Annotated in this window: 104 protein-coding genes, 1 tRNA gene and 3 pseudogenes (1 of these 108 running past the window's edge); 43 read left to right on the forward strand and 65 right to left on the reverse strand. The window is 63.8% G+C overall.

The window, feature by feature from the left end:
• Positions 1–155 precede the first annotated feature (155 nt).
• Entirely contained in the window at positions 156–422 is a 267-nt protein-coding gene (locus EJ078_RS01185) for a helix-turn-helix transcriptional regulator (RefSeq protein WP_067330074.1), read from the reverse strand.
• A gap of 303 nt (positions 423–725) precedes the next feature.
• Between EJ078_RS01185 and EJ078_RS01190 the strand changes: the two genes are divergently transcribed.
• From EJ078_RS01190 to EJ078_RS01200, 3 genes are all read left to right on the forward strand, one after another.
• Entirely contained in the window at positions 726–1,325 is a 600-nt protein-coding gene (locus EJ078_RS01190) for a hypothetical protein (protein WP_067330070.1), read from the forward strand.
• A 228-nt stretch (positions 1,326–1,553) separates the two neighbouring features.
• Positions 1,554–1,745 (forward strand): hypothetical protein, encoded by a 192-nt coding sequence (locus EJ078_RS01195; RefSeq protein WP_082954114.1) that lies wholly within the window; start codon positions 1,554–1,556, stop codon positions 1,743–1,745.
• 403 nt (positions 1,746–2,148) lie between these two features.
• A complete protein-coding gene (locus EJ078_RS01200; protein ID WP_067000787.1) occupies positions 2,149–2,409 on the forward strand; it encodes a hypothetical protein in 261 nt (86 codons plus the stop codon).
• A gap of 106 nt (positions 2,410–2,515) precedes the next feature.
• Here the strand turns inward: EJ078_RS01200 and EJ078_RS01205 are convergent, their stop codons facing one another.
• The 7 genes from EJ078_RS01205 to EJ078_RS01235 all read right to left on the reverse strand — a co-directional run bounded on the left by EJ078_RS01205 (position 2,516) and on the right by EJ078_RS01235 (position 7,299).
• Entirely contained in the window at positions 2,516–2,818 is a 303-nt protein-coding gene (locus tag EJ078_RS01205) for a DUF883 family protein (protein ID WP_095778647.1), read from the reverse strand.
• A 105-nt stretch (positions 2,819–2,923) separates the two neighbouring features.
• On the reverse strand, positions 2,924–3,463 hold the full coding sequence (locus tag EJ078_RS01210) for a MerR family transcriptional regulator (RefSeq protein WP_067000781.1): 540 nt from the start codon (positions 3,461–3,463) through the stop codon (positions 2,924–2,926).
• Positions 3,464–3,588: 125 nt separating this feature from the next.
• Positions 3,589–3,912 carry an integration host factor subunit alpha gene (locus EJ078_RS01215; protein WP_067000778.1) on the reverse strand — a complete coding sequence of 108 codons (324 nt, stop codon included), beginning with the start codon at positions 3,910–3,912 and terminating at the stop codon, positions 3,589–3,591.
• Positions 3,913–4,014: 102 nt separating this feature from the next.
• Complete coding sequence (locus tag EJ078_RS01220) at positions 4,015–4,986, reverse strand: beta-ketoacyl-ACP synthase III (protein ID WP_095778646.1); 972 nt, start codon at positions 4,984–4,986, stop codon at positions 4,015–4,017.
• 9 nt (positions 4,987–4,995) lie between these two features.
• Positions 4,996–6,066, reverse strand: a complete 1,071-nt coding sequence (plsX, locus tag EJ078_RS01225) for a phosphate acyltransferase PlsX (protein WP_127403915.1) — start codon at positions 6,064–6,066, stop codon at positions 4,996–4,998.
• 130 nt (positions 6,067–6,196) lie between these two features.
• A complete protein-coding gene (locus EJ078_RS01230) occupies positions 6,197–6,745 on the reverse strand; it encodes a DUF177 domain-containing protein (RefSeq protein ID WP_067000755.1) in 549 nt (182 codons plus the stop codon).
• Between the two features lie 11 nt (positions 6,746–6,756).
• On the reverse strand, positions 6,757–7,299 hold the full coding sequence (locus tag EJ078_RS01235; RefSeq protein ID WP_127217045.1) for a ubiquinol-cytochrome C chaperone family protein: 543 nt from the start codon (positions 7,297–7,299) through the stop codon (positions 6,757–6,759).
• Between the two features lie 117 nt (positions 7,300–7,416).
• Here EJ078_RS01235 and EJ078_RS01240 point away from each other — a divergent pair, with 117 nt between their 5' ends.
• Complete coding sequence (locus EJ078_RS01240; protein ID WP_067000750.1) at positions 7,417–7,932, forward strand: outer membrane protein assembly factor BamE; 516 nt, start codon at positions 7,417–7,419, stop codon at positions 7,930–7,932.
• Between the two features lie 139 nt (positions 7,933–8,071).
• On the opposite strand, the gene EJ078_RS01245 is transcribed toward EJ078_RS01240, so the two are convergent.
• From EJ078_RS01245 to EJ078_RS01315, 15 genes are all read right to left on the reverse strand, one after another.
• Positions 8,072–10,213: a sodium-translocating pyrophosphatase gene (locus EJ078_RS01245; protein ID WP_067330052.1), complete on the reverse strand. Its 2,142-nt coding sequence runs from the start codon at positions 10,211–10,213 to the stop codon at positions 8,072–8,074.
• Positions 10,214–10,448: 235 nt separating this feature from the next.
• Positions 10,449–11,669 (reverse strand): MFS transporter, encoded by a 1,221-nt coding sequence (locus tag EJ078_RS01250; RefSeq protein ID WP_127403916.1) that lies wholly within the window; start codon positions 11,667–11,669, stop codon positions 10,449–10,451.
• On the reverse strand, positions 11,666–12,160 hold the full coding sequence (gene nusB / locus EJ078_RS01255) for a transcription antitermination factor NusB (RefSeq protein WP_067000741.1): 495 nt from the start codon (positions 12,158–12,160) through the stop codon (positions 11,666–11,668). Before nusB ends, EJ078_RS01250 begins: the two co-directional genes overlap by 4 nt.
• Positions 12,157–12,651 carry a 6,7-dimethyl-8-ribityllumazine synthase gene (gene ribH, locus EJ078_RS01260; RefSeq protein ID WP_067000738.1) on the reverse strand — a complete coding sequence of 165 codons (495 nt, stop codon included), beginning with the start codon at positions 12,649–12,651 and terminating at the stop codon, positions 12,157–12,159. The genes nusB and ribH overlap by 4 nt, the downstream gene beginning before the upstream one ends.
• 432 nt (positions 12,652–13,083) lie before the next feature.
• Entirely contained in the window at positions 13,084–13,701 is a 618-nt protein-coding gene (locus tag EJ078_RS01265; protein WP_095801276.1) for a riboflavin synthase, read from the reverse strand.
• A gap of 61 nt (positions 13,702–13,762) precedes the next feature.
• Complete coding sequence (gene ribD / locus EJ078_RS01270; RefSeq protein WP_164888332.1) at positions 13,763–14,890, reverse strand: bifunctional diaminohydroxyphosphoribosylaminopyrimidine deaminase/5-amino-6-(5-phosphoribosylamino)uracil reductase RibD; 1,128 nt, start codon at positions 14,888–14,890, stop codon at positions 13,763–13,765.
• 2 nt (positions 14,891–14,892) lie between these two features.
• The gene (nrdR, locus tag EJ078_RS01275; RefSeq protein ID WP_059184872.1) at positions 14,893–15,372 is read right to left on the reverse strand and encodes a transcriptional regulator NrdR; all 480 of its coding nucleotides are present in this window, start codon (positions 15,370–15,372) and stop codon (positions 14,893–14,895) included.
• 217 nt (positions 15,373–15,589) lie between these two features.
• Positions 15,590–16,168, reverse strand: coding sequence for a hypothetical protein (locus tag EJ078_RS01280; RefSeq protein WP_164747361.1), 579 nt, complete (start codon positions 16,166–16,168; stop codon positions 15,590–15,592).
• 79 nt (positions 16,169–16,247) lie between these two features.
• On the reverse strand, positions 16,248–17,561 hold the full coding sequence (gene glyA / locus EJ078_RS01285; protein WP_127217503.1) for a serine hydroxymethyltransferase: 1,314 nt from the start codon (positions 17,559–17,561) through the stop codon (positions 16,248–16,250).
• Between the two features lie 126 nt (positions 17,562–17,687).
• Positions 17,688–19,328, reverse strand: coding sequence for a Na+/H+ antiporter (locus tag EJ078_RS01290; RefSeq protein WP_127324343.1), 1,641 nt, complete (start codon positions 19,326–19,328; stop codon positions 17,688–17,690).
• A gap of 139 nt (positions 19,329–19,467) precedes the next feature.
• Complete coding sequence (locus tag EJ078_RS01295; RefSeq protein WP_067000724.1) at positions 19,468–20,721, reverse strand: L,D-transpeptidase family protein; 1,254 nt, start codon at positions 20,719–20,721, stop codon at positions 19,468–19,470.
• A gap of 334 nt (positions 20,722–21,055) precedes the next feature.
• Positions 21,056–21,508 carry a hypothetical protein gene (locus tag EJ078_RS01300; protein WP_067330209.1) on the reverse strand — a complete coding sequence of 151 codons (453 nt, stop codon included), beginning with the start codon at positions 21,506–21,508 and terminating at the stop codon, positions 21,056–21,058.
• Between the two features lie 176 nt (positions 21,509–21,684).
• The gene (locus tag EJ078_RS01305; RefSeq protein ID WP_067001002.1) at positions 21,685–22,200 is read right to left on the reverse strand and encodes a winged helix DNA-binding protein; all 516 of its coding nucleotides are present in this window, start codon (positions 22,198–22,200) and stop codon (positions 21,685–21,687) included.
• 239 nt (positions 22,201–22,439) lie between these two features.
• Positions 22,440–22,862, reverse strand: coding sequence for a DUF6163 family protein (locus EJ078_RS01310; RefSeq protein WP_067000719.1), 423 nt, complete (start codon positions 22,860–22,862; stop codon positions 22,440–22,442).
• A complete protein-coding gene (locus EJ078_RS01315) occupies positions 22,859–23,902 on the reverse strand; it encodes an enoyl-CoA hydratase/isomerase family protein (protein WP_067330035.1) in 1,044 nt (347 codons plus the stop codon). Before EJ078_RS01315 ends, EJ078_RS01310 begins: the two co-directional genes overlap by 4 nt.
• 167 nt (positions 23,903–24,069) lie before the next feature.
• Between EJ078_RS01315 and EJ078_RS01320 the strand changes: the two genes are divergently transcribed.
• The 3 genes from EJ078_RS01320 to EJ078_RS01330 all read left to right on the forward strand — a co-directional run bounded on the left by EJ078_RS01320 (position 24,070) and on the right by EJ078_RS01330 (position 26,890).
• Positions 24,070–24,885 carry a DUF2066 domain-containing protein gene (locus EJ078_RS01320; RefSeq protein ID WP_208721051.1) on the forward strand — a complete coding sequence of 272 codons (816 nt, stop codon included), beginning with the start codon at positions 24,070–24,072 and terminating at the stop codon, positions 24,883–24,885.
• 179 nt (positions 24,886–25,064) lie between these two features.
• Positions 25,065–26,096, forward strand: a complete 1,032-nt coding sequence (gene hemB, locus EJ078_RS01325; RefSeq protein ID WP_127215873.1) for a porphobilinogen synthase — start codon at positions 25,065–25,067, stop codon at positions 26,094–26,096.
• 146 nt (positions 26,097–26,242) lie between these two features.
• A complete protein-coding gene (locus tag EJ078_RS01330) occupies positions 26,243–26,890 on the forward strand; it encodes a dihydrofolate reductase family protein (protein WP_067330027.1) in 648 nt (215 codons plus the stop codon).
• A gap of 42 nt (positions 26,891–26,932) precedes the next feature.
• Here the strand turns inward: EJ078_RS01330 and ppk2 are convergent, their stop codons facing one another.
• Entirely contained in the window at positions 26,933–27,853 is a 921-nt protein-coding gene (ppk2, locus tag EJ078_RS01335) for a polyphosphate kinase 2 (RefSeq protein WP_067330023.1), read from the reverse strand.
• A gap of 265 nt (positions 27,854–28,118) precedes the next feature.
• Between ppk2 and EJ078_RS01340 the strand changes: the two genes are divergently transcribed.
• Positions 28,119–29,162 carry an aldo/keto reductase gene (locus EJ078_RS01340; protein ID WP_127215872.1) on the forward strand — a complete coding sequence of 348 codons (1,044 nt, stop codon included), beginning with the start codon at positions 28,119–28,121 and terminating at the stop codon, positions 29,160–29,162.
• Positions 29,163–29,201: 39 nt separating this feature from the next.
• On the opposite strand, the gene EJ078_RS01345 is transcribed toward EJ078_RS01340, so the two are convergent.
• The gene (locus tag EJ078_RS01345; RefSeq protein WP_067330017.1) at positions 29,202–30,173 is read right to left on the reverse strand and encodes a glycosyl transferase family 90; all 972 of its coding nucleotides are present in this window, start codon (positions 30,171–30,173) and stop codon (positions 29,202–29,204) included.
• A gap of 114 nt (positions 30,174–30,287) precedes the next feature.
• Positions 30,288–30,953 carry a GntR family transcriptional regulator gene (locus EJ078_RS01350; RefSeq protein WP_127404325.1) on the reverse strand — a complete coding sequence of 222 codons (666 nt, stop codon included), beginning with the start codon at positions 30,951–30,953 and terminating at the stop codon, positions 30,288–30,290.
• 118 nt (positions 30,954–31,071) lie between these two features.
• Between EJ078_RS01350 and EJ078_RS01355 the strand changes: the two genes are divergently transcribed.
• Positions 31,072–32,316, forward strand: a complete 1,245-nt coding sequence (locus EJ078_RS01355) for a multidrug efflux MFS transporter (RefSeq protein ID WP_127215870.1) — start codon at positions 31,072–31,074, stop codon at positions 32,314–32,316.
• Between the two features lie 30 nt (positions 32,317–32,346).
• Positions 32,347–32,721, forward strand: coding sequence for a DUF423 domain-containing protein (locus EJ078_RS01360; RefSeq protein ID WP_127246935.1), 375 nt, complete (start codon positions 32,347–32,349; stop codon positions 32,719–32,721).
• Positions 32,722–32,765: 44 nt separating this feature from the next.
• On the opposite strand, the gene EJ078_RS01365 is transcribed toward EJ078_RS01360, so the two are convergent.
• Entirely contained in the window at positions 32,766–32,903 is a 138-nt protein-coding gene (locus EJ078_RS01365) for a hypothetical protein (protein ID WP_095801262.1), read from the reverse strand.
• A 57-nt stretch (positions 32,904–32,960) separates the two neighbouring features.
• Complete coding sequence (locus EJ078_RS01370) at positions 32,961–33,104, reverse strand: hypothetical protein (RefSeq protein ID WP_095801261.1); 144 nt, start codon at positions 33,102–33,104, stop codon at positions 32,961–32,963.
• Positions 33,105–33,277: 173 nt separating this feature from the next.
• On the opposite strand from EJ078_RS01370, the gene EJ078_RS01375 reads away from it, so the two are divergent.
• Positions 33,278–34,357, forward strand: coding sequence for a substrate-binding domain-containing protein (locus tag EJ078_RS01375; RefSeq protein WP_067000691.1), 1,080 nt, complete (start codon positions 33,278–33,280; stop codon positions 34,355–34,357).
• Positions 34,358–34,366: 9 nt separating this feature from the next.
• Here EJ078_RS01375 and opgC read toward each other — a convergent pair whose 3' ends face one another.
• Entirely contained in the window at positions 34,367–35,539 is a 1,173-nt protein-coding gene (gene opgC / locus EJ078_RS01380; RefSeq protein WP_067330202.1) for an OpgC domain-containing protein, read from the reverse strand.
• Positions 35,540–35,742: 203 nt separating this feature from the next.
• On the opposite strand from opgC, the gene EJ078_RS01385 reads away from it, so the two are divergent.
• Entirely contained in the window at positions 35,743–36,405 is a 663-nt protein-coding gene (locus EJ078_RS01385) for an alpha/beta hydrolase (RefSeq protein ID WP_067330003.1), read from the forward strand.
• A gap of 25 nt (positions 36,406–36,430) precedes the next feature.
• Here the strand turns inward: EJ078_RS01385 and sthA are convergent, their stop codons facing one another.
• Positions 36,431–37,819 (reverse strand): Si-specific NAD(P)(+) transhydrogenase, encoded by a 1,389-nt coding sequence (sthA, locus tag EJ078_RS01390; protein WP_127216644.1) that lies wholly within the window; start codon positions 37,817–37,819, stop codon positions 36,431–36,433.
• Between the two features lie 200 nt (positions 37,820–38,019).
• Here sthA and EJ078_RS01395 point away from each other — a divergent pair, with 200 nt between their 5' ends.
• The 3 genes from EJ078_RS01395 to EJ078_RS01405 all read left to right on the forward strand — a co-directional run bounded on the left by EJ078_RS01395 (position 38,020) and on the right by EJ078_RS01405 (position 40,412).
• Positions 38,020–38,490 carry an RDD family protein gene (locus EJ078_RS01395; protein ID WP_127216643.1) on the forward strand — a complete coding sequence of 157 codons (471 nt, stop codon included), beginning with the start codon at positions 38,020–38,022 and terminating at the stop codon, positions 38,488–38,490.
• Positions 38,491–38,630: 140 nt separating this feature from the next.
• Positions 38,631–39,395: an arginyltransferase gene (locus EJ078_RS01400; RefSeq protein ID WP_095815147.1), complete on the forward strand. Its 765-nt coding sequence runs from the start codon at positions 38,631–38,633 to the stop codon at positions 39,393–39,395.
• A gap of 120 nt (positions 39,396–39,515) precedes the next feature.
• The gene (locus EJ078_RS01405) at positions 39,516–40,412 is read left to right on the forward strand and encodes a DMT family transporter (protein WP_127216642.1); all 897 of its coding nucleotides are present in this window, start codon (positions 39,516–39,518) and stop codon (positions 40,410–40,412) included.
• Here EJ078_RS01405 and EJ078_RS01410 read toward each other — a convergent pair.
• Entirely contained in the window at positions 40,400–41,599 is a 1,200-nt protein-coding gene (locus tag EJ078_RS01410; RefSeq protein WP_127216641.1) for an AI-2E family transporter, read from the reverse strand. The two genes, EJ078_RS01405 and EJ078_RS01410, sit on opposite strands and share 13 nt — an antisense overlap.
• Before the next feature lie 243 nt (positions 41,600–41,842).
• Positions 41,843–44,098: a DNA topoisomerase IV subunit A gene (gene parC / locus EJ078_RS01415; protein WP_127216640.1), complete on the reverse strand. Its 2,256-nt coding sequence runs from the start codon at positions 44,096–44,098 to the stop codon at positions 41,843–41,845.
• 391 nt (positions 44,099–44,489) lie between these two features.
• Between parC and EJ078_RS01420 the strand changes: the two genes are divergently transcribed.
• A complete protein-coding gene (locus EJ078_RS01420) occupies positions 44,490–45,680 on the forward strand; it encodes a hypothetical protein (RefSeq protein WP_127404046.1) in 1,191 nt (396 codons plus the stop codon).
• Between the two features lie 310 nt (positions 45,681–45,990).
• Here the strand turns inward: EJ078_RS01420 and aspS are convergent, their stop codons facing one another.
• Positions 45,991–47,778, reverse strand: coding sequence for an aspartate--tRNA ligase (gene aspS, locus EJ078_RS01425; RefSeq protein WP_067329976.1), 1,788 nt, complete (start codon positions 47,776–47,778; stop codon positions 45,991–45,993).
• 118 nt (positions 47,779–47,896) lie between these two features.
• Positions 47,897–48,364 carry a DeoR/GlpR family DNA-binding transcription regulator gene (locus EJ078_RS01430; protein WP_245457249.1) on the reverse strand — a complete coding sequence of 156 codons (468 nt, stop codon included), beginning with the start codon at positions 48,362–48,364 and terminating at the stop codon, positions 47,897–47,899.
• Here EJ078_RS01430 and EJ078_RS01435 point away from each other — a divergent pair.
• The 3 genes from EJ078_RS01435 to rnd all read left to right on the forward strand — a co-directional run bounded on the left by EJ078_RS01435 (position 48,356) and on the right by rnd (position 51,819).
• The gene (locus EJ078_RS01435; protein ID WP_245457251.1) at positions 48,356–49,129 is read left to right on the forward strand and encodes an MFS transporter; all 774 of its coding nucleotides are present in this window, start codon (positions 48,356–48,358) and stop codon (positions 49,127–49,129) included. The genes EJ078_RS01430 and EJ078_RS01435 overlap by 9 nt on opposite strands.
• Positions 49,130–49,258: 129 nt before the next feature.
• Entirely contained in the window at positions 49,259–50,497 is a 1,239-nt protein-coding gene (locus EJ078_RS01440) for an MFS transporter (RefSeq protein ID WP_127404112.1), read from the forward strand.
• Positions 50,498–50,667: 170 nt separating this feature from the next.
• Positions 50,668–51,819, forward strand: a complete 1,152-nt coding sequence (gene rnd / locus EJ078_RS01445) for a ribonuclease D (RefSeq protein WP_067329970.1) — start codon at positions 50,668–50,670, stop codon at positions 51,817–51,819.
• 105 nt (positions 51,820–51,924) lie between these two features.
• Here rnd and EJ078_RS01450 read toward each other — a convergent pair whose 3' ends face one another.
• From EJ078_RS01450 to EJ078_RS01470, 5 genes are all read right to left on the reverse strand, one after another.
• Positions 51,925–52,344: an MAPEG family protein gene (locus tag EJ078_RS01450; RefSeq protein ID WP_067000646.1), complete on the reverse strand. Its 420-nt coding sequence runs from the start codon at positions 52,342–52,344 to the stop codon at positions 51,925–51,927.
• Positions 52,345–52,358: 14 nt separating this feature from the next.
• Positions 52,359–52,907: a hypothetical protein gene (locus tag EJ078_RS01455; protein ID WP_245322393.1), complete on the reverse strand. Its 549-nt coding sequence runs from the start codon at positions 52,905–52,907 to the stop codon at positions 52,359–52,361.
• A 43-nt stretch (positions 52,908–52,950) separates the two neighbouring features.
• Positions 52,951–54,453, reverse strand: a complete 1,503-nt coding sequence (guaB, locus tag EJ078_RS01460) for an IMP dehydrogenase (RefSeq protein ID WP_067329968.1) — start codon at positions 54,451–54,453, stop codon at positions 52,951–52,953.
• 142 nt (positions 54,454–54,595) lie between these two features.
• Positions 54,596–55,045 carry a PIN domain-containing protein gene (locus EJ078_RS01465; RefSeq protein ID WP_127404113.1) on the reverse strand — a complete coding sequence of 150 codons (450 nt, stop codon included), beginning with the start codon at positions 55,043–55,045 and terminating at the stop codon, positions 54,596–54,598.
• Entirely contained in the window at positions 55,042–55,287 is a 246-nt protein-coding gene (locus tag EJ078_RS01470) for a type II toxin-antitoxin system prevent-host-death family antitoxin (protein WP_127217512.1), read from the reverse strand. The genes EJ078_RS01465 and EJ078_RS01470 overlap by 4 nt, the downstream gene beginning before the upstream one ends.
• A 213-nt stretch (positions 55,288–55,500) precedes the next feature.
• On the opposite strand from EJ078_RS01470, the gene EJ078_RS01475 reads away from it, so the two are divergent.
• On the forward strand, positions 55,501–56,922 hold the full coding sequence (locus EJ078_RS01475) for an MFS transporter (protein ID WP_127404114.1): 1,422 nt from the start codon (positions 55,501–55,503) through the stop codon (positions 56,920–56,922).
• A gap of 45 nt (positions 56,923–56,967) precedes the next feature.
• On the opposite strand, the gene EJ078_RS01480 is transcribed toward EJ078_RS01475, so the two are convergent.
• Both EJ078_RS01480 and EJ078_RS01485 read right to left on the reverse strand, forming a co-directional pair.
• Positions 56,968–57,663, reverse strand: coding sequence for an RlmE family RNA methyltransferase (locus EJ078_RS01480; protein ID WP_067329957.1), 696 nt, complete (start codon positions 57,661–57,663; stop codon positions 56,968–56,970).
• Complete coding sequence (locus tag EJ078_RS01485; protein ID WP_127216272.1) at positions 57,660–58,994, reverse strand: Ppx/GppA phosphatase family protein; 1,335 nt, start codon at positions 58,992–58,994, stop codon at positions 57,660–57,662. Before EJ078_RS01485 ends, EJ078_RS01480 begins: the two co-directional genes overlap by 4 nt.
• 249 nt (positions 58,995–59,243) lie before the next feature.
• Here EJ078_RS01485 and EJ078_RS01490 point away from each other — a divergent pair.
• Positions 59,244–60,175 (forward strand): annotated as a pseudogene (locus EJ078_RS01490) (YbhN family protein).
• A gap of 143 nt (positions 60,176–60,318) precedes the next feature.
• Positions 60,319–60,392, forward strand: a tRNA-Gln gene (locus EJ078_RS01495).
• 689 nt (positions 60,393–61,081) lie between these two features.
• Here the strand turns inward: EJ078_RS01495 and EJ078_RS30055 are convergent.
• The 5 genes from EJ078_RS30055 to EJ078_RS01520 form a co-directional block, all read right to left on the reverse strand.
• The gene (locus EJ078_RS30055; RefSeq protein WP_245459049.1) at positions 61,082–61,351 is read right to left on the reverse strand and encodes a hypothetical protein; all 270 of its coding nucleotides are present in this window, start codon (positions 61,349–61,351) and stop codon (positions 61,082–61,084) included.
• Positions 61,352–62,611: 1,260 nt separating this feature from the next.
• A complete protein-coding gene (locus tag EJ078_RS01505; protein ID WP_127216273.1) occupies positions 62,612–62,857 on the reverse strand; it encodes a hypothetical protein in 246 nt (81 codons plus the stop codon).
• A 100-nt stretch (positions 62,858–62,957) separates the two neighbouring features.
• Positions 62,958–64,427, reverse strand: coding sequence for a winged helix-turn-helix domain-containing protein (locus EJ078_RS01510; protein ID WP_245457109.1), 1,470 nt, complete (start codon positions 64,425–64,427; stop codon positions 62,958–62,960).
• Between the two features lie 173 nt (positions 64,428–64,600).
• A complete protein-coding gene (locus EJ078_RS01515) occupies positions 64,601–66,556 on the reverse strand; it encodes an HWE histidine kinase domain-containing protein (protein ID WP_245435085.1) in 1,956 nt (651 codons plus the stop codon).
• 402 nt (positions 66,557–66,958) lie between these two features.
• Positions 66,959–67,174: a hypothetical protein gene (locus EJ078_RS01520; protein ID WP_127216275.1), complete on the reverse strand. Its 216-nt coding sequence runs from the start codon at positions 67,172–67,174 to the stop codon at positions 66,959–66,961.
• A 155-nt stretch (positions 67,175–67,329) separates the two neighbouring features.
• Between EJ078_RS01520 and EJ078_RS01525 the strand changes: the two genes are divergently transcribed.
• Both EJ078_RS01525 and EJ078_RS01530 read left to right on the forward strand, forming a co-directional pair.
• The gene (locus EJ078_RS01525) at positions 67,330–67,698 is read left to right on the forward strand and encodes a hypothetical protein (RefSeq protein ID WP_067329933.1); all 369 of its coding nucleotides are present in this window, start codon (positions 67,330–67,332) and stop codon (positions 67,696–67,698) included.
• Between the two features lie 266 nt (positions 67,699–67,964).
• A complete protein-coding gene (locus tag EJ078_RS01530) occupies positions 67,965–68,858 on the forward strand; it encodes a lipid kinase (RefSeq protein ID WP_067329930.1) in 894 nt (297 codons plus the stop codon).
• 10 nt (positions 68,859–68,868) lie between these two features.
• On the opposite strand, the gene EJ078_RS01535 is transcribed toward EJ078_RS01530, so the two are convergent.
• The 4 genes from EJ078_RS01535 to EJ078_RS01550 form a co-directional block, all read right to left on the reverse strand.
• Complete coding sequence (locus EJ078_RS01535) at positions 68,869–69,093, reverse strand: hypothetical protein (RefSeq protein ID WP_127216960.1); 225 nt, start codon at positions 69,091–69,093, stop codon at positions 68,869–68,871.
• A 44-nt stretch (positions 69,094–69,137) separates the two neighbouring features.
• Positions 69,138–69,653, reverse strand: a complete 516-nt coding sequence (locus EJ078_RS01540; protein ID WP_067329925.1) for a metallophosphoesterase — start codon at positions 69,651–69,653, stop codon at positions 69,138–69,140.
• Between the two features lie 46 nt (positions 69,654–69,699).
• Complete coding sequence (locus EJ078_RS01545) at positions 69,700–70,164, reverse strand: hypothetical protein (RefSeq protein ID WP_067329922.1); 465 nt, start codon at positions 70,162–70,164, stop codon at positions 69,700–69,702.
• Positions 70,165–70,367: 203 nt separating this feature from the next.
• Positions 70,368–70,562, reverse strand: a complete 195-nt coding sequence (locus EJ078_RS01550) for a hypothetical protein (protein WP_208721052.1) — start codon at positions 70,560–70,562, stop codon at positions 70,368–70,370.
• 968 nt (positions 70,563–71,530) lie between these two features.
• Between EJ078_RS01550 and EJ078_RS01555 the strand changes: the two genes are divergently transcribed.
• Positions 71,531–71,764: a hypothetical protein gene (locus EJ078_RS01555; protein WP_127216962.1), complete on the forward strand. Its 234-nt coding sequence runs from the start codon at positions 71,531–71,533 to the stop codon at positions 71,762–71,764.
• A 109-nt stretch (positions 71,765–71,873) separates the two neighbouring features.
• Here EJ078_RS01555 and EJ078_RS01560 read toward each other — a convergent pair whose 3' ends face one another.
• Both EJ078_RS01560 and EJ078_RS01565 read right to left on the reverse strand, forming a co-directional pair.
• Positions 71,874–73,307 carry an aldehyde dehydrogenase family protein gene (locus EJ078_RS01560; protein ID WP_127403270.1) on the reverse strand — a complete coding sequence of 478 codons (1,434 nt, stop codon included), beginning with the start codon at positions 73,305–73,307 and terminating at the stop codon, positions 71,874–71,876.
• Between the two features lie 122 nt (positions 73,308–73,429).
• The gene (locus tag EJ078_RS01565; RefSeq protein ID WP_127216963.1) at positions 73,430–73,927 is read right to left on the reverse strand and encodes a GAF domain-containing protein; all 498 of its coding nucleotides are present in this window, start codon (positions 73,925–73,927) and stop codon (positions 73,430–73,432) included.
• Positions 73,928–74,118: 191 nt separating this feature from the next.
• Between EJ078_RS01565 and EJ078_RS01570 the strand changes: the two genes are divergently transcribed.
• Positions 74,119–75,015, forward strand: a complete 897-nt coding sequence (locus EJ078_RS01570) for a GlxA family transcriptional regulator (RefSeq protein ID WP_245457065.1) — start codon at positions 74,119–74,121, stop codon at positions 75,013–75,015.
• A gap of 2 nt (positions 75,016–75,017) precedes the next feature.
• On the opposite strand, the gene EJ078_RS01575 is transcribed toward EJ078_RS01570, so the two are convergent.
• Entirely contained in the window at positions 75,018–75,365 is a 348-nt protein-coding gene (locus EJ078_RS01575; RefSeq protein ID WP_127215561.1) for a hypothetical protein, read from the reverse strand.
• Between the two features lie 198 nt (positions 75,366–75,563).
• Here EJ078_RS01575 and EJ078_RS01580 point away from each other — a divergent pair, with 198 nt between their 5' ends.
• The 4 genes and pseudogenes from EJ078_RS01580 to EJ078_RS30060 form a co-directional block, all read left to right on the forward strand.
• On the forward strand, positions 75,564–76,859 hold the full coding sequence (locus EJ078_RS01580; RefSeq protein WP_127215560.1) for a Xaa-Pro peptidase family protein: 1,296 nt from the start codon (positions 75,564–75,566) through the stop codon (positions 76,857–76,859).
• 310 nt (positions 76,860–77,169) lie between these two features.
• A complete protein-coding gene (locus EJ078_RS01585) occupies positions 77,170–77,847 on the forward strand; it encodes an isochorismatase family protein (RefSeq protein ID WP_127403271.1) in 678 nt (225 codons plus the stop codon).
• Positions 77,848–78,117: 270 nt separating this feature from the next.
• Positions 78,118–79,755, forward strand: coding sequence for an ABC transporter substrate-binding protein (locus tag EJ078_RS01590; RefSeq protein ID WP_127215558.1), 1,638 nt, complete (start codon positions 78,118–78,120; stop codon positions 79,753–79,755).
• A 17-nt stretch (positions 79,756–79,772) separates the two neighbouring features.
• Positions 79,773–79,998: pseudogene (locus EJ078_RS30060) on the forward strand (hypothetical protein); the annotation flags it as partial.
• Between the two features lie 45 nt (positions 79,999–80,043).
• Here the strand turns inward: EJ078_RS30060 and EJ078_RS01595 are convergent.
• On the reverse strand, positions 80,044–80,826 hold the full coding sequence (locus EJ078_RS01595) for a hypothetical protein (RefSeq protein ID WP_127215557.1): 783 nt from the start codon (positions 80,824–80,826) through the stop codon (positions 80,044–80,046).
• Between the two features lie 254 nt (positions 80,827–81,080).
• The gene (locus tag EJ078_RS01600) at positions 81,081–81,941 is read right to left on the reverse strand and encodes a hypothetical protein (protein ID WP_245457064.1); all 861 of its coding nucleotides are present in this window, start codon (positions 81,939–81,941) and stop codon (positions 81,081–81,083) included.
• Positions 81,942–82,000: 59 nt separating this feature from the next.
• On the opposite strand from EJ078_RS01600, the gene EJ078_RS01605 reads away from it, so the two are divergent.
• From EJ078_RS01605 to EJ078_RS01630, 7 genes are read left to right on the forward strand one after another with little or no spacing between them, the layout of a single operon-like run.
• Positions 82,001–82,633: a DUF4129 domain-containing protein gene (locus EJ078_RS01605; protein ID WP_067330190.1), complete on the forward strand. Its 633-nt coding sequence runs from the start codon at positions 82,001–82,003 to the stop codon at positions 82,631–82,633.
• Entirely contained in the window at positions 82,630–83,841 is a 1,212-nt protein-coding gene (locus EJ078_RS01610; RefSeq protein WP_127215556.1) for a DUF4350 domain-containing protein, read from the forward strand. The genes EJ078_RS01605 and EJ078_RS01610 overlap by 4 nt, the downstream gene beginning before the upstream one ends.
• Entirely contained in the window at positions 83,828–84,784 is a 957-nt protein-coding gene (locus tag EJ078_RS01615) for a MoxR family ATPase (RefSeq protein WP_127215555.1), read from the forward strand. The genes EJ078_RS01610 and EJ078_RS01615 overlap by 14 nt, the downstream gene beginning before the upstream one ends.
• Entirely contained in the window at positions 84,781–86,085 is a 1,305-nt protein-coding gene (locus EJ078_RS01620; RefSeq protein WP_127215554.1) for a DUF58 domain-containing protein, read from the forward strand. The genes EJ078_RS01615 and EJ078_RS01620 overlap by 4 nt, the downstream gene beginning before the upstream one ends.
• A complete protein-coding gene (locus tag EJ078_RS30065; RefSeq protein WP_245459052.1) occupies positions 86,082–86,303 on the forward strand; it encodes a hypothetical protein in 222 nt (73 codons plus the stop codon). Before EJ078_RS01620 ends, EJ078_RS30065 begins: the two co-directional genes overlap by 4 nt.
• Positions 86,270–87,097 (forward strand): stage II sporulation protein M, encoded by an 828-nt coding sequence (locus EJ078_RS01625; protein ID WP_245459054.1) that lies wholly within the window; start codon positions 86,270–86,272, stop codon positions 87,095–87,097. Before EJ078_RS30065 ends, EJ078_RS01625 begins: the two co-directional genes overlap by 34 nt.
• Entirely contained in the window at positions 87,084–87,947 is an 864-nt protein-coding gene (locus EJ078_RS01630) for an RDD family protein (protein WP_067329877.1), read from the forward strand. Before EJ078_RS01625 ends, EJ078_RS01630 begins: the two co-directional genes overlap by 14 nt.
• Before the next feature lie 309 nt (positions 87,948–88,256).
• Here EJ078_RS01630 and EJ078_RS01635 read toward each other — a convergent pair whose 3' ends face one another.
• Entirely contained in the window at positions 88,257–88,943 is a 687-nt protein-coding gene (locus tag EJ078_RS01635) for a D-lyxose/D-mannose family sugar isomerase (RefSeq protein WP_067329872.1), read from the reverse strand.
• A 207-nt stretch (positions 88,944–89,150) separates the two neighbouring features.
• Here EJ078_RS01635 and EJ078_RS01640 point away from each other — a divergent pair, with 207 nt between their 5' ends.
• The gene (locus EJ078_RS01640) at positions 89,151–90,209 is read left to right on the forward strand and encodes a D-TA family PLP-dependent enzyme (RefSeq protein ID WP_127215552.1); all 1,059 of its coding nucleotides are present in this window, start codon (positions 89,151–89,153) and stop codon (positions 90,207–90,209) included.
• A gap of 234 nt (positions 90,210–90,443) precedes the next feature.
• Here the strand turns inward: EJ078_RS01640 and EJ078_RS01645 are convergent, their stop codons facing one another.
• From EJ078_RS01645 to hutI, 8 genes and pseudogenes are all read right to left on the reverse strand, one after another.
• Complete coding sequence (locus EJ078_RS01645) at positions 90,444–91,202, reverse strand: heme ABC transporter permease (RefSeq protein ID WP_067000549.1); 759 nt, start codon at positions 91,200–91,202, stop codon at positions 90,444–90,446.
• 198 nt (positions 91,203–91,400) lie between these two features.
• Positions 91,401–93,170: a glucan ABC transporter ATP-binding protein/ permease gene (locus EJ078_RS01650; protein WP_127215506.1), complete on the reverse strand. Its 1,770-nt coding sequence runs from the start codon at positions 93,168–93,170 to the stop codon at positions 91,401–91,403.
• A 376-nt stretch (positions 93,171–93,546) separates the two neighbouring features.
• Positions 93,547–102,125 (reverse strand): annotated as a pseudogene (locus tag EJ078_RS01655) (glucoamylase family protein).
• A gap of 270 nt (positions 102,126–102,395) precedes the next feature.
• Positions 102,396–102,983, reverse strand: a complete 588-nt coding sequence (locus EJ078_RS01660) for a HutD family protein (RefSeq protein WP_127215504.1) — start codon at positions 102,981–102,983, stop codon at positions 102,396–102,398.
• Positions 102,984–102,987: 4 nt separating this feature from the next.
• On the reverse strand, positions 102,988–104,658 hold the full coding sequence (gene hutU / locus EJ078_RS01665; protein ID WP_127215503.1) for a urocanate hydratase: 1,671 nt from the start codon (positions 104,656–104,658) through the stop codon (positions 102,988–102,990).
• A gap of 37 nt (positions 104,659–104,695) precedes the next feature.
• On the reverse strand, positions 104,696–105,511 hold the full coding sequence (hutG, locus tag EJ078_RS01670) for an N-formylglutamate deformylase (protein WP_127215502.1): 816 nt from the start codon (positions 105,509–105,511) through the stop codon (positions 104,696–104,698).
• 219 nt (positions 105,512–105,730) lie between these two features.
• Positions 105,731–107,266: a histidine ammonia-lyase gene (gene hutH, locus EJ078_RS01675; RefSeq protein ID WP_127215501.1), complete on the reverse strand. Its 1,536-nt coding sequence runs from the start codon at positions 107,264–107,266 to the stop codon at positions 105,731–105,733.
• Positions 107,263–108,492, reverse strand: a complete 1,230-nt coding sequence (gene hutI / locus EJ078_RS01680; protein ID WP_208721603.1) for an imidazolonepropionase — start codon at positions 108,490–108,492, stop codon at positions 107,263–107,265. Before hutI ends, hutH begins: the two co-directional genes overlap by 4 nt.
• 98 nt (positions 108,493–108,590) lie before the next feature.
• Between hutI and EJ078_RS01685 the strand changes: the two genes are divergently transcribed.
• Both EJ078_RS01685 and hutC read left to right on the forward strand, forming a co-directional pair.
• On the forward strand, positions 108,591–109,946 hold the full coding sequence (locus EJ078_RS01685; protein ID WP_095824868.1) for a formimidoylglutamate deiminase: 1,356 nt from the start codon (positions 108,591–108,593) through the stop codon (positions 109,944–109,946).
• Between the two features lie 5 nt (positions 109,947–109,951).
• Positions 109,952–110,698, forward strand: coding sequence for a histidine utilization repressor (gene hutC, locus EJ078_RS01690; protein ID WP_095824772.1), 747 nt, complete (start codon positions 109,952–109,954; stop codon positions 110,696–110,698).
• Between the two features lie 51 nt (positions 110,699–110,749).
• On the opposite strand, the gene EJ078_RS01695 is transcribed toward hutC, so the two are convergent.
• On the reverse strand, positions 110,750–111,094 hold the full coding sequence (locus EJ078_RS01695; protein WP_095778583.1) for a RidA family protein: 345 nt from the start codon (positions 111,092–111,094) through the stop codon (positions 110,750–110,752).
• Between the two features lie 229 nt (positions 111,095–111,323).
• On the opposite strand from EJ078_RS01695, the gene aztA reads away from it, so the two are divergent.
• The 3 genes in view from aztA to aztC are tightly spaced (at most 25 nt apart) and all read left to right on the forward strand, a layout consistent with a single transcriptional unit that may run on beyond the window.
• Positions 111,324–112,142 carry a zinc ABC transporter ATP-binding protein AztA gene (aztA, locus tag EJ078_RS01700; RefSeq protein ID WP_127215373.1) on the forward strand — a complete coding sequence of 273 codons (819 nt, stop codon included), beginning with the start codon at positions 111,324–111,326 and terminating at the stop codon, positions 112,140–112,142.
• Complete coding sequence (gene aztB / locus EJ078_RS01705) at positions 112,142–113,017, forward strand: zinc ABC transporter permease AztB (RefSeq protein ID WP_127215375.1); 876 nt, start codon at positions 112,142–112,144, stop codon at positions 113,015–113,017. Before aztA ends, aztB begins: the two co-directional genes overlap by 1 nt.
• Positions 113,018–113,042: 25 nt before the next feature.
• Positions 113,043–113,866 carry the 5' portion of a zinc ABC transporter substrate-binding protein AztC gene (gene aztC, locus EJ078_RS01710; RefSeq protein WP_127215372.1) on the forward strand. The gene runs 118 nt beyond the window's last position, so 824 of the gene's 942 nt are visible here — the first part of the coding sequence; the start codon lies at positions 113,043–113,045; its stop codon lies off the right edge, out of view.

A 113,866-nucleotide genomic window follows, 5' to 3' on the forward strand; every position in this document is an offset into this window, starting at 1 on the left:
TGTTGGCCACTCGATGCCGCCGAATCGTGGCAGCGGCCGGGATTGCCGCATGGCGCGCTGGCAGTTGGCAAGGGCCAGGGGACCATCTGTGGAAGGCGCAAAAAGCCCGCCAGGGCGGGCCATGGCGGGCTTTTTTCGCGGACGCTTCGGCGTCTCTATTGCTGTGTGGGCCGATTCTCTTCGGTCGGCATCATGATCAATTCCTCTTCCGGCACTTGCAGCGCGGAAGCGATACGCCTGAGTTTGGCGGGGTCGGCATCCTTGCCGTCCTCGATGTCGACGATCTCGCCCACGGCCAGGCCGCAGGTCAAGGAAAGCTCCTCAATCGTATATCCCCTCGTTTCGCGGACGGCTTTCAGCGGATTGAGGCCGGACGCGGCAATGATGTTGTTGGAAACAGCGTTTCTTGCGGTGTTGGGCATGGCAACTCCTTGGGATGAAACAACACAGATGAAATGTGGCGTTGCCTGAGACGGGCGGGAGAATGGCCGTTAACGGATGATTTGCCAAGAGGCCGTTTTGGCCGTCACGCCATCGTGACCGTGGTCATCGGCTGGGAGCCGAGGACGCAGGCCACCGACATGTAAGGTGGCGCGAAGCCCAATCAAGATCTTTTGAAGCGCCGAAGGCCGCACCCGCCGGCATTTTGCCCACTCCGATTCGTTAGCTCTCGTCGCTTGCCGGAAGGCGGGCGACGCCAGCCCCTTTGAAGAGGATCGGATTCCATGAAACTGAAGCTATTCGCTATCGTACTCGGCATGATCTCAGGCTTTGCGGGCGCCGCTCAGGCGGACACCGTGCGCTTGCGCGGCACGGTGGTCGACCTCGCCGGTACGACGCTGAAGGTGAAAGCCCGCGACGGCAAGACCGATACGATCACCCTTTCCCCCGACTGGATGATCTCCGGTGTCGCCAAGGCGTCGGCCGCCGATATCAAACAGGGCGATTTCCTCGGCATCGCATCGGTGTCCAAGGCCGACGGCGGCAGCGGCGCGCTGGAAGTCGTGATCTTCCCGGCGGCGTTAAAGGGAACCGGAGAAGGCGACCGCGATTGGGATTTGCAGCCCAACAGCCGAATGACCAACGGCACTGTCGCCGACGTGACCGAGGTCAACGGCAGGACCGTGACGCTGACCTACAGCAATGGCCAGAAGAAAGAGATCGCCATCCCGCAATCGACGCCGATCGTGAAATTCGCGCCCGCTGCGCCTGCGGATCTCAAGCCAGGCATGACCGTGTTCGTCAGCGCCGAGCGCGGCAGCGGCGGCAAGCTCGTTTCGCGCCGGGTGGTGGTCGGCAATCATGGCGTGGCGCCGCCGATGTGAGGCGCGCAGCTGACGCATCAGGCTCGAAAAGCATGATGTCGAGCCGTCCATGCGCGCCCGCAAGGGCGCGCGGCGCGATCGTGGTTCGCCAGAAACAATCCAGAAACAAAAATCTACAGTCCGGAAAAAGTGTCGAAAAAATCCAGGAGGATAGTGCCGATCGCGGGGCTTGGGTCACCGATTTGGTCCGGTGAACTCCGGAACGCCCGCGTAAAAGGAAACGAAATCATGAAGAAGTCCCTCCTCTCCGCGCTCGGGCTGGCTCTGGCCCTGGCATTCACCATGCCGATCCTCGGCACGACCAGCGCCGATGCGGCCCCGGTGGTAAAGCACCACCACCACAAGCATCATCGCCGGCACCACCATCACCACCACCACCATCATCACCACCATAAGAAGGTGGTTGAGAAGAAGGCCTGATCCTTCCCACATGCCGATGGGAAGACAGGCCTTCATTGTATGGTCGCGCAAGTCTTCCCATCGGAATTTTTCGCTTCGTGGGACAAGCCTCTCCTTTGAGCACCCGCTGTCCCCTGATGAGCGCAGCCGGGTTCGATCGCTTGTCAAGCGGTCCCGACCTCTTGCCGCATCAAGTCGCCACTGCCCAACGAGCGCTTAGCGCTGCTGGCAGATCCGGCACCTACGGTAATCCCTGAACCCTGACACCTTCACAGCAATGCTCGCCAGGCGACAAAAATCGCGCGGGCCATGAACCTTTCCATTGGAGGCGCGCACCAAGCGTCATGGACGCCACCAAGGCGTTCCTCAACCCGACCGGGACGCCAGAAAGCGCTCCCAGCAACCAATGGAAGGAAATGCTCAAATGACCAACTTCAAGCGTATCTCGCTCGCCGCCGCCTTCGTCGTCTCGGCTTTCGGCTCGGTTTCCGCGCCGGCCTTTGCCGGCACGCATCCGACCGGCGACGGCGGCGCGGTCTGCAAAGGCTCCGGCTCCTGTCTGGTGCTGCAGCTCGACTGTAAGGGCACCTACACCGACGCCACCGATAAGAACGGCACCGTCTACGGCAAATGCAGCCAGGTCATGAAGGTCGATCCTAAGAGCCGGATCAAGCTCGCGAACTGATCGAAGCCGAAGCCCACTCCATCCCGATTTCATCCGGTTGGGGCTCTCGTGCTGACGGAATGGCGGCCGGCGCGAACGGTCGCCATTTCTGTTTCGCAGCCCGGAGTCAGCGCCGGCTGATCAGAAGGCCGGCAAGCAGGCCGACCACGACCAGTCCGACGGCGGCCACGGTGGCCGGATGCTCGCGCGCAGTGTGCTCGAGCGCCCTGCCCCGGCGCCTGATTGCCGGCAGCGCTTCGTGAAAGCGGTCGGCGAGCTGCGAATAATAATCGGACGCCGCCTCGCGGCCGTCCTCGTAATAGGTGTCGCCGCGTTTGGCCAAGGCTTTCCTGACATCGTCAAGTTGACGCGAGAGCGCCGCGACCTGCCTGTCCAGATCGAGATCGGAAAGGGTCGAAAACCACGCCATGCCTGATGTCCTTCTCTTGCACAGAAGGGCTAACGCATGGATGCGACAGCAGTTCCGGCTGTCAGGGACGCCGGCCGTCCAAGCCGCGGGAGCGGCAACCGAAGCTCAACGCACCTGGTCGAGCAGGCGCTTGCACTCCAGAAGGTCGAAGAGCGCCTCCTGCAGCAAGGCCCGGTTGTCGCGCGACAATTTCGAGGAGTCCGGCTGCACGGGACCTTCGTCGTCTCCCTTGCCAAGGCCGAAGAAACGGCGGCTGGGCTTCACCTTGGGCTGACCGACCAGCGCATCCTCGTCGCCGCGCGGCTGGGCAGCCGCGGTCAGCGGCACTTGCTCGGCCTGGCGGCGCTGCGCGATCGCCTCGACGGCTGCCATGTCGCCATTGCCGATCGCGACCAGGAAATGGTTGCCGTTCTCGCGCAACAGCTTCTGCACGCCTTTGATCGTATAGCCCTGATCATAAAGCATGTGCCGGATGCCCTTGATCAGTTCGACATCCTGCGGCCGGTAGTAACGGCGGCCGCCACCACGCTTCATCGGCTTGATCTGGTTGAAACGGGTTTCCCAGAAACGCAGCACGTGCTGCGGCAGGTCGAGATCTTCCGCAACCTCGCTGATGGTACGGAAAGCATCGGGGCTCTTGTCCATGGGCGAATCCTCACGCTGGACCGCAATCCGGAGTTGATCCGAATCGCACCTTATTTCAGCGGTTTATGAAGCGATATTCAAGCCCGGCGTCAAAGGGGCCGCGGTTTTCAACCGGCATTCGAGGGTTACTTGACGCCCTTGGCCTTGCTGTTCTGGTGCGAACGCAAGATGCGGTTCTTCAGCACGTTCGAGGATTTGAAGGTCATCACGCGGCGCGGCAGGATCGGCACTTCTTCGCCGGTTTTGGGATTGCGGCCGATGCGCTCATTCTTGGAGCGGACATGGAAAGTCGCGAAGGAAGACAGCTTCACCGTCTCGCCGCGAACGATGGCTTCGCAAATCTCATCCAGGACGGCCTCGACCAGCTCGGCCGATTCAGTTCGCGACAAACCAACCTTGCGGTAAACGGCTTCGGCTAGGTCGGCACGCGTCAGTGTCTTTCCCCCCATGCGACCGTCCCATCAGCTCAAAAACATAAATCGATACAGGCAGCGGCAGAGCGTAAGTAATTGATCCGGCAAGGTCAAGGACCGAACCCACGCGCTCGGCACTTACCAGCGCAGCAACACCGCGCCCCAGGTAAAACCCCCGCCCATCGCCTCAAGCAGAACAAGGTCGCCCTTCTTGATGCGGCCGTCGGCGACGGCCACCGACAAAGCGAGCGGCACGGAGGCAGCCGAGGTATTACCGTGCAAATCGACGGTGACCACGACTTTCTCTTCGGCTATCCCGAGCTTCTTGGCGGAAGCGTCAATGATCCGTTTATTGGCCTGATGCGGCACGAACCAGTCGAGGTCTTCCGCCGTGATGCCGGCCTCGGCGAAAGTGGCCTCGATCACGTCGGTGATCATGCCGACCGCGTGCTTGAAGACCTCGCGGCCTTCCATCCTGAGATGGCCGACCGTTCCCGTGGTGGACGGGCCGCCGTCGACGAAGAGTTTTTCCTTGTGGACGCCATCCGAACGCAGGCTGGCGGCCAGCACGCCGCGATCGGCGATGTTGCCAGCCCCTTTCGCCGCTTCGAGCACCACGGCGCCGGCGCCATCGCCAAACAGCACGCAGGTCGAGCGGTCGCTCCAGTCGAGGATGCGCGAGAAGGTTTCGGAGCCGATCACCAGGACGCGTTTTGCCAGCCCGCCGCGGATATAGAGATCGGCGGTGGCGACCGCATAGACGAAGCCGGAACACACGGCCTGCATGTCGAAGGCGAAGCCGTGATGCATGCCGAGGCGGTTCTGGATTTCGACAGCCGTCGCCGGGAACGTGTTATTGGGCGTCGAGGTCGCCAGCACGATCAGGTCGATATCCGCTGGCGTCAGGCCGGCGCTGTCGAGCGCGGCGCGCGCCGCCGCCTCGCCCAGCGAGGCCGTCGTCTCGTCATCGGCCGCGACGTGGCGCTGGCGAATGCCGGTGCGCTGGACGATCCACTCGTCGGAGGTCTCGACCATGCCTTCGAAATCGGCATTCTTCATGATGCGGCGGGGCAGCGCGGCACCGTTGCCGCGCACAACTGATCTGATCAAGGTTCGTTCCTATTCCTCGGCCTCGACGGCGACGCCGGATTTCCTGTTTGCCTGGGCAGTCGGATTGCGCGCATGGAACAGATCGAGATCGGCCTCGATCCGGTCAAGCAGATTGTTGCGCACCATGTCGTAGCCGAGCTCGATCGCCGCGGCAAAGCCATCCGAATCGGCACCGCCATGGCTCTTCACCACAATGCCGTTCAGGCCCAGAAAGACGCCGCCATTGGAGCGGCCGACATCCATCTTTTCGCGCAGCCGGTCGAAGGCACCTTTGGCAAACACGTAGCCGATCCTGGCCATCAGCGTGCGGCTCATGGCGGCCCGCAAATAGCCCGCGATCTGCCTTGCCGTGCCCTCGGCCGTCTTGAGCGCTATGTTGCCGGCAAAGCCCTCGGTGACGACCACGTCGACCGTTCCCTTGCCGATGTCGTCGCCCTCGACGAAGCCGCGATAGTTCATCGAGGCCATGTTGGCCTCGCGCAGCATGCCCCCGGCCTCCTTGACTTCCTCCTGGCCCTTGATCTCCTCGACGCCGACATTGAGCAGGCCGACGCTCGGCCGCTCGATACCGAACACCGAGCGCGCCATTCCGGTGCCCAAGATGGCGAAATCGACGAGCTGATGCGCATCCGCACCGATGGTGGCGCCGACATCGAGCACCACGCTCTCGCCGCGCGTCGTCGGCCAAAGCGCCGCGATCGCCGGGCGGTCGATGGTGGCCATGGTGCGCAGGCAGAATTTCGACATCGCCATCAACGCGCCGGTGTTGCCGGCCGAGATGCAGGCCTGCGCGGCGCCGTTCTTCACCGCCTCGACCGCTTTCCACATCGACGATTTCCAGCGGCCGTGGCGCAGCGCCTGGCTCGGCTTGTCGTCCATCCTGACAGCGATCTCGCAATGGACGAACTCGCTCACCTCGGCGAGCTTGGGAAACTTGGCCAGTTCGGGACGCACAGCGTCCTCGCGGCCATAGATGACGAAACGGATGTCAGGGCGGCGGATGGCGACCGTCATCAGCGCGGGGATGACGACGCCTGGTCCGTGATCCCCGCCCATGGCATCGATGGAAATCCTGATCACGCGGTGTTTTTCTCACGGTTTGCCTGGCTAGCGGCGGGCGCCTGCCGAGGTAAGGGGGCTCGCGAAGGTTCGGCGAAAATAGCGGTTTTGGGCTGCCGCACAACCAACTTTTCCAAAATCCAGGCCGCCTTCAGGATTTTCCGAGCAGCGAGCGCAGCTTTTTCTGGAATTCGCTTTCCTCGGGCTGATCGTCACCCGCGCCCTCGAGCGAGGCGCCGGGCTTGCGCGGATAAGGGTCGATCGCCAGGCCGAAAAATTGCTCGGCGAGCGCCCCGACATCGATAGTGTCGCCGGAAAAAGTTTCCGGGCTGTCGGGTCCGTCGGCGTCGAGAACGATCTCGCCGCCGCCGTCGAAGCCTTCGCGTCCGAGTTTCGACTGCTCCGGCAAGAACAGCGCCTCGACGGGCTCGTCGATGTGAGCCGCAACCGGATCGAGTGTGACGATGCAGGCCTGGGTGATGTCGGCTTCGACGCGGCCGCTGACCTTGACGCCGTTGCGTTTCCAGGACGCCACCAAGAGCTCGGCGCGGTAGCTTTCGACGGAAAGCAGGTCATGTTCGGCGGCAAGCGCAGTGCGCTGCCTTTCGTCGGCCTCGATTGCAACCGGCAAACCCTTTTGCGGCAGGCGGGCGACATTGGCGACAAAGGATACGGGGCTCTGCGGTTCGGCGTGCTTCATTCTCGCCTCCTTCAGGTGGCTCCGGCGGCCTGGAACGCGACGGCGCCGGCCATGATCGATTCGGTCGGCTGAGCGGCAAGCTGCCCGGTCGCCGCGCTAACATAATTCGCCAGCAGCGACGCCTCAGGCCATTCGCCGGCATCGGGCCTGACATTGCGGGCGAGCGCCACGGCAAGCGCCGCGCCGTCGTCGTCCCGCAAGGCTTCGTCGTAGGCCGCAGTGCGCCCATAGAACATCTTTGCCAGCTTCTTCATGCGCTTCGGCACGCCGACATCGCTGATGCCGAGTTCCCTCAGCGAATGGTCGACATCGAGGAAGAACTCGTCAATCAGCACCTGAGCGATCTCGGCCGCAGCCCCGCCCTCGCCGCGCAGCCGGTGCTGGATCAGGTACATATGGAGCGACAGCATCTCGAAGCGGCCGAGCGGCGTATCCGGCACATTCCAGTCGGAATAAAACACCGTTTGCCGCGCCGCCGCCACGATTTGTGCGTAGAGCGCCTCGGTGATGGCGCGGTTGGCGTGACGTTCGCGACCAAAAAGGCGCTGGAACATTGAGGGTGGTCTCCCGGGGACCTTTTGTTTGATTTGGCCTTGTTGCATCGGCATGCAAGCTGGTTTACCGGTTTTGCGGCCCAGCGCAAGCTGCGGGGATGTGATGGAGAATTGTTGTTGGGTGCGCTGAAATTCAAGTCGTTTTTCATGCCTGTGCGGGCGGGCGTGGCCACTCTGCTGGTGGCGGTATCCGCGCTTTCCGCCTGCAATTCGTCCAAGATGTTCGGTGATCTGCGTCCGAGCGAGACGCTGACGAAAGGCTACGTCATCGACCAGGCGGCGATCGACTCGGTGCCGGTCGGATCGAGTCGCGAGCAGGTTCTTCTTGCGCTGGGCACGCCGTCGACGACGGCGACCTTCGACAACGAGGCGTTCTATTATATCTCGCAGACGCGCAAGCGCTACGTCGCCTTCGACAACCCGCGCATCGTCGACCAGCACGTGCTGGCGGTCTATTTCGGCGCCGACGGCCGCGTCACCCAGATCGCCAATTACGGCCTGAAGGACGGCAAGGTCTTCGACTTCATCTCGAGGACGACGCCGACGGGCGGCAAGGACCAGAACTTCCTCAGCCAGATCATCAACGGCGCCAGCAAGCTGGCGCCCGGGATCCCGGGCGGCGGCACCCCCTGAGTTCGCTGTCAGCGACGTCCACGGACCAAGACCCGCCGAATCCGCTTCGGCGGGTTTTTTGTTTCGCCGAAACGGCTTGGCCGTAAACAAAACCCGCGGGATCGCTCCCGCGGGTCACTTGGTGCAGAAAGAATGTGGCTCAGCCGTGCGCGAGCACGGCCAGGAGCAGCAGCGCCACGATATTGGTGATCTTGATCGCCGGATTGACCGCCGGGCCGGCGGTGTCCTTGTAGGGATCGCCGACGGTGTCGCCGGTGACCGAGGCCTTATGCGCCTCGGAGCCCTTCAGGTGCTTGACGCCATTCTTGTCGGTAAAGCCGTCCTCGAACGACTTCTTGGCGTTGTCCCAGGCGCCGCCGCCGGAGGTCATCGAGACGGCGACGAAGAGGCCGTTGACGATGACGCCGAGCAGCGAGGCGCCAAGGGCCGCGAAGGCCGAGGCCTTCGAGCCCGAGATCAGGAGCACGCCGAAATAGACGACGAGCGGCGCCAGCACCGGCAGCAGCGACGGTATGATCATTTCCCGGATCGCTGCCCGGGTCAGCAGGTCGACGGCGCGCGCGTAGTTCGGTTTCGAGGTCCCGGCCATGATGCCCTTGTCCTCGCGGAACTGCTTGCGCACTTCCTCGACGATCGAGCCCGCCGCGCGGCCGACAGCGGTCATGGCGATGCCGCCGAACAGATACGGAATGAGGCCGCCGAAGATCAGGCCGGCAACGACATACGGGTTGGAGAGGTCGAAGGAGATCTCGCCCATGCCCTGGAAGTACGGGTACTTGTCGCCATTGGCGGCAAAGAACCTGAGGTCGTTCGAATAGGCCGCGAACAACACCAGCGCGCCGAGGCCGGCGGAGCCGATGGCATAGCCCTTGGTCACGGCCTTGGTGGTGTTGCCGACCGCGTCGAGCGCGTCGGTGGAGTGGCGCACTTCCTTGGGCAGGCCCGACATTTCGGCGATGCCGCCGGCATTGTCGGTGACCGGGCCGAAGGCGTCGAGCGCCACGATCATGCCGGCGAGCCCGAGCATGGTGGTGACGGCGATCGCCGTTCCGAACAGGCCGCCAAGCTGGTAGGTGGCGATGATGCCGCCGACGATGACGATGGCCGGCAGCGCCGTCGATTCCAAGGAGACCGCGAGGCCCTGGATGACGTTGGTGCCGTGGCCGGTCACCGAGGCCTGGGCGATCGAATTCACCGGGCGCTTGTTGGTGCCGGTGTAGTATTCGGTGATCACCACGATGAGGCCGGTCACCAGAAGACCGATCAGGCCGCAGATGAACAGGTTCTTGCCGGTGATGACGATGCCGGCGACGGTGCCGACCTCACCCCAACCGAGCGTCGCCGAAGTGGCGACGGCCAGGCCGACGATCGACAGCAGGCCGGTGACGATCAGGCCCTTGTAGAGCGCGCCCATGATCGAGCCGTTGGAACCGAGCTTGACGAAGAAGGTGCCGACGATCGAGGTCAGGATGCAGGCGCCGCAAATGGCGAGCGGATAGAGCATGGCGGCGCCCAGCACCGCCGTGCCGCCGAAGAAGATTGCGGCCAGAACCATGGTGGCGACGACCGTCACCGCATAGGTCTCGAACAGGTCGGCGGCCATGCCGGCGCAGTCGCCGACATTGTCGCCGACGTTGTCGGCGATGGTGGCCGGGTTGCGCGGATCGTCCTCCGGAATGCCGGCTTCCACCTTGCCGACGAGGTCGCCGCCGACGTCGGCGCCCTTGGTGAAGATGCCGCCGCCGAGACGGGCGAAGATCGAGATCAGCGAGGCCCCGAAGCCGAGCGAGACCAGCGCGTCGATGACGATGCGGTCGTTTGGCTGCAGGCCCATCGGGCCGGTCAGGATGAGGTAGTAGATGGAGACGCCGAGCAGCGCCAGGCCCGCCACCAGCAGGCCGGTGATGGCGCCCGACTTGAAGGCGATGTCGAGGCCGGCGGCGAGGCTGTTGGAAGCAGCCTGCGCGGTGCGGACATTGGCGCGCACCGAGACATGCATGCCGATGAAGCCGGCAGCGCCCGAAAGCACCGCGCCGATCAGGAAGCCGATCGCGGACGTGATGGAGAGCAGCCACCAGGCGAGAAGAAGCACGACGATGCCGACGACGGCGATGGTGGTGTACTGGCGCGCCAGATAGGCTTGAGCACCTTCGCGAATGGCGGCGGAGATTTCCTGCATGCGCTGGTTGCCCTGATCGGACGCCAGGACCGATCGTGTCGCCCAGATGGCGTACAGGACTGACAGCAAGCCGCAGGCGATGACGGCGGTAATGATGGTCATTGCCGAATTTTCCTCGATTGATGGCCCAGAAGAACCCCTCCCTGGGCCGTTGGGACGGAGATGAACGCCGCACGCGGAATCCACCCCTTGGCTAAGGTGTATGCGAAACAGGGCTGGGAACGTCAAGATATTGTTCGGTTTTTGCCCGGCTTTCGCCGGAAAGACGAACGCCGCGACTCACCGGCAGGGGCCGCCGTGCATTTAGATCGATTGCGCACCGGCAAACGGCGCAATGTCAGTTGGCGCGGCGCAAGCCCGGCAGCTTCAGGGTGCCGAGCGCCAGGAAGCAGAGCACAACGACCGGGAACACGATCCAGTTCAGCATGGTCCAGCCCCAGGCATTGTAGACCGCGCCCGACATCAGCGAGGCGAAGGCGACGGAGCCGAACAGGACGAAGTCATGGAAGCCCTGCACCTTGCCTTTTTCGGATGGATGGTAGCTCGCGGCGACCATGGCGGTCGCGCCGATGAAACCGAAATTCCAGCCGAGGCCGAGCAGGATCAGCGCGGTCCAGAACTGCCATAGCGCAAGGCCTGAGAGCGCCACCACTGCGCAGGCGATGAGCAGCACCAACCCAATAGCGACGATGCGCTCGGCGCCGAAGCGGTGGATCAGCGAACCGGTGAAGAAGCTCGGCCCGAACATCGCCATAACGTGCCAGGAGATGCCAAGCGTGGCATCGTCGGTCGAAAGACCGCAGCCGACCATGGCGAGCGGCGCGCCGGTCATGACGAAGCTCATGAGCGCATAGCTGCCTACGGCACAGAACAGCGCCGCGACGAAACGCGGTTGGGTGGCGATCTCGACCAGCGGACGTGCGTCGCTTGCGGCGGCTTCGGCGGCGCTGCTCGTCCGCCTGGACGTATGCAGGAAGGAAAGGATAATCGCGCCTATGGCGGCCAGCACCAGGATGGAGGCGAAGGATCCGGCAAACATCACCGGCGCCAGAAGGTGGCCGGTGTAGATGACGATCTGAGGCCCGAGGATGGCGGTGACGATGCCGCCAGCCAGCACGAAGGAGATGGCGCGCGCCTTGAATTGCGGCGGCGCGTTGTCGGCGGCGGCGAAGCGGAACTGCTGCACGAAGGCGCCGCCGACACCGATCACGCCCAGGCCAAAGGCGAACAGCCAGAAGCTCGCCTGAAAGAGCGCGAGCGTCGCGATCAGCCCACCGAGGGCAGTGACGATGGTGCCGATCATGAAGCCGCCGCGATGGCCGAGCCGGCGGATGATGGCGGCCGCCGGCAGGGCGCCGAGCGCAACGCCGAGGTTGAAGCCGGTGACCGGCGCCGTCGCCAGAGATTTGTCTTGGCCGAGCAGGTATTGGCCGGCAAGCGCGCCGATCGAAATGGCGATCGGCGCGGCGGAACCGACGATCGCCTGCGCGGCCGCGAGGAGCACTGCCGTGCGGCGCGCTTCCCTGCCGGCGTCAGCGACGACTGCCGTGGCGGTCACGATGCGTCCTTGCCGCGACCCTCGCCACGTACCCGGCGCGAGACACGGTCGAGCAGGGCATTGACCAGCTTCGGCTCGTCTTCCTCGTAGAAGGCCTTGGCGATGTCGACATATTCCGACACGATCACGGCCACCGGCACGTCCTCGCGCTTCATCAGCTCATAGACGCCGGCGCGCAGGATGGCGCGCAGCGTCGAGTCCAGCCGCGACAGCGGCCAGTCGTCGGTCAGCGCCTGGCGGATGATCGGATCGATGGTCTTCTGGTTCTCGACGACGCCGGTCAGGATGGCGCGGAACCATTGCGCGTCGGCCTCGCGATAGAGCGCGCCGTCGACTTCCTTGCCGAGGCGGAAGGCCTCGTATTCGGCGGTGATCTCGAAAACACCGCTGCCGGCCACGTCCATCTGATAGAGCGCCTGGACGGCGGCAAGACGGGCGGCACCGCGCTTGTTGGCGTGGCGCGCCGCACCGGTCTGGGCAGGATCGCTCACGATTGGGCTCCGAATTTCTCTTTGAGCGCGATCATGGTCAGCGCCGCGCGGGCGGCAAAGCCGCCCTTGTCGCCTTCGGTGCGCTTGGCCCGCGTCCAGGCCTGCGCATCGTTTTCGGTGGTCAGGATGCCGTTGCCGATCGCGACCGCTTCCTGCACGGAAAGATCCATCAGCGCACGGCTCGATTCATTGGCGACGATGTCGAAATGATAGGTGTCGCCACGGATGATGGTGCCGAGCGCGACGAAGCCGTCATAGTGTACGCCGCCCTCGCCGGCACCGTCCAGCGCGAAGGTGATGACGGCCGGAATTTCGAGCGAGCCAGGAACAGTCACGACGTCATAAGTGGCGCCGGCCTCGTCCAGCGCGCTGGTCGCGCCTTCGAGCAGCGCGTCGGCGAGGTCGTCGTGGAAACGCGCCTCGACGATAAGCAGATGCGCCTTCGCCTGCGGACGAATGAACGCTTTGCCGTGTTGGGATATGCCTGCCATAAACGTCTCCGGGGGGTTGCCGGTGACTTAGGCCGAAGCCGGATCGATCGCAAGCACAAGATTGCCGCCCGACACAGCATCTCCCGACAAGGTCCGGATCCCAAGCCGCGCGATCTTCCGGGGCTTTCTTCAGCTAGCGGGCAAAGCCTCGATGTTCGAGATCGATGCTCGAGGGCCGATCACCCGCTCAAGCTTCAGTCCGACGCCTTCGAACAGGCGGGCATATTGTGCCCGCGTCCGCTCGAGGCCGCCTGTAACCGCCAGCCTGACCACATCGATGAATTTGATCTGATCGGGCTCGTTGTTCTTTGATCACTTAGACGTTGCCAGCCGGGGCGCCGCAGATCGCGTGAGCAGAAGGGAAGCTGAGGCGCCGGCGCGACGTGGCGCCTCAGCGATCCGCGCCGCCTCCCCGGAACCGGTCGGTTTCGCTCAAAGCCCCTGTTTCGCCGCCTCGGCGAGGCGCGCGGCATACCGGGCCATGGTATCGATCTCGATGTTGACGCGGTCGCCAGCCTGGCGCTCGCCCCAGGTAGTGACGCTCAGCGAGTGCTGGATCAGAAGCACATCGAAGCGCGTAGCTTCGACCTTGTTGACGGTAAGCGAGGTGCCGTCGAGCGCGACGGAGCCTTTCGGCGCGATGAACTTCGCTAGGTGACGCGGCGCCTCCAGCGTGAAGCGCACGGCATCGCCCTCTTCCCTGCGCTCCACGATTTCCGCCGTGCCGTCGACATGGCCGGAGACGATATGGCCGCCGAGCTCGTCGCCGATCTTCAGCGCCCGTTCGAGATTGATCCTGGTGCCCGATTTCCAACCGGATGCAGTCGTCAGCCTGAGCGCCTCTTCCCAGGCTTCGACCTCAAACCAGCGCGCGTTCGAGCCGTTTTCGGGCAGCGCCGTTACGGTCAGGCAGACGCCGCCGCAGGAAATCGAAGCGCCGATCGCGATCGTTTCCGGGTCATAGGCCGTGTCGATGCGCAGGCCGACGCCTTCGCTGAGCGGCTTCACCGAAGCGACAGTGCCGACATCCGTAACGATTCCCGTAAACATCAGATCGTGTCTTCCAGTTTGACCATGCTCTTATCCGAAAACCATTTCCCACTTTTTGGGATCATGGTCTTACCCACTCGGCATAGCTGTCCTCGCCGAAGCGCATCTCACGCAATTTGCGGAATCCCGGCGGGATATGCGCAGCGTCGATCGGCGAGGCGATACCATCCTCGCCGATCGCCTCCGGTCCCTGGAACAGGACGATGCGGTCAACGAGGTCTTCCGCCAGGAAGGCCTCGGCTACCTTGGCGCCGCCTTCGACCAGCACGCTCGCCATGCCGAGGGCTGCAATATCCTCGAGCAGTTCCGGCAGGGCTACTTCGCTCTCGTAAGTTTCAGTGCCCATGAAGTGCACGCCCGCGCGTTCGAGCGCAGCCCGCCGCTGCGGGTCGGCCTCGGCGCATGCCGCGACATAGAGCGGGACACGATCCACCCCGGAAACGAGCTTCGACGACTCCGGCAGCCGGATCTGGCGATCGAGGATGATGCGAGCCGGGGAGCGGTTCTCCAACCCCGGCAGGCGCACGGTCAGCGCCGGGTCGTCCTCCAGCGCAGTGCCGATGCCGACGAGGATAGCGTCGGCCTCCGCGCGCATAAGATAGACTTCGCGCCTGGCGATCTCACCCGTGATGGCGACCTGGCCGGCGCCTTTGCGGCCGATCTTGCCGTCGCTCGAAAGCGCAAGCTTCAGCGTCACTTCGGGACGTTTCTTCAAAGATCGAATCAGATAGCCGGCCATCTGCTCGGCGGCCTCTGTGGCGAGCACCTTCTCCACGACCTCGATGCCGGCGGCGCGCAGCATGGCGTAACCCTTGCCGGAAACGCGCGGATCGGGATCGCTTGCCGCGCCGACGACGCGCGCAATGCCGGCATTGACCAGCGCGGCGGCGCAAGGCGGCGTGCGGCCGTGATGGGCGCAGGGCTCAAGCGTCACATAGGCGGTGGCGCCGCGGGCCAGTTCGCCGGCCTCGGCCAGCGCCTCGGTCTCGGCGTGCGGCCGGCCGCCGACAGCAGTGACGCCGGTGCCGACGATCATCGGGCCGGCGCCGTCGTCGCGCACGATGATGGTGCCGACGGAAGGGTTGGTCGCGGTGCGGCCGGCATTGCGGCGCGACAGCCGGATGGCCGCCGCCATGAAACGGCGATCAAGGGCTGCTTGCTCGGCCCCGCCCAATTGAGCTTTCGCCATGATCAGCCGGCGTCCTCTTCGGTCTTTTCTTCGTCGCCCTTCAGTTCGCCCAGCAACTCGTGGAAATCCTTGGCTTCACGGAAATTGCGATAGACCGAAGCGAAGCGGACATAGGCGACGTCGTCGAGCGATTTCAGCGCCTCCATGACGAGCCGACCGACCTCGCCGGAGGCCACTTCCGTCTCGCCGGAGCTTTCGAGCTGGCGCACGATGCCGGTCACGGCGCGATCGATCCGCTCGGGGTCGACATTGCGCTTGCGCACCGCGATCTCGACCGAGCGCAGCAGCTTGTCGCGGTCGAACGGCACCTTGCGGCCGGACTTCTTGATGACGACGAGATCGCGCAGTTGCACGCGCTCGAAGGTGGTGAAGCGGCCGCCGCAGTCCGGACAGACGCGGCGCCTGCGGATCGCCGCGCCATCCTCGGCGGGACGCGAATCCTTCACCTGCGTATCTTCGGACTGGCAATAGGGGCAGCGCATGGAGAGCCTTGGGTTTGCGATTCAGAGCATGATCCCGAAAAGTTGCAGACTCTTCGGAGAAGATCATGCTTCAAAAACAAAATCTTAGAGCGAGATGGAGATTCAAGGAAGCGTCATCTCGCTCTGGTGAGCGGAAGGCTTGGAGCCTTTCATTTCTCAGAGATAGCGAGGCGCGAGAAAGATTGCCAGCGCCCTGCCCCTGTCGTGCCCGGTCGGTTCAGGGCGCGACGTCCTTGGTCGGGAATCCGCAGGACGTGCCGAGGTTGCGGTAGGCCTTGGTGAAGCCGTCCATCGGAATGCTGGCCACGGTCTGCTTGCCAAAAACAACATCGAGCGAGGTGACTTTGCGCATGGCGCGCAGCAGAGCGAGACTTGTCTTCGCCTGGTTGTCGACCGTCCAGCTGGGACGACCGCCGACGGCATTCGAATAGACTTTCGCGGAAACCTTGATGCCGGGGTCGCCGAAGGTCGCCGCGATGTCCTTGCCGGTCGGCAGGTCCTTGTTGTCGACGGCGATCATGATGGCGGGATAGGCATCCGGCGGCAGCGCGTCGCCGGTCGAGATCGACAGCGTTAGCGTGCCAGCATTGCCGATGCCGTCGACGAAAGCTGCGGAGGCCGCGCAGGTCTTGTGTGCATCCTGCCCGATGTCGAGCGTGTCGATGATCGTGGTCCATCTGCCGAAGGTATTTGTGGCCGGTTCTGGCTGCGCCTGCTCCTGCCCGGCCGCGCCGGACACGGCGAAACCGGCCAGCGAGCCGACCAGGGCCAAGGCGGCAAGATGGAAAATGCGCATCATCAAGTCTCCAGTTCGCGACGCCGCCCAATCAGGACGGCGCACTGCCGGCGGATAAAAGATGACGCGCGGCTTCCGGTCAACCGAGATAAGGATAGAGCGGGAAGCGATCCGTCAACGCCGTGACCTTGGCCTTGGCCGCGGCCTCGACTGCCGCATTGCCCTCGTCGGAATTCGCCGCCTTCAGCCCGTCCAGCACCTCGGCGATTAGCTTGCCGATCTCGCGGAACTCGGCCTGGCCGAAGCCGCGCGTGGTGCCGGCCGGCGTGCCTAGACGGACGCCGGAGGTGACGAACGGCTTTTCGGGGTCGAAGGGGATGCCGTTCTTGTTGCAGGTGATGTTGGCGCGGCCGAGAGCTGCCTCGGCGCGCTTGCCGGTGGCGTTTTTCGGGCGCAGGTCGACCAGCATCAGATGGTTGTCGGTGCCGCCCGACACGATGTCGAGGCCGGTTTCCTGCAGGCTCGAAGCCAGCGCCTTGGCGTTGGCGACGATGCTCTCGGCATAGGCCTTGAAGCTCGGCTTCAGCGCCTCGCCGAGCGCCACCGCCTTGGCCGCGACGACATGCATCAGCGGGCCGCCCTGGAGGCCTGGGAAAACCGCCGAGTTCATCTTCTTGGCGATCTCCTCGTCGTTGCAGAGAATCATGCCGCCGCGGGGCCCGCGCAGCGACTTGTGCGTCGTCGTGGTCACGACATGCGCATAAGGCAGCGGCGACGGGTGCATACCGCCGGCGACTAGCCCGGCGATATGCGCCATGTCGACCATCAGATAGGCGCCGATCGAATCGGCAATCTCGCGGAAACGCTTCCAGTCCCAGATGCGCGAATAGGCCGTGCCGCCGGCCAGGATCAGCTTCGGCTTCGTCTCATGCGCGGTCTTCTCGATCGCGTCCATGTCGAGCAGGTGGTCGTCCTTGCGCACCCCGTAGGAAACGACCTTGAACCATTTGCCGCTCATGTTGACCGGCGAGCCATGCGTGAGATGGCCGCCGGAGTTCAAATCGAGGCCCATGAACGTGTCGCCGGGCTGCAGAAGCGCCAGGAAGACGGCCTGGTTCATCTGGCTGCCCGAGTTCGGCTGGACATTGGCGAAGTTGCAGCCGAAAAGCTTCTTGGCGCGCTCGATGGCCAGTTCCTCGGCCACGTCGACGAACTGGCAGCCGCCGTAATAGCGCTTGCCCGGATAACCCTCGGCATATTTGTTGGTCATGATCGACCCCTGCGCCTCGAGCACGGCGCGGGACACGATGTTTTCCGAGGCGATCAGTTCGATCTCATGGCGCTGGCGGCCAAGCTCGTTGCGGATGGCGCCGAAAATTTCCGGATCGGCGTCGGCAAGCGTGGTCTCGAAGAAGGATTCGAATTTGTTGGCGGCTGCCGCGGCATTTGACATGGCTTGCTTTCCCTTGGGGCCGGAGGTCTGCGAGGTCGCCGCGCCATTAACACAGTTGTTTGGAGCCCGCCACGTTTGCGGCGCGAAATTTGCTGGCCGGATTGCGCCAAGCAAATCGGCTGAACACTATTTCCGGTCGCGCCGGCTTTTGAGCAGCGCTTCTGTCAAAGTGATCTCGGAAAGCAGCGCCCGCATCGTGTGGTCGTTGATCTGGCGGGTGCGGAACATGGCGCGCACGGCGGCGCGCTCCGCCTCTATGCCGGCGTGCCTGAGCTCAAGCTCCAGCCGCCCGGATTCGCGCGCCTCGGCGCGCGCCTCTTCGGCCTCGTCGGAAGCCGCGATGCGGCGCCGGTAGCCGGCAACGATGCTGTCGGCGACCGCGAGCCGGGCCTCGGCCGCCTCGCCTTCGCCGCCCTCGCTGGCGAGGCTCTCGATCTTGGCGATGGCGGCCTTGGCGGCGCCCGCACGCGCCCGCCGCTCCTCGGCCGCACCCGGATCCTCGCCTGGCTCGACCAGCCCGCGGGCGATCCCCGGCAAAGCAAGGCTGGCGATGACCAGCGAGCAGATGATGACGCCGGCGGCGAGGAAGATCACCACGTCTCGCGCTGGAAAGGGCGAGCCATCCTGCAGAGCGAGCGGCAGCGACAGGATGCCGGCAAGCGTGATCGCGCCGCGCACACCGGCCACCGATCCGGCAAGCCTGACGCGGAAACCAAAGGGCTCTGCCTTGCGCTTGCCGAGCCGCGCGGCGATCATCGATGCCATGTCGCCGATCCAGATCCAGAGGAAGCGCAGGCCGATCACGCAGAGCGTCAAAATGAGCACGGTCAGCACCGGCTCGAACAGCCAGTGCCGGCTGGTGAGCTCCGGCGGGACCCTGCGGATGATGTCAGGAAGCTGCAGGCCGAGCAGGATGAAGAGAGCGCCGTTGAAGACGAAGGTCAGCATCGACCATAGCGACATCGCCTGAATCCGCGCCGAGACCGAGAGATGGCGGAAAATGCCGGAGGTGCCCGTAACCAGGCCGGCGGTGACCGCGGCCAGAATGCCGGAAGCGCCGACATGCTCGGCAATGAGATAGGCGACGAAGGGCAGCAGAACCATCACCAGCACCTGCGCCCCCGCCGGCGTGCCGCCGATGCGGCCAAGCACCTGCAGCGCCTTGGCGGCGACGAACAACGCCGCAATGCCCGCGAGGATGCCGGCCGCCACGGCGTAAAGAAAGCTCAACGAGGCGGCGGCGAACGAAAAACTGCCGGTCAGCGCCGCCGCAACGGCAAAGCGGAACATGACCAGGCCGGAGGCATCATTGAGCAGGGATTCGCCTTCCAATATGTGCATCAGCCGAGCCGGAACGACATTGCGGTCGACAATCGAGGACACGGCAACGGCATCGGTCGGTGACAGCACGGCGGCTAAAGCGAACGCAACCGCCAGCGGGATGGTTGGCACCAGCCAGTGCAGAGCATACCCGAAGCCGACGATGGTGAAGAAGACAAGTCCGACGGCGAGATCGAGGATCGGCCGGCGCAGCTCGATCAGCTCCCGTTTCGGCGCCGCGAAGGCATCACCGAACAGAAGCGGCGGAATGAACACCAGCAGAAAGAGTTCCGGATCGATCTCGACATGCAGTCCCTTGGCCGGCCAGGCAAGCGCGGCGCCGATCGCAATCTGCAGCACGGGGAGCGGCACCCGCACCAGCCGCACGAGAGCGCCGGAAAGCGCCACGAAAGCAAGCACGACGAGAATGAAGACGGCGACGTCCATGATGCTATTCCAGCTGCTCGCGTTTTAAGTCTCACTTTTCGACGCATGTCGCTCTGCCAAAACCGCTGCGCACTGTTTGGGGACATGCAAACAAAAAAGCCGCTCCAAGAGCGGCCTTTTCTTGATTTATATCAATCGGTTACAGAGCAGAAGTAATCTGCAGCTCGCTGTTGCCGTCGAGGCCGTAAATGTCGTCGCGGAACTGCACGACGCCGGGTCCGGTCGACCATGCCGACAGGTACAGGAAGTGGACCGGCACCGGGTTGACCACCTGAACCGGCGTATTCTCGCCAGTCTTGATCGCCGCCTCGAAATGCTGGCGATCCCAGCCGGGCGTATCACGCAGGATCCAGGTGACGAGGTCGCGCACATTCTGGACGCGCACGCAGCCGGAAGAGTCGAAGCGCATCAGCTTGCCGAACAGGCTCTGCTGCGGCGTGTCGTGCATGTAGACGCCGTCCGGGCTCGGGAAATTGATCTTGACCGAGGCCATGGCGTTGCCGGCGCCGGGATCCTGGCGGAAGCGGTACTTGGCGGCATCGTCCGTCGACCAGTCGACGGTCATCGGATCGACCTCGCTGCCGTCAGGCGCGAACAGCCGGATGTGGCTGTCCTTGAGGTAGTTCGGGTCCTTCCGCATCAGCGGAATGATGTCCTTGCGCACGATCGAAACCGGCGCGTTCCAGTAAGGATTGACGATGATCTCGTTGATCTTGGAATTCACGATCGGCGTCTGGCGGTCGATCTTGCCGACGATCGCGGTGTGGCGCAGCACGACGCGGTCGTTCTCGACGGCTTCCACCTGCGCGGCCGGAATATCGACCAGCACATAGCGGTCGCCAAGCGTGCCCGCCTTTTCGCGCAGCCGCTGCAGATTGGTCTGCAGCTGGCCAAGCCGGATCGGCGCCGGCACGTTCATCGCCGAATAAGTGTATTTGCCCATGGAGCCGTCGGCCGGCAGGCCGTGACGGAGCTGGAAGCGCTTGACCGCCGAGTCGACATAGGAATCGAACGCCGTCGAAATGCCGGCGCTCTGCGACAGGTCGCCCGAGACCATCAGCCGCTTGCGCAGCGGCACGACATCCGGATCGTCGACGCCGAGCTGCAATTTCTTGGTTGCCGGAACCTGTTCCCAGCCGCCCTGGCCGACAATGCCCTGGTACTGCGCCACCGCCTGCTCGGTGAAGGCTACGGTCTGCAGGCTGAAGATCGGCAGCGTCGAGGCAACCTTGCCGGTCTCGCTTGCACGGGCGTCGAACTGGTCGTCCCAATTGCCGCGGGTCGAGGATTTCAGAATGTCGCCGATCACATCCTGCGCGCTGGCATGGCCGGCCACGACGGCGGCGGCGAGCGCAGAGGCTCCGGTCAGGAAGAAACGGCGGCTGGTTCTCATGGATGTTCCAGACATTTTAGCTATATCTAATCTCGCTCAGTTCGCTCTACTGGCGGGTTGCCCGCACTCTAGGGTCGGCAATCTTAACAATTAGCCAACCATGACTTGCGTCAGCAGGGCGTGAAAACGTAGGACCACGACACCTGCTCCAGGAAGCGCAGGGCCTCGGCCCGCAGCATCACCCGCATTCTCGCTTTCACTGCGATTATGGCGGCAACGTGACCTTGGCCCGCGATTTGCATCCGGCAAGATGATCAAAAAATGGGACCGAGGCATTTTGGCATCGCCGATAGCGGCGGGTTCACAGGATGCCCGCCGTCATCCTCGGTTTGCCCTATTTCACCCGGTTCGGGCAGAGGGCTTTGAACTGCTCCAGCGTGTAGTCGTAGCCCGAGGCCCCCGAGCCATCGAGCACCACGTTCTCGTCGGTGTCGGTGATCTGATAATCCGTCTCGCTTCCGGCGGGGCTGCGCCCCTGGAACAGCATGTTGGCGCCGTAAAAGGTGGTGAATTTTCCGCTCTTGCAGTCCGCTGTGATCTCCAGATGCAAGGGCGTTTTCATTTCCTTAGCGATGCAATCCTCGGTCACCTTACCGACATAGTCGCGGCAGTATCCGATGGCGTTCTGCCTCGTATGTTTGGTCAGGATGCTGGCATGCGAGGTGTTGATGCCGGATTTCTTGACGACCGTAACCTCCATTCCGGCCTTGGAGCCATAACCGAGAGTCCGGGCAGCGGCCGGTGAAACAAGGATCACAGCGCAAATCGCAAGCAGGATATGACGCATGAGGCCCTCCTCTTTTGCCTGCAGAGCTTCCACGCGCGCTGCTCGGCGGTCAAGCGCCCTGCTGCAGCGCGCTTTCGCAAAAGAAAAGAACCGGCACCTGTCGGCACCGGCCCTGATTGCTTCCTCCGGCCGCGCTTCTTCGGCGCGACTTCGATCGTCTCAGATTTCGAATCCGCTTACATCCGGTAAGCGATCGTGTCGTTCCAGAAGCGATCCAGACGCTGGAGCGCGCGGTTCATCTGCTTGAACTCGTCGGTGTTGATGCCGCCCACGGCCTCGATCGAGCCGACATGGCGCTCGTAGAGGCCGGCGACGACCTCGGCCACCTCGTTGCCCTTCGGCGTCAGCGAGACGCGGACCGAGCGGCGGTCGATGCGCGAGCGCTGGTGGTTGATGAAGCCGAGGTCGACCAGCTTCTTCAGATTGTAGGAGACGTTCGAGCCGAGATAATAACCGCGCGAGCGCAGCTCGCCGGCGGTCAGCTCCGAATTGCCGATGTTGAAGAGCAAAAGCGCCTGGATGGCGTTGATGTCGGAGCGGCCGTTGCGGTCGAACTCGTCCTTGATCACGTCAAGCAGACGGCGATGCAGACGCTCCACCAGCTGCAGCGATTCCATGTACAGCGAACGGATCGCCTCGCGGCGATCGTCGGAAACGTTGGCGGTCTTCGCCGCCGGACGCGAATTGATCATTGTCTTTGCCTCTCGTTTGTCGCCCGGTGATTTTTTGTTCTTCACCTTGATCGCGACACTATCGAATACTCATAAAATTCGACTTAAACGCCAGGGCTAACAAGAGCTTACCGGTAAGAGGTTTCGAAAGAGGCTTAACGAACGGTCATACGAGCAAGAACAATTAACCTAAAGATTTAGCCAAGGGTTTTGGGGCAGTCGCCGACCCCGTATCTAGGTTCCTTACGCCGCCCGGCAAGCTATTGCCTGAGCTGGCGCTTCTGCAGCCAGATGACCACGCGGAAGACGATGTAGAGCAGCGCCACGCAGGCATGTGAGACGACGATCAGGATCCGATGTCCGAAGAGATTGGGAAAGCCGGCATACATGACGGTCTCGGTCGCCGCGCAGATGAACCAGATCACCGGCCCCCAAGAGGCAAGCATCCAAAGGCCCGCGGCGGCGAAAGGAAAGAAGACGGCAAGCGTGGCCGCGGCCACCTGCCAGTGCACCGGCATCAGGTCGAAGCGCCAGAGCTCGCCCGGATAGATGCCGATCAGCCGGACCCAGTAGAGGACACCGAACAGCAGGCAGTAGCCGGCAATGACCCGCTGGAACCAGGCGAAGATGATCTCGGTGGTCGAGGGCTGCAGCACCACGCGCCTGGAGGTGACCTCGCTCACAGCTCCAGCTCCCCGGCCCCGAGCGGCGCGAAATACGCGTCGACATCGGCCGCGCTCACCGCATCGAGGCTGGCGGGCCGCCATTCCGGCTTCGAACCCTTGTCGATGATGGCGGCGCGGATGCCTTCATAAAAGTCGTGGCCGGCCAGCATGCGGTTGAGGATGCGGAACTCCATCTTCATGCACTCGTCCATCGACAGCGTCGACCCGGCGCTGATCTCGCGCCAGGCGACGTTGAGGCTGGTCGGCGAACGCGTCCTGATCGTCGCCAGCGTCTTGGCGGCGAAAGCGTCGGTGGCGGATGCTCGTTCCAGGCTGGCGACGATAGCGGCGAGCGAGGGTTGCGAAAAATGGCGGGCGATCGATTCCAGATCCTGCCGCTCGGTCTCGCGTCTTGCGGGTGTGAAGAAATCGCGCAACTCCGCGTTCGCGTCGCCGCTTGTCGCCAGCTCGTCAAGAAGCCCCGCCTGGTCCTCGGCCTTGATCGTGTGGGTGGCGAGGCCCGACCACAGGGCATCACCATAGCGGATGCGGTTTCCCGTCAGCCCCAGATACATGCCGAAGCTGCCGCCGAGATCGGGCAGCAAATGGCTGGCGCCAACATCGGGGAAGAAGCCGATGCCGACTTCCGGCATGGCGAATTGCGCGTTCTCGGTCAGCACGCGGTGCGAGCCGTGGAAGGAAATGCCGACCCCGCCGCCCATGACGATGCCGTCGATCAGCGCGACATAGGGTTTCCTGAAGCGGGCGATGCGGGCATTGAGACGATACTCGTCGGCGAAGAAGTCGACCGGCGGCTTGCCGGCGCGGCCCGCCTCGTAAATGTGCAGAATATCGCCACCGGCGGAAAACGCCCTGCCCTCAGCCTTGACGACGACGACGGCGACGCCGGCATCGCCCTCCCAGGCGTCAAGCGCCTTGCCAAGCGCCTTGACCATGCGATGGGTGACGGCATTGAGCGCCTGCGGCCGCGTCAGTGTGACGACGCCCGCCTTGCCTAGACGCTCGAAGCGAATCTCGTCGCCTCCGCCAAAATCCATCGCCAGAGAATCCTCCTCTCCGCCCTTCCAGGGGGATTGAAGTGCTAAAGGCGGCATAAGGATGCGTCAATGGCGGCAACGCCGCGCTGGCGGCCAGCCGCTTCCGGTGTTAGGTAACCGGCAAAGTGTCGCGCGTAGGCGGCGCGACAGATTTCGAGCTAATCGACATGGCTGGGGTTTCTCGTCTCGTTGCTGGATTGGCAGGTCTCCTCTTTCTGGGAGTTGCGCCGGCCGCCGCCGAGGCAGCCTCTGAACTCTACCTGGCGCAGACGATCGTCACCGGCACCGGCGAGGCTAATCGCGAGATCGGCTTCAAGGATTGTCTGGACAAGGTGCTGGTCAAGGTTTCAGGCGATCAGCGGCTGACGCAGAAGCCGGAGATGCTGGCGCTGCGCAATAAGGCGGCCGACTTTGTCCAATCCTTCCGCTACCGCGACCGGCTGGAAGGCGTTCCGATCCATGACGAGCAAGGCATGCATGACCGGCCGCACGATCTCACCTGCCTCTACAAGCCCACCGTCGTCGACAAGCTCCTGGCGCAGCTCGGCAGCAAGCCATGGCACGGCGAGCGGCCGCTGATTGCCGTCTTCATAACGGCCGAGCAAGGGGCGCAACATTTCGTGCTGACGGCCGACGAGGATCGCGGCCAGTCAATGCGCGAATCCTTTGCCAACGCGACGGCGCCGCTCTCGGTGTATGTCAGCTTTCCAAAGGCTGACCAGCTCGCCGGCCTCGACGACAAGGCGCTGCGCACTGCCGATATGGCAAAGCTCGACCAGCTCGCCCGGCAGGCGGGTGCCGACCGGGCGCTCGCCGGCAGCATCGTGTGGAACGACAAGGAATTGGGCTGGATCGCCGACTGGCGGCTGGCCGAACACGGCAAGACCTATCAATGGCAGGTGCGCGGCGTCAGCTTCGACGAGGCTTTTCGCGTGGCTGTGAAGGGCGCGGCACAGATTCTGTCGGGGAATGGACAGCCGTAAACGTCGGCTGCCCTTCATCCGCCTGCCGGCACCTTCTCCCCGTCAAGGGAGAAGGGAAGTGCTCCAGCGCCGGCGATCCCCTCTCCTCGTTCTTCGCGGAAGCAACTGGCACAATCGTGTCGCATTGGTCAGCGGCAGGGGCGCATGGTAAAAGCCGGGACGACAACAGAGTTCTGGCGATGAACAAGTTTACCCCCGCAAAGCCTGCCGGCGCCCGCAGCGTCGACGAGATCACAGGCAGCCGCAGGCTGCGGCGCATGCGCAAGGCCGAGTGGTCGCGCCGGCTGGTGCAGGAAAACCAGCTCTCGGTGAACGATCTGATCTGGCCGATCTTCGTCGTCGACGGCAAAAATGTGCGCGAGCCGATCGCCGCCATGCCGGACGTCTACCGCCTGTCGGTCGACCTCGCGGTGAAGGAAGCGGAGCGCGCCGCCAAGCTCGGCATCCCGGCGATCGCGACTTTCCCCAACATCGAGCTTTCGCTGCGCGACCAGACGGGCTCGCATATCCTCGATCCCGACAATGTCATCAACCGGGCCACCCGCGCCATCAAGGACGCGGTGCCGGAGATCGGCATCATTACCGACGCAGCGCTCGATCCATTCACCAGCCATGGCCATGACGGCATCCTGCGCGACGGCATCATCGTCAATGACGAAACCGTCGAGCAGGTCACGGCCGCGGCCGTCATCCAGGCAGCCGCCGGCGCGGACATCATCGCGCCGTCCGACATGATGGACGGCCGCATCGGCGCGATCCGCGACGCGCTGGACGCCAACGGCTTCCAGGACGTGGCGATCATGTCCTATGCGACGAAATTCGCCTCGGCCTTCTACGGCCCCTATCGCGAGGCAGTCGGCACCGCCGGCCTGCTCAAGGGCGACAAGAAGACCTATTATATCGACCACGCGAATTCCGATGAAGCCGTGCGCGAGGCCGAGCAGGATCTGGCCGAAGGCGCCGACATGCTGATGGTGAAGCCTGGGCTGCCCTATCTCGACATCATCCGCCGGCTGAAGGACGAGTTTCAGATGCCGACCTTCGCCTACCAGGTGTCGGGCGAATATTCGATGATCAAGGCGGCCAGCGCCAATGGCTGGATCGACGGCGAAAAGGCGATGCTGGAATCGCTTCTCGCGCTCAAGCGAGCCGGCTGCGACGGTGTCCTCACCTATTTCGCGCCGACCGTTGCGGAGATGCTGAGGGGCTAGGCCCAGGCGCAATTTTAAATTCTCGCCGCGTCACCTGGGCGCCGCCCGACGAGTTGATCGCTCGCCGGAAAATTCCGCTTGCATAATGCAATCAGTTAAGCTACTCCATGACTGCTTGCAAAATGCAACTAGTTCACGAGGCGATCATGTCAAAGCTGCGCGTCAACGCTTTCACCCTGTCGCTGGACGGTTACGGCGCCGGCCCCGATCAGACTCTCGAAAGCCCGCTCGGCGTCGGCGGCGAAGGACTGCATAAATGGATGATCGGCACGCGCACCTTTCGTGAGATGGTGATCGGCAAAGACGGCGGCACCACCGGCAGCGACGACAGCTTCGCCGCGCGCAGTTTTGAGAATGTCGGCGCCTGGATCCTTGGCCGCAACATGTTCGGGCCGGTCCGCGGCGAATGGCCGGACGAGAGCTGGAAAGGCTGGTGGGGCGACAACCCGCCCTATCACGTGCCGGTCTTCGTGCTCACCCATCACAAGCGGGCGCCGATCTTAATGGAAGGCGGCACGACGTTTTACTTCGTCACCGACGGCATCCATTCGGCGCTCGAACAGGCGAAGACGGCCGCCAAGGACAAGGATGTGCGGGTCGGCGGCGGCGTCGCCACGATCCGGCAATATCTGAAGGAAAGCCTGATCGACGAGATGCATCTCGCGATCTCGCCGATCCTGCTCGGCTCCGGCGAGCATCTTTTCGCCGGGCTGGACATGCCGAAGCTCGGCTACCGCTGCACCAGCCAGGTCGCGACCGCCGACGCGACGCATGTGATGATCGGGCGCGCGTAAGCTAGGCTCCCCCTTCTCCCTCTGTGGGAGATGGGGAAGTGCTCAATACTTCGACGGCACATAAAGCTCGCGCGGCAGCACCTGGCGCTCGTAGGCCGGGTTGAAGACGCGCTCCGGCAGCGTGATCTCCTCATGCGGCACGTCTTCGTAAGGCATTTGCTGCAGCAGGTGATCGATGCAGTTCAGTCGGGCCCGCTTCTTGTCGTTGCCTTCGACAATGAACCACGGCGCTTCCTTGATGTTGGTACGGGCGAAGGTCTCTTCCTTGGCTTTGGTGTATTGTTCCCAGCGCACGCGCGACTGCAGGTCCATCGGCGACAGCTTCCACTGCTTCATCGGATCGTGGATGCGCATCAAAAAGCGCATCTGCTGCTCCTCGTCGGTAATCGAGAACCAGTATTTCACCAGCGTGATGCCGGAGCGCACCAGCATGCGTTCGAATTCCGGCACGTCGCGGAAAAACTCTTCGACCTGATCCGCATTGGCAAAGCCCATCACCTGCTCGACGCCCGATCGGTTGTACCAGGAGCGGTCGAACAGCACGATCTCGCCGCCCGCCGGCAGATGCGGCACGTAGCGCTGGAAATACCATTGCGATCTTTCACGCTCGGTCGGCGCCGGCAGCGCGACGACGCGGCAGATGCGCGGATTGAGGCGCTGGGTGATGCGCTTGATGACGCCGCCCTTGCCGGCCGAGTCGCGTCCCTCGAAGATCACCACCAGCTTCTTCTTGTGGTAGGCAACCCAGGACTGCAGCTTGATGAGCTCCGACTGCAGACGCAGCAGCTCGCGGAAATAGGTCGTCCGCTCGATGGAGGGCGGATGCGACTTCTTGTAGATCCTGGCGATCTCGAGCGAGAGCGCGGGCTCGGAAATCTCCAGCTCATAGTCCTCGTCGAGCGTGTCCTCGAGTTCGGCTTCCAGCCAGTCCTTGGCTCCGGAATTCGTCTTGACCTCGTTCATTGCGCAGCTCCTGCCTGTCAGCCACTTTCGCCTCGGATGCGCTCCGGCCGCGGCCGGAAACACAACTCCGTAAGCCGACTGAGATACAGACGCGCAATGACGGTTTTATTGCGAGCAGGAGCCGGCAACGCTGGACCAGCCGATATGTGATCGGCCCGTATCGATGGCGGGGCGACAAGCCGCCCGAATTGTCCTACAAATACTTTCGCCTCTTCCCGGCGCCCGCGACGGCGCGCCTCTTCAAAACAAATCGCAAGGACCTGACATGGAATACCGCACGCTTGGCCGTTCCGGCCTGAAGGTTTCGACATTGACCCTTGGCACGATGACCTTCGGCGGGACGGGCCCGTTCGCCGCCGTCGGCAAATCCGATCTCTCGGAGGCGAGCCGCATCATCGATACCTGCATCGATGCCGGCATCAATCTCATCGACACCGCCAACGTGTATTCGAACGGCCTGTCGGAGGAGATCGTCGGCGAGGCGCTCGGCGGCAAGCGCAAGAACGATGTGCTCATCGCCTCCAAGGCGCGCATGCGGATCGGAAACGGCCCCAACGACGAAGGCCTGTCGCGCCATCACCTGATCCGGGAATGCGAGCGGAGCCTGAAGCGGCTCAAGACCGACGTCATCGACATCTATTTCCTGCATGAGTGGGATGGGGTCACGCCGCTGGAGGAAACGATCGCTGCGCTCGACACTTTGGTCAGCCAGGGCAAGATCCGTTATGTCGGCTGTTCCAATTATTCGGGCTGGCAGGTGATGAAGGCGCTCTCGATCAGCGACAGCCATCATCAGCCGCGCTTCGTCACGCAGCAGATCCACTACACGCTGGAAGCGCGCGAGGCGGAGTACGAGTTGCTGCCGATCTCGGTCGACCAGGGTCTTGGCGTGCTGGTGTGGAGCCCGCTGGCCGGCGGCCTGCTGTCGGGCAAATACCGTCGCGACAGCCCGACGGCCCGCCAGCTTGGCGGCTGGTCCGAACCGCCGATCCGGGACGAGGGAAGGTTGTGGCGGATCGTCGACGTTCTGGTCGAAATCGGCAAGGCGCGCGGCGTTTCGGCGGCACAGGTGGCGCTTGCCTGGCTGCTCGGCCGCCCGGCCGTTTCTTCGCTGGTGATCGGCGCCCGCAACGAAGCCCAACTCAAGGACAACCTCGCCGCGGCCAGCCTGACGCTGTCCCTGGACGAGCGCCTGCGCCTCGACGACGTCAGCCGCCCGCCGGTGCTTTATCCCTACTGGCACCAGCAGTTCACCGCCAAGAACCGGTTCGGCCCCGCCGACCTGGTGCTCGACCGCAGCGATATCTAAGAATCCGCGCCGTGCTCCGCGCCCGAAAACGCGCGGAGGTCAGCCGGCGATAAAACGCCAGACCTCCGGGTCGGGTTCGATCTGGCCGCTGAGCACGAAATATTTGTAGAGGACGAGCAGCGATACCGCCCGCTCGTCCTTTTCGTTGCTGAACCGGCGGCAATAGGCGTTGGCCGCCGTTATGATGCGTTGGGCTTCCGCCGGGTGTTTTTCGAAATAGGCGATCTTGTCGGCGACGTCCGAAAAATCCGACGCCAGAGGCACGTAGTGAACATCGGCCTCGAGCTCAGCCTCGGCGAACCAGGTTTCGTAGGTCGGCGGCGGCATCAGGCAGAGCGAATTCGAGCTCATGATCCACTTGAGGTTCGTCGCCACGTCATTGCCTTCGAGCGAGACGATGTAGCGGAACTGCCGCTGCTGCGCGATCGTGAGATACGGCTTGCGATAGTTCTCCGGGGCGCTTGGCTTGGGCGAGCCGGCATCGCAAGACGGCAGGTCGCGCACGGCATCGACGAACCGTTTGCGGATCGGATTGTTGAAATGACCGCGCCAGACCGCCATCGGGCGCTTGTCGGCGAAGGACAGATTGTCCTTTGGCATGTTGAAATGGCGGAACTTGTCGAGCTTCATGATCACGGCGTTGCCGTTGTCGTTGCGGATCGGGCGATCCTTGACGATTGATGGCACCGCCGGAACGTCGACGACGTCGCCGAACTCGAGATCGATGAGCAGGTGGCGATCGAAGTAGCGGGCGAACTCCTTCAGGTCGTAATAGTACATGCTCCCGAACTTGGGTATTTGACTGGCGGGCACCGCCGCCGCGCTCGGCACGAAGCTATGGTCGAGCCGGTTGTAGTAGTTGACCCGATCACGGACCGTTTTGCTGGAGAGCCGTGCCTGCTCCAGCCGGCGCGCAAGCCGTTGGCGAAAGAGAGCCTGCGGCGCCACATCGCGGGTGATGTTGCGTATGAAATAAAATACCCGCGCTGCGGTGCGTAAGGGCGAGGCCATGCGTCCGTCGTTTAAAGATGTCCGTCGCCTCCTACAGCATTGTGCCGAACATCTTGCAAGCCCGCCCAAGCTGACGAACTTGTTGAAGTTCTAATATTCGACGATGGCCGAGGATCAGGCAGCGACGACGGCAAAGCCCCTGGCGCGCAGGCCGCGCCGCTCGTCATGCAGCGAAGTCACCAGGCGGTCGCGGCTGCCGGCGATGTGGGCCGAGAGCAGCCGTGCCGCCTTTTCGGCGTCACCCTTTCGCACGGCAGCCAGGATGGCGTGGTGCTCGGCCCAGGCGCGGCCAAGCGCCGCCTCGTCGCGCACTTCCAGCCAACGCGCGCGGGAGAGCCTGGTCATTGCATCGCGGACTCCCCTAAGCAGGAATTCATTGCCGGAAAGCCTGGCCAGCTCGATGTGAAAATCCAGACCAACGCGGTGCCATTCCTCGCGCGGCGTACCGGCGTCGCAGGAATCGAGCATCGCCGCGATCACCTCGATCCCGCTGCGATCTTCCAGCGACGCCGTCAACCGCACCGCCGCCACCTCGACCGCCTCGCGGTAGACGGCGATCTGGCCGAGCTCGGCGAGATTGATCGACGCCACCGTCCAGCCGCGGCCGTCACGAGCGATCAGCCCTTCGGTCTCGAGGCGCAGCAGCGCCGCCCTGACCGGGGTGCGGGAGGCGCCGAAGCGGCTTTCGATCCAACGCTCGGTCAGCCGCTCGCCCGGGCCGATCTCGAGCCCGAGGATCATTTCGCGAAGCTGCCTTTCGACATTCTGCATTTGCGACATTGTCGTTCCGCTCTACGGCACCGCATTGACAGCGGCGGGGTTGAGGTTCATGACGGATACCGATTTGGTATCCCAAAATGGTATCCGGAGCAATCCCGGATAACCAAGCAGGCATGACATGGCAGAAAATAGCACCCAGAGCGGCTACAATATCCATTGGCGAGGCAATCTCGCCGTCTGCTTCGCCGGCTCGTTCAGCACGCTGATTGCCATGACGCTGCTGTTGCCGTTCCTGCCGCTTTATGTCGAACAGCTGGGTGCCGAAGGGCACGCGGCCATCGTGCAATGGTCAGGAGTTGCTTACGGTGCCACCTTCTTTGCCGCGGCGCTGGTCGCCCCTCTGTGGGGGCGGCTCGGCGACCGTTACGGCCGCAAGCTGATGCTGGTGCGCGCCTCGTTCGGCATGGCGATCTGCATGTCGCTGACCGGTATGGTCGAAAGCGTCTGGCAATTGGTGTTGCTGAGGCTCCTGATCGGCTTTGCCGGCGGCTACTCCTCGGGCTCGACGATATTGGTGGCGATGCAGACGCCAAAGGAGCGCTCCGGCTGGGCGCTCGGCGTGCTGTCGGCCGGCATCACGGCCGGCTCGCTGGTCGGACCGCTGCTTGGTGGCATGCTGCCGCCGCTGATCGGCATCCGCGCCACCTTCCTGTTGTCGGGCGCTGTCATCTTTCTCGCTTTTCTGGCCACGACTTTCCTGATCAAGGAAAACCCGCCGGCTCCCAAACCTGTCTCGTCGGCAAAGCCGAAGAGCGGCTGGGCACAGATCCCCGACAAGCGTCCGGTCGTCGCGATGCTGACGACCGGCTTGCTACTCGCCTTTGCAACCATGTCGATCGAGCCGATCATCACGGTCTATGTGCAGCAGCTCGTCGTGGACCAGAGCAAGGTGACGATGGTCGCGGGCGTGGTGATGTCGGCGGCCGCGCTTGGAACCATCCTGTCCTCGTCGTGGCTGGGCAAGCTTGCCGATCGGGTCGGCCACTGGAACGTGGTCGTCGGCGCGCTCGCCGTTTCGGCCCTGCTGCTTGTCCCGCAAGCTTTCGTCACCGACGGCTGGCAGCTGATCGGGTTGCGCTTCCTGATGGGGCTGGCGCTGGGCGGCCTCCTGCCCTGCATCACCAGCGTCATCCGTCACAACATCCCCGACGGCGTCGGCGGCAATGTGCTCGGACTATCGATCTCGGCGCAGTATGTCGGCCAGGTCGCGGGACCGCTCGCCGGAGGCTTCGTCGGCGGCCATTTCGGCATGCGGGCGGTGTTCTTGGGCACATCGGTGCTGATGGCGCTGGGGGCGGTCTATAACTGGATTGTCCAGACGCGGCGCGCACGGCATATGCTGCTCGAGGCCGGCGAATCCTGAGCCGCGCGCGATCGAAGGCGGAGCATCGAAATGAGTCTTGCCGGGCAACCATCAGACGGCGGCAGCCGCATCCTCGTGCTGGCAGGCGGTCTCGTCGGCGCGGCAGGGGTGGCGCTGTCGGCGGCGGCCGCGCATCGCGGCGGCGCCTTCACCGGCACGGCCGCATCCTTCCTGCTGATGCATGCGCCGGTCTTCCTCGCCATCGGTCTTATCGGCGGCAGCCGGTATCTCAGGATCGCAAGCCTGGCGCTGCTTGTCGGCCTGCTGCTGTTCTCGGGCGATCTTCTCGCCCGGGATTTCCTCGGTTCGCGGCTGTTTCCGATGTCGGCGCCGATCGGCGGCACGCTGCTTATCGTCGGCTGGCTGGCGATTGCGATCTCGGCGCAGTGGCGCCCAGGGTCCTAGATCCGCCTTGCCATTGCTGAGGCTCGTCGGAAAATGGGCCGCGACTACCGCCCTCCCCGACGCAGCCGCCGCTTGCGCGACGCCGGCTCCGCCGCGCGCCGCCGTTCCGGCCGGTCGGTTGGCCGCGAAATGCCCCAGTAGTTGCGATAGATGTCCTCGAAGAGATGGCTGATGGGATGCATGACTTACTTCCTTGAATTGAATCGATCCAATAGACCGACGCGAAAAAGACGGGCTGCTCAGGCGCGCTTGCGCTCCACCATGAAGCGGGGCTGACGCTTCCACGGGCCTGTCTTGCCGCGGCGCCGCTCACTCTGCTCGGCCGAAGCAATGCCCCAATCGTTGCGGTAGACGTCCTCGAACAAAAAGTTGACCGGATGCACGGCACCCTCCTTCTCGAATCTTGCTTCATGTCACAGACTTGGATCGATTCAAATCATAACCCCTGCCCCGCCGTAGTCAAGCGAAAATTTGAATCGATCCAATAAAAGTAGTAAGTGGACCGTCAGACATTCCGCGTCCATGTTCGACATGCGACCGGATTCGGAGAACAGACATGGCATCACTTATCGAAGGCCAGGCACGCCCCATCCGGCTGGCGGATATTGCCAAGGCGGCGGGCGTCTCGCATGGGACGGCCTCCAATGTCTTCAGTCGCCCGGAGGTCGTGCGCGCCGAGGTGCGCGAGCGGGTCAGGGCGGTGGCGGAGGCGATGGGCTACGCCGGGCCTGATCCGAAAGGCCGCCTGCTGCGCGCCGGCAAGGTCAATGCCATCGGCGTCGGCACGACCGAGCCCCTTTCCTACTTCTTCGAGGATCCCTTCGCCCGCGTCATGATGGCGGGCATTTCCGAGGCCTGCGACGCCACCGGCGCCGGGATCGCATTGGTTTCGGCGGCCAACCAGGAGAAGCTCGCCTGGAACATCCAGAGCGCGCTGGTCGACGGTTTCATCCTGTTCTGCATCGAAGGTGGCTCGCGTCTCGTCGAGCTGACGCGCGAACGCAGGCTGCCCTTCGTGGCGTTGGAGCTCGGCTTTCATGACGAGACGATCTCGGCGATCGGCGTCGACAACATCGCCGGCGGACGGCTCGCCGCGCGGCATCTTGCCGAACTCGGACATCGCCGTTTCGCCGTGCTGTCGCTTACTCTCGGTGATGACCGCACCGGCTTCGTCACACCCGAAATGGTCCGCTCGGCCGTCTACACGGGAACGCGCGACCGTCTGGCCGGCTATTTCGAGGAACTGTCCGGCTTCGGTGTCGACACGAAGAGCATCCCGGTCTTCGAGACCGAGAACGAGCAAAGGAGCACCTGGGCGGGGCTCGAAGCGATCTTTGCCGGCGGCGAGCGGCCGACCGCCATTCTGGCAATGTCGGACAGGATGGCCATGATCGCCATCGACTGGCTGACTGCGCGCGGTCTGAAAGTGCCGGAAGACGTTTCCGTTGTCGGCTTCGACGGCGTGCCCGACGGCGCGCTCTGCGACCCGCCGCTGACCACCATCGCGCAGCCGATCACCGAGATCGGCCGGCGGGCCGCGCGCATGATCCTCGACTATGACGGCGCCGTGCGGCGCGAGACGATGGGCGTTGAGCTCGTCGTCAGGGCCTCGACGGGCCCTGCTCCCATATCCTAGAACCACATCTCAATATCCGCCGACCCGCGCCGGCATGGGCGGCGCAGCGAACCCGGTGCGCGCCGGCTCCGCACGCGCCGGTTTGATGCGGGTCGGGCCGAGACCGGCGAGCCATTCGAGATAGAGCGCCAGTGCGAACTGCATGGCGATGCCGGCAGCGATCAACAACGTGTCATAGGCGAGGCCGCCCGGATTGATCAGCTTGAGCACCTGAGCGGCCATGGCAATCAGCGTGCCGGCAACGAAGACGGGCAGCGAACGCTTGCCGAGGATCGCCAGCGGATTGTCGGGCTTGGCGCGGAAAAGGTTCGATACGGCCGGCAGGGCGACTACCAGATAGCTGACGGCCAAGATATGCAGCAGCCGCGGCAGCGACAGGAAGGTCTTGTCGAAGCCGCCGATCACCACCGGCAGATTGAACCAGGTGATCTGCCCCCAGAGTGGGCTGTGCACCCAGATCGCCGCGCCCACCACATAGACGCCGGCGAAACCCACCAGCCACCGGTTTACGGGGATGGTGCCGCCGCGCTTGATATGCAGCATGGCGGCAAGGCCGATGTTGAACAGAAACTGCCAGGACAGCGGGTTCAAGAACCAGAGACCCGGCTCGGGATAATTCGGCGGAGCGATCTGCCAGATGCCGGCGACCAGCCACAGCAGCCCGGACACGGTCAGTGCCGCCACGGGCCTGTAGCTGACGAACAGAACGAAGGCCGGCGCCGCCAGAAGCAGCGCCGCATAGACCGGCAGGATGTTGTTGTAGCCGAGCTGATGGCCGAGGGTGACGATGCCGAAAAGCACCTCCGGCGTGTCCTTCATCAGCGGCTCGATGTTGATCATCTTCAACAGCTCCGGGCGGTGGGCGAACACGGCCGTGGCGGAAAACAGGGCGATCACCAGCATGGTGATGACGATGTGGGTGACGTAGAGCACGCCGGCGCGCCGCCACATCTTGAGGGTCGCCAGCAGCCTGCCCCCCGGCTTGAACTTGGTGCCATAGGCGAGCGCCACCGAGATGCCGGAGATCAAAACGAAGGCCTCTGCCGCATCGGAAAAGCCGAGGTTCTTGTAGGTCAGGTTTTCGAAGACGGTACCCGGCACGTGGTCGACGAAAATGGTGAGCAAGGCGAGCGCGCGCAGCACATCGATACGCGTATCGCGTTGAGAAACGGGGATGGTCATCGACAAAAGGCCTCAGAGCTGGTGTTTCATGTCCAGCAATGCGACCCCCGACGCACCGCTTCGATTCCTCCCGTTCGGGAGTGTATCGGCGCAGAAACGGCCCGAAATGCGCCAGGTTCAATCAACTTTCGCGGAGCTTGAAAACATTCCGTTTTGAAGCCGGCAAATCAGCGAAATCACCGTAGAATCAAAAGGATCTGATCATGTCCGAACATGACAGCAAAAACAGCGAGCTGCAGCGTGATCTGCCCTTTTCCTATCGTCTGATCAGACCGGAAAATGCGAGCGGCGAATGCCTTTTCGTGCTGCATGGATCGGGCGTGGACGAAGCGACACTTTTGCCGCTGGCGAGGCGGATCGCGCCGCGCGCGGTGGTTGTCGCAGCACGCGGCCGCATCCGCCAGGAGGACGGTTTTCGCTGGTTCGAACGAATCACGCCGACCAGCTTCGAGCAGTCGAGTATCCGCGCGGAGACGGCCGCTTTCGCCCAATTCGCAGTGGAAGCCGCACGGCTACACGAGCTTGATCTCACCCGCGCGACCTTCCTGGGTTACTCAAACGGCGCCAATCTGGTTTCCACGCTGATGCTGCTTCATCCCGGCCTGGTCAGGCAGGCGGCGCTGCTCAGGGCGATGCCGGTGCTCGACGATGCGCCGGCGACGAACCTTGCCGGAACGCGGGTGCTGATCATCGCCGGCGCGGCCGACCAGACCTACGGCCCGTTCGCGCCAGCCTTGGTGACGCTCTTCAGCCAGCGCCGTGCCGAGGTCGATGCGCGCATCGTCGCCTCCGGCCATGAGTTCGGCGAAGCGGATGCCGCGATCGCCCGGCAGTGGCTTGCCGCGACCTCGACGCCGGCCGCCTGACGAGAGATAGACGCTGCTGCCAAGGCTAGCCCTGCCCCATCCGGTTCCAGGCATCCAGCCCGGCGATCTTGTAGGCTTCGGCCAGCGTCGGATAGTTGAAGGTGTTGTTGACGAAGAAGTCGACCGTGCCGCCGAGATTGATCACCGCCTGGCCGATATGGATGAGCTCGGTCGCACCCTCGCCGACGATATGGGCGCCGAGCAGGCGGCGCGTGTCGACCGAGAACAGGAGTTTCAGGAAACCTGAGTTGACGCCCATGATGTGGCCGCGCGAGGTTTCCCGGAAGCGCGCCACGCCGACCTCATAGGCGATCCCGCTCTCGCGCACCTGCTCCTCGGACTGGCCGACGGTGGAGATTTCCGGCACGGCGTAGATGCCGTAAGGAAACGTTTCCGGCGGCGGCGGCAGCGCCACGCCGAAGGCATGGCAGGCAGCCACCCTGCCCTGCTCCATCGAGGTCGAGGCCAGACTCGGAAAGCCGATGACGTCGCCGGTGGCATAGATATTGGGCGCGCTGGTCTGAAATGTCTGGGGATCGACCTTGATGCGGCCGCGGCTGTCGGCCTCGATGCCGACCATGTCGAGCCCGAGGCTGCCAAGATTGCCGCTGCGGCCTGCAGCGTAAAGCACGATTTCGGAGCGGATGGTGCGGCCGTCGGCAAGGGTCACTTCGGCATGATCGGGCTTGGAGGCGATTTCTTTTACCGTGCTGCCGAGGCGAATGGTCATGCCGCGGTCGCGCATCTGATGGATGAAGTCGTCGACGATTTCGCGATCGACGAAATCGAGGATGGTGTTGCGCGGCTCGACCAGCGTCACCGGCACGTCGAGCGCCGAAAAGATGGTCGCGTATTCGACGCCGATAACGCCGGCGCCGATGACGGTCAGCGTTCGCGGCAACCGGTTAAGTTCCAGCATCTCGTCGCTGTCGAAGACGCGTGTCTTGTCGAACGGCACGTCGCGCGGGCGGTGCGGCCTGGTGCCGACCGCGATCAGCGCATTGGCGAAACCGATCTCGCTGTAGTCGCCATTGTCGGTGGTCAGGCTGACCTTGTTGGCGCCGATGAACTTGGCCGTGGCCCGCGCGCTTTTGACCGCGTTGCGCATGAACTGATGCTGCAGCACCTCGACTTCGTGATCGAGCGTCTTGTGCAGGCGCTCGACGAGGTCGCTGACCGAAATATCCTGCTTGACCCGGTAGCCGCGCCCGTAGAAGCCGCGCTCGCGCCAGCCGGAGAGATTGAGCACGGTTTCGCGCAGCGTCTTGGATGGAATGGTGCCGGTGTGCACGGAGACGCCGCCGAGACGCCGGCCTCTATCGACGACCAAAACCGACTTGCCGAGCTTGGCCGACTGCACCGCGGCGCGGCGCCCGGAGGGGCCGCTGCCGATGACCAACATGTCGTAATCCATATTCCCCATCCCCTCGGCGTCTTGTTGCGCCGCAGCAGGCTAACGCGATCCGCGCCTGGAATTCAATCGCCGCAGCGCCGCTCGCCACAGCCTGCCGCGCCGGCGTCACGAGCAGTCCATCTTGATTCCGCCATCGGCTTTCACCATTTCAGAGGCGAATGGCCGAGACTTATTTCCGGCCTGTTGCGAGGGCATGACACATGAACACGCGCGGGCTGGACGGCGAGATTATCACCACAAGGCTCGAGGATACACGCGCCTACCGCGGCGTGCGCACCAGGCGCGTCTTCGCCTTCATCCTCGACTATTTCTTCGTGGCGCTGCTCACCATCCCCTTCGCCATATTGGTCGCCCTACTCGGGCTTTTGACCTTCGGCCTGGGCTGGGCCCTGTTCTCCGTCCTGCTTCCGGCGGTTGCCATCCTCTATATCTGGAACACGCTGGGCAGCCGCGACCAGGCCACAGCCGGCATGAAGATCATGGGCATCCGGCTTGAGAGGCTCGACGGCACGCGCATCGACGGCCTGACCGCCGTCGTGCATTCGGTGCTGTTCTGGGCCGGCAACGTCATCCTGACGCCGCTGGTGCTGCTGGTCACGCTGTTTTCCGATCGCAAGCGCACGCTGCACGACCTGCTTCTCGGCACCGTCGTCACCCGCACCGATAGCTGACGCTATGTGCGGCCGCCCTCGCCGCGCCGGTTGTGCTAGATTATGAACAGCTTGGGCCGGCCGAGACAGCACAATCCTGTTGAATTTTTCGCCGGCCGGGCCAAAGGTAGGGCGATTCGCAGGAGCGTGTCCAAGAATCGATGACGCAGCATCCGACCCAGTCGCCGCAGTTCTTCCTGACCGCGCCGTCCCCGTGCCCCTATCTGGAGGGCCAGTTCGAGCGCAAGGTGTTCACGCACCTTGTCGGCGACAAGGCGCCCGAGATGAACGATCTGCTCACTCAAGGCGGCTTCCGGCGTTCCCAGAACATCGCCTACCGACCGGCCTGCGAATCCTGCCGCGCCTGCGTTTCGGTGCGCATCCTGGCGCAGGAGTTCACCGCCAGCCGCAATATGCGCCGTGTCACCCAGCGCAATGCCGACCTCATCGGCGCCATGCACGACGCGCAGCCTTCCACCGAGCAATATTCGCTGTTTCGCGCCTATCTCGACGCGCGCCATCGCCGCGGCGGGATGTCCGACATGACAGTGCTCGACTATGCGATGATGGTCGAGGACACGCATGTCGACACCAAGATCATCGAATACCGGCGCCGCGGCCCCGACACCTTCATCACCGGCAAGGGCCAGGGTGAATTGATTGCGGTGGCGCTGACCGACAAGATGGCCGACGGCCTGTCGATGGTCTATTCCTACTTCAATCCCGATTTCGAGGACCGCTCGCTCGGCACCTTCATGATCCTCGATCACATCGCCCGCGCCAAGGCGATGGGACTGCCCCACGTCTATCTCGGCTACTGGGTCAACGGCTCGCGCAAGATGAGCTATAAGATGCGTTTCATGCCGCAGGAGCATCTCGGTCCGAAAGGCTGGGAACGCTACGACCACGAAGCGGTCATTCGCTGACGTTTTTCCAAAGCCCGTTCTTAAACTGTTTCAAGGGGCAGGAAGCTGGTGTTTCCGCCACTCGCTGGAAGAGTGCGCCATCGATCCAGCCGCCGCCTGCAAATCATTGCGAGACCAATCATGTCTTCCCACCACGACCATCAGAAAGGCCTGCTGATCACCGCGATCGGCGGCCTGGTGCTCACCTTCGACATTCCCCTGATCCGGCTCGCGGATGGCAGCCCGTGGACCATCATGGCGCTGCGGACCGGGACAACGCTCGTCGCCACCCTGTTGATTTGGGTCGTCTGGCGAGCGGTGCGCGGCAACGTGCCGAAGCTCATCCCCGGCTGGTCGGGCCTGGCGGCGGCGATCTGCTACGGCCTGACTTCGATCACCTTCGTCACCGCCGTCTATCATACCTCGACCGCCGACCTCGTCTTCATCCTGGCCTTCAACACCGTCTTCGCGGCGCTGCTCTCCTGGCTGTTCCTCAGAGAACGACCGCGGCTGAGCACCGTGATCGCAATGCTGGCGATGATCGTCGGCGTGCTGATCATCGTCGGCGGTTCGGTCGGCACCGGAAAACTGTTCGGCGATTTCATGGCGCTCTGCTCGGCTTTCTTCGTCGCACTCGCCATCACCATCTCGCGCGCCAGCGGCAAGGACATGGGCTTCACCGCGCTGGTCGGCGTCGTCTTTCCGCTGGCCCTCGCCGCATTCATGGTCTCGGGTGAAGGACTGCACGTCAACGCGCCGTGGTGGATCATCTTCAACGGCGCGGTGATCATGCCGATCTCGTTCTTCTGTCTCGCCGCCGGCCCGAAATATATTTCAGGGCCGGAGGTGGCGATGTTCTACGTTCTGGAGACGGTGCTCGCGCCTGTCTGGGTCTGGCTGGTCTTTGCCGAGGCTCCGACACGAAACAGCCTGATCGGCGGCGCGATCCTGATCGTGGCGCTGGTAGCCCACTCGCTCTGGCAATTGCACGAAGGCCGCAGGCGCCGCGAAGCCCTCGCCGTCGCCTACCCGGCCTGAATTTTCCTGGTCTCAGGCGCCGTCTCGATCCGTGGCGGCCCGTTCCCTTCTTCAGCGGCAGGTGGAAGCTCATCCATCAGCTCGACCTCGCGCAGCCATTCGCGCCAGATGGCGACGAGCAGCGCCATCAGTACAGGGCCTATGAAGAGGCCGAGGAAGCCCATCGTCTTGACGCCGCCGATCAGGCCGAAAAAGGTCGGCAGGAAAGGCAGCTTGATCGGCCCGCCGACCAGCTTCGGGCGCAGCGTCTTGTCGACGATGAAAAGCTCGACCGCGCCCCAGACGAACAGCGCAAGGCCCGCAAACAACTTGCCGCTGGCGGCGAGGTAGATCGACACCAGCGTGAAGGAGAGCGGCGCGCCGCCCGGGATCAGCGCCATGATGCCGGTAAGCGCCCCGAGCGTGACCGGCGACGGCACGCCGGCCAGCCAATAGGCGACGCCCAGCACCACGCCCTCGCCAATGGCGATGACGGTCATGCCGGTGACGGTCGATGAAATGGTGGCCGGCACGACGCGCGAGATGCGCTCCCAGCGCGTCGGCAAGATGCGCTCGCCGAGGCGATCGACCTGCGCCGCGAAGCCCTCGCCGTCGCGATAGGCAAAGAACAGCGCGATCAGCATGAAAAGCAGCGTGAGCAGCAGGCCGAAGGCGCTGCCGCCGGCGGCCAGCGCGCCGCGATAGATGGTGCCGATGTTGGAGCCGCTGACCATCTGGATCAATTCGCCGATGCCGCCGGGATGGCCGAGATTGGCCATCCACTGCTGGTTCAGCCATTCGCCGACGACCGGCATGGTGGCGATCCATTGCGGCGTGGCAGAGCCGTGGCGGTTGGTCTCGATCGCCCACACCACCCACTCGCGAAGCTCGTTGATGGCGTAAGTGCCGGCGAGCGCTATCGGCACCACCAGGAAGGTCAGGATGAACAGGATCGCGAGGGTCGCGGCGATCGTGCGGTTGCCGCCCACCCCGGCGAGCAGCCGGCGGTAGAGCGGCCAGCTGGCGAAGGCAATGACGAGCGCCGCCAGCACCGGGAACAGGAAGCCGTGAAAGAAATAGACGCCGGCGGCGACGATCAGCACCAGGAGCCAGCGCGCCGCCGACAGCGGCGGGATGACGGCAGCCCTCAGCGGCGCCGACAGACCGAACAGGCGCTGCCCTGGTTTCTGGATCTCAGCCCGCTTCAACGCGGCGGTTCTCCCCTGCCAGCTCCGATGGTTGCTTATGCACCATCATAGTGCAGCAATCGTGACGATAGTCCAAATGTTTGCGCCTAGCCTCCTCCTCTGTGAGAGATGGTGGATCGGCGCGTAGCGCCGAGATGGATAAGGGGTGTTCCAGCGGAGGTGTGAGACGTCTGTGTTCCCTGGAACACCCTCGTCCGTCGCCTTCGGCGACACCATTTCCCACAGGGGAGAAGGGGAGCCTCGCTACCCGAACTTGCCCGTCCTCGGGAAACCCTTCGGCACCATGCGACCGGCGGCTGCGCGGGCGCCGATCCACTCGGCCAATTCCTCGCGCGACTTGGTGAAGGTGCGGTCGGCCGAATCCTGCCAGGTCAGCCCCGCAGCAATCGTGAAGGTCTTAAGGTCCAGCACGCCGCCGTCCTTGTATTTCTGCAGGCGCACACCCTTGCCTCGCGCCATTTCCGGGATTTCGGACAGCGGGAAGATCAGCATCTTGCGATTCTCGCCGACGATGGCGAGATGGTCGCCGGCAACCGGAATGCAGCGTTTGGCCTCGTCCGGCGCTTTGACGTTCATCACCTGCTTGCCCTTGCGAGTGTTGGCGATCACCTCTTCCTCGGAGACGACGAAGCCGTTGGCGTCGTAGGAAACCAAGAGCAGCCTGCGCTTCGGGTCGTGGACAAAGGCGGTGACGATGTCCTGGTCGTTCTCCATGTCGACGATGATGCGGATCGGCTCGCCATGGCCGCGGCCGCCCGGCAGCCGATCGGCGCCGATGGTGTAGAACTTGCCGCCGGTGGTGAAGACCAGGATCTTGTCCGTCGTCTGCGCGTGGAAGGCGAGCTTCAGGCTGTCGCCTTCCTTGAAGGCAAGCTGCGAATAGTCGGTCAGGTGACCCTTCATCGCGCGGAGCCAGCCCTTTTCCGAAACCACGACGGTGACAGGCTCGCGCTCGATCATGGCGTGCGCGATATCGGTGAGGTCATGCTCGGGCGCGTCGGCGAACTGGGTGCGGCGTTTGCCGAGCTCGGTCTCCGGACCGAACTTCTTACGAACCTCAGCGACTTCCCACTTGATCGTCGCCCATTGCTTGGCGTCGGAGGCAAGCAATGCCTCGATCTGCTTCTTCTCCTCGGTAAGGCCGTCGAACTCCTTGCGGATTTCGATCTCTTCCAGCTTGCGCAGGGCGCGCAGCCGCATGTTGAGAATAGCCTCGGCCTGATTGTCGGTGAGCGACCAGCGGGCCATCATCACCTGCTTGGGCTCGTCTTCCTCGCGGATGATCCTGATCACCTCGTCGATGTTCAAATAGGCGATCAGATAGCCGGCCAGGATTTCCAGCCGCTTCTCGATCTCGCCCAGCCGATATCTCGAGCGGCGGATCAGCACGTCGCGGCGGTGATCGAGCCATTCCTTCAGCACGCCCTTCAGTGACAGGACGTTCGGCACCTTGCCGCGCGACAGCACGTTCATGTTGAGCGGGAAGCGGCTTTCGAGCTCGGTCAGCTTGAACAGCGATTCCATCAGGATGCCTGGATCGACGCTGCGGCTCTTCGGCGCCAGCACGATACGGATATCCTCGGCGCTTTCGTCGCGGACGTCCTCGAGCAGCGGCAGCTTGCGCGCCATCAGGAGCTCGGCGATCTTCTCGATCAGCCTGGCCTTCTGGACGCCATAGGGGATTTCCGTGACGACAATGCTCCAGGTGCCCCTGCCCTGGTCCTCCTGGCTCCATCTGGAGCGCACGCGGAAACCGCCGCGGCCGCTCTCATAGGCTTCGAGGATCGAGGCGCGGCTGTCGACGATGATGCCGCCGGTCGGGAAATCCGGCCCTTGGACGAAATCCATCAGCTTCGCCACCGGCGCGTCCGGATGCTCGATCAGATGAAGTGCCGCGTCGCAAAGCTCGGCGGCGTTGTGCGGCGGGATCGAGGTCGCCATGCCGACCGCAATGCCGGACGAGCCGTTGGCGAGCAGGTTCGGGAAGGCGCCGGGTAGAACGGAGGGTTCCTCGTCCTCCTCATTATAGGTCGGCCGGAAGTCGACGGCGTCCTCGGTGATGCCGGCAAGCAGCTCAGTCGCCACCTCCGTCATGCGCGCTTCGGTGTAGCGCATGGCGGCGGCGTTATCGCCGTCGATATTGCCGAAATTGCCCTGCCCGTCGACCAGCGGGTAGCGCATCGAGAATCCCTGCGCGAGCCGCACCAGCGCGTCGTAGATCGACTGGTCGCCATGCGGATGGAACTTACCCATCACCTCGCCGACGATGCGGGCGCATTTGGCGAAGCCCTGATCCGGGTTGAGCCGCAAGAGCCGCATGGCATGCATGATGCGGCGATGGACCGGCTTCAGTCCGTCCCGCACATCCGGCAGCGCCCGGTGCATGATGGTCGACAGCGCATAGGCCAGATAGCGCTTCTCGAGCGCTTCCTTCAGATCGACCGGTTCGATGTTGTCGCCGCCGCCATTGTCTTCAGGCGGCAAATGCCTTTTGCCCATGGATTTGGACTAGCCGAGCGGGTGATTCGCGGCAAGCGCCGGGTTGGCAGTCGGCGGATTCGTCGCAAATGGCGACGTTAAGGATTTCACGGAAGCGGCAAGTTGAACATTCCAGTTTGCCCATTCTGCAACCGGCCCCGGCAGCAAGCGGGCTAACCGGCCAACATCAATCTGTTACATGCGCCCTCTATCTGGGCAGGCAACGCGCCGGCGCAGGAGAGCCGCGGTCTTCATGACAAATTCACCGCATCATGCAAAGCGTGCCGGCCGGGTTTGCTTTTCATCGCCGTTTTCGACAAATGTGCCGGGAAACGCCTTGTTCCCGACCCGTTCGTCGCGGAATGGTGATGGAGTAGAATTCAAAAACACTTTTCAGGACAGGGAACTCGCCATGAAAATTCAACGCTCAATGCTCAAGAAACTGGCTTTTTCAACCATTCTGCTGGCCCTGCCGCTCAACACCGCCTTCGCCGCCGATCCGGCGGTGGCCGACCGCGTCAAGGCGGCCCTTGCCGCCCAGGGCGTCGACATTTCCTGGACCGGCGTCTCCGGCGACAATTCGAACGCGGTGCTGCAGGGCGTGTCCATCAAGCCGGCAGCCGAGAAGGAAGCCCTGCCGATCGGCGACGTGAAGCTGGAGGGCATCACCGAGGCCAATGGCGGCTTCGAGATCGCGACCGTCTCGAGCTCGGCATTCGAGCGCAGCCAGGACGGCGTGACGCTCAACCTCAGCCCCGTTGTCATTCACGGCATGAAGGTGCCGGCCGAAGGCAGCACCGACCCGCTCGGCTCGCTGATGATGTACAAGTCGGCCGAGCTCTCCAACATGACCGTCAAGGTCGGCGACAAGACGGCCTTCTCGATGGACGGGCTGGCCGTCCAGATCACCCCGCCGGCCGACGGCAAGGCGATGGACTTCACCGCCAACACGGAAAAGTTCAACGCCGACCTGACACTGGTCGAGGACCCGAAGTCCAAGGAAGCGATCCAAGCGCTCGGCTACCAGAATATCTCCGGTACGATCTCGATGGCCGGCACCTGGCAGCCCAGCGACGGCAAGATGGAGCTCTCGAAATACGACATCTCGGTCGAGAATGCCGGCACGCTCGGCATGACCCTCAATCTCGGCGGCTACACCCTCGACTTCATCAAGTCGATGCAGGAGATGCAAAAGAAGTTCGCCGCACAGCCGGAGGGTGCCGACAATTCCGCGCAGGGCATGGCCATGCTCGGCCTCTTGCAGCAGCTGTCCTTCAACGGCGCCTCGGTGCGCTTCGACGACGATTCGCTGACCGGCAAGGTGCTCGACTATGTCGGCAAGCAGCAGGGCATGTCCGGCAAGGACGTCGCCAACCAGGCCAAGGCGATCGTGCCGTTCGGCATGGCGCAGCTCAACAATCCCGAACTGACGGCCGAGGTATCGGCCGCGGTCAACAAGTTCCTCGACGACCCCAAGAGCCTAGAGATCTCGGCCGAACCGCCGGCGTCGGTGCCGTTCGCGCTGATCATGGCCGGCGCCATGTCCAACCCGCTCGACCTGCCGAAGACGCTGGGCGTGAAGGTCAAGGCGAACGAGGACTGATCGGGGGCGCCTCGCACCTGCCAGCATTATCCAACGGCGGTTCGGATGATCCGGATCGCCGTTTTCCTACGATCAGGGCCTGACCTCCTCGACGAAGGCGTTCGTCGCTCTTTACAAAGAGTATGTCGGACCACACCGGCCCGCCGTGACCCTCCTCGGGGTCTCGGGTTTGGCATTCCCGCAGCAATTGGTTGAAATCCGGGCGGTTGCCCACACGCTCTGACCCAATCCTTGAGAAAATGGCTCTGGGAGCGATGGCCAGCCGCCAATCGCTCCCGGGGCTACCATCGATTCAGGATGAGCCCCCGCGTCAGTCCTTCTTCGCGACGGCGACGCGCAGCGACAGCTCCCGAAGCTGCTGCGGGGTGGCCTCCGAAGGGGCGTTCATCAGCAGGTCATAGGCCTGCTGGTTCATCGGGAACATGGTCACCTCGCGCAGGTTCTTGGCGCCGACCAAAAGCATGACGATGCGGTCGATGCCGGCCGCCATGCCGCCATGCGGCGGCGCGCCATACTGGAAGGCGCGGTAGAGGCCGCCGAAGCGCTCCTCGACCGTCTGGCGATCGAGGCCGACCATCTCGAAGGCCTTGACCATGGTCTCCGGCAGGTGGTTGCGGATGCCGCCGGAAGCGATCTCGAAACCGTTGCAGACCATGTCGTATTGGAACGCCTTGATGCCCAGCGGCTCCTGACCGCCGAGCGCGTCGATGCCGCCCTGCGGCATGGAGAACGGATTGTGGGCGAAGTCGATCTTCTTCTCGTCCTCGTTCCATTCGAAGAACGGGAAGTCGACGATCCAGCAGAGCTCGAAGCGATCGCGGTCGACGAGGTTCAATTCCTCGCCGGCGCGGGTGCGCGCGGCGCCCGCGAAGGAAACGAACTTCTTCGGGTCGCCGGCGACGAAGAAGGCGGCATCGCCATCGGCAAGGCCAAGCTGCTGGCGCACCGCCTCGGTGCGTTCCTCACCGATGTTCTTGGCGATCGGTCCGGCGCCTTCGAGCTTGTCGCCCTCTTTGCGCCAGAAGATGTATCCGAGGCCTGGCTGGCCCTCGCCCTGCGCCCAGGAGTTCATGCGATCGCAGAAGGCGCGGCTGCCGCCGGTCTTGGCGGGGATAGCCCAGACTTCGGCCTTCGGATCGTTGGCCAGGATGTTGGCGAAGACCTTGAAGCCGGAATCGCGGAAATGATCCGAGACCGCCTGCATCTCGATCGGGTTGCGCAGGTCCGGCTTGTCGGTGCCGTAGGTCCGCATCGCCTCGTCGAAGGGAATGCGGCGGAATTGCTGAGTCACCGGCTTGCCGGCGGCAAAGGTCTCGAAGACGCCGCGAAGCACCGGCTCCATGGTGGAGAGCACGTCATCCTGCTCGACGAAGCTCATCTCGAGGTCGAGCTGGTAGAACTCGCCGGGCAGGCGGTCGGCGCGCGGATCCTCGTCACGGAAGCAGGGCGCGATCTGGAAGTAGCGGTCGAAGCCGGAGACCATGATCAGCTGCTTGTACTGCTGCGGCGCCTGCGGCAGGGCATAGAAGGTGCCGGGATGGATGCGCGACGGCACCAGGAAGTCGCGCGCGCCTTCGGGCGACGACGCGGTCAGGATCGGCGTCGAGAATTCGGTGAAACCGACCTCGCCCATGCGCTTGCGCATCTCGGCGATGATCTTGGTGCGCGCAACGATGTTCCTGTGCAGCGTCTCGCGGCGCAGGTCGAGGAAGCGGTATTTCAGGCGGATGTCCTCGGGGTATTCAGGCTCGCCGAACACCGGCAGCGGCAGCTCCTTGGCCGCCGAGAGCACTTCGATCTCGCGCGCGAAAATCTCGATCTCGCCAGTCGGCAAATTGGCGTTGACGGTCTCCGGCAGGCGCGCCTTGACCTCGCCGTCGATGCGGATCACCCATTCGCCGCGCACCGTCTCGGCGACCTTGAAGGCCGGCGAGTCCGGGTCGGCGACGATCTGGGTCAGGCCGTAATGGTCGCGCAGATCGATGAAGAGCAGCCCGCCATGGTCGCGCACGCGATGCACCCAGCCGGACAGGCGGACCGAATTGCCGACGTCGGTCTTTCTCAATTGGGCACAGGTGTGGCTGCGGTAACGATGCATTGTCATTGGTGGAGTCCGGAATTGCGGGCGAAAGCCCGGCTGGAAAATTGGCGCGAAAAGCGCATGAGAGGCCGGCTTTGTCAAGGCAAGCGGTCACACGCAGGCGCGGTGCCCCAGGTCAGACAAAGTGGATTTCGGCACCCAGGCGCTCGAAATCGGCAAGGATGGGTGAAGGCGCCGTCTTGTCCACCACCAGATGGCTTATCGCGTCGGGCGCGGCGACGCGATAAGGCGCCGCGGTGGCGAGCTTGTCGTTGGTGACGACGATCACGATGCCGGCGCTATTCCCGGCCATGGCGCGCTTGACCTCCGCTTCCGCCGAATCAAAGGCGGTGACGCCACGCGAGGCATCGAGGCCGCAGGAGCCAAGGAAGAACAGATCGGCGCCAAGCTGCGCCACGGCGGCCAGCGTATCGCCGCCGACACAGGTGCCGAGGTCGCGGACATACCTGCCGCCCAGCACAAACAGCTCGACCAGGGGCAGATCGGCGAGTGCCGATGCGACGCCCGGCGAATTGGTAGCGACCGTCAGCTCTGGAGCGCGGGCTTCTTCGGCGCCGGGCTGTTCGGCGGCGCCATGGCGCATCTCGGCCTGTCGCCGCAGTTGCATCTGGCGCTGGTGGTGCCGATGGTGACCATTGCAACGGCCCTGTTTCTCGGCGGCTTCGAGCCGGCGCCCGCCCGCTTCGCCAACTCCGGCGACAAGGCGCCGATGTTCGCGCGGCCGACATTGCCGATCCTGGTCCTGGTCGCCGTGACGCTTTCGGCGATGCTCCTCGAAGGCGCCAGCATCGACTGGTCGGCGATCTACATGCGCACCGCCTTCGACTCCGGCCCCTTCGTCACCGGCTTGACCGTGGCGCTGTTTGCCTTCTCGCAGGCAACCACACGCTTTTTCGCCGACTCCTTCGTCGACCGCCACTCGCCAAGCGGGGTCGCGCGCGTGCTCTTGGCAGCGATGGCGGCCGGCGTGCTCATCGTCTTCTTCTCGCCGCTGCCGGCCGTTTCGATGCTTGGCTTTGCCCTGTTGGGCATTGGCAGCAGCGCCCTCTTCCCGCTGGCGATCTCCGCCGCCGCGCAACGGACGGATCGCCCGGCGGCGATCAACGTCGCGGCGCTCTCACAGATTTCCTTCATCGCTTTCCTGCTCGGCCCGCCGCTGCTCGGCTTCGTATCGGACCATTGGGGCATCCGCTCCGCCTATGGCATCGGCATCCCCTTCATCGTGCTCAGCCTGCTGACGCTAGGTTCACTTGGCCGGAGGCCGGCCGCGGAGAACATCCATGCGTTTCCGGGCGAGACACCTGCTACGGTCGAGCTGGAGATAGAAATATGGGCCGGCAAGGCTTAGGACACCCCTACCCCAATTGGCAGCCCATCTCCTCGGCCGGGTGCAAGGATGTGAAGTTGCATTTGCCGCTGGCGTTGACAGGATCTATGGTCCAAGAAGAGGTCACAGATCCGTGATTGCCTCTCTTTAATGTCGTCCATCCGTCCGCTTATTCCGCTCCTGATTGCCGCAGGCATCCTGCTTGGCGGCAATGGGCTGCAGGGAACGCTGATTGCCTTGCGCGGGGCGCAGGAAGGCTTTTCCGCTTCCGATATCGGCCTGATGGGCACGTTCTATTTCGCCGGTTTCCTGCTCGGCTGCCTAGCCGTCACGCGTATCCTGAAGGCGGTCGGCCACGTCCGGACTTTTGCCGCGCTGGCCGCGATCGCCTCGGTCGGTACGCTGCTTCTGGTGCTCGTCATCGACCCCGTCATGTGGTGCGCGGTGCGCTTTGCCGGCGGCTTCTGCTTTGCCGGCCTGTTCACCGTCATGGAAGCCTGGCTGAATTCCGGCGTCGGCAACAAGGACCGCGCGCGGATGCTCGCCATATATCGCATGGTCGACATCGGCTCGGTTACCGGCGCGCAATTCCTGATTCCGATCTTCGGCGCCGGCGGTTTCGCCATCTTCGCCGTCATGTCGATGATGATCACCTTTTCGCTGGTGCCGGTCTCGCTCGGGGACCGCTCGAACCCGGCGCCTCCGGAAGACGTCAAGCTCGACCTGCCGCGCGTCTGGCGGATCTCGCCGCTCGGCTCGATCGGCTGCATCGCCGTCGGCGTCACAAACAGCGCCTTTCGCACGCTGTCGCCGGTCTATGCCGAGGAGATCGGCATGTCGGTTGCCGATGTCGTGACCTTCGTCAGCGTCGGCATTTTTGGAGGCGCCCTCATCCAATATCCGCTTGGCTATCTCTCCGACCGCCGAGACCGCCGCTCGGTGCTGCTGGCGACGACGTGCTGCGCCATGCTTGCCGCGCTGGCGCTGGCCTTCGTGGCGCGCGCCGACCCGTTCCTCAACTTCATCATCGTTTTCATCTTCGGCAGCTTCGCCATGCCGCTCTATTCACTATCGGCCGCGCATGCCAACGACCGGGCCGGCAAAGGCGAATTCGTGCTGATCAACGCGGCGCTGATGCTGTTCTACTCCTTCGGCGCGATCGGCGGTCCGATTGCGGCCTCGGCGGTGATGCAACATTTCGGGCCGAGCGCGCTGTTCGTTTTCAACGCCGTCGTCTATGCCGTTCTCATCATTGTGATCCTCTACCGCATGCAGGTGCGGTCGAGTGTGCCGGCCGGCAGCCGTAGCCGCTTCACCGCGCTTTTGCGCACGTCGACGCTGTTCGCGCGGCTGGCGCGGCGGGGCGGCGATTCCGACAAGCAGGACTAGAGCGTTTCAGCGTTTCGCGGAAACGCCGAACCGCTCTATCTCTTTGTTTTTACGCAATTCCGGACGGAAAACTGTTCGTCACTTTTCCTGGAATTGCTCTAACTGCGGCTTGACGAAAGCGCTTGCGGCTGAAATTGAAAGAGGCCTGATATGATGCCAAAAGCGAATTGATGCACGTCATCACCACCCAGAAAGAACTCGAGAGCGTCATCGCGGCGTTCGAAAAGTCCGAATTCGTAACCGTCGATACCGAATTCATCCGCGAAACGACCTTCTGGCCGATCCTCTGCCTCATCCAGATGGCCGCGCCGGGCGTGACGGCGCTGATCGATCCGCTTTCGCCCGACATCGACCTCAAACCCTTCTTCCGGCTGATGGCCAACGAAGCGGTGGTCAAGGTTTTTCACGCCGCACGCCAGGACATCGAAATAATCGTTCATCTGGGCGACCTGGTGCCGCATCCGGTGTTCGACACGCAGGTGGCGGCCATGGTCTGCGGCTTCGGCGACAGCGTCTCCTACGATCAGCTGGTGCAGCGCATCACCGGCGCGCGGCTCGACAAATCCTCGCGCTTCACCGACTGGCGGCACCGGCCGCTCTCCGACAAGCAACTCGAATACGCGCTCGCCGACGTCACCCACCTGATCAAGGTATATGAGCACCTCAGCGCCGAGCTGAAGCGCGAGGACCGCGCCCATTGGCTCAATGAGGAGATGGACGTCCTCACCTCGCGCCAGACCTACGATCCGCATCCGGAGGATGCCTGGAAGCGGCTGAAGATGCGGCTGCGCAAGCCGCAGGAGCTGGCGATCGTGCAGGCGGTGGCGGCATGGCGCGAACGCGAGGCGCGCGAGCGCGACGTGCCGCGCGGCCGCGTGCTCAAGGACGATGCGATCTACGAAATCGCGCAACAGGCGCCGCGCGACGCGACTGCGTTGGGGCGGCTGCGGACGACGCCGAAGGGCTGGGAGCGTTCGGCGACGGCCACCGCGCTGCTCAGCGCCGTCAACACCGCCCTTTCCCTTCCGAAGGAAGCGATGCCCAAACTGCCGAAGACATTCCAGCCGCCGGAGGGCTCGAGCGCGGCGGCGGAACTGCTCAAGGTGCTGCTCAGGATTGTCGCCGAGAAGGAAGGCGTCGCCTCCAAGGTGCTCGCCTCGAGCGACGACATCGACCGCATCGCCGCCGAGGGTGATGCCGCCGACGTGCCGGCGCTGCAAGGCTGGCGGCGTGCCGTGTTTGGCGAACAGGCGCTTAGACTGGTGCGCGGCGAGATCGGCATCAAGTTCGACAAGCGCAGGATAGCGGTGTTCGACCTTTAAAGCGCGTCGCGCCGAAACGGATTCCGGCAACCGCTTCAAATACTTGAATTTCATGGCGTGTCGTTGTCCCAGAACCGCGCACGCTTCTGGGCGACATGCATCAATCTACACCGCCCCAAGCAGGTGCAGCGCGAACCAGATCCAGGCGACGAGAAGGATGCCCGCGCCGAGGAAGAAGGCGCGGCTGCGGTGCAGCAGATAGTTTCTGGTGAGATGCACCCAGGCGTGCACATAGCGCGTGACGACGAAGAGCCACATCAGCGTCAGCGTCAGGTAATTCACGCCATTGGTAACGAACAGCGCCAAGCATAGCACGTGAAAGAGGACCGGCAGCTCGAACTGGTTGATGAGGTTGTTGGCGACGGTAACGCTTGAGGCCGGCTCGGTCGAGCGGACCTTGTACTGGCTGATCTTGGCCTCGCCGGACTTCACGGCAAGATAACGCCGCTTCAGCATTACCAGATAGACGATGTAGACCAGCAGCACCTGCGCCAGCATCGGCCAGAAGATGGCGGTCTGGTTCATCTTGCCCCTACCGTTTAACGCCGCCGCTGCCCGGCAAGCGCCAGGACCGCAACGACCGCGAAGGGGATCGCCAGAAGCGTGAACTTTGTCACGGTCAGCGACGAGGCGAAGGCCAGCGAGTCGGGATTGGCCGACTGGAAATCCGACAAAAGCCGCGCCACGGCGAAGTTCTGCGCGTAGTCGGCGATCGTATAGGGCAACACCAGGACCAGTGCCGACAGCGCCTTCAATTGCGCGGGCATGGAGCGGAAAGTGCTCAGCCGCCTGCCGAAGGCCAGGATCAGGCTGAGCAAGGTGAGCGAAAGCAGCGCCGGGAAGAGCAGATCAAACGTCAGATAATGCCAAACGATGATGATCTCGCTGCCGCGCCGGCCGAGCGCCGTCAGCCATGCCATGCCCTCATCCGGCGTGAAGCCGGTAACACGCATGTCGAGCGAAGGAAGCCCGCCGCTCAGGTGGCGGAAATAAAAGAACTCGAGCGCCGTCATGGCGATGAAGATCGCCGCGGACCCAATCGAGAGCGCCGCCGCGTGACGCGACAGGCGCAACACCGTGACGATCAGGTTGCGCCATAGTCCCAAGCGATCCGGCCGCTCGTCTGCCTGATCAAAGTCCGCCCGGATAGTTCGGGCTTTCGCGGGTGATCGTGACGTCATGGGCGTGGCTTTCACGAAGTCCGGCGTTTGATATGCGCACAAAGGTGGCGCGTTCGCGGAACTCGGCAAGATCGCGCCCACCGACATAACCCATAGCGGCTTTCAGGCCGCCCGCAAGCTGGTGCAGCACGCCAGCCACAGGTCCTTTGTAGGGAACCTGTCCTTCGATGCCCTCCGGAACCAGTTTCAAGGTGTCGCGCACCTCGGCCTGGAAGTAGCGATCGGCCGAGCCACGCGCCATGGCGCCGACCGAACCCATGCCGCGATAAGCCTTGAAGGAGCGGCCCTGGTGCAGATAGACCTCGCCCGGGCTCTCGTCGGTGCCGGCAAGCAGCGAGCCGATCATGGCGGCACTTGCGCCGGCGGCGAGCGCCTTGGCGAGATCGCCCGAATATTTGATGCCGCCATCGGCGATGACGCTCACGCCCGACTTCTCAGCCGTCTCCACCGCCGACATGATCGCCGACAGCTGCGGCACGCCGACGCCGGCGACGATGCGGGTGGTGCAGATCGAGCCGGGGCCGATACCGACCTTGACGGCGTCGGCGCCGGCATCGATCAGCGCCTGCGTGCCCTCGGCGGTGGCCACGTTGCCGGCCAGGATGCGCACCGAATTGGAGAGCTTCTTCGCCCGCGTCACCGCGTCCAGCACGCGCTGCGAATGGCCGTGCGCGGTGTCGATGACCAGAAGGTCGACGCCGGCATCGATCAGGCGCTCGGCGCGCTCGAAGCCGTCGTCGCCGACGCTGGTGGCGGCCGCGGCGCGCAGCCGCCCCTGAGCGTCCTTGGTGGCGTGCGGGTTGAGCTGCGACTTCTCGATATCCTTGACGGTGATCAGGCCGACGCAATTGCCCTTGCGGTCGACCACCACCAGCTTCTCGATGCGATGCTTGTGCAACAGGCGCTTGGCCTCGTCCTGGTCGACATTCTCTTTCACCGTGATCAGGTTCTCACGGGTCATCAATTCGTAGACCTTCTGCGACGGATCGGAGGCGAAGCGCACGTCGCGGTTGGTGAGGATCCCGACCAGCCGGCCGACCGTATGACCGCCGGTGCCGCCGTTCTCGACCACCGGAATGCCGGAAATGCCATGAGCGCGCATCAGTGCCAGGGCGTCGGCGAGCGTGGCGTCGGGGCCGATGGTAACGGGATTGACCACCATGCCGGATTCGAACTTCTTCACCTGCCTGACCTGCTCGGCCTGCTCGGCCGGCGAGAAATTGCGGTGGATGACGCCGATGCCGCCGGCTTGCGCCATGGCGATCGCCAGCCTCGCTTCGGTGACCGTGTCCATGGCGGCCGAGAGGATCGGCACGTTGAGATCGATGTCGCTGGCAATGCGGGTGCGGATGTCGGTCTGGCCGGGCATGACCTCGGAATGGCCGGGCTGCAACAGCACGTCGTCGAAGGTCAGCGCCAGCGCGCCGGTGGACGTCTCGATGATTTTTGCCATGGCCAGTCCTTTTTGAATGCGGAAAAGGCGCTGGGCCGAAATGGCCAGCGCCGACTCTCATCTTCCCTTTCAGGATTGGCGCTGGCTGGTAACACGTCCCGCAGGCGATGAAAAGCCGATCGTTGCGAGACGCTTCAGGTTCCTATTCCGCACCTAGGAGAGCATCCAGCAGATCGTGCCGCGGCGATGCAAAAGGATTGACGACGGTTACACCGCCCCAGGTAAAGCCATCCTGCAGATCTTGCGACAGGAGTAGCCGGCAACCCGTTTGCGAAGCAGTCGAAAGAATGACAGCATCCCAGATGCCGAAACGATGGTCTGCCGCAAGATCGACAGCCTTCATCATCACTTCCGGCGTCGTTCCGGCAACCGCGAAGGCGTCGCTCCAGCTAAGCAGCTTATCCCGAGCTTCCTGGGAATGTCTTCCAGCCTTGCGGACGAGAACATTGAACAGTTCGCCCAGCACCTGGACCGGAATGACTGCGGCCTCTCGTGGAACGTTGCGTAGCAGTTCGATAACGACGTCGCGCTTCTCCGCGTTGTTAACGCCCTCAGCATAGGCCAGGACGTTCGTGTCGATGGCGACCTTCACCGATCGTCCTCATAAAGTTCATCGCGGGTCCAGTGTACGGCATTGAGTATCGGCTGCCGTTCGAGGCGCGACAGCAATGCTGCGTGCGAGCGGGAGGCCACGTCCTCGTGCTTCTGCGCAGGCACGATCCGCGCCACCGGCCGCCCATGGGTGGTCACGACGTAGCTGTGGCCCTCGCGTACATCACGCAGGATGTGGGAGAACCTGCGATTGGCATCGGCTGCCGAAACGGTTTCGTCCATGGCTGCACCTAACCTGTAGTTATTCTCACTACAATAACGACAGAGGCTCTGTTTATCAAGCGGCGCGCGCGATGATTCCCAGCGAGGGTTGCGGTCGCACAAAAGTGACCGCAAATTAATGCGACATCCGGGCCAATTGGTGGTACCGCCCCGGCGTGCCGGCTCGCCCCCAAAGCCAGGCCCGGAATCGCGAAGTCAAATCAGGGCGTTCCCTTGAACCGCATCATCCCGCTCATCCTGGCGGTCGCTCTTTTCATGGAGAACATGGATTCGACCGTGATCGCGACCTCGCTGCCGGCAATCGCCATTGACATCCACACCAGCCCAATCGCGCTGAAGCTGGCGCTGACGGCCTATCTCGTGTCGCTGGCAATCTTCATTCCGATCAGCGGCTGGATGGCGGACCGGTTCGGGGCCAAGAAGGTGTTTCGCGCCGCGATCGCCGTCTTCATTGCCGGCTCGGTCGCCTGCGCCTTCTCCAATTCGCTGCCGGCCTTCGTGGTGTCGCGTTTCCTGCAAGGCATGGGCGGCGCCATGATGACGCCGGTCGGGCGCCTGGTGCTGGTGCGCGCGACGCCGAAGAGCGAGCTGGTCGCGGCGATGTCATGGCTGACGGTGCCGGCGCTGGTCGGGCCGTTGGTCGGCCCGCCGATCGGCGGCTTCATCACCACCTATTTCACTTGGCACTGGATCTTTTTGATCAACGTGCCGATCGGGCTTTTGGGCATCTGGCTTGCCACCCGCTATTTGCCGGAAACCGACCCCGCCAAAACGCCGCCGCTCGACTTCCCGGGCTTCGTGCTCAGCGGCCTCGCGGCGTCCGGCATCGTCTTCGGCCTCTCGGTGGTCAGCCTCCCCGCTTTGCCGCCGATCGCCGGCTTCATTACCGTTGCCGTCGGCCTGGTTTCGGGCGTGCTTTATCTGCTGCATGCTCGGCGCGCCAGGAACCCGCTGTTGGCGCTGGAGCTCTTCAGAAACCAGGTGTTCCGCTCCTCCGTGCTCGGCGGCTCGCTGTTCCGCATCGGCATCGGCGCGGTGCCTTTCCTGCTGCCGCTGATGTTCCAGATCGGCTTCGGGCTGACGCCGTTCCAGTCCGGTATGATCACCTTCGTCTCCGCGGTCGGCGCCATCGGCATGAAGTTCGTCACCGCGCTGCTCTTCAGGCTCGCCGGGTTCCGGCGGGTGCTGGTCTGGGGATCGCTGATCGCCGCCGGCTCGATTGCCATCTACGGCCTTTTCACCCCCGCAACCCCCTATGCGCTGATGCTCGCGATCCTTTTGGTCGGCGGCTTCATCCGCTCGATGTTCTTCACCGGCGTCAACGCGCTGTCCTACGCCGAAGTATCGACCGCCGACACCAGCAAGGCGACGCCGATCGTTGCCGTGTTCCAGCAGTTGTCGATCGCGCTCGGCGTGGCGCTGGCCGGCGGCATCCTCGAAGTGTCGACTTCGATCCATGGCGGCCCGCTGACGCTTGGCGATTTCCACATCGCCTTCTTCATCGTCGCGGCGGTTTCGGCGGCGGCATCGCTGACCTTCATGCGGCTGGCGCCGGACGCCGGCAATGCGGTGTCGGGACATGGCAAATTGACGACGCCGAAGACGCTGGAGGCGGTGGGGACCGCGGGGAAATGAGCGCCACCTTTCCCTTCTCTCCTGACAAGGGGAGAAGGTTAGGCGCTACCCCTTGAACTCCTTCGCCAGCAGGTAAAGCTCCACCGACTCGTCGCGCGAGGCCGGCGGCTTCACATGATGAACCGAGCGGAAATTCTGCTTGAGCCGCGAGAGCAGCTCGTTCTCGGCCCCGCCCTGAAAGGTCTTGGCGAGGAAATGGCCGCCGGGCTTCAAAACCTGCAGGGCGAAATCCGCCGCCACTTCGCACAAATGCATGGTGCGCAGATGATCGGTCCGGCGATGCCCGGTGGTGGGGGCAGCCATGTCCGACAGCACGACATCGGGCTGACCGCCGAGCGCCTCTGAGAGCTTTTGCGGCGCGTCGTGATCGAGGAAATCCAACTGCAGGATGACAGCGCCCGGCACCGCGTCCATCTCAAGATAGTCGATGCCGACGACATGCGGGTTTTCCGCGCTCGATTTCGTGCGGGCCGCCGCCACCTGGCACCAGCCGCCGGGCGCGGCGCCGAGGTCGATCACCTTCATGCCGGGTCTCAAAAGATGATGCTTGTCGTCGATCTCGGTGAGCTTGTAGGCGGCGCGCGAACGGTACCCATCGGCCTTGGAGCGCTGCACATAAGGGTCGTTCATGTGCCGCTCGAGCCAGCGGCGCGAGGATTCCTTCAGGCCGCTCTTCTTCTTGATCCGGGTCTTCAACACGCGCATGCCGGCCGAGCCCGGCTTCTCTGGCTTCCTGCTCATTGCCGGCCACGCCCGTCATGACGCCAGACGCCGTCATCGGCCATCAGTTCGCTCAATATACCTTCGCGCAGGCCGCGGTCGGCGACCCGCAGCCGCTCCGACGGCCACACGCCGCGGATCGCTTCCAGGATGGCGCATCCAGCAAGCACCAGGTCGGCGCGGTCGGCGCCGATGCAGGGATTGGCGACGCGCTGCTGAAAATCCCAGCCGATCAGTTTTTCCACCATGCGGTCGACGCTCTGACGGTCCATCCACAGCCCGTCGACGCGGCGGCGATCGTAGCGCTCGAGGTCGAGATGGACGCCGGCCAGCGTCGTCACCGTGCCGGAGGTGCCGAGCAGATGGAAATTCGGACTGGCGAGCACATGCGCGAGCCGGTTGCGCCCGTCGAAGGCCTTGAGCCGCACCGCAACGTCATCGACCATGGCGGCGAAGGTCTCGCGCGTCACCGTGCGGCCGCCGAAACGTTCGGCGAGCGAGACGACACCCACCGGCAGCGACGTCCAGGAGACGATGTGGTTGGCAAGCTGCGGCGAGCGCTGGCCGCGCGTGAGGTCGATCAATGCGATCTCGGACGAGCCGCCGCCAATGTCGAACAGCACCACGCCACGCGTTTCGCGCTCGACCAGCGAGCCGCAGCCGGAGACGGCCAGCCGGGCCTCGGTCTGGCGATCGATGATCTCCAGCTTCAGACCGGCCTCGCGCTCGACCCGTTCGAGGAACTCGACGCCGTTTTCGGCCGAGCGGCAGGCCTCGGTGGCGATCAGCCTCGCCTTCCTGATCTTGCGGTTGCGCAGCTTGTCTCCGCAGACCTTCAACGCCTCGACGGCACGGTCCATGGCCGCCTGGCCGAGCCGGCCGCTGGCCGAAAGCCCCTCGCCCAGCCTGACAATGCGCGAGAACGCATCGATGACACGGAAATGGCCGTGGCGGGCGGGCACCGCGACCAGCAGCCGGCAATTGTTGGTGCCGAGATCGAGCGCTGCGAATACCGGCAGTTCCTGATGCGGCGGGCGCGCGCCATTCGGAAGCGACGGTCGCGGCTGGGGGACGATCGGCGCGGGTTCAGGCGCGAGGCTGGCGGGAGCGGCGACGGGCCCCGGCGACGGTATTCCGCCGTTCTCATCGCGTGCGAAAACCTTGCGGCCGCGCCTGCGCTTGCGGCGCTTGCGCGTTTTGCCTTTCGGGTTCTCGCCTTGATTGTCGGCATGTCTTGCGTGCGCGCCCGCATGGCGGCTGAAACGCCCCGCGGGCGGGCCCGCCGGTACCGCCGGCGATGCCCCGGACACGCCCACTGCCGACGCGCCCGCGCCGGTATCGTGGTCTTCCACTTCAATTCCTTTCGGCGCCGCGCGAACCAGCAAGGACGCAGCAGGCACCTCGATTTGTTTCAAGTTGAGAACAGACTAGCAGCGCGCTTTGCAATCACCAAGAGCGCATGCCCCGATTTTTGGCGCCGTCACGCAGGGGCCACCTCATGCCGGTTGAATAGCCGGCTTCAATCAGGCATGTCTCAATGAGACTTGGAACGGGTTTGGGCAACATCATAGCGATGAGCTTAATCGCATGACGACGACGCCATGAACTGGACGCGCTATTTCTGGCCGGTCATCGGCATAGCGGCCGTGGTGTTCTCGCTCTGGCTGCTCATCCATGAGTTGCGCGGCATCTCACTCGACGATGTCTGGGCCGGTATCGTCGCCATCCCCCGCGCGCCTGGGTGCTGGCGGCGCTGAGTTCCGTCGTCGCCTATGCCTCCCTCGCCGGCTACGACCACATTGCGCTGCTCCATATCGGCAAGAAAGTTTCGTGGCTGTTCGTCACGCTCTGCTCCTTCACCACCTATGCGCTGTCGCACAATATCGGCGGCTCGGTGCTGTCTGGCGCGGTGATCCGCTACCGCGCCTATGGGACCCGGGGGCTGACCGGCCAGGATGTCGGCGTGCTGGTGGCGATCTGCTGGATCACCTTCGTGCTCTCCAGCCTGCTTGTCGGGGGCCTCGTGCTGGTGCTGGAGCCGCAGATCGTCGACCGTTTCACCACGACCCCGCACCACGAGCTGGCAACAGCCGCCGGCCTCGCCATGCTGATCCTGGTTGCGGTCTATGTGTTCTGCAGCTGGCTGCATCTGAGGCCGCTCAAGGTCGGCAGCTTCCAGCTGCATTACCCGGCACTGCCGATCGTGGCGCGGCAATTGCTGATCGGCCCGGTCGAGCTGCTCGCGGCGGCGGCCATCATCTACTTTGCCTTGCCGGCGGCCGGCAATCCCGGCTATTTCGTCGTCCTGGGCGTCTTCATGATATCCTTTTCGGTCGGCTTGCTGTCGCATGCGCCGGGCGCCCTCGGCGTTTTCGAGGTCGTCTTCCTGGCCGGACTGTCGCATATGGATCCGGTCGGCGTGCTCGCCGCACTCCTGGTGTTCCGCCTGTTCTACCTGATCATCCCGCTGCTGATCGGGCTCGGCGTGGTGCTGTTCTTCGAGCATTCGCAATACAGCCGCGGCGAAGGTTGAGCGTTCCCGTGCGGCCCGCGACCGAATGAGAAAAAGGCTGCGGTTGAACTGCGGCGCGGGGTTGACTATTTTCGGATGGCGGCTACAAGGCAGCGCTCGCGGCGCTTGAGCCGCCCGCTTCGCGCGATGCCGACCGCGCCTGCTGGGGAATAGGTTAACGGTAGACCAGCGGACTCTGACTCCGTTAGTCCTGGTTCGAATCCAGGTTCCCCAGCCAACGAAATATCCAAGCAGAACAATGCCTTAGATGAAAACATGGTCTCCGGACCGTGGTTACATCACATTTGCAACACGCTCTCACCTAAGCCCTTGTTTTCCGTGCATTGCAAAACATTCCCGCTCACACGGAATGGCGGTGATGTTCTCGGCACGTTCTTGAATTAGCAGGCACTAACGGGTCTGTGAGTCCTGTCACATACGCTCCTGGCGCATCGGCCTAGCTTGTGCAGTGAAGGGAGTGCCGTGATGCTTGTGAACCTTCCTATGCTTATGAACCTTGCTCTAGTCGTTGCTGGTCCCGTTGTCGATTGGTTTGGTCGCCGAGCCGATCAGAGGGCGCTATTGAAGGCAACTGACGATCTGAGCGACTCACCGGACGACATCCTCAGCGACATGGGGATTTCGCGCGACGACATCGAGACCGCGCGCTGGCGGTCCAGCCGGAGAGTGAGCTGACAGAAAGCCCGGAAGCTGGATGCTAGCCCTGCTCTGGTGCACATCGCCATCGCTCCCATGCGAAGCGCCCGCTGCGTTGCCGCAGCGAGCCCTCCAGTGGTCCCCGCATCCCTCGCAGCCAAGACGGTACGCCTCGGTAAGAGGGATCATAAGCGCGCCCTAGTTGAAGGGCTGCATATTCAGATTGCGTGACATTTCTGCCACTAGAGACAGGAAGGCCGGAGCCGGCATTCAACCGTAATGGAACTTCGGCTTTGGCTCGGTGCCCTTGAATTCAACGCCTACGCGATCACTCTTGCGCCATCGAACAACAGTCCTGTAGGCGATCCCATCAACTGGTACGCAAAGCAGGGATTTATGGTCTGGCCCGAGCCGTTTCACCAGTGCGGCAAAGTCCAATACCGCCGACCGCCGGCAAGTGAGGCAATAGACAGAAAGACCCGTCCCGGCCTCCAGCTTTTTGCCGAGTGTGTCTTCCGTGAAGGGAAATTTCATTGTCATGGCGATCCTCGCAAATTGGGATCGCCGCACCGGTGAGGATTATTCCTGATCGCCGGGGCGATTGCCAAAGAGGTTACGCGATCACACCATGTCCTTTTGAGGTAGAAATTAGCTATCTTGCATATGCGGCGGACCACTAGTCGCTAGGCCGGCGCCGGGCTCTCAGGCAATTCTCCCCCACGAGAAAAGGCGCCGGTCACCTTAGCCCGCCGCTGAGTGTGGGGGCACACCGAGCGCAGGGCCACGAGCGGCCGATGATCAGGATCAGCAGCGCCAACACGATGAAGGTGTAGGGCCGGCTGAGGGCAATGCGGACGAGTGCAATCATGAAATAATGCCTGAGGCGAACCAATGACGCGTGTAGGTCGCCTCAACCCTTCAGGTTTTCTTACTCACACCATTCGGCAACCGAACGGCTGCCTAGGCCGGCTCAGCGTAGATGCCACCAGGCGGAAGGGCCTTGAGCTTGGTTGCATCGTATGTGTCGTCAAACGCAACGTAGAAGGTTCCAGACAGGATGTCGCGAAGCGGGAATCGAGGTGCGACAGCGGCATGACGTGTTTGTGCGGCTCAAGCCGCAGCAACACGGCATGCAATCCAGGCTTCGTCGCATTCACATGGGGCACCGTAGCGTTCTGGCCGTTGACCCGGGACATGCCGGTCGTCTCGGACGTGCTCGTGGTGATGGAGGGTTCCCGGGGCCTCGCAACAGCGAGTGGCATTTGAGCGTCCGCTGCCTGGACTGCATTCATTCCCGCTGGCGACAGCAAGGCCGCGGCGAACATCAGGTACCGGAAAGCCGACTTCATCGATCGCTCCTTGGTCGAAAGGCAACTCTTAGGGGAGCCGACCAACTCCCTATTCAACTTCCCTGGGCAAGCAGTGCCTTCTGCCTCCAGCCCGCAATCGAGGTCCGCTGCAGCGTGGGCCCGATCGCGCGTTCCCGACAGGCATCGATGTCTGCTCCATCGGTCGTCAGGCACGCAGCCCTGCTTCGCTGGTGGCGTTGAGAGCAGAGGCGTTCTGAACGACCCATCGCCCAAAAAGGTTGTACGCGTCCAATTTGGAAAACGCAGAAACACTCATCACCACGGTGAATAATGTGCGGCTTCAGGCTCAACCGGCTGGTCGGTCTTCCAAGCCAATATGCTGCAGAGGAACGCCACTCGCGTGCGCAGGGCGGCGAGCGGCCGATGGATCAGCAGCAGGAAAGGCTCTCTTCCGCTGCCGTCTTTCCCCCAGAGGATGAGCGGACGACTCCTAGCCGTTCAAGGCGGGCAACGGCTGCGAGACGGTGAGACTTGCGGAATATACCGGCCTGCCGGCTTCGTCATGAACGGCAACGGTCACAGTCTCATCCAAGTCGCTAGAGGCGATTTCGTCTGCAGCGATATCGTGAAGCGCCTTCAGCGCTTCTCGTCGCAGGTCGGTGAGGTTGCCGAGGTCGACCCAAGCATCACCGAGGCTTTGCCCATTTCGGAAGACTTCGAACAGATAGTTCGGCATGCATTATTGTGGGCCGCACGAGGTGCACCCGCATTCAAATTTGAGAGATGGGAAAGCATCTACCCCTCCGGGTGTGAAAATAGCCTTCCCTGGGGTGCGTTCAGGCGGGAAAACCGGCCTTTCTGAAGCCTGATGTGAAAAGCCCGAGGGCGACATGGTCGGCGAACGGGAGATTTGAAATCAGCCGGAGAGTCAGGTCGTGTTTCCTGGTCAGTGCTTCCTCGACTTCAGCGCGCGCCTTCTCCGTCTCGCCTAAATGTGCGTAAGACGCTGCGAGGAAAGCATGGACGAAGAATTGGTCGCCAGCGTTCTGATACGAAGCGACGGCTTCGGAGTACCTTCCAAGCAGGAACAGGGAGCTACCCTTCACCTCCCAGAACCACATCGGTGGTACCGGGTCGCGCAGGAGCGCTGTTTCGAGCACGTCGAGCGCCGTCTCGGCCCGTCCGCCGTAGTTGAGCCAGCTTGCGTAATCCCCCGCTATGTTCACGTCCAGCGGGTTCAACGAGCGCGCTCGCTCGAAATGCACTCCCGCATCGCTGTGTTGGCGCATGTGGGTAAGCACCAGCCCCATGCTCTGATGACAGACGCCATCGCTCCTGTCGAGAGCGAGCGCCGTTCGAGCGGCGTCCCAGGCCTTCTGTAGCGTCCGCAGATCGTTGTCGTACCAAAATCTGCCGACGAGGGCCTGCGCCAGGAAGGCGTGACCTTGAGCGAATGCCGAATCGAGCTTGATACACTGCGCGAAGAGGGGCTCGGCCTTGTCCAGTTCATATCGGTAGAAGTGCGCGCGCCCCTGCAGGTAGTAGTCGTATGCGTCCCAATCGGTCGGACGCTTGCGTCTGCTGCGGCTCGCAGAATCGGCCTCCGCTTGGCCTTCGACCATCGAGGCGATAAGAGCCGCAACCTCGTCTTGCAATGCGAAGATGTCGTTGAGGGCCCGGTCGTACCGTTGGGCCCAAAGGTGGGTGCCGGTGGCGGCATCAATCAATTGTGTGGTGATCCGAATGCGATCACCGAGCTTTCGTATGCTGCCTGCGACGAGGTAGCGAACTCCGAGCTTGCGGTGGGCTTCGGCTGTGTCCAATGCGGGGTGACGGAACTGAAACGATGAATTGCGTGCGATGACGAGCAGGGAGCGGAACCTGGCCAGCTCCGTAATTATGTCCTCGGTTATGCCGTCGCTGAGATACTGCTGGTCCGGATCGCCGCCCGAGTTGACAAAGGGCAGCACCGCGATCGACGGCTTGCCGGGCGGTGGGATCGCTCCGTAGGACGCGCTCGCAGCCGGCTCGACAGTCCCCGTGAAGCGGTACCCGAGGCGAGGCACTGTGGCGATCCACTCACCGCCGTTATCAGCCGGACCGAGTGCCTTTCTCAGCGTCGCGATTTGGACGGTAAGGTTGCCTTCCTCAACGGCGGTGCCCGGCCAGGCAGCGTCCATCAGCTCGGCCTTCGTCAGGATCTCACCGGGCCGTGCGGTAAGCGCAGCAAGCAGCGTCAGCCCACGATGCCCAACAGTGATCGGGATCTGGTCTTTAAGAAGCGTCCCCATGTCGGGATCGAGCACGAACGGACCGAAGGCGATGCGACACCGCTGCATTTGGGCACATTAGACGTTTGGAAGTTGTCGGAACAGGCACCCCCTAAATTCCCGGGCCAAACTCTCCATTCTTCCTAGGTGGTAGTGCTGAAAGACGTCGCGGGTCTCGTCGCCGTCTGGTGTTTGCGTCGGCACTTACGCTACTTGCTGCGGTCCAATCCCACCTTAAAAATGCAACGCAGCCCGGAGCGATCGTAGACCAGCTCAACCCCGCCCGTTCTTTCGCTGTCGAACACTCGCTGCAGGAGTTGCGTACCAAAGCCGTGTTTGCCAGGCACGACCGGCGGGCCGCCTTCCTCGCACCATTCCAGGACCAGAATTCGGCCCCCATCGACGTATTCCAACCGCCACGAGATCGAGACCGATCCGGTAGGATTGGAGAGCGCCCCATATTTGATGGCGTTCGTGGTAAGTTCATGAATGGCCAGCGCGAAGGAAAGCGCCACGTTCGAGGGCAACCAAACCGGCTCGCCTGTGAGATCGAACCGATCGAGAGAGGCATGCGGGTCGATCGAGGCGGCAATGAGCGTGCTGAGATCGGCACCGCTCCAATTCTCCCGGGTGAGGATATCATGCGCTTGTGCCAGCGAAACCAGCCGGGCCGAAAGCGCCTCCTTTGCGAGCGCGAGGCTGGTTGCGCTGCGCATGGTCTGGCTCGCGATTGCCTGAACTACGGCCAGCGTGTTCTTGACCCGGTGGTTTAGTTCATTGATCAACAGTTGGCGCTGCTCCTCACTCCGTTTGCGCTCGGAGATGTCGAGGCTGATCTGGACAGCGCCTATTACCGAGCCTGCCTCATCGCGGACGGGCCGCGCGCTGGAAAGCAGGTAACGTTGCACCCCGGATGGCAGCGTATAGGCGAATTCCTCACTGTCAGTTTCCTCGCCGCGCATGGCTCTGCTCAGCGGACGGTCTTCCCGGCTGATGGTCTGGCCGTCTTTGTACGCCAGCGTTTCGATCACCAGGTCGGGCGTCCCAAAGGATCTCCGGGACTCCGTCGATAGGCCCATCAGTTCCGCCGCGAACCGGTTGCGGATCACCTGTCGCGCTTGCGGATCATAGGTGAACCAGACCGCCACCGGCGCCGTATCCAGAACGGTTTCCAACTCGCGCGTGCGTTCCGCGATTGCACGGCCGGCTTTGATCATGGCTTGGGCAATCGTGTCGAACTCGGCGACAGACGTCGACATAGGTTTGACCTCGCTGCCTTTGCCGAGCGCATCGGCGCGCGCGGCGAGGTCGACTGTCGCCTTGGTGAAGGTTTTACCGACCACGTAGCCCAGAGTGAGCGAAATAAGCAGCGCTGTTAAGCCTGTTGCACCAATCTGTGCGAGAGACCACCAGAGAGGTGCCTGAACATCAGAGAGCGGAACATTGGCGGTGTAGAACCAGTCCGAATAGGGCGATCGGTAGTACCCGGCCAGCAGCGTGGTGCCTTCGAAATTGCGAGATCGGAACGTACCGGAGCGACCGACGACCTTTGCTAAATATTCCGGCAAACCGGGCTTGCCGGTCACCTGACCATGCAACTTGGACCTTGCAACGTAGTTGCCCTCACGATCACCGACAGCGACCGTCCACCCTGCTGGTACCGCGGGCAGCATAGCAAGCCGAATGCGTTCCGTCGGGACCGACATCGAAAGCAGCAACGCCTGGCCTTTCGAGCCCGACACTTGTCTGGTGACTGCGATCCGGTATGCGTTCGATCCCGGCGCGGCGAACACGTTGCTGACCAGCACGCCAGCAAGATCCAGGTGCTCGCGCTCTTCGGGCGTCAGCGGTTCGGCCGAAGGCTCGGAGCCCTTGGCGGATTGAGTGCTTGCCAAGGCGCGGCCACCGAGATCACGCAGCGTGATTACCTGATCCGTACCCTGGACGAGGCGGCTCGCCTCGTTGCTAAAAGCCTGCAGATCATCATTGGCGAGAGCAGGCGACTTGGAGAGCCCTTCCAGAAGGGTCTTGAGATTGACGAGTTCGCCATCAACGACCAGCGACACCTGACGAGCAATCCAAAGCGCCTCCTGCTCGATACGAGACTGCTCATGCAGGGCGTAGGCAACGAACAGATAGGCAGCAAACAGCCAGACCGGCAACACGGCCGCTGCGATTAGTCCAAGCAGATGGGCTCGTACCGATCGACGAGGCAAATCTGTTTCCCTGTCTTCCCCAATACTGCAAGCTTAGCCGCAAGCTGGCGAACGACAAGCTTAGATTAACACTGCTGAACATGGCCAAGCTCGAAGGCCGCTTGGCGCCAGACAATGCGGCTAAGCGAAAATCACTGAGTTGCAAAGAGTCCCGCCCGAGGGGTGGACAGAGGAGCCACGCGGGAACCAGAGCTTGGTTTTGCCCTCATTTCCGTCTCGGCGGGCCAGCGTATCCCGTGCCTTTCATTCGAGGAACGAAAAGGTGACGTACCCCTTCGCCGGCAAGACGGTACGCCTCCCTAGATGGATAATAAGCGCGCCCGAGCGCGGGGTCAGCCCGAGCGGTCTGCGCTACAGCGAACGCGATACCGTCGGGCTGACAATTGCCGGCTTGGTCTTGCATGCGCCGCTGCGCTGAACCAACAGGAGTTTTCTGGATTGCTCGACCAGTCTGGAGCTCTTGGCAATCATCACTCGCGTCTGGTCGATCAGCTCTAGATAGCGCATCTCCTGCTGGCGGAGTTGGATCAGCAAGCGGCGACGATTTTCCCTCTTCATTGCCTTCATCAGATTCCCTTCTCATCATCCGACCGGCACCGACAAGCTTGAGCAGACTGCGGCCTTGCTGCATGTAAGCGGGCAAGAAACTCGCTGCATTAACCTTTGTGATTTGCGCCTCAAAACCACAACGGAACGACGCGGGGGATTTCGCGTTGTGGGCAATGCTTCTCCACGACCACATCAGCATGGCGCGGCGCCACGTCCGACAGGGCGAGCGGCACATCGCACGTCAGCACGAGCGGATTGCCTGCCTCAGAACCAGCAGGCTGCCGATCGAGGATGCATTGAGGCTCCTGAGCCTGTTGGAAGAGGTTCACGCATTGCAGCGGCAGCACCTGTCGCGACTGCTATCGAAATCGGCCGGTAAAGCAGTCTCGGAGCTTTCGGCCGAGACGCAAGTGGTGGCGGGCCGGAATGACGTGATTGCGATTCCCGAGCCCATTATCGGGCTCGGGCTGGAGCTGGAGCAAGCGCTTAAAGAAATCTTGAGCGAGTCGGCCGCCAAACCTTCCAAGGACAAACTTCACTAGCCAAGGCGGCTCTCTCGCTCCTCGGGAGTCCTACTGCAAAAAGCGGATCGCTTCAGCCCGCCTTCTCAAGAAAGCGCTTCGCCATAGCCAATGTGGACCTTTTGCCCGCGAATTATCCGACGCCGCAGGCGCGCTACGCTCTCCGTCGCTTAGAAACCGCGCGCCATAGGCGGGGCAGGTGTGACGTTTCGCGTCGGTTTGCGGTCGAAATCCGGAAGCAGCCACCCTATTTGCGTTGAGCCATGATCAGTCGGACCGATCTTTGAATGAGCGAAGCAGCCAAAAGGCGCGCGTTGCTGCTCCTCAATCCCAAGGCTCGGCGGGGCCAGGAGATGCTCGCGCCAATTGTGGAGCGGCTGGGGCGAGGTCGGCTTTCCGTCACCGTTGAGATGTTCGAGGCGTTGCCTGAAATCGCTCGAGACATCGTTCGCTTACGCCATATGGCCGATCTTGTGGTCGTGTGCGGTGGCGATGGTTCGGTGTCCTCGGCGGCGACGGCGATCATGGAAAGCGGCCTGCCGATGGGCATCATTCCTATGGGGACGGCGAATGACCTTGCTCGTACGCTCAACATTCCGATGGATCTCCTGCAGGCCGCCGATGTGATCGCGCGAGGCCGAACCCGACTGATCGATGTCGGGACGGTCAACGGTCATGCCTTTTTCAATGTCGCAAGTATCGGACTCAGCACCGAACTGGCGCAGGGTCTTGACCCCGCACTGAAGAAGCGCTTCGGCAGGCTGGGCTATGCGCTGGCGGCGATGAAAGTGTTGACCCGGGCCGCGCGGTTTCACGCGAAGATTACCGAGAAAGGCGCGGCGATCGAGGTGGAAACCTACCAGATCGCGGTTGGAAACGGTCGGCACTACGGCGGCGGCAACGTCGTGGAAGAAACGGCCGAGATCGATGACGGACATCTCGATCTCTATAGCTTGGAAATGACGAACCTCTGGAAGCTGGCGTTGATGCTCCGCTCTTTCCGTTCTGGAACGCATGGCGCATGGCGTGAGGTGCGCACGGCCAGGTGCGTCGAGTTCGACATCGAGACGCGGAAGGCGATGCCGGTCAACACCGATGGCGAGATCGTCACGTCGACACCGGCCCATTTCAAGGTTCACCCAAAGGCGATCTCGGTCTTCGCGCCGGATCGCGCCGTGTGAGCGCCCCGTCTTACGGTTTGATCAGTTTCCAGTGCCTCGCCTTGCGCTCGATCAGCGGCAGAGCACGAATGTGCTCGCCGTTGAGGAGAGAAGGTCGAAAGCGACGAAGGCGAGCCTGGGCGTTCCAGGTCATGCGCGAATGGATGGCATGGAAGTTCGGCCGTCCGTCGGGATCCCGCGCGATCATCTCGCCGTCGATGATGAAGGACTCGGGTGTTCGGTTAGCGCGGTCCAAAAGAACGGCCGCCCCTGATGCTCTCGCTGGCCGGCTGACCTACTTTAAGCTAGCGAAGCTTGCGCCCGGGCACCACCTTTTTGGATCAATGCTGGAAGCGGGACCGGCCGAAAGTTCCAAGCATCTACGCCAACGTCGTACTGGCGTGGAAGCGGCTTAAGCTTCCCATGCGAGTGACCGTGCAAATTGATCGACTTCTTGCCCATCTGATTCCAGGTGCGGAACGGATAGTGGCACAGGATGAGAAGCACCCCATTGAACCTGAGTTCCGCGTAATGCTGAATACTGGCCCATCCGTCGGCGGCGGTCGTTTCGTCCGGGTCATTGTTGCCGATGATCAGGTTCTTGCGCCCATTGAGGCGCGACAGAAGTGCCTCCCCGCCTGCTTTGCCGTGGCGCGCGAAGTCGCCAAGATGCCAGACCTCGTCGTCAGGCGTGACGGTCTCGTTCCAGAAAGAGATCAGCGCTTCGTCATGTTCGGCAAGCGATGCGAAAGGCCGCCGGTCAATCCGTAGGATGCGGGCATCATTGAAATGCGTGTCGCTCGTAAAAAATAGCATCAGGGCACGCCGGCAATGCAGATCGAAACCCACCCTGGGCCTAAGGCTAGCAGCCTTCGGCCCTTAAGGATCTTACCATTCGCACAATGATCCGATCATAAGGCGTTTTCTCCGATCTGCTGTAGTTGATCGTGAAAAGCGCGGCGCGGTCATCACAGACCCTGATGGCGCGAACATATCGGATCTCGCCGTTGTTGATCCCTGAATAGCTGGCCCAGGTCGAGGTCAGGCGCCGGTACGTCAACTTCCAGCCGGCCTTTTCGTCTTCCAGCATGCGATGCTCGATCTCGGCCCGAAAGCTGGCTCTTCCAAGTCTGGCGCCCCACACGGCAAGAAACGCGTCTTGTTCGCCTTGGAATGCAGCACCCTGATCCGAATGCTGGGTGAGGACGAAACCAGGCGGAACATCGAATGTGAAGCCCAGTTGCCGGACCCCAAACGGCTGCCACTCCTGGGCCTGAAGAGAGGCGGTGCAAAAAAGAAAAGTAAATATACTGAACGCAACCCGCATCGGCTTGATTTAGCGCCGCTTCATAGGGCGTCCAGATCAGTTGGGGCCCCCCGGCCCACCATCTGGTGATCCATCGCAGAGCTGCAGCGGCGTTCGGGCCATGATCTCGACGGACAAGCCTGGCTTGGCGCAAGTGTGTCGCCGGACTTTGCGGGAAGCTGCCGTGGACCCGCAACCGTCGATGCGGCACACCAGCCGCCAAGCTAACTCCAAGCCTGAATCGGCCGCCGTTCAGGCCCGAGCGGAAAAACTGGGGCGCAGGTCTGCTTCAGGAAAAGCTGGGCGTATACGTCCCGTTCTTCGGCTGTGATGCCTTGCTCGCGTGTCAATTGCTTGAAGGCTTCGCGCAGCTGATCGAGGTCGAACGTTGAAATGTATTTGGGGTAGTCATTGCGCACCTAGAGGTGATGTTCCACTCATTTCTTGGCAGCTCGCGAGAGGCCTTGCGAACGCTTGGCTTCCTGTCGGGTTCGCTTGCGCTGCTGTCTCCCAACGCGACGGCAATAGCCGGCGCCACGTCGCACCGAACTGCGCTCAGCGAGGCTTGTTCCGCTGAACGGCTTGTCTTCTTTCTAATATTAGCAAAGTCTTTACGAAGGTCCTGCCGGCCCATGACTCGTTAACCATGGCAAAGGGCTTGAGGCATTGCGACGAAGTGCATCGATGCAACTATCATCAGGACCATCGACGGCCGGGCCGGTCTGTCGACCCGGGCATCGCCAACCCCATTCTATCTCATCGCCCCCGAAAGAAGGCCAAAGACAAGGTGGATCTTCTCTGGGAGCTGGCAGCGTTGCTGGTGACAGGAACGGGTAGACCAGCGGACTCTTAAGTCCGCCGGTCCTGGTTCGAATCCAGATTCGCAGCTAGAACTGTGAGAATTCAATTGCTTGGGAAATTTCGTTTGCCGGCATCGCTGTCCGCGGGGTTCGCCCATAGGACGATATATTAGCGAATTAACGAATCGTAGACCGCGCTGTCCTATTCTGGGACAGCGCGGACACTACCCATCGGCCGCGCAGGCGGCTCCGGCTTTCAGGCAACCCTACCCCTGGCCGGAGCCGCCACCTTGTACATACCAGCAAGGGTTGAATCAACCCTTACCAAGCATCCTTACTGGTGCATTCTGCCGATCGTTAGATTTTGAAATGCCGAGGACGTTAGCTGTGCCGCGCGGGGGATGATCTGTCTCCGCCATCCGATGGCATCCGGGAATCCGCCCAAAGGCTTCGCCGATCATATTAGCGATCAACGATGTATTAACGACTAAGGCGCAGCCTTGCCGGATCGGGGACGAGAACCGTCCCCTGATCGACGATCCGGTACTTTATGTGCCGAGACGTTCGACCGATGCGGAGCCAAACGCATGAGTGTCGAAACAGCGCTGGCGCAGCTGTTGCGCATGCTTCACCGTCGAGCCTTGAACCTGGCGGCGTTGCCGGACGATGACAGACTTGCTCATTACGACCTCATCCGCCGCACGTGCTGCGGAGCAGCCGAGCAAATCGGCCAGAGCCCCGACAATGCTGCCATCACGGCAAACAGCGTGGTCGAATTCACCCGCGCCATGGTGGGCATCATCGAGGCAAGACGCGGGTAAGAAGGCGGCGAGGAAGAGCTGATCGGCTGTCGCGGCAAGCGGCTCATGGCAAATGGCGAAGCCGAGATCGCGCCCTTTCTCTATCCGCCTGCGCCGGCCTCTGCTCCGCCTACTCCGCCGCCGCGTATCCCGCGATGCCCTTGATCTCCAGAAAATCCTCGAGACCGTATTCGGCATATTCGCGGCCGTTGCCGGACTGCTTGTAGCCGCCGAAGGGCAGGCCGGCGTCCCACGTCGGATAGTTGATATAGACGTTGCCGGAGCGCATGCGGGCCGCGGCCTGGCGCGCCTTCTCGATGTCCTTGGCCTGGATGTAGGAGGCGAGGCCGAAGACGGTGTCGTTGGCCAGCTCGATCGCCTGCTCGACCGTGTCGTAAGGCATGATCGACAGCACCGGCCCGAAGATTTCTTCGCGCGCGATGCGCATGTCGTGCGTCACGTTGGCGAAGACGGTCGGGCGGACATAGTAGCCGCGGTTGAGCTCGGCCGGACGGCCGGGGCCGCCAGCGATCAGGGTCGCGCCTTCGTCGATGCCGCTCTGGATCAGGTCTTGAATCTTGTCGAACTGCAGCTGGCTTACCACCGGGCCGAGCTTCGTTCCCGGCGCGTCGGCCGGCCCGACGGTGAGTTTCTCCGCCGCCGTCCTGGCATAGCCGGCGGCCTCGTCATGCCGGTCGCGCGGCACGAACATGCGGGTCGGCGCGTTGCAGGACTGGCCGCTATTGCCAAAGCAGCCGGCCACGCCCTTGGTCACCGCCCTTTGCAGATCGACGTCGGGGAACAGGATGTTGGCGGATTTACCGCCGAGCTCCTGATGCACACGCTTCACCGTGTCGGCGGCCGCCTTGGCGACGAGGATGCCGGCCCGCGTCGAGCCGGTGAAGGACATCATGTCGACATCCAGATGGCTGGCCAAAGCCTGCCCGACAGTTGGGCCATCGCCGTTGACCAGGTTGAAGACGCCCTTCGGCACACCGGCCTCGTCCATGATCTCTGCGAAGATGATGGCGTCGAGCGGCGCGATCTCCGACGGCTTCAGCACCATGGTGCAGCCGGCGGCGAGCGCCGGGCCGACCTTGCAGGCGATCTGGTTGAGCGGCCAGTTCCAGGGCGTGATCAGGCCGACGACGCCGATCGGCTCCTTGACGATCAGCGAGGAGCCTTTGACATGGCGAAACTGGAAGGTCTTCAGCACCTCGGCCATCTTCTCCAGATGCGCCTGGCCGACGCCGACCTGGCTGTCCAGCGCCATCTGGCGCGGCGCGCCCATCTCGCGCGAGACGGCGAGCGCAAGGTCCTTGCTGCGCTTCTTGTAGACCTCGATGACGCGGTTGAGGATGTCGAGGCGCTCCTCGACTTCACTGAAGCCGAAAGTGGCGAAGGCGCGCCTGGCGGCAGCGACCGCCTTGTCGACATCGGCCTTGGTGCCCAGCGAGATCTGCGCGAAGGCGTCTTCGTTCGACGGATCGATGACGTCGAAATTGTTCGGCACCACCGGATCGACCCACACGCCTTCGATATAGAACTGCAGATTGCGCGACATATCTTCTCCCTTCGGCGCGCTTGGCGAGCGTCATATTCCGCCAGAGATAACGACGCGCGTATGGCAACGCAAGACAGGGTCGTTGAGCCAGCGGCGGAGCCGTACCGCAGTCCGCTAAGAGTTCATTCCTCAAAGGAACTGGCGGCCACATAGATCGCGGCAAGCTTCTCGATGCCGGCCTGGTCTTCCTTGTCGAAGCGGCCTGGCAGCGGGCTGTCGAGATCGAGCACGCCGAAGATGCCTTCGTCGTCGCGCAAGAGCACGACCAGTTCCGAGCGCGAGTCGGCATCGCAGGCGATGTGGCCGGGAAAATCGTGCACGTCCTTGATCAGCATCGACATATCGAGATCGACCGCCGTGCCGCAGACGCCCTTGCCGACCGCTATGCGCACGCAGGCCGGCTTGCCCTGGAAGGGGCCGAGCACCAGCTCTTCGTCGGATTGAAGGAAATAGAAACCCGCCCAGTTGAGGTCGGGCACCATCTGGTAGATGAGCGCCGAGGTGTTGGCGGCGTTGGCGATCGAGTCTCGCTCGCCTTCCAGCAGCGCTTTCAATTGCCTGGCCAGCTCATCGTAGAAGGCCGGCTTGTTGCTCGTGTCGAGGGCCGTTGCCGCAAACATCCTGGTCGTTTCTCCGTTGCTAGGGCGCTGAAGCGCCCGCTACAGTTTGGCCTTCTCTGCCACCAATGCTGCGCGCGGGAAATACCAAAGTCGTGAGCGCCATTCTCGCCAACCGAAAACGCGACCGCGCGCAGCCGGAGGCAGGCGAGACCCCGCTCACCTTTGCGGTGCTGGTCTTTCCCGGCTTTCCGATGATGGCGTTTTCCTCGGTCATCGAGCCGCTGCGCGGCGCCAACATTCTTGCGAAGCGCGACTGCTACCGATGGGTGATCGTCGGCGCGGATGAGGGCACGGTCGAAGCCTCCAACGGCGTCGTCATTCAGCCCGGCTTCTCGGCCGCCAATGCACCGAAGGTCGATCGCATCGTGGTGTGCTCAGGCGGCGATGCCGACCATGTCGTGGCCGACGAGGCGATGAGCTGGATCCGCAAAAGCCTGCGCGGCGGCGCGCATATCGGCGCGGTGGCGGATGCGGCGTTCTTCCTCGCCCGCGCCGGCCTGCTCGACGGCCATGCCTGCACCTTGCACTGGACCAGCCAGGCCGCTTTCACCGAGGCGTTTCCCGACATCGAGCTCAGGCGCGATCTCTTCGTCATCGACCGCAAGCGTTTTACTTCGGCCGGCGGCGTCGGCAGCCTCGACATGATGCTGGAGATCATCACGCGCGACTACGGCGCCGAACTTGCCGCGGGTGTCGCGGAATGGTTCGTGCACTCTCCCCTGCGGTCGAGCGTCGACCGCAAGCTGATGCCGCTGCGCCTGCGCACCGGGGTGCAGAACGAGCTGGTGCTGTCGGCGATCGCCATCATGGAGGACGCGGTCGAGGAACGGCTCGGCATGGCGGAGCTGGCTGAGCGGCTTGGGGTCTCGCCCGACAAGCTCGAGCGCAATTTCCGCGCCGAGCTGGATATCTCGCCGAACGGCTATTACCGGCGGCTCAGGCTGAAGCGCGCCGCCGATCTGCTGGCGCATTCGACGCTGATGGTGCGCGATGTTGCGCTGGCCTGCGGTTTTGCTTCGATGTCGAGTTTCGCGCGGGCTTTCAAGGAGGAGCATGGGCAGGCGCCGAAGGCGATGCGGCGGCGGTAGGATCAGAGTTCAACGTCCGGTTTGCCAGTTTCCGACCGGACTTTGACAGGCGGCGTTTTCTCGGCGGCGACGTTGGGCCTTGCCTCTTCATAGGTCGCCGCGACATCCCAGATCACCCCTTGGCGATTGGAAGAAGGCGGAAGGTCCAATGTCGGGGATGCTTTGTTGATTTTGTTGATAGCCCAAACCAATCCGACGATAATGCCGAAATATGCCGCCAGACATGCGAGCATGGTTGTGTTGCCAAAATCGTCGGCCAGCCAATGCAGAATCGGCTGAATATAGGCCAGAAGGCAGAAGCTGAAAAAAAGCAGGATGTATAAGGGGCCAAGCGCTATTCGATAATCCACGGTGTGGTCCGCAATACCAGATTATTCAGCGACTTTACCACAAAGTCTCAAAGCTGATGAGGCATCGAGCAGAATTTTAGCGGTTGCAGTTCCACACGGCCAGCGGCATCCGGCACAGCACGAGCGGCTTTCCGCACAATACCTTCTCCCCTCCTGCGCCATGGTCGGCATTTACAACCTACTCAAGGCCAGGCACCCATGAGCATCGTCGTTTTCGATCCAGACAGCACCGAGGATGTGGACTTCAAGGACCGCATGCGCCATCCGGCCGCGGCCGATCCCGCCGGCGGCATGTGGCTCTCCGACACCGAGCCCTCCTTCATCGATGCGGACGCACTGCGCAAGGGGCGCCTCGCCAAACTGCGCGCCTGGATGCGCGAGGCGGGCTATGGCGGCGTGGTGCTGTTCGACCCCTATAACCAGCGCTACGCCACCGGCTCGCGCAACATGTTCGGCTATTTCCTGCGCAATTCGACCCGCTACTTCTTCATCCCGACCGATGGGCCGATCGTGCTGTTCGAATATCCGCAGAGCTACCATGTCTCGATGGTGCTCGACACGATCGACGAGGCGCGTCCTTCCAAGCTCGTCTGGTCCTCCGTCTCCGGCCGCGACGACGAGACGGCGGGTCCGTTCGCCGACGAGATCACCGAGTTGCTCAACAAGCATGGCGGCGGCTCGATGAAGCTCGGCCTCGACCGCTGCAGCCATCTGCAGGCGCTCGCCCTGGAAAAGCGCGGCTGCGAGGTGAAGGACTGCCAGGGCGAGATTCTTGCCGTGCGTGCGGTGAAGACGCTAGAGGAGGTGAAATGCCTGCAGGCCTCCATGGCTGGAGCCGAAGCCGCGGTGGCCGCCGTGCGCGAGGCGATCAAGCCCGGCGTTTCCGAAAACGAGCTCTTCGCCATTATGTATCACGAGGTGATCCGCCAGGGCGGCGAGTTCATCGAGACCCGGCTGCTGACTTCAGGACAGCGCACCAATCCGTGGTTCAACGAGGCGAGCGGCCGCAAGATCAGGCCGGGCGAGCTGGTCGCGCTCGATACCGACACCATCGGTTGCTACGGCTATTATTCCGACTTCTCGCGCACCTTCCGCTGCGGCCCGGGCAAGCCGACGCCCTACCAGAAATCGCTCTACCGCATGGCGCACGACCAGGTGCAGCACAACATTTCCATCGTGAAACCCGGCATGGCCTTCCGCGAGATCGCCGAGAGGGCCTGGAAAATCCCGGACCGCTTCGTCGACCAGCGCTATACCTCGGTCATGCACGGCGTCGGCATGCATGGCGAGACGCCCTTCATCGCCCACGCGATGGATTACGAGACGTACGGCCGCGACGGCATGATCGTGCCGGGCATGGTGGTGAGCGTCGAAAGCTATATCGGCGAGAAAGGCGGCCGCGAGGGCGTCAAGCTGGAGGACGAGATTCTTATTACCGAAACGGGGACCGAGCTGCTTTCGCGGTTTCCTTATGAGGATGAGTTTCTGGAATGAGCGGTTTGATGCCGATACGCTCTGTTGGAGCCGCCCATACATTGTCGCAGGCGTTCGAGATTGGCCGCCGCACTCATGTCGTCGTCATCCTAGAGCGAAGCGACGCGGCGCAGGCCATAGGATCCATTCCGTTACGTCGGAGCGCCGCAACGGTGCAGAATTCTGTTAGGCCGAACTCTTCGATCAAGGTAACGGAATGGATTCCAGGGTCTTCGCGACGCCGCTTCGCGGCTGCTTCGCGCTGGAATGACGAAGCTGATACGCTGCGGCACATTCCGACGCGCCGCGGCACCCCTTCGAGAGCATCCGCATGAAATCCCCCATTTCCATCCGGCGCGGCACGGTGGCCGCGGTGTTCATCGATCTCCAGGAGGAGCATCGCAAGGACAAGCGCTATCTGGTCGAGGGCTTTGCCGACATCCTCGCCAACGTCCAACGCCTGCAGGAGGCGGCGCGGCGCAATTTCGTGCCGCTCTATCATTGGGCCTATATTGTCGACCTCGCCGAGGCGCGGCCGTTCCATCCGCTCGACGAGAGCGGCAAGTCGGCCTTCTCCGACAAGGACGATCCGCTGACGGCGATCTGCCATGAAGTGGCGCCGCAAAACGGCGAAGCCATGTTGCTCAAGCAGGAAGCGAGCGTCTTCGGCAAGAACGATTTTGGCGACAAGCTCAACGCGGCCGGAATCGAATGGTTGGTGATTGCCGGCGTGTGGACCGAAGCCTGCATCGACGCCACAGTGAAGGATGCGGTGACGCGCGGTTTTCGCGTGCTGCTGGTCAAGGACGCCTGCGGCAGCGGCAGCAGCGCCATGCACCAGACCGGCATTCTCAACCTCGCCAACCGCCTCTATGGCGGCGCCGTGACCAACACGCTCGACGCTTGCCGGCTGATGGCAGGCGACACGGTGAGCGTGTGGCAGGTCGAGGGATCGGTGCCGCTGCGCTTCACCTTCGAGAATGCGGCGCAACTTTACGCAGAGCTCTGACCGCGAAGACCGGAGACCCAGCCGCCCGGCAAGGCGCAGCAATTATGCGCGTCAGCCAACTTTAGCCTGCGGAACAGCGCACAAGAATTGCGGAAAACCAAACATTTCGTCGCGGAAAGCGGACCTATGATCCCCTCGCAGGCAACGGCGCCCGGCGGCCGTATCCGCCTCCGCGCCTGACGGCAAGGGGGCGCCCCTGGGCTTCGTGCAGGTCGTTGCCGCCAAAAGCCGCCGCGCGGGCGACCTGCACCAACAATAGAGGGAACGACAATGAAATTCATGCTGACCGACAGAAAACTGCACCCGCGGGCAAAGCCGACCGCGGGTGATTTCAAGAAGGGCGCGATCAGCCGGCGCGAGTATCTGGCGCTTATGGCCGGCTTGGGCGTCAGCGCCGCCGGCGCGCTGGCGCTGGGCGGCCTTACTCCCTCGCCCGCTCGGGCCGAGGAGCCGAAGCGCGGCGGGGTCCTGCGCGTCGCCATGAACGTGAAGGGCTTCAAGGATCCGCGCACTTTCGATGGCGTCGAGATGTCGAATGTCGCGCGTCACTGCAACGAATATCTGGTGCGCTGGAAAACCGACTTCACCTTCGAGCCCTGGCTGCTCGAAAACTGGGAGACCAGCGACGACGCCAAGACGATCACGCTTCACGTGCGCAAAGGCATCACCTGGTCGAACGGCGACACTTTCAACGCCGACGACGTGATCCACAACCTCAACCGCTGGTGCGATGCCTCGGTCGCCGGCAATTCGGTCGCCGCGCGCATGGGTGCGCTGGTCAACGCCGACACCAAGAAGCCGGTCGACGGCGGCATCCAGAAAGTCGACGACTACACCGTCAAGCTCAACCTGCCAAAGTCCGACATCTCGCTGATCGCCGGCATGGCCGACTATCCGGCGCTGATCATGCACCGCTCCTATGAAGGCGATGCCGATCCGAAGAAGGCTTTGGCCATCACCACCGGCCCGTGCGAGTTGGTGAGTTGGGACGCCGAGACCGGTGCGGAGGTGAAGCGCAAGGACAAGTGGTGGAAGGGCGAGTTCTATCTCGACGGCATCAAGTGGGTCGACTACGGCTCCGATCCCAACGCCATGCTGTCGGCTTTCGAATCCGGCGAGATCGACACCGACCACGAGACCGCCTCGGACGCCGTGTCGCAGACCGAGCAGATGGGGCTCGAAAATTCCGAGATCGCGACCGGCTCGACCATCGTCGCGCGCTTCAATGTCGGCAACGCGCCCTATGACGACGTCAAGGTGCGCCGTGCCGCCCAGCTTGCCGTCGACAATGCGGCCGTGCTGAAGCTCGGCCTCGACGGCAGGGGCAAGCCCGCCGATAACCACCATGTCGGACCGATGCATCCCGAATTCGCCGATATCGGCCCGGCCGAGCGCGATGTCGACGCGGCGAAGAAGCTGTTGGCGGAATCCGGCAAGGCCGACCACGAATACGAGCTGATCTCGGTCGACATCGAATGGCAAAAGAGCACCGCCGACGCGATCGCCGCCCAGATCCGCGAGGCCGGCCTCAAGATCAAGCGCACCGTGCTGCCGGCTGCCACCTTCTGGAACGACTGGAGCAAGTTCCCCTACTCCTGCACCGAATGGCTCGGCCGCCCGCTCGGCGTCCAGGTGCTGGCGCTGGCCTATAAATCGGGCGCGGCCTGGAACGAAAGCGCTTATTCGAACAAGGAGTTCGACGAGCTTCTCGATAAAGCACTTGCGACCCCGGATGCCGCCCAGCGCAAGGGGATCATGGCCAAGATCGAGCAGAATTTGCGCGACTCCGGCATCATCATCCAGCCCTACTGGCGCTCGGTCTACCGCACCTACCGCAAGGGCGTGCATGGCTGCGAGCAGCACCAGGCGCTCGAGCAGCATTTCGAGACGGTTTGGCTCGAGTCCTGATTCCTCCCAGGACCGATCGCGACGATCTGGGCCTCAGCGGCGCCGTGCAGCGCTGCGCCCAGCATCCGGACAATGTCTGGGCGCTGGACGGGCTGGTCGAATACCTGAAGCGGCGCCGCGAGAGCGAGGAGCTGCCGGTCCTGCAGGCGAAACTTGCTTTCGCTGACCAAGGCGGACGTGCCGATCACTTCGTCATGCCTCTGCCGCACGAGCATGCAGGCAGACCACTGCTGTTGTCGTTGAGACAGCGGGCGGCCGCCCTCAAAGTGGAAGGCGGCCAGGCCGTTGCTAAGAGAAGATTTTCGCCAACTCGTCGACGCTGGTGCCTTCCTTAACTTGGCGCAGTTCGACATAGCTGACCGCGGTGGCGACGGAGAGCGCCATCGAGACGACGGCCTGCACCACGGCGGCTCCCAGTTCGGCGAGGATCCCGCCGAAGAGAAGCAGCACCAACAGGATCCCCCACTGGATGACCATCGCGATGATGACCAGGATGAGGAAGAGGCCGAACAGCGACCAGCGATTGCCTTTGGTCAGCGCTCGGCTGCGCGACATCGAGCCGAATACGCCTAACTGCTCCTGGATGAGGACGGGAACCGACATCGACCAGCCGAGCCACAGGATGATGCCGGGAACGATCAGCGCGATCATAGCAAGCGCAGAGCCGATGCCGACGAGCAGGCCGATCGCAAGCGTCGGCAACAGGAAGCGGATGGCAATCTGCACGCTGTCGCCGAAGGATGGCCGCCTTCCGTTCAGATCCTCGATTGTTGCCCGCACCAGCGACGACTGGAGCAGCAGCGTGAAGACGAAGGAAATCAATCCCGCGAGGATGCTGAGATAGGAGTTGCGCAGCACCGCGTTCGGATCCGCCATGGCACTTGGATCGCCATTCATCACCGCTTCCATCTGCGGTTGGGTCCATAACCTGATGAGCAGCGTCGGCAGGCCGGCAAACAAAAGCCCAAGCCCGACGCAGAGTCCTATGTTGCGCATGATGACGGCAAAAGTGCTGTTAAACACCCTGCCGATTTCGAATCTGCCTGGTCGTCCCAATGTCGCAGTGGTCATGATAGCTTTCCCCCGAGCCGCTGCCGAATCCAATTCGGCAACTTCAAAGTAAATCTGCCAAGAACGGCGGGCCCCGTCCAGTGGACTTGCAATTGTTTCGGGTATTCCCGGTGTCAGCCAGAACCGCCGACTGCAGCAAAAGCTCACGGTCGCGCTCTGATTTGAGGCCAGGAAGGCGATTTTGCAGGACAGGCAGGCTCTCAGCGGGGGCTGCCGCTCACCAGCACTTCGGCCGGCCTCGCCAGCATCCCAGACTACGAGAATATCTCCGCCAGTTCATCGACGCCGGTGCCTTCCTTGACCTGGCGCAGTTCGACATAGCTGACCGCGGCTGCGACGGAACCCACCATCGAGCCGATGCTCTGGACCATGGCGGCCACGACGGCGGCGACGATGCCATGGAATAGATAAACGACCACTCCGGTGATGGATTGCATCACAAGCCCCATGATGACCAGGATCACGAAAAGGCCAAACAGAGCCCAGCGGCTGCCTTTGGTCAGGGCGCGGCTGCGCGACATCGAGCCGAAGACGCCCAAGCGCTCCTGAATGAGCACCGGTATTGCCACCGACCAGCCGAGCCCGAGGATGATTCCGGGCACCAGCAAGGCAATCGAGGCCGCGCCCACGCCGAGCGCTACAAGCAGACCTATGGCGACCGTGGGCAACAGGAAGCGGATCGCTGTTGCGATGGAATCGCCGAAAGTCGGCTTCTTGCCGTTCATGTCCTCGATCGCCACCCGGACGAGGCTCGACTGCAACAGAACCGCAAAGGCGAGATAAAGTATTACAATGACCGCAGTTCCAATGATGAAGCCGAGCTTGTAGTTCGTGATAGCCTTGGCGAAATTGGCCGGATTTCCAGGATGGGAATTTAGACGCACGAGCTGGGTGACCAGTTGCGGTAGTCCTGAAAACAGCGCCGCAAGACCAACGCAGAGTACAATATTACGACCGATCACGGAGAAAGTGTTGTTGAACACTCGGCCGATCTGATACTTCTCCTGCCGTACCAACGCGGCTGAAGTCATGACGCCCTCCCCTGCTTGGCCGCTCCACGCCAGCCTATCGCCCCAAAGCAAATCTGCCAGTATTGACGAGACGCGTCCAATCACTTGCAATTGTCCTGCGGTATTGCCAGTGTCGAACCCGTGGGTAGCAGGGGAGCGAGTTGGTGACAGCGGCACAGCCTGCCACAGCGGACGCCGAATGGTTGGCCAAGATGCACAAGCAGCTGCTGGCTGACGATTCGATCCAGTTTGACCTGCCGGGGCTGGTGCGGCCGGAGCCGCCGGAATGGCTGAAGCCTTTTCTGGAAGCCCTGGCAAAGCTAGGCCCTTACATGATCTATCTGTTCTGGGGCGCGGTGATCATCGGCGTCGCAATCATCGTGTTCCTGCTCGTGCTCGAGGCGAAGGGCATCGCCTGGCGGCTGCCGTGGCGGCGCGTGAGCAAGGAGGCGGAGGCGCAGGAGGAATGGCGCCCGGATGCCGGCGCGGCTCAGATCCTGCTCTCCGAAGCCGATGCGCTCGCCGCGCGCGGCGACTATGACGAGGCGGTGCATCTGCTGCTCCGGCGCAGCGTTGCCGACATCGCCAGCCGCCTGCCCGACTTCCTGCGCCCGTCGCTGACCGCGCGCGACATCGCCGCCGCAGGTTCCATCCCGTCCCGCCCCCGCGCTGCCTTCAGTGAGATCGCGCGCATCGTCGAGGCTGCCTTGTTCGCTCGCCGGCCGGTCGGCGCCGAGGGCTGGCAGCAGGCGCGCGGCGCCTATGAGCGCTTTGCCTTCCGGGACGCCTGGGCATGAGCGCGGAGGCGACAGAGGCACAAGAGCCGTTCAGCCGCAGGACGCTGTTCTGGGGCATCTTCGCCAGCCTGCTCGCGGCCGCCGGATTCTTCCTGCTCTCGACCTACGCTCCGGACTTTCGTCAGCCCGAGGGCGGCGCAACACCGCTCTCCAAGGGCGGCACCGGCTATGCCGGGCTCGTGGAATGGCTGAAGCTCACCAACGGGCAGGCGCCGCCCATGGCGCGCGGGGAGAAGGATCTGCAATCTCCCCTGGCATCCACATTCCTGCTGATCGTCACCATCGCGCCCAACAGCGACCCGGCGGCGCTTCAGCGCATCATCAAGCTCCGCTTGGGCAAGCACACGCTTTTCGTGCTGCCCAAATGGGTCACCTTTCCGCAGCCGGGCCAGGAGGGCTGGGAGACGAAAGTCGAGCGGCTGCCCGCAACGGCGGTCAACGACTGGCTCGGTCGCCTCGCCAAGGCCAAGCTCGGCGACAGCAAGCCATCGGTCGATCGGATCGATGTAGAGGGGCGCAAGATCGCCGTGCCCGAGGAGTTGCAATGGGTAGCCGACAATCATCCGCTGATTGCGGCGGGTGACGGCAAGGCTGTTCTCACCGAACTCGACAGCGAACCCTTCTACATCCTGACCGATCCCGATCTCATCAACAACGCGGCGCTGAAGGATCCGCAAAAGGCGGCAGCGGCGCTCGACATGATCGCCATGCTGGAGCCCGCCAAGGGCGCGGTTATGTTCGACCTGACGCTTCACGGCATCGGCCAGAACTACGATCTCGGCAAGCTCCTGGTCGAACCGCCCTTCCTGGCGCTGACGCTGTCGGTGCTGGTGGCGGCTGCCCTCGCCTTCCTGCACGGGCTCGGCCGCTTCGGGCCGCCACGCACCGAGGGTCGCGCCATCGCCTTCGGCAAGCAGGCGCTGGTCGACACCACGGCAATGCTCCTGAAGCGGGCAGGACGGCTGCAGGAACTCGGCGACCGCTATGCCGCGCTGATGCGCCAGCGCGCCGCCGCGCTGCTTGGCGCGCCGCACGGGCTGCAGGGTGAAGCGCTGGACCGCTGGCTGGATTCCCGCGACAAAAATGAGGCGAACGGCTTCACCGCACGGTTCAAGGCTGCGAACGGTTCCAACACATTGGCCGCAATGCATGAAGCAGCGGAAGAGCTGCATGACTGGACGGCAAGGAGGCTCGGTGAACGTCGATGAAGTGAAAGCCCTGGCGAGCGCGATCAGGGAAGAGGTGGCTAAAGCGATCACCGGGCAGCGCGACACGGTCGATCTGATGCTGACGGCGCTGTTCGCCGGCGGGCATATATTGCTCGAAGGTCCGCCCGGTACCGCAAAGACCATGACCGCGCGCTGCTTCGCGCAGGCGCTCGGCGTCGCCTATGGGCGCATCCAGTTCACGCCCGACCTGATGCCCGGCGACATCGTCGGCGCCAACATCTACAATTTCCAGACCGGCCAGTTCACGCTGACGCGCGGCCCGATTTTCTGCGATCTGCTGCTTGCCGACGAGATCAACCGCACGCCGCCGAAGACGCAGGCTGCACTGCTCGAAGCCATGCAGGAGCACGCTGTCACATTCGACGGCACGACCCATTCGCTCGGCAAGAATTTCATGGTGGTGGCGACGCAGAACCCGATCGAGCATCAAGGCGTCTATCCGCTCCCCGAGGCCCAGCTCGACCGCTTCCTGTTCAAGCACCGGGTCAGCTATCCGGACGCGCAGGAAGAACGTGCCATCATCATCCACCACGGCGGCGGCTCCGCCGCGCACAATATCGAGCAATACGGCATCAAGGCGCAGACCGACCGCAAGACGCTGGAGGCGGCGCTTGCCACAGTGGGCGCCGTCACGCTGGTCGACGACGTCGTCGGCTACATCGCGGCCCTTGTCCGCGGCACGCGCGAAAGCCCGGATCTGGAGGTCGGCGCCAGTCCTCGCGCCGGCGCCATGCTGGCGCGCGCGGCGCGAGCCCGGGCGGCGCTCGACGGCCGCAACTATGTCATCCCCGACGACGTCAAGGCTTTAGCCGTGCCGGCGCTGCGCCACCGCGTCATCCTCTCGCCGGCGGCGCAGATCGACGGACGGCTGGTCGAGCAGATCGTGTCCGACCTGGTCGACCAGACGGAAGCGCCGCGTTGATCTATCCGAGCGGCAGAGCGGTATGGGCGGCGGCGGCGGGAGCGATTCCCGCCTTCCTGATCGCGCTCGCGCTGCCGCATGTCTGGTATCTCGGGCTGCTCTGGATTTGCGCTTTGCTTGCCTTCTTGGCGGTCGACGCGGCGGCCGGGCGCGGACGCGCGTCGCTCAGCGCCACGCTCACCGCACCGCCGCAGGTCGGCGTCGGCGGACGTTTCACGCTGCACATCGCGGCCGGTCTCGGGGCGCGAACGCGCCGGCTGCAGGCGCGCGTCGGGCATGACCAGCGGCTGGCGCCGATCAACGGCACGGGCGGCACACTGCCGGCAAATGGCGGCACGCTCGATCTCGAATTCGACGCCATTCGGCGCGGCATCGCCAGCTTCGATCGGCTGTGGCTGCGCTGGCAAGGGCCGTTCGGGCTGATCTGGAACCAGGCCGTGCTGCCGGTGGAGCGCAAGATAGCGGTGCTGCCCGATGTCAGCCGCGCCCGCGACGAGGCGATCACGCTGCTGCAGCGCTCCGCTCTTGCCGACGGCCATGCGCAGAAGCGCGCCGGCCAGGGCCGCGAGTTCGAGGCGCTGAAGGACTACCAGCCCGGCATGGGCCGGCGCATGATCGACTGGAAGCGCAGCGCCCGCCACGGCAAATTGCTTGCCCGCGAATTCCGCATCGAAGAGAACAACAACATCGTTCTAGCCATCGATAGCGGGCGGCTGATGTGCGAGCCGGTCGAGGGCGTGCCGAAGGTCGACCGGGCCGTGACGGCGGCGCTGTTGTCCGCCTTCATTGCGCTCAAGGGCGGCGACCTCGTCAGCCTGTTTTCTTTCGACGCCAGGCCGCGCGTTTCCAGCGGCGCCGTGCGCGGCTCGCCGAGCTTCACCATGATCCAGAAGCGCGCCGCCGAGATCGACTATTCGACCGAGGAGACCAATTTCACCCTGGCGCTGACGACGCTCGCCGCGAAGCTCGACCGGCGCTCACTGGTCATCGTTTTCACCGATTTCGTCGACCCGATCAGCGCCGAGCTGATGCTGCGCACCGTCGGGCGGCTGACCGAGCGGCATCTGGTGCTGTTCATGCTGATGAAGGATGTCGAGCTGGAGACTTTGGCCGATATGGCGCCTACCGCCCCGGAGGACGTGGCCCGCGCGGTCACCGCCGGCGACCTGCTCAGACAGCGGCAGGTGGTGATCGGCAGGCTCAGGCTGCTCGGCGCGCATGTCATCGAGGCCGACCACCAGCGGCTCGGCCCGGCGCTGGTCGAGCGCTATATCCAGCTCAAGGAGGAAAACCTCTTATGACGCTGCCCGCCGGCACCGATGCCGTGCGCCAGTCGCTGGCAAGCTTCCGCCAGGAGCGCGAGGCCGACTGGAAGGCGTTCGAGGCACTGCTTGCCCGCGTCGAGAAGCGCGCGCCGCGCGCGCTGTCGGAAGAGGAGCTGCTGTCACTGCCCTCCTCTACCGCTCGGCACTGTCCTCGCTTTCGGTGGCGCGAGCCACTTCGCTCGACAGCGCACTGATTGCTTACCTCGAAGCGCTCTGCCTGCGCGGCTATTTTTACCTCTATGGCGCGCGGCGATCCTTGAGAACGCGCATCGGCGACTTCTTCCTGCACGACTGGCCGGCGGCGATCCGCGACTTGTGGCGCGAGGTGTGGGCATCGGTCGCCTTGACGGTGATCGGCGCCATTGCCGGGTACTGGCTGGTCGCCTCCGACAAGCGCTGGTACGACGCCATCATCGCGCCGAGCCTCGCCGGCGGGCGCAATCCGGATTCGTCGGCCGAGATGCTGCGCAGCGTGCTTTATGGCGGCGGCGACCACTTTCTCTCGGGCTTCGCCGCTTATCTCTTCACCCACAACACGCAGGTGTCGATCCTGGCCTTCGCGCTCGGCTTCGCCTTCGCGGTGCCCAGCGTGCTGATCATCCTGATGAATGGCTGCATGCTCGGCGCCATCTTCCAGATCTATGCCGCCAAGAGGCTCGGTTTCGAGCTCGGCGGCTGGCTGTCGATCCACGGCACGACGGAGCTTTTCGCCATCGCCATCGCGGGCGCGGCCGGCATGCGCATCGGCACCAGCATCGCCTTTCCCGGCGAGCTGACGCGCATGGCCGCGGCCTCACGAGCGGGCCGCGTGGCGGCGACCGCGATGGTCGGCGTCGTCATGATGCTGCTGTTTGCCGGCCTGCTCGAAGGCATCGGCCGGCAGACGATCACAAGCGATATCGCCCGCTATTCGATCGGCGGCGGCATGCTGGCGCTCTGGATTTCTTACTTCTACCTGTTCCGGATGGTGCGGCATGGCAACGGCTAGGAATCCCGCCGCGCTGGTGCGCCCGCTGGTCACGCCGGAGGGCGTGGACCTGCGCGTCAAGCTGGCGGATGCCGGGACGCGGGCTTCGGGATTCCTGCTCGATGTGGTGATCATCGTCGTCGCCGCCGTCGCGGTCAGCCTTGTCGCGATCTTCGGCCTGGGCGGGCTCGGCGTGAAGGACGCCGAACCGCTCTTCATCGTCTGGATCATTTTCATCTTCCTGCTGCGCAACGTCTATTTCATCGCCTTCGAGGCGGGCCGGCGGGCGGCGACGCCCGGCAAGCGGATGGTCGGCGTCCGCGTCGCTTCGCGCAGCGGCGCCGGCCTCAGCCTCGACCAGGTCATCGCGCGCAACCTGATGCGCGAGATCGAGGTGTTCCTGCCGCTGTCGATCCTGGCCGCGCGCGGCAGCGCCGGCGTCGCCGACACGCTGTCGACCATCTTCGGCCTGGTGTGGGCGCTGCTGTTCTCCTTATTCCCGCTCTTCAACCGCGACCGGCTGCGGATTGGCGACCTGCTCGCCGGAACCTGGGTGGTCGAGGCGCCGAAGGTGGCGCTGCTCGAGGATCTGTCGCTGCGCAAGGATCCGGTCGCGACCCGCTTCCAGTTCAGCGCCGCGCAGCTCGACGCCTATGGCATCGCCGAGCTGCACAAGCTGGAGGAAGTGCTGCGCCGCGACGACTATTTCGCGATGAAAGCGGTGGCGGAAACGATAGGCCGCAAGATCGGCGCCAGGGTCGAGCCGGTCGATTCAAGGGCATTCCTCACCGCCTATTACGGCGAGCTGCGCGCGCACCTGGAGCGCAAGCTGCTGCTGGGCAATCGGAAGGCGGACAAGTACGCGCGGTAGACGCCTAAGCGAGGGAATGATGAGTTCGTTGCCCGAATTCGAACTTCAGGAAATGGAATCGCGGGCGGCCGCAGCCTGCCCCGGACCGTGGAAATCTTGGGACGAAGGTCGGGATTTCGACGGAGGATCCAACTTCATCCAGACCGGCAACGGGCGCAGAGCGCGGCGAAGACATTGAAAGTCCGGTGCGACCGTCGCGGAGCAAGATTTCATTGCGGCTGCGCGGCAGGACGTTCCTCGCCTGGTCGCGGAAGTGCGCCGGCTGCGCGCACTTCTTAATCAGACCGGATAGAGCCTCAGCGCCCCCGCCTACCCCACCCACTTCTCGTAGTCGGACACCAGAAGGTGAACCGGCGCCACATCCTCCTCGATGTTGGAGAAGCGGCCGATCGGATCGCGGAAGACGTTGTCGGTGAGGTCGTCATTGACGGTCGAGACCTCGCCGATCAGCACGTCCTTGCCCTCGGCCCAGAAGGCGTGCCAGACGCCCGGCAGCAGCGTCACGCTCTGGCCCGGGTCGAGCTTCAGGAGCCCGCCGGCGGGCAATCTGGTGATGGTGCCGTCGACCGGCACCGACACTTCGGCCTTCGGGTCGATGCCGCCGTCGCGGTCGTGCATGAACAATTCCAGCACCAGCTTGCCGCCGCCGCGGTTGATGATGTCCTCGGCCTTGATGTTGTGGCGGTGCATGGGCGACAGCTGGTCCTTGCGCGAGATCATGATCTTCTCGGCGTAGAGCATGCCCATGCCGAGCTTCATGTCCGCGTAGCGGCCGTTGCGGACGGTAAAAAGGAAGAGACCAAGCTCATCGAACTTCTCCTGGCCGTAGTCGGTGATGTCCCAGCCGAGACGCGAGCTGAAAATGGCCGAAGAGTCCGCCTTGTGCGCCTTCATCTCTTCCGGCGACCAGTAGGCGAAGGGCGGCATGATGTAGCCGAACGAGCGGATGAAGGCGTCGGCTTCGCGGATGATGTCGTTGATTTTGGAGCGCTTCATGGTCGTTTTCCTTCCGGCCGCTGCCTGCTGAAATCTGCCAACCCGAATATCGCAATGCCGGTCCGCTGTCGACGCAAACTGGCGGCTCTGGCCCCGTGACATCCGGCCCGAACGAGCCCATAACCCCAACGGGTTTTTGATTGCGCATGTCTTTATCCCGAAACCGGTTCCCACTTTCGGGAGACATGCTTTTGAACGGTGATCTTCATGGCAAGCATAGACGATCTCGACACGCCGGCGATCCTGATCGACGCGGCCCGCGCCGAAGCCAACATCGCAAAGGCGCAGGCGCATGCCGACCGCCACGGGCTGAAGCTCCGCCCGCATATCAAGACGCACAAGCTGCCCTACTGGGCGAAGAAGCAGGTCGCGGCTGGCGCGGTCGGCATAACCTGCCAGAAGATCGGCGAGGCCGAGGTGATGGCCGATGCCGGGCTTGAGGACATTTTCCTGCCCTACAACATTCTCGGCCGCGCCAAGCTGGAGCGGCTGAAGGCACTGCATGGCCGCGTCGCGCTGTCGGTCACGGCGGACAGCCACGAAACGCTGGCAGGGCTAGCCGCGACCTTCACCGATACCGGCCACCCGCTGCCGGTGCTGGTCGAATGCGACACCGGCATGGGCCGCTGCGGCGTGCAGAGCCCGGCCGAAGCGGTTGCACTGGCGAAAGTGATCGACCAGGCCAAGGGCCTGACCTTCGGCGGGCTGATGACTTATCCGGCGGCGGGCCGCGCCGCCGAAGCCGAGGCGTGGCTGCGGAACGCGCGCGAGACGCTTGCGGCGGCCGGGCTCGAATGCCGGCGCATCTCCAGCGGAGGCACGCCGGACATGTGGCGCTCGGGCGAGGACAGCGTCGTCACCGAATATAGGCCCGGCACCTACATCTATCTCGACCGCTACCAGGTCGCCAAAGGCGTCGGCACGCTCGACAATTGCGCGCTGACGGTGCTGGCCACCGTGGTCAGCCACCCGACGCCCTCCCGCGCCATCCTCGACAGCGGCAGCAAGGCTTTGTCCTCCGATACGCTAGGACTGCCGGATTTCGGCGAGCTGCTCGGCGTACCCGACGCGCGAGTGACTGGATTGAGCGAGGAGCACGGCAACGTCACGCTTTCAGACGGCGCCGCCCTGCGCATTGGCGAGCGCGTGCGCGTAGTTCCCGATCATTGCTGCGTGGTGACGAATTTGTTCGACCAGGTGCATCTGATCGACGGCGACAAGGTGCTGGAAACGCTGCCAGTGGCGGCGCGGGGGAAGATGGCTTGAGGATCCTGAGACGCACGCAGATGTTTTAAGTTCGTCTAGGCTGGCGGGACAGCGCCCCCCGTGTCCTGCCGGACATCTCCCCCCACTTTGGGGGAGATTGGCGGCTCGGGCGTCGCGCCCTCCTCCAAACGCTGAAAGTTGCCGAAAGCAATCGCACCATCCTTGTGGGGGAGATGTCCGGCAGGACAGAGGGGGGCGAGAAGGAACGCGACAGACCGCTATTGGTCCGAAAATCTACTGCCGTTCCGCCTGCCGCGCCGCAACCCTGCGCATCGCGATCACGCGGCGCCTGAAAATCTCCGTGCGGATCGCCATCAGGTGCAGCGCGAAGAACAGCACGGTGAAGCCAAGCGCCATCACGGCGAGCGGCCACAGCATCGAAGGGTCGATGGTCGGGCCGCCGAGGCGGAAGACCGAGGCCGGCTGGTGCAGCGTGTTCCACCAATCGACCGAGAATTTGATGATCGGGATGTTGATGAAGCCGACCAGCGTGATGATGGCGGCGGCCCAGGCGGCGCGGCCGGCGTCGTCCAGTGCGCGGGTCAGCGCGATAATCCCAAGATACATGAGGAAAAGCACGAAGACCGAGGTCAGCCGAGCGTCCCACACCCACCAGGTGCCCCACATCGGCTTGCCCCAGATCGAGCCGGTGATCAGCGCGAGCGCGGTGAAGGTGGCGCCGATCGGAGCCGCTGCCTTCAGCGCCACGTCGGCCAGCGGGTGGCGCCAGACCAGCGTGCCGAGCGCCGAGATCGCCATGATGGTGTAGCACATCATCGCAAGCCAGGCGAAAGGCACGTGGATGTACATGATGCGCACCGTGATGCCCTGCTGGAAATCCTCCGGCGCGGTGAAGCTCATATAGAGGCCGACGCCGAGCAGTATCGCCGCGGTCGCCGCGAGCCACGGAATAACCTTGTCGGCCAGCCCGACGAAGCGCGTCGGGTTGGCGAGATCGATCCAGCCGGCGAGGCGTGAGGTGGTGTCGCTCATGCCGATCTAAATAGACCGGCGATGCATCAGGGGCAATCGGACGGTTGTCGCACTCTCTCCTTCTCCCCTTGTGAGAGAAGGTGGATCGGCGCGCGAGCGCCGAGACGGATAGGGTGCGCGACGGAGTGAGACGCTGATCTTCCTGGAACACCTTCATCTGTCGCCTGCGGCGACACCTTGTCCCACAGGGAAGAAAGCTTACGCCGCTTCCGTCACCGGACGGCTGAGGCGACGGACCTCCTCGTCGTTGAGCAGGCCGCCGGCGCGCAGCAGGGCTGCGAAGCGGCCGTTGCGCAGCGACAGCTCGGTGAAGCCGCCGTATTCGACCACCTTGCCCTTGTCCATGAAGACGACCAAGTCGGCGTCGCGCACGGTGGTCAGGCGGTGGGCGATGATGAAGGTCGTGCGGTTGCGGCGCAGTTCGTCGATCGCTTCCTTGACTCGGTCCTCGGTCTCGACGTCGAGCGCGCTGGTCGCCTCGTCGAGCACCAGGATCGGCGCATCCTTCAGCACGGCGCGGGCGATGGCGATGCGCTGGCGCTCGCCGCCCGAGAGCTGGCCGCCGCGCTCGCCGACGACGGTGTCGTAGCCGCTGCTCTTGGCCAGGATGAAGTCCTGTGCGGCGGCGGCATTGGCGGCGGCGTGCACCTCGTCATTGCTCGCATCGGCGCGGCCGACCCGGATGTTATCCTCGATCGAGCGGTTGAGCAGGCCGGCGTCCTGGAAGACGGTGGCGATCGAGTGGCGCAGCGACTTGCGGGTCACCGTGCGAGTGTCGATGCCGTCGATCAGGATGCGGCCGCTGGACGGCGTGAACACGCGCTGCAGCAGGTTGATAAGCGTCGTCTTGCCGGCGCCGGTCGGGCCGACGATGGCGACGGTCTTGCCGGCCGGCACCTCGAAGGAGACATTTTCGATACCATGGCCCGAATTCGCGAACTCGAAGCTGACGTCCTCGAAGCGCACACGGCCGGTGACGTTGGTCAACTCGCGCAGGCCGTCCGGCTCGGCGGTTTCGGCGGCCGAGTCCTCGAGGCGATAGAAATCCTCGAGCTTGGCGCGGGCCTCGGAAATCTGCGTCGTGAAGGCGGACATCTGGTCGAGACGGGCGATCAGCATTCCGGCAAAGCCGGTGAAGGCGACGACGTCTCCGACACGGAGCTGGCCACGGGTGACGAGATAAGCCCCAATCGAGAGCACGATCATCATCGAGATGGTCGACGACAGGCGGTTCAGCGCATTGGCGATAGCCCACCAGTCGAGCACCGGGTTCTGCGCGTCGAGCAGGTCCTTGACGTAGCGCTTCAGCGTCGCGGTCTCATGGCCGATGCGGTTATAGCTCTGCAGCACGGCGACGTTGCTGACGCTGTCGGTCACATGGGCAAAGACGGTGTGGTAGTGGCACTCGACGGCGGTCTGCCCCGACTTGGTACGGCGCATGACGATACGGCCGATTCCGACGTAGAGCACGCCGAGGCCCAGCAGCACGATGGACATGCGGATGTCCATGGAAAGCGCGGTCGGCACCAGCAGCACCAGCGCAATGGCCGTCGAGAGATGCACGCGCATGAATTCGAGCCACAGGCTGAACAGGGTTTCGACGGCGCGCAGCAGCGTGTGCAGCGAATTGGACGTGCCGCGCTGGTGGTGCCAGGCGAGCGGCATGGTGATGACGCGCTCGAAGGACTGGCACAGCACTTCCGAACGCCGGGCATGGGCGAAGCGGTCGGCGCCGCGCGACACCAGCACGAAAGCTATGACATTGAAGACACCGAGAGCGGCCCAGACGGCGAGCGTCGAAAACACCGGACCTTTTTCGGAAATGGCGCCGATCACCCGGCCCAAAAGGATCGGCTCGAGAATGGCGATCGCGGCAAGCGCGACGTTGGCGCCGCAGATCAGCGCGACGCGCTTCTTGTCCGCAGCCAGATAACTCAGCGCTCTAAAGTAGATCTGCAGAAGTGACACTTCAGCTACTCCGCCAAACTCTTGTCCGTGCTCAATGTCGGTATTGTGCGCCGCACCATTTTTTGACACGTACCGGTTTATGTGTCGCGAAACAATGCGTCGTCTATCCCTTCCGTTCCGATTTAGCGAACAAAAGATGACGACGGTGCGAAATCTGACGTGATCACCTAACGGTTTGAGATAAAAGGTGAAATGTCAGCCTTGCGGCAAAACAATGGCACCTGCCCAGCGCTGCCACATTTTTAATCACTTGGCGCTTGCTTAGCCGTGCCTGAAGCAGCGTGGGCGCACGCTGCCCGGCCCATTGGCAAAGTAAAACGCCAAGCTCGGCCGCGCATCCCGAGAGATGCGCGGCCTGCAAGGCAAACCGTTGATCCTACGCAGGTATCTTGACGACGACGTCGGTCATCTCGCCGGCCCTCGGTTCGAAAGACCCTGATTTGGTCTTCGAACCATTGACTTCAAGCGCGATCGACTTGGTCTTTTTGTCGCGGATGACGCGAACCTTGATTTCGCCGCCGAACATCTTGAGTGTGGCGGCGTAGCCGTCCCAGTGGCCGGGCAGCTTCGGCCTAAACGTGATCTGCTTGCCGCGCCGCTCGATGCCGAGGATTCCTTCCACCGCGGCCCGGTAGAGCCAGCCGGCCGACCCCGTATACCAGGTCCAGCCGCCCCGGCCGCCTTTTCCTTCGCCGGCGTAGATGTCCGCCGCCACGACGTAAGGCTCGACGCGGTAATGCTCGGCCGCCGCCTCGTCCGAGGCGTGGTTGACCGGGTTCAGCATCGAGAAGCAGCGATAAGCCTCGTCGGTGCGTCCCATCTCGGCCAGCGCGATGACGAACCAGGTGGCGGCATGGGTGTACTGGCCGCCGTTCTCGCGCACGCCCGGCGGGTAGCTCTTGATATAGCCGGGATCCTTGTCGCTGTTCGAGAAGGGCGGCGTGAACAGCTTGACGATCTTGTGCTTGTCGTCGACGAGCATCTTCGTCGCCTGTTCCATGGCCGTGGTCGAGCGGGCAGGATCCCCCTCGCCCGACAGCACGCTCCAGGACTGGGCGATGGAGTCGATCTTGCACTCATCCGAATTGCGGGAGCCAAGCGGCGTGCCGTCGTCGAAGCTGCCGCGCCGGTACCACTGGCCGTCCCAGGCCGTGCTCTCCAGCGCCCGCTTCAGCAGGTCCGCGTGCTTCGTCCAGGCCTGCGCCCGCTTGCCATCGCTCTGTCCCTTGGCGATGGGGGCGAAGTCACCCAGCGTCTTCAACAGGAACCAGCCTAGCCAGACGCTTTCGCCCTTGCCGCCCTCGCCGACACGGTTCATGCCGTCGTTCCAGTCGCCGCCGAGGATCAGCGGCAGGCCGGCCGGGCTGCTGCGCTTGATGGCCAGATCGAGCGCCCGCGCGCAGTGCTCGTAAAGCGAGGCTGTGGTCTTGGTGATCTCGGGCGTGAAGAAGGCGTCGTGCTCCCCTCGCCAAGCTCCTGCCCGTCGATGAACGGTATCTGCTCCTTGAGGATGGCGGCATCGCCCGTCACCTCGATGTAGCGGGCCGTCGCGTGCGCCAGCCACACGACATCGTCCGAGATCATGGTGCGCACGCCGGCATCGGTCCGGGGCAGCCACCAGTGCTGCACGTCGCCCTCCTGGAACTGCCGGCGGGCGGCGTTGAGAATCTGGTCGCGCGCCAGCTTCGGATCATGCGCCAGCAAGGCCAGCGTATCCTGCAACTGGTCGCGGAAGCCGAAGGCGCCGCTCGCCTGGTAGAAGGCCGACCGCGCGCGGATGCGGCAGGCCAGGCTCTGGTAGGGCAGCCAGTGGTTGACCATGGCGTTGAGCGCCTTGTCCGGCGTCTCGACCTGAATGGTGTCGAGGAAGCCGCGCCAGACGCGCTCATTGTCGGCCAGACGCCGGTCGAAATCCTTGTCCCTGTGGGTCTGCACCAGGGCGCTCGCCTCGGCGGCCGTGGCGGCGTCGCCAAGCAGCCAGAACAGCGTCACGTCGCCGCCGGCCGGGATGTCGATGTCACTGGCGATCACCGCGCACGGATCGTCGCCTGCCTCGACGCGGCCGGACAAAGCAACTCCGCCAAGCACGGCCTGCGGATATTCGGTCGTGCCGTGCCTGCCGACGAACTCGCCGCGGTCGGCGGTCACCGAATGAACAGGCGCCGTCGCGGCGAGGAAAGCCACCCGCTCGCCGAAGTCGAGCCCGTAGGGGTTCTGCGCCAGCATGGCGCCCGTCGCGGCGTCCCTGGTCGGCACAATGGTTGCCGCCGTGCGCGAGCGATGGCCGCCGAGCACCCACTCGGCATAGGCATAGACGCGCAGCCTTGCCGGCGCGGGGCCGGCATTCTGGATGCGCAGCCGCGTGATCTTCACCGGATCCACCGGGTCGACGACCTGCGTCAGATCCATCGACAGCGGCCCGCGCTTCGAGCGGAAGGTCGAGAACCCCTGCCCGTGCCAGGTCTCGTAGGTCATCGAGGGATCGCGCACCACCGCGGCCATCGGCGAGAACGCCTTGCCGCTCAACTGGTCGTAGATATAGAAGCCCTCGCCCGGCCGGTTCGACACCGGGTCGTTCGACCACGGCGTCAACTGGTAGTCGCGGCTGTTGCGGCTCCAGGTGAAGCCGGCGCCCTCGGCAGAGACGTGGAAGCCGAAGGAAGCGTTGGAGATGACGTTGATCCAGGGCTGCGGCGTCACACGACGGCCGGTCAGCCGCGTCACGTAGTGGCGGCCGTCGCCGTCGAAGCCGCCAAAGCCGTTCCAGAGGCTGAGGCCGGTGCCGTCGGCGGCAATATCGGCTCCCCCCTCGCTTGCCCGCGTCGGCTCAGGCAAAGGCGGCGACGGCTGGCGGGCCGGAACGCCTTCCGCCTGCTGCAAAGCATCGCGAGCCTGCAATGCCGCCGTTTCGGCCCGCTCGAGCTGGTCGAAGATGGTGCCGTTGCGGGTGTGGAGCGCAACACGCGCGACCGACAGTAGGGTCTTGTAGGTCGGCTCGTCCATCAGGTCGCGGCGCACGGCGAAGATGTGCTGACGCGGGCCAAGCTCGCGACCACGCAGGCGGCTGTTCTCGCACAGCGTCTCCACTGCGCGCTGCAGGTCCTGCACGTAGGAGGATGCCTGCTCGTTGACGACGACGAAGTCGATCATCATGCCGCGGGCGCGCATGTATTCCTGGAAGCGCAGCGCCTGGGCGACGATCTCGAGATCGGCGACGTCGCCGATGCGCACCAGGAAGATCGGGAAATCGCCGGAGATGCTGGTCGGCCAGAGGCTCGATTGGCGGCCGAGGCCCGAGGCGATGGAGTCGGCGGGCAGACGCAGGAACGGATCGGGATAGATCAGGTAACGCGCCAGCTTCTGCACATTGGCGGCATCGGTCAGGCTGAGGCCGAGATGGCGCGTCTGCACCTGGCTGCGCGTCCAGGCGAGCATCGCCTGGCGGGCGAAGCTCTCCTGATGGTCGAGGCGGCCGATCGCCTCGTCGAGCTCGCCCCGGTTGGCGCCGACGACGGTCCAGAAGGTCAGCGAGATCTTCTTGTTGGCCGGCACGCGCACCTGGCGGCGAAGTGCCGCCACCGGGTCGAGCGTGAAGCCGTGGCTGCCGGAGAGCCGGGCGCCGGGGTCGAAGGCGGCAGCGTCGGCGATGGTGCGGCCACGGCCGATGAAGGCGCGGCGATCGGTTTCGGCCTCGGCGTCGCGCGAGGGACCCGACGGATCGGTGACGAAATGCACCATGGTTAGGTCGGGCTCGTTCTTTTCGCGCTTGCGCCTGGTGGCGAAGATCGCGCCGTTGTTAGCGGAGATCTCGGTCTCGACGAACATCTTCGAGAACGCCGGATGGGCGTTGTCCGAGGCTTCGTTGCCCAGCACCAGCTCGGCAAAGGACGTCACCTCGATGTGCCGGTCGGTGGGGCCGTCATTGTAAAGCGTGACGCGCCGGCCTTCGCCGTTCCCTTCGGAGATGACGATGCACTCGACCTCCGAACGCAGCGAGCCGATCGATTTGGTAAAGCTCGCCTTGTCGTCGGCAAACAGCGTCTGCACGCGCTCGCCCTCGGCGCGCTTCGGCTCGGCGGTGGCCGACCACCAGTCGCCGGTCGCGGTGTCGCGCAAGAAGATATAGGAGCCGAGACGGTCTTCGCTCGGGTCCGGCTGCCAACGGGTGATGGCAAGCTCGCCGAAGCGGCTGTAGCCGGAGCCGGTGGCGGTGACCATGACCGAGTAACGGCCATTCGACATGACGTTGGTCGCGCGCAGCGCCTTGATCGGGTCAAGGATGATGCGGCTGTCCGGGCTCTCGGTCTCGGTCTCGTCCTTGGAGCGCTCGTCGGCCTCGGTCCTGACGGTGGCGGTCGGGATGTCGCGCGGCGCCTTCTCCTGCAAGAGGAGTTCGGCCGACTCAATCACCGGATCGCTGTGGAAGCGTTCGCGCAGCCGACCCTCGAAGATGGCGTCCGCCACGGCGGCGATCGACATGCCGGAATGGTGGGCCATGTAGTTCTGGACGACGGCATGGTCGGTGCCTTCCGGCACGCGCTGCGGCGTGAAGTCGACCGCATCGTAAAAGCCGTGCCGGCCGAGCGCGCCGATCGCGCGCAGCCGCATCAGGTTCTGCACCGCCTCACGCGGATTGAACTGCGCCGCCAGGATGGTGGCGTAAGGCGCGATCACGGTGTTCTGGCCGAGACCACGCTTCAGGCCGAGGCCGGGCACGCCGAAGTTGGTGTACTGGTAGGTGAGCTCGCGGTCGCGGGCATTGTAGGCCGCTTCCGAGATGCCCCAGGGCACGTTCTTCGAGCGCGCATACTGGATCTGGCGCTTGATGATGAGCTTGCTGGTCTGGTTGAGGATCGAGCCCTGCGGCTCCTTCATCACCAGCGGCGGCATCAGGTACTCGAACATCGAGCCCGACCAGGACATCAGCGCGCCCTTGAAACCGATCTCGACAATCGGCCTGCCGAGCCGGAACCAGTGCTCGGTCGGCAAGTCGCCCTTGGCGATGCCGAACAGGCTGGTCAGCCGCGCCTCGGAGGCGAGCAAGTCGTAGCAGCTCTCGTCGAGCTGGTGCTCCTCGACGCGATAGCCAATCGACAGGAGCTTGCGCTCCTGCCGCATCAGGAAGGAAAAATCCATCTCGAAGGCGTAGCGGCGGCAGCGCCCGCGCAGCGCGAGCAGCTTGGTGCGGAGCGCCGAGACCGCGCTTTCGTCATTGTGCGAATCGTGCACATGGGCCTCGCAGGTCGCCTCCAGCCTGGCCGCCCAGTCGGCGATGACGTCGCTCTTGGGCGACGCCGCCTCGACGTGGATGGCCGTGGCGAGCTTGCGGATCTCGCCGGCCAGCACCGCGAGATTGATCGTGCGGATCGAGGCCATCTCGGGCTGCGCCTTGATGGTCATCACTGCCCGGCGCATGCCGTCGAGGCGGTCGGCAAGACGCTGGCGCAGCGGCCGCAGCTGGCGGCGGTCGTCGGGCAGTTCCTCCAGGCTCTCGTCGAGGATGGTGACGGTGTCGAGGATGCCCTCGAAATCGCCCTGCAGGTGGACGGAAGGCGCCTCGGCCCATTCGGCGCAGGCCGCGGCCACGGCGACCAGATGGCCGGCGAGATTGCCGCTGTCGACCGCCGAGATATAGAGCGGATAAAGCGGCTTCAGCGTCGTCGTGTCGTACCAATTGTAGAGATGCCCGCGATCGCGCGGCATGTTCTCGATGGTCGTCATCGTGGCGTCGATGCGGGTGATGGCATCCGACAGGCTGATCCAGCCGAAGTCGCGCGCCGACACCACCGAGAGCAGGTAGACGCCGATGTTGGTCGGCGAGGTACGCGGCGCCACCACCGGGGCCGGGCTTTCCTGGAAATTGTCGGGCGGCAGATGGTGATGCTCGGCCGTCACGAAGGTCTCGAAATAATGCCAGGTGCGACGCGCCACGGTGCGCAGCGCATGGATGTCAGCGGCGGAAATGCGCAGCCTGTCCTCGGTCTCGGCCGAGCGGCTGATCCAGCAGGCGACGGCGGGCGAGCCGATCCAGAAAATCGCGAAGAAGAAGGCGACGAACGCGCCGGTGGAATCGGCCAGCACCGGAACGGCAAGGCCGACGACGCCGATGATCACGGCGCCATACATCATGCTGTAATAGGCGCCGAGATCGCTGCCGCCGGTCTTGTGCGCCTGCGAGGCGGTGCGCCACTCCAGAAGGTTCTGGCGGCTGACGAAGAGCCGGTAAAGAGTGCGGACGATGGCATCGCCCATCATCCAGGCAAGGTGCGCCATCAAAAGCACCTTCAGCGCCACCAGCGCGGTGCCGAACACAGTGTCGCGCGCCAGCGCCGAGAAATGGCCGCGCGGCGTCTGGTCGCCGCTCTTCGGCAGGATGCCGTTGACGATGTCGAAGGTCGGGGCCATGAACAGGCTGAGGATCATCAGCGCCTGCCACTGCGCGGCCTGCGTGAACGGCAGCAGCGTCCAGCCGGCGATACAGGCCATCACCCAGAAGATCGGGGTCACCGAGCGGCGGAGGTTATCGACCATCTTCCAGCGCGACAGTGCCGGAACGCCAGAGCGCGGATCGAACATGAAGCCGAGCAATTGCCAGTCGCCGCGCGCCCAGCGGTGGTGGCGTGAGGCGTCGACCGAGTAGCGGGTCGGATAGTCCTCGACCAGTTCGACATCGGTGACGAGCGCGGCGCGCGCCAGGGCGCCTTCGAGCAAATCGTGGCTGAGGATGGTGTTTTCCTCGATGCGGCCCTTCAGCGCCGTTTCGAAGGCGTCGATATGGTAGAGGCCCTTGCCGGTGAAAGTGCCGTCGCCGAAGACGTCCTGATAGACGTCGGACACGGCAAAGACGTACGGGTCGAGACCGCGATTGGCCGAGAAGACGCGCTGGAAGAAGGAGGCATCGTCGCCGCTGGTGAGCGAGGCGGTGATGCGCGGCTGCAGGATGGTGTAGCCGGCTGTGACGACGCGCTTTGCCGGATCGAAATGCGGACGATTGAGCGGATGCGCGAGCTTGCCGACAAGGCTCGAGACGGCGTCGCGGGTGGTGCGCGTATCGGCGTCGAGCGTCATCACATAGGTGACTTTGTCCGGCAGCGGCACATCGAGCGGCAGGAAGGTGGTATCGCTGTCGCCGCGCAGCAGAAGGTTGAGCTCGTGCAGCTTGCCGCGCTTGCGTTCCCAGCCCATCCAGCAGCCCTGGGCCTGATTGTAGAGCCGGCGGCGATGCAGAAGATAGAAGCGCGGAGCGCCTTCCGACGGGTAGCGGGCGTTCAGCCTGGCGATCTCGTCGCGGGCATATTGCAGGATCTCGATGTCGGCTGCGTCGATTTCGGTCTTGGAATCAGGCCAGTCGGACAAAAGCGCGAAATGGATCTCTTCTGCCGTGTTGGCGAGATGATGCACCTCGATGTTGCGGATGTTTTCCTCGACGTCGTCGCGCGACCCGATGAGCGAAGGCACGACGACCAGCGTGCGCGCTGAGGTGGGGATGCCGTGCTTGTAGTCATAGCCGACTAGCCGCGTCGGCTTGAGGAAGAGCGCCACGACGGTGTTGAAGAAGGCCAACGCGCCTTCGCTCGCCGGCACCGCGAACAAAGCCAGCATCAGCGTGATCGCCCCCGCCGAGAGGCCGAGATTGGCAAGCGCGTTGCCGGACAGCACAAGCAGGAGCACCGTCAGCAGGAAGACCGGCACGACGATGCCGAGCCAGCCGGTGGCGGCAAAGGCGCGCTTGAAAGTCACATAGAAGGGAGCCCGGTAGCCGATCGCCTGTTCCAGCTCCGGCCGACGCGGTCCGACCAGGAAGAAGCCGACATCGGTATGCACGGAGGGGTCGGCAGTTTCCGGCACGCCGGACGCATCGGTGACCCCAGGCATGTGGCCTGCAAGCTCGATCGCCGTTTCGGCGACGCGGAATTCGGAAAGGTCGGAGCGGCGCGCAAGCTGCTCGATCGCGGTGCGATACTGATCGCGCGAGAAGAAATCGAGCGCGGCGAAATCGGTCTTCTCGCGCAGCAGCGTGTCGATGCGGCTGACGCCCTCGAACCAGACCGTCCAGTCGACGTCGTTGATGAGGCGCAGGCCGCGGATGATATTGCCGGTGGTGACGTTGCCGCTGGACAGCGTCTGATGCTCGGAGATGATGATCTCCTCGGCGTCAGAGCCGGTCTTCTCGAGCTCGCCCTCCAGCCATTCCAGCGCGCGGCCGGCGTTCTGCGAACCGTCACGCAGGCGATAAAGGAGCTGGGTGGCGAAAGTGGTATCCTGCGCATGCGCGGCGTAGCTCGACAGGATCCTGGTCCGGTCGGCATTGTCGTCGGTCGCCAACACCCGGTCGGCGACCTCGTTGGCGATCTGGCGCATCTCTCTGGTACGGTTGACGCGCACTGCGATGCGTCGGAGGTTTTCGATCAGCACGAACCGCAGCAGCGACGGCAGCGCCCAGAGCTCGCCGATCTTCAGCGGCTCGACCGATTGAAAGCCCTCGACGATGGCCTTGAACATGGTCGCCGAGACGGCGCTGTCGGAATGCTCGACATAGCTCCAGGCGACGACGAAGGCGCGCGGCAACGCCGTGCCGCCCGCAAGCTTGAGCGTCGGCAACTGGCGGTAGAAACGGCGCGGCAGATCGCGCTTGACCTGAAATATGGTCTCTTCGACCAGGTAGTTGTTGTCGAGCAGCCATTGCGCCGCGGGCGTGATCGTCTCGCCCTTGGCCTGGGCGGCGTTGGTCGAACGGTAGACTTCGAGAATCTTCTTGGCGCTATCGCGGATGCGGGCCTGGAATTCGAACGGCGAAAGCCCGAACAGGTCCCTGACATCGCCCTTGGCGAGTGCTGCGCCCAGCGCGCGCAGCCGGTCTTCCGGCAGGAAATTGGAGCGTATCGGCGCTTCCGTGACGGTCGGGAAGCCGGCACTAGTTTGTTCGATCTTGGCGGGATTCGTCTGGATGTTCATTGATTATTCCGTAAGGCGGGGCGCGATGCGGCGTCACCGCCACGGCAATGGCCCTAAAACCGGTTCAAATGCAATCTGTTGCATGGCAGGTTCGGCCGAAAGTTTGTTTGCGCTCCATGACAGGGGCGTCCCCTTTCGACAACTCAAAGGCGAACGCCCCTCGCTTCCCGCCCCGGGTCCGATCAGGGAAAGGATTCAGGCTTTTTCGTGATACATGCAAGGGGCCAGGCGATATTTCGCCCGCGCCGCGATCATGTTTGGCAACAGCCGTTAACCATTGGCGGCGGTGACGCGCAGGCGGATCACAAAAATCAGCTCATGCCCTTCAGGCTGGAGGCGCAGTTTCTGGCTCTGCTGATCGAGGACGAGCGCATCAAGCGGTCCGAGGCTGGCAGCGGTGTCCGTGAGGACTGTGACGCCACCGCCAACCGGCAAGATAATCGTCGTGCCGTCGGTCGACCTTATCTCGACTTCACCCGAAACAGGCAAGCGCTCGACCGTATGGCCGATGCAGCCGCGGCGGCTCATGACGTTGAGATCGGTGATCGGGCCGCCCATCAACGTGGCGCGGGTCGGCACGTCGCCGGGAAAAGGAAGCGGCGCCGAGGCTGGCGTCAGCCGCGCCGGCGGTCGAGCGGCGATGTCGAGCATAATGCCGTCGCCTTCCAGCACCGACAGCGTGCGGTCGACCCCGGCGAAGCTGGAGAATGGCCCGCTGGTCTCGACGCGCGCCATGGAGATGCGCCAGTCGAAATCCTCGAGACCGGCGCCATCAGGCGAGACGGCGATCTCGGTGGTCGTGCCGCCGCCGTTCTTCCACGGCATGACGCGATAGCCGGCGGCACGAAGGATGCGCATCGCCTCAACCCAGTATGCCCGGCAGGTTGAGCTGGTGCTCCTTCGCGCACTCGATGGCGATGTCGTAACCGGCATCGGCGTGACGCATGACGCCGGTCGCCGGGTCGTTCCACAGCACGCGCTCCAGGCGCCTGGCCGCGTCAGGCGTTCCGTCGGCGACGATCACCATGCCGGCATGTTGCGAGAAGCCCATGCCGACGCCGCCGCCGTGATGCAGCGAGACCCAGGTGGCGCCGGACGCGGTGTTGAGCAGCGCGTTGAGCAGCGGCCAGTCGGAAATGGCGTCGGAGCCATCCTTCATCGCCTCGGTCTCGCGGTTCGGCGAGGCGACCGAGCCGGAATCGAGATGGTCGCGGCCGATGACGACCGGCGCCTTGAGCTCGCCGTTGGCCACCATTTCGTTGAAGGCGAGCCCCAATCGGTGGCGGTCGCCAAGCCCGACCCAGCAGATGCGCGCCGGCAGGCCCTGGAAGGAGATGCGTTCGCGCGCCATGTCGAGCCAATTGTGCAGATGCGTGTTGCCGGGGGTGAGTTCGCGCACCTTGGCGTCGGTCTTGTAGATATCTTCCGGATCGCCCGAGAGCGCAGCCCAGCGAAACGGGCCGATGCCGCGGCAGAACAGCGGACGGATGTAAGCCGGCACGAAGCCGGGGAAGGCGAAGGCATTCTCGAAACCCTCGTCCTTGGCGACCTGGCGGATGTTGTTGCCGTAGTCGAGCGTCGGCACGCCGGCGTTCCAGAACGCCACCATCGCCTCGACATGCTCCCGCATCGACGCGCGCGCCGCCTTCTCCACTGCCTTCGGATCGCTGACGCGCTTCTCGCGCCATTCGGCCATGGTCCAGCCCTTGGGCAGATAGCCGTTGATCGGGTCATGCGCCGAGGTCTGGTCGGTGAGGATATCGGGGCGGATGCCGCGCCTGAACATCTCCGGCACGATCTCGGCGGCATTGCCGAGCAGGCCGACGGACTTCGCCTCGCCGGCCTTGGTCCAGCGCTCGATCATTCCCATCGCCTCGTCGAGCGTCTCGGCCTTCTCGTCGAGGTAGCGAGTGCGCAAGCGGAAGTCGATCGAGTCCGGATTGCATTCGATGGCGAGGCAGGAGGCGCCGGCCATGACGGCGGCCAGAGGCTGGGCGCCGCCCATGCCGCCGAGGCCGGCGGTCAGGATCCACTTGCCCTTGAGATTGCCGCCATAGTGCTGGCGGCCGGCCTCGACGAAGGTCTCGTAGGTGCCCTGAACGATGCCTTGCGTGCCGATATAGATCCAGGAACCGGCCGTCATCTGGCCGTACATCATCAGGCCCTTCCTATCGAGCTCGTTGAATTTTTCCCAGGTCGCCCAGTGCGGCACGATGTTGGAATTGGCGATCAAGACGCGCGGCGCGTCCTTGTGGGTGCGGAAGACGCCGACCGGCTTGCCCGACTGCACCAAGAGCGTCTCGTCCTCGCCGAGCGTCTTCAGTGACGCGGCGATGCGGTCGAAATCGTTCCAGGTGCGCGCCGCCCGGCCGATGCCGCCATAGACCACGAGCTCGTTCGGGTTCTCGGCGACCTCCGGATCGAGATTGTTCATCAGCATGCGCAGCGGCGCCTCGGTCGTCCAATAGCGGGCGTTGAGCTTGTCGCCGCGCGGCGCGCGGACTTCACGGATGTTGTGGCGAGGGTCGGTCATGTCGGCAGTTCCCTTTCGATCAGGTGCGGCGGGAGCGTCAGCGCGCGGCCCAGGCAATCGAGGTTTCGAGAATGGTTTTCAGCGTGGCGCGGATCGGCGCCGCGTAGGTTGGGTCGTAAGGCACCGGCCAGTTGTCTGGCGCGCCCTTTTCCGACGGCTCGCGCATATAGCCGCGGTTCGAGAGCTCCATCTGCAGCGCATGGACGCCGCTCTGCGGCCGGCCGAAACTTCTGGTGATCCAGCCGCCCTTGAAGCGCCCATTGACCACCCAGGACTGGCTGCTCGCCGCGAGGATGGCGGCTACCTTTTCCTGCAGGGATGGTTCGGTGCTCTTGCCGTCATTGGTGCCGAGATTGAACACCGGCAGCGTGCCTTCGAACAGGCGCGGCAGCACCGAGCGAATTGAATGGCAGTCATAGAGCACGATCTTCTCGTGCATGCCGCGCAGACGGTCGATCTCAGCCTGCAGGGCGGCATGGTAAGGCGCGAAGTAAGTCTCGCGGCGCAGGTCGATCTCGGACGGCGTCGGCTCCTCGCCCATGCGGTAGAGCGGATCGCCATCAAACGTGTCGGTGGGGCAGAGCGTGGTCGTCGCCTGTCCAGGATAAAGCGAGACGCCGGAGGGGTCGCGGTTGACGTCGATGACGGTGCGCGAGATGGCGGTGTGGACGACCGTGGCGCCAAGATCGTTCGCGAAGTCGTACAGCTTGTCGATCCACCAGTCGCAGTCGCGGCGGCCGAGCCACGGCGAGACCAACCGGCTGTCGAGGCCCGCAAGATCTATGCCGGTGTGCGGGATCGAGACCAGCAGCGGCGCCGTACCGCGTGTGATGGTGAGCCAGGGCGTGGTCATTGGAGCTCTCCACGGGTTGGAGCTCTACGGCGCCCCCCTCTGTCCTGCCGGACATCTCCCCCACGAGGGGGAGATCAGATATCACGCCGGCTTTCGCCAATCGTCCACGTTGCAAGAAGGAGCGGGGCGCCAAAGTTGCCAGTCTCCCCCCTTGTGGGGGAGATGTCCGGCAGGACAGAGGGGGGCGTGAAGGATCGCGACCTATCAGAGCATTCAATCTCATGACGCAATCCCCGGCAGCGCCACCGCAGCCGCCACCTTAACCGCCGCGCCGCTGCGGACCAGGGCGATCGCCTTTTCCATGTCGGGGTGGAAATGCCGGTCGTTGTCGAGATGCGGCACCTCGGCTCGGACCAGCTTGCGCACCGTTTCCAGCGCTTCGCTCGAAGCGAGCGGGGCATGGAAATCGCAGCCTTGCGCGGCTGCCAACAGCTCGATGCCGATGACGGCCGTTGCATTCTCGATCATGCCGAGCAGGCGGCGCGCGCCGTGCGCAGCCATCGAGACATGGTCTTCCTGGTTGGCCGAGGTCGGGATGGAATCGACGCTCGCCGGATAGGCCTTCTGCTTGTTTTCCGAAACGAGCGCCGCCGCCGTCACCTGGGGGATCATGAAACCGGAATTGAGGCCAGGCTTCGGCGTCAGAAATGCTGGCATGCCGGAGAGCGCCGGATCGACCAGCATGGCGATGCGGCGCTCAGACAGCGAGCCGATCTCGCAGACCGCAAGCGCGATCATGTCGGCGGCAAAGGCCACCGGCTCGGCGTGAAAGTTGCCGCCCGAGAGCGCGGTGTCGTCCTCGGCGAAGATCAGCGGGTTGTCGGTGACGCCGTTGGCTTCGGTCTCCAGCGTGTCGGCCGCCTTGCGCAGGACGTCGAGCGCGGCGCCCATCACCTGCGGCTGGCAGCGCAGGCAGTATGGATCCTGCACGCGCTCGTCGCCAACGCGGTGCGATTCACGAATGGCGCTGCCGGCCATCAGATTGCGCAACGCGTCCGCGGTCTCGATCTGGCCGCGATGCTTGCGCAACAGATGAATGCGCGGGTCGAAAGGCGCGTCGGAGCCGCGGGCAGCATCGGTCGACAGGGCGCCGGCGACCAGCGCCGACTGGTAGAGCGTCTCGGCTTCGAACAGGCCGGCGAGCGCGAAGGCGGTCGAGAACTGGGTGCCGTTGAGCAGCGCCAGGCCCTCCTTGGCAACGAGCGTGACCGGTTCCAGCCCATGCGAGACGAAGGCGACCTTGGCCGGGAAGCGACCATGCGGGGTAAAACATTCACCGACGCCGATCATGACCGCCGTCATATGCGCGAGCGGCGCGAGGTCACCCGAGGCGCCGACCGAACCTTGCGCCGGCACCACCGGAATGACGTCGTTGGCGAGCATCCCCTGGAGCAGGTCGATGGTCTCGGCGCGCACGCCGGAAGCGCCCTGGGCGAGGCTCGCCAGCTTCAGCGCCATCATCAGCCGCACCACGGGGGCCGGCATCGGTTCGCCGACGCCCGCGGCGTGGGAAAGCACGATGTTGCGTTGCAGCGTTTCAAGATCGTTTGCCGGAATGCGAACGCTGGCGAGCTTACCGAAGCCGGTGTTGATGCCGTAGACCGGCTCGCCTTTGGCGACGATGCGGGCGACGGCTTCGGCGCTGGCCTTGATCTTCGGCCGGCAGGAATCGTCGAGCTTCGGCACGGCGCCGCGATAGATGGCGCGCCAGTCGGCAAGCGTTGCGCTGCCGGGCTTCAGGATCAGTTCGGTCATTGTCCTCTCCAGATGCGGGCATGAAGCGGATTGAAGCCCATGCGGTAGACAAGTTCGGCCGGACGCTCGATATCCCAGACGGCAAGGTCGGCCGATTTGCCGGCTTCCAGCGTGCCGGTCCTGTCGAGAAGCCCCAGCGCACGCGCGGCCTCGCGGGTGACGCCGGCGAGGCATTCGTCGATGGTCAGGCCAAAGAGCGTCGCGGCCATGTTCATGGTGAGCAGCAGCGAGGTAAGCGGCGAGGTGCCGGGATTGGAGTCGGTGGCGACCGCCATCTTCACGCCGTGGCGGCGGAAGAGATCGACCGGCGGCCTCTTGGTCTCGCGGATGAAGTAGTAGGCGCCGGGCAGGATGGTCGCGACGGTGCCGGATCCGGCCATCGCCGCGGCGCCCTCCTCATCGGTGTATTCCAGGTGATCAGCCGACAGCGCGCCGTAGCGCGCGGCAAGCGCGGCGCCATGCAGGTTGGACAACTGGTCGGCGTGAAGCTTCACCGGCAGGCCAAGCGCTTTCGCCTTATCGAAGACGCGCGCGATCTGTTCCGGTGAGAAGGCAATGCCCTCGCAAAAACCGTCGACGGCGTCCGCGAGCTTTTCGGCGGCAACCGCCGGGAGGATCGTGCCGGCGACGAGATCGATGAAAGCGTCCTTGTCGCCCCTGGCTTCAGGCGGCAGCGCATGGGCGGCGAGACAGGTCGTAAGGATCGTGATTGGACGCTCACTGGCCAGACGGCGGGCGGCGCGCAGCGACTTTTTTTCATTGTCGGCATCGAGGCCGTAGCCGGACTTGACCTCGACGGTCGTCACGCCCTCGGCCATCAGCGCGTCGAGGCGGGGCAGCGTCTGGGAGACGAGCTCGTCTTCGCTCGCGGCGCGCAGCGACTTGACCGAGGAGACAATGCCACCCCCTGCCCTAGCCACCTCCTCATACGTGGCGCCGGCCAAGCGCGTCTCGAATTCGTTGGCGCGGTTGCCTGCATAGACAAGGTGGGTGTGGCAATCGATCAGGCCGGGGGTGATCCAGCGGCCCTGGCAATCGACCGTTTCGGCGCCCTGCCCGGCGGCTGCCGGCAGGTCGGCCTCCGATCCGGCGTAGACGATCAGCCCGTCGCGCGCGGCGATCGCACCTTTCTCGACGATGCCGAGACCGGCAGCACCCTCGGCCATGGTCGCCAGGCGCGCATTGCGCCACAGACGAAGGCCGCTCTTTCCGTTTGCTCCACCCATCATCTTTTCCATTTGAAAGGATGACGATTATGTATATACATATTGAAACGCGACGCAAGTGTTAATGTCGCTCGGGCATTCGGATTGGGAGTTTGGACGTGACGGCGATCTTTGCGGAACAGGCGCTGCTGCCCGGCGGTTGGCGGGGCAATGTGAGGATCGCTTTCGACGGCGGCCGTATCTCTGAAGTCGAAGCGGGGTCTTCGGCACACGCCGGCGACGAACGCCACGCCATCGTCCTGCCCGGCATGCCCAACCTGCATAGCCACGCCTTCCAGCGCGGCATGGCGGGGCTTGCCGAACTGCGCGGTCCCTCGGCCGACAGTTTCTGGAGCTGGCGCGAGGTGATGTACCGCTTCGCGCTGTCGATGACGCCGGACCAGGTCGAGGCGGTCGCGGCGCAGCTTTATGTGGAGATGCTGGAAGCCGGGTTTTCGCGCGTCGGCGAGTTTCACTATCTGCATCACGACCGCGACGGGCAGCCTTACGCCAACATCGCCGAGATGGCGGAGCGGATCGCGGCTGCCGCCGCCGACACCGGCATCGGACTGACGCTGCTGCCGGTCTTCTATGCCCATTCGGCCTTCGGCGGCGCTGCTCCCAACGAAGGCCAGCGGCGATTCATCAATGATGTCGGACGCTTCGAACGTCTGCTTGAGAAAACTCGCGAAGGCGTTCGCTCGCTGGAGCAAGCCGTCGTCGGCGTCGCGCCGCACAGCCTGCGCGCCGCAACGCCGGACGAACTCAACGCGGTTGCAGCAATGGCGCCGAACGGGCCGATCCACATCCATGTCGCCGAGCAGGTGAAGGAAATCGAGGACTGCATCGCCTGGTCAGGCAAGCGTCCGGTCGAGTTGCTGCTCGGACATGCTGAGGTGGACAGGCGCTGGTGCCTGATCCACGCCACGCATATGACCGAGGCCGAGACGATCGCCATGGCCAAGAGCGGCGCCGTCGCTGGGCTGTGCCCCGTCACCGAAGCCAATCTCGGCGACGGCACTTTCGCCGCCCCCTCGTTCATCGAACATGGCGGCCGCTTCGGGATCGGCTCCGACTCCAATGTGCTGATCGGCCTGCCGGACGAGCTTCGGCAGCTCGAATATTCGCAGCGCCTTGCCCACCGCGCTCGCAATGTGCTGGCGCGCGCCGGCGGCTCTACCGGCCGCGCGCTGTTCGATGCCGCGCTCGATGGCGGCAGCATCGCGCTCGGCGCCGGCCCCTCAACTCTCGCCGTAGGCAGGCCCGCCGATTTCGTCTCGCTCGACGCCGGTCATCCCTCGCTTGCCGGCAAGGCGGGCGATGCCATCCTAGACGCCTGGATCTTTGCCAATGGCGGCAAGGTCGATTGCGTCTGGGTGCATGGCAAGAAGCAAGTGAGCGGCGGCAGGCATGTCAAACGCGAGGCGGTCGCCGGGCGCTTCCGCAAAGTGATGATGGCGCTTTCCGAGGGCTGATCCCGATGAGCATGACCGAAACGGCAGAGATGGAAGACGGCGAGACCCTGTCGCTGCACCAGCGGATCCTGTCCGACATCCGGGAAAAAATCCTGTCGGGTGCATGGGCGCCCGGCCACCGCATCCCGTTCGAGCACGAGCTGACGGCTCAGTATGATTGTTCGCGCATGACTGTGAACAAGGCGCTGTCGCAGCTCGCCAAGGCGGGGTTGATCGAGCGCCGCCGCCGCTCGGGCAGCTTCGTGCGCCAGCCGCAGTCGCAGGCGGCGGTGCTGGAACTGCACGACATCAGGATCGAGGTCGAGGCGCTTGGCCTGCCCTATCGTTATGAACGGCTGGAGCGCATGAAACGACGCGGCAATGCCGAGGATCGGTCGCTGCTTGGGCTATCTGCCACGGGTCCAGTGCTTTGGCTGGAGGGGCTGCATTTTGCCGGCGAACGGCCATTCGCGCTCGAGCAGCGCCTGATCAATCTTTCGGCGGTGGGCGAGGCCAGCGAGGAAGAATTTCTCGACATCGCGCCCGGCCCCTGGCTGATCGGCCGCGTGCCGTGGAGCGAGGCCGAGCACCGTATCCGCGCCATGGCGGCTGACGAAACTATCGCCGACACGCTCGACATCGATCCCGGCGCGCCCTGCCTGGTGGTCGAGCGCCGCACCTGGAGCGCCGAGCATCCGGTCACGCATGTGCGCTTCATCTATCCGGCGGAAAGCCACACGCTTGTGGCGCGGTTCACGCCTTCGCAGGGATGAGCAATCTTCCCCTCGCGGGCCCACGAGGGGAAGATTGGCGGATCCAGCGCCTTACAGCGCCGCCGTGATAATGATCTCGACCAGATATTCCGGGGTGGCGAGCTTGGCTTCGCCGGTGGCGCGGGCGGGCGTGTGGCCTTGCGGCACCCACTTGTCCCACTCCGAATTCATCTCGGCGAAGGTGCCCATGTCGGCCAGCCAGATGATCGCCTGCACGATCTTGGTCTTGTCGGTGCCAGCCTTGGCCAGCAATTCGTCGATGGTCTTCAGGATGTCGCGAGTCTGCGAGGCGACGTTGCCGCCGGGCTCACCGACTTGGCCGGCCAGATAGACAGTGTTGCCGTGAATGACGATCTGGCTCATGCGCGGGCCGACATCGATACGACGAATGCTCATGGGAGGTTCCTTCTTTCTAGGGTCGCGCCTGTTTAGAGTTCGTGCCGGCTCCGGGCAAGGCCGACCGGCGCGAAACCGATTGAGCCAATTTATCGGCTCCGGACCGCTTCCGTGTACACGGCGAGTTGACCGATCTGGACACAATTCTGCCGAACCGGCATGTTGACTAATGTAATAACATCACATATCGACGAGTGCTCTCGAATTCGTGTCCGATCCGAAACGCCTGATGACAAATGCCTGCCTGACCTTCCGCGACCTGACGCTCGGTTACAACAGCCATCCGGCCATTCATCACCTCAACGGCACGGTCCGAAAAGGCTCGCTGACTGCCGTTGTCGGCGCCAACGGCTCGGGCAAGTCGACGCTGATGAAGGGCATTGTCGGCGTGCTGAAGCCGATGGAGGGCACGGTTGTCCGCGCGCCCGGCGTACGCACCGCTTATCTGCCGCAGCAGTCGGAGCTCGACCGCAGCTTCCCGGCGCGGGTGGTCGACCTGGTCTCGCTTGGCCTGTGGCCGAAGCGCGGCATGCTCGGCCGCTACACCAAAGAGGATCGCGAGTCGGTCAGCAAGGCGCTGATGGCGGTCGGGCTCGGCGGCTTCGAGAAGCGGCCGATCGACACGCTCTCCGGGGGTCAGCTGCAGCGCACGTTGTTTGCCCGCGTGCTGTTGCAGGATGCCGACCTCATCCTGCTCGACGAGCCGTTCAATGCCGTCGACGCCAAGACCGTCGGCGACCTCATCCAGCTGATAAAGCGCTGGCATGGCGAGGAGCGCACGATCATGGTGGTCGTCCACGACCTCGATCTCGTGCGGCGGAATTTTCCCGAGACGCTGCTGCTCGCCCGCCAGCCTGTCGCCTGGGGCGACACAAAACAGACGCTCAGGCCTGAAAACCTGCTCAAGGCGCGGCGTTTTCACGAGGCCTGGGAAGAGAACGCGCCCTGGTGCGAGCCCGATGACCATGGCCATGACCACGAACATCATGACCACGCGGACGCGCATGATCATCATCACGGCCATGGCTCCGGACCGAGGGCGGCGTGATGGAGTTTCTCTACGGCCTGTTCATCCAGCCCTTCGCCGATTTCGCCTTCATGCAACGGGCGCTGTTCGGCTCGCTGATGCTGTCGCTCGGCGCCTGCCCGGTCGGCGTCTTCCTGATGCTCAGGCGCATGAGCCTGTCGGGCGACGCAATGGCGCACGCCATCCTGCCCGGCGCCGCCGCGGGCTTCCTGTTCTATGGCCTCGAGATCCTGCCGATGACCGTCGGCGGGCTGATCGCCGGCATCATCGTCGCGCTCGGCGCAGGGGCGGTTTCGCGCTTCACCATCCAGCGCGAGGACGCCTCGATGGCGGCCTTCTATCTGATCTCGCTCGCCATCGGCGTGCTTATGGTGTCGATCCGCGGCTCGAGCGTCGACCTGATGCATGTGCTGTTCGGCACCGTGCTGGCGCTCAACAACGAGGCGCTGATCCTGATCTGCGGCATCGTGGTTGTGACGCTCGCCTGCCTCGCCATCTTCTGGCGGGCGCTGGTCGCCGAATGCCTCGATCCGCTGTTCCTGCGCTCGGTGAGCCGCATGGGCAGCCCGGTCCATTTCATCTTTCTTGGGCTGGTCGTGCTCAACCTCGTCGGCGGTTTCCAGGCGCTGGGCACGCTGCTCTCGGTCGGGCTGATGATGCTGCCGGCCGCCGCCGCCCGCTTCTGGACGGTTCGCGTCGAGCCGATGTGCGCGCTGGCGGTGCTGATCGGCTTTGCCTCCTGCATAGCCGGACTGCTTTTGTCCTATCACGCCTCACTGCCGTCCGGCCCGGCTATCATCCTTTCGGCCGGCGTCGTTTATTTCTGCTCGATCCTGTTCGGCAGGCGCGGCGCGCTGCGCGCCCGTATCGTGCATCACCGCCACCGCACAGCTTAATCCCCAAGCAAGGAGACTCTTCCCAATGTTGAAATCCTTCCGCGCCGCCCTGGCGCTGAGCGTTATAACATTAAGCGCTTTCGCCACATCGTCCGCTTTTGCGGCGCCGCTCAAGGTGGTGGCGAGCTTCACGGTGATCGCTGACTTTGCGAAAAATGTCGGCGGCGACCGCGTCAACATCACCACCATCGTCGGCCCGGACGGCGACGCGCATGTCTACGAGCCGACCCCCGCCGATGCGGTGGCGATGGCCGGCGCCGATGTCGTGCTGGTCAACGGTCTGCATTTCGAAGGCTTTTTGCAGCGCCTGGTCGACACCAGCGCCACCAAGGCGACGATCGTGACGCTGACCAAGGGCGTGACGCCGATCGCCTTCAAGCCGGAATTCGCCGATGCCGACGCGGCCGAAGGCGCCGGCACCGGCGGCGGCAAGACGGTCAACGACCCGCACGCCTTCCAGTCGATTGCCAATGCCAAGATCTACGTGAAGAATATCGCCGATGCATTCTGCGCCGCCGATAGCGCGGGCTGCGACAGCTACAAGGCCAATGCCGCCGCTTACACGCAGAAGCTCGACGCGTTGGAGGGCGAAGTGACCGCGGCGATCCAGGCGATCCCCGAGGCCAAGCGCGTCGTCATCACCTCGCACGACGCCTTCGGCTATTTCGAGCATGCATACGGCCTGACCTTCCTTGCTCCGCAAGGCATCTCGACCGATTCCGAGCCTTCGGCCGCCGACGTGGCCAAGCTGGTCAACCAGGTCAAGCAGGACAAGGCGGCGGCGATCTTCATCGAGAACATCACCAACCCCAGGCTCATCGAGCAGATCGCCAGCGAGACCGGCATCAA

The organism is Mesorhizobium sp. M1A.F.Ca.IN.022.06.1.1, assembly GCF_003952605.1.
Taxonomy (GTDB): Bacteria; Pseudomonadota; Alphaproteobacteria; order Rhizobiales; family Rhizobiaceae; genus Mesorhizobium.

What these genes read in the sequence shown, in the direction of transcription:
- EJ078_RS01185 (WP_067330074.1), bottom strand. Translation starts at nt 422, where the DNA reads ATGCCCAACACCGCAAGAAACGCTGTTTCCAACAACATCATTGCCGCG.
- EJ078_RS01190 (WP_067330070.1), top strand. Translation starts at nt 726, where the DNA reads ATGAAACTGAAGCTATTCGCTATCGTACTCGGCATGATCTCAGGCTTT.
- EJ078_RS01195 (WP_082954114.1), top strand. Translation starts at nt 1,554, where the DNA reads ATGAAGAAGTCCCTCCTCTCCGCGCTCGGGCTGGCTCTGGCCCTGGCA.
- EJ078_RS01200 (WP_067000787.1), top strand. Translation starts at nt 2,149, where the DNA reads ATGACCAACTTCAAGCGTATCTCGCTCGCCGCCGCCTTCGTCGTCTCG.
- EJ078_RS01205 (WP_095778647.1), bottom strand. Translation starts at nt 2,818, where the DNA reads ATGGCGTGGTTTTCGACCCTTTCCGATCTCGATCTGGACAGGCAGGTC.
- EJ078_RS01210 (WP_067000781.1), bottom strand. Translation starts at nt 3,463, where the DNA reads ATGGACAAGAGCCCCGATGCTTTCCGTACCATCAGCGAGGTTGCGGAA.
- EJ078_RS01215 (WP_067000778.1), bottom strand. Translation starts at nt 3,912, where the DNA reads ATGGGGGGAAAGACACTGACGCGTGCCGACCTAGCCGAAGCCGTTTAC.
- EJ078_RS01230 (WP_067000755.1), bottom strand. Translation starts at nt 6,745, where the DNA reads ATGAAGCACGCCGAACCGCAGAGCCCCGTATCCTTTGTCGCCAATGTC.
- EJ078_RS01235 (WP_127217045.1), bottom strand. Translation starts at nt 7,299, where the DNA reads ATGTTCCAGCGCCTTTTTGGTCGCGAACGTCACGCCAACCGCGCCATC.
- EJ078_RS01245 (WP_067330052.1), bottom strand. Translation starts at nt 10,213, where the DNA reads ATGACCATCATTACCGCCGTCATCGCCTGCGGCTTGCTGTCAGTCCTG.
- ribH (WP_067000738.1), bottom strand. Translation starts at nt 12,651, where the DNA reads ATGGCAGGCATATCCCAACACGGCAAAGCGTTCATTCGTCCGCAGGCG.
- EJ078_RS01265 (WP_095801276.1), bottom strand. Translation starts at nt 13,701, where the DNA reads ATGTTTACGGGAATCGTTACGGATGTCGGCACTGTCGCTTCGGTGAAG.
- ribD (WP_164888332.1), bottom strand. Translation starts at nt 14,890, where the DNA reads ATGGCGAAAGCTCAATTGGGCGGGGCCGAGCAAGCAGCCCTTGATCGC.
- nrdR (WP_059184872.1), bottom strand. Translation starts at nt 15,372, where the DNA reads ATGCGCTGCCCCTATTGCCAGTCCGAAGATACGCAGGTGAAGGATTCG.
- EJ078_RS01280 (WP_164747361.1), bottom strand. Translation starts at nt 16,168, where the DNA reads ATGCGCATTTTCCATCTTGCCGCCTTGGCCCTGGTCGGCTCGCTGGCC.
- glyA (WP_127217503.1), bottom strand. Translation starts at nt 17,561, where the DNA reads ATGTCAAATGCCGCGGCAGCCGCCAACAAATTCGAATCCTTCTTCGAG.
- EJ078_RS01290 (WP_127324343.1), bottom strand. Translation starts at nt 19,328, where the DNA reads ATGGACGTCGCCGTCTTCATTCTCGTCGTGCTTGCTTTCGTGGCGCTT.
- EJ078_RS01295 (WP_067000724.1), bottom strand. Translation starts at nt 20,721, where the DNA reads ATGAGAACCAGCCGCCGTTTCTTCCTGACCGGAGCCTCTGCGCTCGCC.
- EJ078_RS01300 (WP_067330209.1), bottom strand. Translation starts at nt 21,508, where the DNA reads ATGCGTCATATCCTGCTTGCGATTTGCGCTGTGATCCTTGTTTCACCG.
- EJ078_RS01305 (WP_067001002.1), bottom strand. Translation starts at nt 22,200, where the DNA reads ATGATCAATTCGCGTCCGGCGGCGAAGACCGCCAACGTTTCCGACGAT.
- EJ078_RS01315 (WP_067330035.1), bottom strand. Translation starts at nt 23,902, where the DNA reads ATGGATTTTGGCGGAGGCGACGAGATTCGCTTCGAGCGTCTAGGCAAG.
- EJ078_RS01320 (WP_208721051.1), top strand. Translation starts at nt 24,070, where the DNA reads ATGGCTGGGGTTTCTCGTCTCGTTGCTGGATTGGCAGGTCTCCTCTTT.
- hemB (WP_127215873.1), top strand. Translation starts at nt 25,065, where the DNA reads ATGAACAAGTTTACCCCCGCAAAGCCTGCCGGCGCCCGCAGCGTCGAC.
- EJ078_RS01330 (WP_067330027.1), top strand. Translation starts at nt 26,243, where the DNA reads ATGTCAAAGCTGCGCGTCAACGCTTTCACCCTGTCGCTGGACGGTTAC.
- ppk2 (WP_067330023.1), bottom strand. Translation starts at nt 27,853, where the DNA reads ATGAACGAGGTCAAGACGAATTCCGGAGCCAAGGACTGGCTGGAAGCC.
- EJ078_RS01340 (WP_127215872.1), top strand. Translation starts at nt 28,119, where the DNA reads ATGGAATACCGCACGCTTGGCCGTTCCGGCCTGAAGGTTTCGACATTG.
- EJ078_RS01345 (WP_067330017.1), bottom strand. Translation starts at nt 30,173, where the DNA reads ATGGCCTCGCCCTTACGCACCGCAGCGCGGGTATTTTATTTCATACGC.
- EJ078_RS01350 (WP_127404325.1), bottom strand. Translation starts at nt 30,953, where the DNA reads ATGTCGCAAATGCAGAATGTCGAAAGGCAGCTTCGCGAAATGATCCTC.
- EJ078_RS01355 (WP_127215870.1), top strand. Translation starts at nt 31,072, where the DNA reads ATGGCAGAAAATAGCACCCAGAGCGGCTACAATATCCATTGGCGAGGC.
- EJ078_RS01360 (WP_127246935.1), top strand. Translation starts at nt 32,347, where the DNA reads ATGAGTCTTGCCGGGCAACCATCAGACGGCGGCAGCCGCATCCTCGTG.
- EJ078_RS01365 (WP_095801262.1), bottom strand. Translation starts at nt 32,903, where the DNA reads ATGCATCCCATCAGCCATCTCTTCGAGGACATCTATCGCAACTACTGG.
- EJ078_RS01375 (WP_067000691.1), top strand. Translation starts at nt 33,278, where the DNA reads ATGGCATCACTTATCGAAGGCCAGGCACGCCCCATCCGGCTGGCGGAT.
- opgC (WP_067330202.1), bottom strand. Translation starts at nt 35,539, where the DNA reads ATGACCATCCCCGTTTCTCAACGCGATACGCGTATCGATGTGCTGCGC.
- EJ078_RS01385 (WP_067330003.1), top strand. Translation starts at nt 35,743, where the DNA reads ATGTCCGAACATGACAGCAAAAACAGCGAGCTGCAGCGTGATCTGCCC.
- sthA (WP_127216644.1), bottom strand. Translation starts at nt 37,819, where the DNA reads ATGGATTACGACATGTTGGTCATCGGCAGCGGCCCCTCCGGGCGCCGC.
- EJ078_RS01395 (WP_127216643.1), top strand. Translation starts at nt 38,020, where the DNA reads ATGAACACGCGCGGGCTGGACGGCGAGATTATCACCACAAGGCTCGAG.
- EJ078_RS01400 (WP_095815147.1), top strand. Translation starts at nt 38,631, where the DNA reads ATGACGCAGCATCCGACCCAGTCGCCGCAGTTCTTCCTGACCGCGCCG.
- EJ078_RS01405 (WP_127216642.1), top strand. Translation starts at nt 39,516, where the DNA reads ATGTCTTCCCACCACGACCATCAGAAAGGCCTGCTGATCACCGCGATC.
- parC (WP_127216640.1), bottom strand. Translation starts at nt 44,098, where the DNA reads ATGGGCAAAAGGCATTTGCCGCCTGAAGACAATGGCGGCGGCGACAAC.
- EJ078_RS01420 (WP_127404046.1), top strand. Translation starts at nt 44,490, where the DNA reads ATGAAAATTCAACGCTCAATGCTCAAGAAACTGGCTTTTTCAACCATT.
- aspS (WP_067329976.1), bottom strand. Translation starts at nt 47,778, where the DNA reads ATGCATCGTTACCGCAGCCACACCTGTGCCCAATTGAGAAAGACCGAC.
- EJ078_RS01435 (WP_245457251.1), top strand. Translation starts at nt 48,356, where the DNA reads ATGGCGCATCTCGGCCTGTCGCCGCAGTTGCATCTGGCGCTGGTGGTG.
- EJ078_RS01430 (WP_245457249.1), bottom strand. Translation starts at nt 48,364, where the DNA reads ATGCGCCATGGCGCCGCCGAACAGCCCGGCGCCGAAGAAGCCCGCGCT.
- EJ078_RS01440 (WP_127404112.1), top strand. Translation starts at nt 49,259, where the DNA reads ATGTCGTCCATCCGTCCGCTTATTCCGCTCCTGATTGCCGCAGGCATC.
- rnd (WP_067329970.1), top strand. Translation starts at nt 50,668, where the DNA reads ATGCACGTCATCACCACCCAGAAAGAACTCGAGAGCGTCATCGCGGCG.
- EJ078_RS01450 (WP_067000646.1), bottom strand. Translation starts at nt 52,344, where the DNA reads ATGAACCAGACCGCCATCTTCTGGCCGATGCTGGCGCAGGTGCTGCTG.
- guaB (WP_067329968.1), bottom strand. Translation starts at nt 54,453, where the DNA reads ATGGCAAAAATCATCGAGACGTCCACCGGCGCGCTGGCGCTGACCTTC.
- EJ078_RS01470 (WP_127217512.1), bottom strand. Translation starts at nt 55,287, where the DNA reads ATGGACGAAACCGTTTCGGCAGCCGATGCCAATCGCAGGTTCTCCCAC.
- EJ078_RS01480 (WP_067329957.1), bottom strand. Translation starts at nt 57,663, where the DNA reads ATGAGCAGGAAGCCAGAGAAGCCGGGCTCGGCCGGCATGCGCGTGTTG.
- EJ078_RS30055 (WP_245459049.1), bottom strand. Translation starts at nt 61,351, where the DNA reads ATGACAATGAAATTTCCCTTCACGGAAGACACACTCGGCAAAAAGCTG.
- EJ078_RS01505 (WP_127216273.1), bottom strand. Translation starts at nt 62,857, where the DNA reads ATGCCGAACTATCTGTTCGAAGTCTTCCGAAATGGGCAAAGCCTCGGT.
- EJ078_RS01520 (WP_127216275.1), bottom strand. Translation starts at nt 67,174, where the DNA reads ATGAAGGCAATGAAGAGGGAAAATCGTCGCCGCTTGCTGATCCAACTC.
- EJ078_RS01525 (WP_067329933.1), top strand. Translation starts at nt 67,330, where the DNA reads ATGCTTCTCCACGACCACATCAGCATGGCGCGGCGCCACGTCCGACAG.
- EJ078_RS01530 (WP_067329930.1), top strand. Translation starts at nt 67,965, where the DNA reads ATGAGCGAAGCAGCCAAAAGGCGCGCGTTGCTGCTCCTCAATCCCAAG.
- EJ078_RS01540 (WP_067329925.1), bottom strand. Translation starts at nt 69,653, where the DNA reads ATGCTATTTTTTACGAGCGACACGCATTTCAATGATGCCCGCATCCTA.
- EJ078_RS01545 (WP_067329922.1), bottom strand. Translation starts at nt 70,164, where the DNA reads ATGCGGGTTGCGTTCAGTATATTTACTTTTCTTTTTTGCACCGCCTCT.
- EJ078_RS01555 (WP_127216962.1), top strand. Translation starts at nt 71,531, where the DNA reads ATGAGTGTCGAAACAGCGCTGGCGCAGCTGTTGCGCATGCTTCACCGT.
- EJ078_RS01560 (WP_127403270.1), bottom strand. Translation starts at nt 73,307, where the DNA reads ATGTCGCGCAATCTGCAGTTCTATATCGAAGGCGTGTGGGTCGATCCG.
- EJ078_RS01565 (WP_127216963.1), bottom strand. Translation starts at nt 73,927, where the DNA reads ATGTTTGCGGCAACGGCCCTCGACACGAGCAACAAGCCGGCCTTCTAC.
- EJ078_RS01570 (WP_245457065.1), top strand. Translation starts at nt 74,119, where the DNA reads ATGATGGCGTTTTCCTCGGTCATCGAGCCGCTGCGCGGCGCCAACATT.
- EJ078_RS01580 (WP_127215560.1), top strand. Translation starts at nt 75,564, where the DNA reads ATGAGCATCGTCGTTTTCGATCCAGACAGCACCGAGGATGTGGACTTC.
- EJ078_RS01585 (WP_127403271.1), top strand. Translation starts at nt 77,170, where the DNA reads ATGAAATCCCCCATTTCCATCCGGCGCGGCACGGTGGCCGCGGTGTTC.
- EJ078_RS01590 (WP_127215558.1), top strand. Translation starts at nt 78,118, where the DNA reads ATGAAATTCATGCTGACCGACAGAAAACTGCACCCGCGGGCAAAGCCG.
- EJ078_RS01595 (WP_127215557.1), bottom strand. Translation starts at nt 80,826, where the DNA reads ATGACCACTGCGACATTGGGACGACCAGGCAGATTCGAAATCGGCAGG.
- EJ078_RS01610 (WP_127215556.1), top strand. Translation starts at nt 82,630, where the DNA reads ATGAGCGCGGAGGCGACAGAGGCACAAGAGCCGTTCAGCCGCAGGACG.
- EJ078_RS30065 (WP_245459052.1), top strand. Translation starts at nt 86,082, where the DNA reads ATGACGCTGCCCGCCGGCACCGATGCCGTGCGCCAGTCGCTGGCAAGC.
- EJ078_RS01630 (WP_067329877.1), top strand. Translation starts at nt 87,084, where the DNA reads ATGGCAACGGCTAGGAATCCCGCCGCGCTGGTGCGCCCGCTGGTCACG.
- EJ078_RS01635 (WP_067329872.1), bottom strand. Translation starts at nt 88,943, where the DNA reads ATGAAGCGCTCCAAAATCAACGACATCATCCGCGAAGCCGACGCCTTC.
- EJ078_RS01640 (WP_127215552.1), top strand. Translation starts at nt 89,151, where the DNA reads ATGGCAAGCATAGACGATCTCGACACGCCGGCGATCCTGATCGACGCG.
- EJ078_RS01645 (WP_067000549.1), bottom strand. Translation starts at nt 91,202, where the DNA reads ATGAGCGACACCACCTCACGCCTCGCCGGCTGGATCGATCTCGCCAAC.
- EJ078_RS01660 (WP_127215504.1), bottom strand. Translation starts at nt 102,983, where the DNA reads ATGCGCATCCTTCGTGCCGCCGGCTATCGCGTCATGCCGTGGAAGAAC.
- hutU (WP_127215503.1), bottom strand. Translation starts at nt 104,658, where the DNA reads ATGACCGACCCTCGCCACAACATCCGTGAAGTCCGCGCGCCGCGCGGC.
- hutG (WP_127215502.1), bottom strand. Translation starts at nt 105,511, where the DNA reads ATGACCACGCCCTGGCTCACCATCACACGCGGTACGGCGCCGCTGCTG.
- hutH (WP_127215501.1), bottom strand. Translation starts at nt 107,266, where the DNA reads ATGACCGAACTGATCCTGAAGCCCGGCAGCGCAACGCTTGCCGACTGG.
- hutI (WP_208721603.1), bottom strand. Translation starts at nt 108,492, where the DNA reads ATGGGTGGAGCAAACGGAAAGAGCGGCCTTCGTCTGTGGCGCAATGCG.
- hutC (WP_095824772.1), top strand. Translation starts at nt 109,952, where the DNA reads ATGAGCATGACCGAAACGGCAGAGATGGAAGACGGCGAGACCCTGTCG.
- EJ078_RS01695 (WP_095778583.1), bottom strand. Translation starts at nt 111,094, where the DNA reads ATGAGCATTCGTCGTATCGATGTCGGCCCGCGCATGAGCCAGATCGTC.
- aztA (WP_127215373.1), top strand. Translation starts at nt 111,324, where the DNA reads ATGACAAATGCCTGCCTGACCTTCCGCGACCTGACGCTCGGTTACAAC.
- aztB (WP_127215375.1), top strand. Translation starts at nt 112,142, where the DNA reads ATGGAGTTTCTCTACGGCCTGTTCATCCAGCCCTTCGCCGATTTCGCC.